92 protein-coding genes, 3 tRNA genes and 25 pseudogenes (2 of these 120 only partly in view) are annotated in these 114,005 nt (G+C 73.4%); 63 read left to right on the forward strand and 57 right to left on the reverse strand.

From position 1 onward, the window contains the following. Together rpsF and ACZ411_RS11830 are read right to left on the reverse strand one after the other, a co-directional pair. Nucleotides 1–60, reverse strand: a pseudogene (gene rpsF, locus ACZ411_RS11825) (30S ribosomal protein S6) (its annotated part extends 285 nt beyond the left edge of the window); the annotation flags it as partial. A 194-nt stretch (nt 61–254) separates the two neighbouring features. After that, nucleotides 255–1,685: a CCA tRNA nucleotidyltransferase gene (locus tag ACZ411_RS11830; protein ID WP_464170843.1), complete on the reverse strand. Its 1,431-nt coding sequence runs from the start codon at nt 1,683–1,685 to the stop codon at nt 255–257. A gap of 93 nt (nt 1,686–1,778) precedes the next feature. On the opposite strand from ACZ411_RS11830, the gene ACZ411_RS11835 reads away from it, so the two are divergent. The 7 genes and pseudogenes from ACZ411_RS11835 (at nt 1,779) to ACZ411_RS11865 (ending at nt 9,899) form a co-directional block, all read left to right on the forward strand. Beyond that, nucleotides 1,779–2,228 carry a DUF6049 family protein gene (locus tag ACZ411_RS11835; protein WP_464170845.1) on the forward strand — a complete coding sequence of 150 codons (450 nt, stop codon included), beginning with the start codon at nt 1,779–1,781 and terminating at the stop codon, nt 2,226–2,228. Between the two features lie 261 nt (nt 2,229–2,489). After that, nucleotides 2,490–4,076: a DUF6049 family protein gene (locus ACZ411_RS11840; RefSeq protein WP_464170847.1), complete on the forward strand. Its 1,587-nt coding sequence runs from the start codon at nt 2,490–2,492 to the stop codon at nt 4,074–4,076. Between the two features lie 133 nt (nt 4,077–4,209). After that, nucleotides 4,210–5,760: a murein biosynthesis integral membrane protein MurJ gene (gene murJ, locus ACZ411_RS11845; RefSeq protein WP_464171136.1), complete on the forward strand. Its 1,551-nt coding sequence runs from the start codon at nt 4,210–4,212 to the stop codon at nt 5,758–5,760. A 156-nt stretch (nt 5,761–5,916) separates the two neighbouring features. After that, nucleotides 5,917–6,955, forward strand: a pseudogene (gene trxB / locus ACZ411_RS11850) (thioredoxin-disulfide reductase). Between the two features lie 83 nt (nt 6,956–7,038). Further along, a pseudogene (trxA, locus tag ACZ411_RS11855) lies at nt 7,039–7,361 on the forward strand (thioredoxin). 202 nt (nt 7,362–7,563) lie between these two features. Next, a pseudogene (locus ACZ411_RS11860) lies at nt 7,564–8,885 on the forward strand (aminotransferase-like domain-containing protein). 48 nt (nt 8,886–8,933) lie between these two features. Continuing rightward, nucleotides 8,934–9,899, forward strand: coding sequence for a D-alanine--D-alanine ligase family protein (locus ACZ411_RS11865; RefSeq protein WP_464170849.1), 966 nt, complete (start codon nt 8,934–8,936; stop codon nt 9,897–9,899). A gap of 504 nt (nt 9,900–10,403) precedes the next feature. Here the strand turns inward: ACZ411_RS11865 and ACZ411_RS11870 are convergent. The 8 genes and pseudogenes from ACZ411_RS11870 to rpmH form a co-directional block, all read right to left on the reverse strand. Further along, nucleotides 10,404–11,409: pseudogene (locus ACZ411_RS11870) on the reverse strand (ParB/RepB/Spo0J family partition protein). Then, nucleotides 11,409–12,290: a ParA family protein gene (locus ACZ411_RS11875; RefSeq protein WP_464170851.1), complete on the reverse strand. Its 882-nt coding sequence runs from the start codon at nt 12,288–12,290 to the stop codon at nt 11,409–11,411. The pseudogene ACZ411_RS11870 and the gene ACZ411_RS11875 overlap by 1 nt, the downstream one beginning before the upstream one ends. Before the next feature lie 144 nt (nt 12,291–12,434). Next, on the reverse strand, nt 12,435–13,070 hold the full coding sequence (gene rsmG, locus ACZ411_RS11880; protein ID WP_104289491.1) for a 16S rRNA (guanine(527)-N(7))-methyltransferase RsmG: 636 nt from the start codon (nt 13,068–13,070) through the stop codon (nt 12,435–12,437). Nucleotides 13,071–14,116: 1,046 nt separating this feature from the next. After that, nucleotides 14,117–14,668 carry a Jag family protein gene (locus ACZ411_RS11885; RefSeq protein ID WP_464170854.1) on the reverse strand — a complete coding sequence of 184 codons (552 nt, stop codon included), beginning with the start codon at nt 14,666–14,668 and terminating at the stop codon, nt 14,117–14,119. Next, on the reverse strand, nt 14,665–15,627 hold the full coding sequence (yidC, locus tag ACZ411_RS11890; RefSeq protein WP_094116836.1) for a membrane protein insertase YidC: 963 nt from the start codon (nt 15,625–15,627) through the stop codon (nt 14,665–14,667). The genes ACZ411_RS11885 and yidC overlap by 4 nt, the downstream gene beginning before the upstream one ends. A 14-nt stretch (nt 15,628–15,641) precedes the next feature. Next, nucleotides 15,642–15,949: pseudogene (gene yidD, locus ACZ411_RS11895) on the reverse strand (membrane protein insertion efficiency factor YidD); the annotation flags it as partial. Next, on the reverse strand, nt 15,946–16,287 hold the full coding sequence (gene rnpA, locus ACZ411_RS11900; protein ID WP_094116838.1) for a ribonuclease P protein component: 342 nt from the start codon (nt 16,285–16,287) through the stop codon (nt 15,946–15,948). The gene rnpA and the pseudogene yidD, both read right to left, overlap by 4 nt. 3 nt (nt 16,288–16,290) lie before the next feature. Next, a complete protein-coding gene (gene rpmH / locus ACZ411_RS11905; protein WP_012039665.1) occupies nt 16,291–16,428 on the reverse strand; it encodes a 50S ribosomal protein L34 in 138 nt (45 codons plus the stop codon). Between the two features lie 478 nt (nt 16,429–16,906). Here rpmH and dnaA point away from each other — a divergent pair. From dnaA to ACZ411_RS11955, 10 genes and pseudogenes are all read left to right on the forward strand, one after another. Beyond that, nucleotides 16,907–18,339: pseudogene (gene dnaA, locus ACZ411_RS11910) on the forward strand (chromosomal replication initiator protein DnaA). A gap of 649 nt (nt 18,340–18,988) precedes the next feature. Further along, nucleotides 18,989–20,140 (forward strand): DNA polymerase III subunit beta, encoded by a 1,152-nt coding sequence (dnaN, locus tag ACZ411_RS11915; protein ID WP_094114637.1) that lies wholly within the window; start codon nt 18,989–18,991, stop codon nt 20,138–20,140. A 20-nt stretch (nt 20,141–20,160) separates the two neighbouring features. Further along, complete coding sequence (gnd, locus tag ACZ411_RS11920) at nt 20,161–21,048, forward strand: phosphogluconate dehydrogenase (NAD(+)-dependent, decarboxylating) (protein ID WP_104289495.1); 888 nt, start codon at nt 20,161–20,163, stop codon at nt 21,046–21,048. Between the two features lie 7 nt (nt 21,049–21,055). Beyond that, the gene (gene recF, locus ACZ411_RS11925; RefSeq protein ID WP_464170862.1) at nt 21,056–22,276 is read left to right on the forward strand and encodes a DNA replication/repair protein RecF; all 1,221 of its coding nucleotides are present in this window, start codon (nt 21,056–21,058) and stop codon (nt 22,274–22,276) included. After that, complete coding sequence (locus ACZ411_RS11930; protein WP_104289497.1) at nt 22,273–22,785, forward strand: DciA family protein; 513 nt, start codon at nt 22,273–22,275, stop codon at nt 22,783–22,785. The genes recF and ACZ411_RS11930 overlap by 4 nt, the downstream gene beginning before the upstream one ends. Before the next feature lie 187 nt (nt 22,786–22,972). Beyond that, nucleotides 22,973–25,018, forward strand: a complete 2,046-nt coding sequence (gene gyrB, locus ACZ411_RS11935; protein ID WP_258070160.1) for a DNA topoisomerase (ATP-hydrolyzing) subunit B — start codon at nt 22,973–22,975, stop codon at nt 25,016–25,018. An 82-nt stretch (nt 25,019–25,100) separates the two neighbouring features. Continuing rightward, complete coding sequence (gene gyrA, locus ACZ411_RS11940) at nt 25,101–27,851, forward strand: DNA gyrase subunit A (protein WP_464170866.1); 2,751 nt, start codon at nt 25,101–25,103, stop codon at nt 27,849–27,851. Continuing rightward, the gene (locus tag ACZ411_RS11945; RefSeq protein ID WP_464170868.1) at nt 27,842–28,189 is read left to right on the forward strand and encodes a DUF3566 domain-containing protein; all 348 of its coding nucleotides are present in this window, start codon (nt 27,842–27,844) and stop codon (nt 28,187–28,189) included. Before gyrA ends, ACZ411_RS11945 begins: the two co-directional genes overlap by 10 nt. 48 nt (nt 28,190–28,237) lie before the next feature. Beyond that, nucleotides 28,238–28,314: transfer RNA gene (locus ACZ411_RS11950), tRNA-Ile, on the forward strand. 80 nt (nt 28,315–28,394) lie between these two features. After that, a tRNA-Ala gene (locus ACZ411_RS11955) sits at nt 28,395–28,467 on the forward strand. A 182-nt stretch (nt 28,468–28,649) separates the two neighbouring features. Here ACZ411_RS11955 and ACZ411_RS11960 read toward each other — a convergent pair. Then, complete coding sequence (locus ACZ411_RS11960; RefSeq protein ID WP_239544805.1) at nt 28,650–29,270, reverse strand: hypothetical protein; 621 nt, start codon at nt 29,268–29,270, stop codon at nt 28,650–28,652. A gap of 121 nt (nt 29,271–29,391) precedes the next feature. Between ACZ411_RS11960 and ACZ411_RS11965 the strand changes: the two are divergent. Next, nucleotides 29,392–29,929 (forward strand): annotated as a pseudogene (locus ACZ411_RS11965) (peptidylprolyl isomerase). Beyond that, nucleotides 29,929–30,792 carry a rhomboid family intramembrane serine protease gene (locus ACZ411_RS11970; RefSeq protein WP_104289500.1) on the forward strand — a complete coding sequence of 288 codons (864 nt, stop codon included), beginning with the start codon at nt 29,929–29,931 and terminating at the stop codon, nt 30,790–30,792. The pseudogene ACZ411_RS11965 and the gene ACZ411_RS11970 overlap by 1 nt, the downstream one beginning before the upstream one ends. A gap of 411 nt (nt 30,793–31,203) precedes the next feature. Here ACZ411_RS11970 and ACZ411_RS11975 read toward each other — a convergent pair whose 3' ends face one another. Continuing rightward, the gene (locus ACZ411_RS11975; RefSeq protein WP_015488825.1) at nt 31,204–31,443 is read right to left on the reverse strand and encodes a cell division protein CrgA; all 240 of its coding nucleotides are present in this window, start codon (nt 31,441–31,443) and stop codon (nt 31,204–31,206) included. Between the two features lie 105 nt (nt 31,444–31,548). On the opposite strand from ACZ411_RS11975, the gene ACZ411_RS11980 reads away from it, so the two are divergent. The 3 genes and pseudogenes from ACZ411_RS11980 (at nt 31,549) to ACZ411_RS11990 (ending at nt 33,146) form a co-directional block, all read left to right on the forward strand. After that, the gene (locus tag ACZ411_RS11980) at nt 31,549–32,349 is read left to right on the forward strand and encodes a class E sortase (RefSeq protein WP_104289501.1); all 801 of its coding nucleotides are present in this window, start codon (nt 31,549–31,551) and stop codon (nt 32,347–32,349) included. 2 nt (nt 32,350–32,351) lie between these two features. After that, nucleotides 32,352–32,510, forward strand: coding sequence for a hypothetical protein (locus ACZ411_RS11985; protein ID WP_172407136.1), 159 nt, complete (start codon nt 32,352–32,354; stop codon nt 32,508–32,510). Continuing rightward, nucleotides 32,507–33,146, forward strand: a pseudogene (locus ACZ411_RS11990) (anthranilate synthase component II). Before ACZ411_RS11985 ends, ACZ411_RS11990 begins: the two are co-directional and overlap by 4 nt. 88 nt (nt 33,147–33,234) lie before the next feature. On the opposite strand, the gene pknB reads toward ACZ411_RS11990, so the two are convergent. The 7 genes and pseudogenes from pknB to ACZ411_RS12025 all read right to left on the reverse strand — a co-directional run bounded on the left by pknB (nt 33,235) and on the right by ACZ411_RS12025 (nt 42,418). After that, complete coding sequence (gene pknB / locus ACZ411_RS11995; RefSeq protein ID WP_464170878.1) at nt 33,235–34,974, reverse strand: Stk1 family PASTA domain-containing Ser/Thr kinase; 1,740 nt, start codon at nt 34,972–34,974, stop codon at nt 33,235–33,237. A 63-nt stretch (nt 34,975–35,037) separates the two neighbouring features. Beyond that, nucleotides 35,038–37,002, reverse strand: a complete 1,965-nt coding sequence (locus ACZ411_RS12000) for a protein kinase domain-containing protein (protein ID WP_464170880.1) — start codon at nt 37,000–37,002, stop codon at nt 35,038–35,040. Then, nucleotides 36,999–38,451, reverse strand: a pseudogene (locus ACZ411_RS12005) (peptidoglycan D,D-transpeptidase FtsI family protein). The gene ACZ411_RS12000 and the pseudogene ACZ411_RS12005 overlap by 4 nt, the downstream one beginning before the upstream one ends. Further along, a pseudogene (locus ACZ411_RS12010) lies at nt 38,448–39,831 on the reverse strand (FtsW/RodA/SpoVE family cell cycle protein). Before ACZ411_RS12010 ends, ACZ411_RS12005 begins: the two co-directional pseudogenes overlap by 4 nt. A gap of 7 nt (nt 39,832–39,838) precedes the next feature. Continuing rightward, nucleotides 39,839–41,101 (reverse strand): PP2C family protein-serine/threonine phosphatase, encoded by a 1,263-nt coding sequence (locus ACZ411_RS12015; protein ID WP_464170882.1) that lies wholly within the window; start codon nt 41,099–41,101, stop codon nt 39,839–39,841. Between the two features lie 4 nt (nt 41,102–41,105). Further along, the gene (locus ACZ411_RS12020; protein ID WP_464170884.1) at nt 41,106–41,693 is read right to left on the reverse strand and encodes an FHA domain-containing protein FhaB/FipA; all 588 of its coding nucleotides are present in this window, start codon (nt 41,691–41,693) and stop codon (nt 41,106–41,108) included. After that, a complete protein-coding gene (locus tag ACZ411_RS12025; RefSeq protein WP_172407137.1) occupies nt 41,690–42,418 on the reverse strand; it encodes an FhaA domain-containing protein in 729 nt (242 codons plus the stop codon). The genes ACZ411_RS12020 and ACZ411_RS12025 overlap by 4 nt, the downstream gene beginning before the upstream one ends. Nucleotides 42,419–42,618: 200 nt before the next feature. Here ACZ411_RS12025 and ACZ411_RS12030 point away from each other — a divergent pair. The 5 genes from ACZ411_RS12030 to ACZ411_RS12050 all read left to right on the forward strand — a co-directional run bounded on the left by ACZ411_RS12030 (nt 42,619) and on the right by ACZ411_RS12050 (nt 47,112). Then, a tRNA-Leu gene (locus tag ACZ411_RS12030) sits at nt 42,619–42,705 on the forward strand. 332 nt (nt 42,706–43,037) lie between these two features. Continuing rightward, nucleotides 43,038–44,327 (forward strand): hypothetical protein, encoded by a 1,290-nt coding sequence (locus ACZ411_RS12035; RefSeq protein ID WP_464170887.1) that lies wholly within the window; start codon nt 43,038–43,040, stop codon nt 44,325–44,327. After that, nucleotides 44,270–45,175, forward strand: coding sequence for a bifunctional lysylphosphatidylglycerol flippase/synthetase MprF (locus ACZ411_RS12040; protein ID WP_464171138.1), 906 nt, complete (start codon nt 44,270–44,272; stop codon nt 45,173–45,175). Before ACZ411_RS12035 ends, ACZ411_RS12040 begins: the two co-directional genes overlap by 58 nt. A 130-nt stretch (nt 45,176–45,305) precedes the next feature. After that, the gene (locus ACZ411_RS12045; protein ID WP_464170889.1) at nt 45,306–45,860 is read left to right on the forward strand and encodes a response regulator; all 555 of its coding nucleotides are present in this window, start codon (nt 45,306–45,308) and stop codon (nt 45,858–45,860) included. Between the two features lie 73 nt (nt 45,861–45,933). Next, entirely contained in the window at nt 45,934–47,112 is a 1,179-nt protein-coding gene (locus tag ACZ411_RS12050; protein ID WP_262403917.1) for a histidine kinase, read from the forward strand. Between the two features lie 88 nt (nt 47,113–47,200). On the opposite strand, the gene ykgO is transcribed toward ACZ411_RS12050, so the two are convergent. After that, nucleotides 47,201–47,323, reverse strand: a complete 123-nt coding sequence (gene ykgO, locus ACZ411_RS12055) for a type B 50S ribosomal protein L36 (protein WP_094114654.1) — start codon at nt 47,321–47,323, stop codon at nt 47,201–47,203. A 41-nt stretch (nt 47,324–47,364) separates the two neighbouring features. Between ykgO and ACZ411_RS12060 the strand changes: the two genes are divergently transcribed. Then, on the forward strand, nt 47,365–48,435 hold the full coding sequence (locus tag ACZ411_RS12060; RefSeq protein WP_104289509.1) for a GTP-binding protein: 1,071 nt from the start codon (nt 47,365–47,367) through the stop codon (nt 48,433–48,435). A gap of 94 nt (nt 48,436–48,529) precedes the next feature. Continuing rightward, nucleotides 48,530–50,345 (forward strand): annotated as a pseudogene (locus ACZ411_RS12065) (RecQ family ATP-dependent DNA helicase). Here the strand turns inward: ACZ411_RS12065 and ACZ411_RS12070 are convergent. Together ACZ411_RS12070 and ACZ411_RS12075 are read right to left on the reverse strand one after the other, a co-directional pair. Further along, a complete protein-coding gene (locus ACZ411_RS12070) occupies nt 50,305–51,471 on the reverse strand; it encodes a Gfo/Idh/MocA family protein (protein WP_464170893.1) in 1,167 nt (388 codons plus the stop codon). The pseudogene ACZ411_RS12065 and the gene ACZ411_RS12070 sit on opposite strands and share 41 nt — an antisense overlap. Next, entirely contained in the window at nt 51,468–52,328 is an 861-nt protein-coding gene (locus ACZ411_RS12075) for a sugar phosphate isomerase/epimerase family protein (protein ID WP_104289512.1), read from the reverse strand. Before ACZ411_RS12075 ends, ACZ411_RS12070 begins: the two co-directional genes overlap by 4 nt. A gap of 187 nt (nt 52,329–52,515) precedes the next feature. On the opposite strand from ACZ411_RS12075, the gene ACZ411_RS12080 reads away from it, so the two are divergent. Continuing rightward, entirely contained in the window at nt 52,516–54,012 is a 1,497-nt protein-coding gene (locus tag ACZ411_RS12080) for a M81 family metallopeptidase (protein ID WP_104343569.1), read from the forward strand. Between the two features lie 18 nt (nt 54,013–54,030). Here the strand turns inward: ACZ411_RS12080 and ACZ411_RS12085 are convergent, their stop codons facing one another. The 6 genes and pseudogenes from ACZ411_RS12085 to ACZ411_RS12110 form a co-directional block, all read right to left on the reverse strand. Continuing rightward, nucleotides 54,031–54,579 carry an ROK family protein gene (locus tag ACZ411_RS12085; protein WP_464170896.1) on the reverse strand — a complete coding sequence of 183 codons (549 nt, stop codon included), beginning with the start codon at nt 54,577–54,579 and terminating at the stop codon, nt 54,031–54,033. Between the two features lie 40 nt (nt 54,580–54,619). Continuing rightward, nucleotides 54,620–55,150, reverse strand: a pseudogene (locus tag ACZ411_RS12090) (ROK family transcriptional regulator); the annotation flags it as partial. Nucleotides 55,151–55,292: 142 nt separating this feature from the next. Continuing rightward, a pseudogene (locus tag ACZ411_RS12095) lies at nt 55,293–55,577 on the reverse strand (ROK family protein); the annotation flags it as partial. 133 nt (nt 55,578–55,710) lie between these two features. Next, nucleotides 55,711–56,271, reverse strand: a pseudogene (locus tag ACZ411_RS12100) (ROK family protein); the annotation flags it as partial. After that, nucleotides 56,268–57,059, reverse strand: a complete 792-nt coding sequence (locus tag ACZ411_RS12105; RefSeq protein ID WP_464170898.1) for a carbohydrate ABC transporter permease — start codon at nt 57,057–57,059, stop codon at nt 56,268–56,270. The gene ACZ411_RS12105 and the pseudogene ACZ411_RS12100, both read right to left, overlap by 4 nt. A gap of 165 nt (nt 57,060–57,224) precedes the next feature. Next, nucleotides 57,225–57,548 carry a carbohydrate ABC transporter permease gene (locus ACZ411_RS12110; protein ID WP_464170900.1) on the reverse strand — a complete coding sequence of 108 codons (324 nt, stop codon included), beginning with the start codon at nt 57,546–57,548 and terminating at the stop codon, nt 57,225–57,227. A 242-nt stretch (nt 57,549–57,790) separates the two neighbouring features. Between ACZ411_RS12110 and ACZ411_RS12115 the strand changes: the two genes are divergently transcribed. After that, on the forward strand, nt 57,791–57,952 hold the full coding sequence (locus ACZ411_RS12115) for a hypothetical protein (RefSeq protein ID WP_464170902.1): 162 nt from the start codon (nt 57,791–57,793) through the stop codon (nt 57,950–57,952). 241 nt (nt 57,953–58,193) lie between these two features. Here ACZ411_RS12115 and ACZ411_RS12120 read toward each other — a convergent pair whose 3' ends face one another. Next, nucleotides 58,194–59,477 (reverse strand): extracellular solute-binding protein, encoded by a 1,284-nt coding sequence (locus tag ACZ411_RS12120; protein WP_464170905.1) that lies wholly within the window; start codon nt 59,475–59,477, stop codon nt 58,194–58,196. 210 nt (nt 59,478–59,687) lie between these two features. On the opposite strand from ACZ411_RS12120, the pseudogene ACZ411_RS12125 reads away from it, so the two are divergent. Both ACZ411_RS12125 and ACZ411_RS12130 read left to right on the forward strand, forming a co-directional pair. Continuing rightward, a pseudogene (locus ACZ411_RS12125) lies at nt 59,688–60,032 on the forward strand (copper homeostasis protein CutC); the annotation flags it as partial. Between the two features lie 357 nt (nt 60,033–60,389). Then, a pseudogene (locus ACZ411_RS12130) lies at nt 60,390–61,321 on the forward strand (bile acid:sodium symporter); the annotation flags it as partial. Between the two features lie 34 nt (nt 61,322–61,355). Here ACZ411_RS12130 and ACZ411_RS12135 read toward each other — a convergent pair. Continuing rightward, a complete protein-coding gene (locus ACZ411_RS12135; RefSeq protein WP_464171158.1) occupies nt 61,356–62,024 on the reverse strand; it encodes a hypothetical protein in 669 nt (222 codons plus the stop codon). A 143-nt stretch (nt 62,025–62,167) separates the two neighbouring features. Here ACZ411_RS12135 and ACZ411_RS12140 point away from each other — a divergent pair, with 143 nt between their 5' ends. The 4 genes from ACZ411_RS12140 (at nt 62,168) to ACZ411_RS12155 (ending at nt 64,963) form a co-directional block, all read left to right on the forward strand. After that, nucleotides 62,168–62,905, forward strand: a complete 738-nt coding sequence (locus tag ACZ411_RS12140) for a glutaminase (RefSeq protein WP_464170907.1) — start codon at nt 62,168–62,170, stop codon at nt 62,903–62,905. Next, nucleotides 62,905–63,144 (forward strand): glutaminase, encoded by a 240-nt coding sequence (locus tag ACZ411_RS12145; RefSeq protein WP_464171140.1) that lies wholly within the window; start codon nt 62,905–62,907, stop codon nt 63,142–63,144. The genes ACZ411_RS12140 and ACZ411_RS12145 overlap by 1 nt, the downstream gene beginning before the upstream one ends. Nucleotides 63,145–63,618: 474 nt before the next feature. Continuing rightward, nucleotides 63,619–64,080, forward strand: a complete 462-nt coding sequence (locus tag ACZ411_RS12150) for an LLM class flavin-dependent oxidoreductase (protein ID WP_464170909.1) — start codon at nt 63,619–63,621, stop codon at nt 64,078–64,080. A gap of 469 nt (nt 64,081–64,549) precedes the next feature. Beyond that, nucleotides 64,550–64,963 carry a MarR family winged helix-turn-helix transcriptional regulator gene (locus tag ACZ411_RS12155; RefSeq protein WP_464171142.1) on the forward strand — a complete coding sequence of 138 codons (414 nt, stop codon included), beginning with the start codon at nt 64,550–64,552 and terminating at the stop codon, nt 64,961–64,963. 547 nt (nt 64,964–65,510) lie between these two features. Here ACZ411_RS12155 and ACZ411_RS12160 read toward each other — a convergent pair. After that, nucleotides 65,511–66,617: a VOC family protein gene (locus tag ACZ411_RS12160; protein WP_464170911.1), complete on the reverse strand. Its 1,107-nt coding sequence runs from the start codon at nt 66,615–66,617 to the stop codon at nt 65,511–65,513. A gap of 851 nt (nt 66,618–67,468) precedes the next feature. Between ACZ411_RS12160 and ACZ411_RS12165 the strand changes: the two genes are divergently transcribed. The 5 genes from ACZ411_RS12165 (at nt 67,469) to ACZ411_RS12185 (ending at nt 71,851) form a co-directional block, all read left to right on the forward strand. Beyond that, the gene (locus tag ACZ411_RS12165; RefSeq protein WP_104343558.1) at nt 67,469–68,275 is read left to right on the forward strand and encodes a sugar phosphate isomerase/epimerase family protein; all 807 of its coding nucleotides are present in this window, start codon (nt 67,469–67,471) and stop codon (nt 68,273–68,275) included. Further along, nucleotides 68,272–69,381 carry a Gfo/Idh/MocA family protein gene (locus ACZ411_RS12170; RefSeq protein ID WP_464170914.1) on the forward strand — a complete coding sequence of 370 codons (1,110 nt, stop codon included), beginning with the start codon at nt 68,272–68,274 and terminating at the stop codon, nt 69,379–69,381. The genes ACZ411_RS12165 and ACZ411_RS12170 overlap by 4 nt, the downstream gene beginning before the upstream one ends. Before the next feature lie 126 nt (nt 69,382–69,507). Beyond that, nucleotides 69,508–70,239 carry an alpha/beta fold hydrolase gene (locus ACZ411_RS12175; RefSeq protein ID WP_094114671.1) on the forward strand — a complete coding sequence of 244 codons (732 nt, stop codon included), beginning with the start codon at nt 69,508–69,510 and terminating at the stop codon, nt 70,237–70,239. After that, a complete protein-coding gene (locus ACZ411_RS12180) occupies nt 70,236–71,174 on the forward strand; it encodes a HEAT repeat domain-containing protein (RefSeq protein WP_464170917.1) in 939 nt (312 codons plus the stop codon). Before ACZ411_RS12175 ends, ACZ411_RS12180 begins: the two co-directional genes overlap by 4 nt. A gap of 86 nt (nt 71,175–71,260) precedes the next feature. Then, on the forward strand, nt 71,261–71,851 hold the full coding sequence (locus ACZ411_RS12185) for a dienelactone hydrolase family protein (protein WP_464170919.1): 591 nt from the start codon (nt 71,261–71,263) through the stop codon (nt 71,849–71,851). Nucleotides 71,852–71,922: 71 nt separating this feature from the next. Here ACZ411_RS12185 and ACZ411_RS12190 read toward each other — a convergent pair whose 3' ends face one another. Further along, nucleotides 71,923–72,723: a hypothetical protein gene (locus ACZ411_RS12190; protein WP_464170921.1), complete on the reverse strand. Its 801-nt coding sequence runs from the start codon at nt 72,721–72,723 to the stop codon at nt 71,923–71,925. Next, nucleotides 72,720–73,226: a sigma-70 family RNA polymerase sigma factor gene (locus ACZ411_RS12195; protein ID WP_464170923.1), complete on the reverse strand. Its 507-nt coding sequence runs from the start codon at nt 73,224–73,226 to the stop codon at nt 72,720–72,722. The genes ACZ411_RS12190 and ACZ411_RS12195 overlap by 4 nt, the downstream gene beginning before the upstream one ends. 350 nt (nt 73,227–73,576) lie before the next feature. On the opposite strand from ACZ411_RS12195, the gene ACZ411_RS12200 reads away from it, so the two are divergent. Together ACZ411_RS12200 and ACZ411_RS12205 are read left to right on the forward strand one after the other, a co-directional pair. Then, nucleotides 73,577–74,293 (forward strand): CHRD domain-containing protein, encoded by a 717-nt coding sequence (locus ACZ411_RS12200; protein ID WP_464170925.1) that lies wholly within the window; start codon nt 73,577–73,579, stop codon nt 74,291–74,293. Nucleotides 74,294–74,517: 224 nt separating this feature from the next. Then, nucleotides 74,518–74,955 (forward strand): class F sortase, encoded by a 438-nt coding sequence (locus ACZ411_RS12205; RefSeq protein ID WP_464170927.1) that lies wholly within the window; start codon nt 74,518–74,520, stop codon nt 74,953–74,955. Between the two features lie 12 nt (nt 74,956–74,967). Here the strand turns inward: ACZ411_RS12205 and ACZ411_RS12210 are convergent, their stop codons facing one another. The 4 genes from ACZ411_RS12210 to ACZ411_RS12225 form a co-directional block, all read right to left on the reverse strand. Beyond that, nucleotides 74,968–75,231, reverse strand: a complete 264-nt coding sequence (locus ACZ411_RS12210) for a hypothetical protein (protein ID WP_464170929.1) — start codon at nt 75,229–75,231, stop codon at nt 74,968–74,970. Nucleotides 75,232–75,245: 14 nt separating this feature from the next. After that, on the reverse strand, nt 75,246–75,527 hold the full coding sequence (locus ACZ411_RS12215) for a hypothetical protein (RefSeq protein WP_464170931.1): 282 nt from the start codon (nt 75,525–75,527) through the stop codon (nt 75,246–75,248). 168 nt (nt 75,528–75,695) lie between these two features. Continuing rightward, nucleotides 75,696–76,985: a hypothetical protein gene (locus ACZ411_RS12220; protein ID WP_464170933.1), complete on the reverse strand. Its 1,290-nt coding sequence runs from the start codon at nt 76,983–76,985 to the stop codon at nt 75,696–75,698. Next, nucleotides 76,982–78,433, reverse strand: coding sequence for a hypothetical protein (locus ACZ411_RS12225; RefSeq protein WP_464170935.1), 1,452 nt, complete (start codon nt 78,431–78,433; stop codon nt 76,982–76,984). Before ACZ411_RS12225 ends, ACZ411_RS12220 begins: the two co-directional genes overlap by 4 nt. 169 nt (nt 78,434–78,602) lie before the next feature. On the opposite strand from ACZ411_RS12225, the gene pcp reads away from it, so the two are divergent. Beyond that, nucleotides 78,603–79,244: a pyroglutamyl-peptidase I gene (pcp, locus tag ACZ411_RS12230; protein WP_104291160.1), complete on the forward strand. Its 642-nt coding sequence runs from the start codon at nt 78,603–78,605 to the stop codon at nt 79,242–79,244. A 49-nt stretch (nt 79,245–79,293) separates the two neighbouring features. Here pcp and sufU read toward each other — a convergent pair whose 3' ends face one another. The 3 genes from sufU to ACZ411_RS12245 form a co-directional block, all read right to left on the reverse strand. After that, on the reverse strand, nt 79,294–79,734 hold the full coding sequence (gene sufU, locus ACZ411_RS12235) for a Fe-S cluster assembly sulfur transfer protein SufU (protein WP_104291159.1): 441 nt from the start codon (nt 79,732–79,734) through the stop codon (nt 79,294–79,296). After that, nucleotides 79,731–81,038 carry a SufS family cysteine desulfurase gene (locus tag ACZ411_RS12240; RefSeq protein ID WP_464170939.1) on the reverse strand — a complete coding sequence of 436 codons (1,308 nt, stop codon included), beginning with the start codon at nt 81,036–81,038 and terminating at the stop codon, nt 79,731–79,733. Before ACZ411_RS12240 ends, sufU begins: the two co-directional genes overlap by 4 nt. A 91-nt stretch (nt 81,039–81,129) precedes the next feature. Continuing rightward, a complete protein-coding gene (locus ACZ411_RS12245; protein ID WP_464170941.1) occupies nt 81,130–82,524 on the reverse strand; it encodes an MFS transporter in 1,395 nt (464 codons plus the stop codon). Nucleotides 82,525–82,582: 58 nt separating this feature from the next. Here ACZ411_RS12245 and ACZ411_RS12250 point away from each other — a divergent pair, with 58 nt between their 5' ends. Next, nucleotides 82,583–83,329 carry a phosphotransferase gene (locus ACZ411_RS12250; RefSeq protein ID WP_464170943.1) on the forward strand — a complete coding sequence of 249 codons (747 nt, stop codon included), beginning with the start codon at nt 82,583–82,585 and terminating at the stop codon, nt 83,327–83,329. A gap of 60 nt (nt 83,330–83,389) precedes the next feature. Here the strand turns inward: ACZ411_RS12250 and ACZ411_RS12255 are convergent, their stop codons facing one another. Together ACZ411_RS12255 and ACZ411_RS12260 are read right to left on the reverse strand one after the other, a co-directional pair. Then, a complete protein-coding gene (locus ACZ411_RS12255) occupies nt 83,390–83,818 on the reverse strand; it encodes an NUDIX hydrolase (protein WP_464170945.1) in 429 nt (142 codons plus the stop codon). Further along, the gene (locus ACZ411_RS12260; protein ID WP_464170947.1) at nt 83,815–84,330 is read right to left on the reverse strand and encodes a MarR family transcriptional regulator; all 516 of its coding nucleotides are present in this window, start codon (nt 84,328–84,330) and stop codon (nt 83,815–83,817) included. The genes ACZ411_RS12255 and ACZ411_RS12260 overlap by 4 nt, the downstream gene beginning before the upstream one ends. Nucleotides 84,331–84,558: 228 nt before the next feature. On the opposite strand from ACZ411_RS12260, the gene ACZ411_RS12265 reads away from it, so the two are divergent. The 3 genes from ACZ411_RS12265 to ACZ411_RS12275 all read left to right on the forward strand — a co-directional run bounded on the left by ACZ411_RS12265 (nt 84,559) and on the right by ACZ411_RS12275 (nt 87,411). Continuing rightward, a complete protein-coding gene (locus tag ACZ411_RS12265) occupies nt 84,559–85,221 on the forward strand; it encodes a hypothetical protein (RefSeq protein WP_104291155.1) in 663 nt (220 codons plus the stop codon). Between the two features lie 88 nt (nt 85,222–85,309). Continuing rightward, nucleotides 85,310–86,467, forward strand: a complete 1,158-nt coding sequence (locus ACZ411_RS12270) for a S26 family signal peptidase (RefSeq protein ID WP_464170950.1) — start codon at nt 85,310–85,312, stop codon at nt 86,465–86,467. A gap of 14 nt (nt 86,468–86,481) precedes the next feature. Further along, on the forward strand, nt 86,482–87,411 hold the full coding sequence (locus ACZ411_RS12275) for a LamG domain-containing protein (RefSeq protein ID WP_464170952.1): 930 nt from the start codon (nt 86,482–86,484) through the stop codon (nt 87,409–87,411). Nucleotides 87,412–87,506: 95 nt separating this feature from the next. On the opposite strand, the gene ACZ411_RS12280 is transcribed toward ACZ411_RS12275, so the two are convergent. The 10 genes and pseudogenes from ACZ411_RS12280 to ACZ411_RS12325 form a co-directional block, all read right to left on the reverse strand. Then, the gene (locus tag ACZ411_RS12280; protein ID WP_464170954.1) at nt 87,507–88,490 is read right to left on the reverse strand and encodes a nuclear transport factor 2 family protein; all 984 of its coding nucleotides are present in this window, start codon (nt 88,488–88,490) and stop codon (nt 87,507–87,509) included. A gap of 413 nt (nt 88,491–88,903) precedes the next feature. After that, nucleotides 88,904–89,596: a hypothetical protein gene (locus ACZ411_RS12285; protein WP_104291470.1), complete on the reverse strand. Its 693-nt coding sequence runs from the start codon at nt 89,594–89,596 to the stop codon at nt 88,904–88,906. A 126-nt stretch (nt 89,597–89,722) separates the two neighbouring features. Continuing rightward, the gene (locus ACZ411_RS12290) at nt 89,723–90,328 is read right to left on the reverse strand and encodes a TasA family protein (protein ID WP_464170956.1); all 606 of its coding nucleotides are present in this window, start codon (nt 90,326–90,328) and stop codon (nt 89,723–89,725) included. After that, a complete protein-coding gene (locus ACZ411_RS12295; protein WP_464170958.1) occupies nt 90,325–91,008 on the reverse strand; it encodes a signal peptidase I in 684 nt (227 codons plus the stop codon). The genes ACZ411_RS12290 and ACZ411_RS12295 overlap by 4 nt, the downstream gene beginning before the upstream one ends. Then, a complete protein-coding gene (locus ACZ411_RS12300; RefSeq protein ID WP_464170960.1) occupies nt 90,971–91,852 on the reverse strand; it encodes a sortase in 882 nt (293 codons plus the stop codon). The genes ACZ411_RS12295 and ACZ411_RS12300 overlap by 38 nt, the downstream gene beginning before the upstream one ends. A 244-nt stretch (nt 91,853–92,096) precedes the next feature. After that, on the reverse strand, nt 92,097–92,513 hold the full coding sequence (locus tag ACZ411_RS12305) for a hypothetical protein (protein WP_464170962.1): 417 nt from the start codon (nt 92,511–92,513) through the stop codon (nt 92,097–92,099). A 9-nt stretch (nt 92,514–92,522) separates the two neighbouring features. Beyond that, a pseudogene (locus ACZ411_RS12310) lies at nt 92,523–92,651 on the reverse strand (TasA family protein); the annotation flags it as partial. 222 nt (nt 92,652–92,873) lie between these two features. Further along, on the reverse strand, nt 92,874–93,950 hold the full coding sequence (locus tag ACZ411_RS12315; protein ID WP_464170964.1) for an Ig-like domain-containing protein: 1,077 nt from the start codon (nt 93,948–93,950) through the stop codon (nt 92,874–92,876). A gap of 46 nt (nt 93,951–93,996) precedes the next feature. Beyond that, a pseudogene (locus ACZ411_RS12320) lies at nt 93,997–94,266 on the reverse strand (DUF7507 domain-containing protein); the annotation flags it as partial. A 59-nt stretch (nt 94,267–94,325) separates the two neighbouring features. Next, nucleotides 94,326–96,308 (reverse strand): annotated as a pseudogene (locus ACZ411_RS12325) (DUF7507 domain-containing protein); the annotation flags it as partial. Nucleotides 96,309–96,697: 389 nt separating this feature from the next. Here ACZ411_RS12325 and dnaK point away from each other — a divergent pair. The 6 genes and pseudogenes from dnaK (at nt 96,698) to ACZ411_RS12355 (ending at nt 102,624) form a co-directional block, all read left to right on the forward strand. Continuing rightward, a pseudogene (dnaK, locus tag ACZ411_RS12330) lies at nt 96,698–98,576 on the forward strand (molecular chaperone DnaK). Nucleotides 98,577–98,846: 270 nt separating this feature from the next. Beyond that, nucleotides 98,847–98,933: pseudogene (locus ACZ411_RS12335) on the forward strand (nucleotide exchange factor GrpE); the annotation flags it as partial. Nucleotides 98,934–99,097: 164 nt separating this feature from the next. Then, a pseudogene (locus tag ACZ411_RS12340) lies at nt 99,098–99,214 on the forward strand (nucleotide exchange factor GrpE); the annotation flags it as partial. A gap of 142 nt (nt 99,215–99,356) precedes the next feature. After that, a pseudogene (locus tag ACZ411_RS12345) lies at nt 99,357–100,366 on the forward strand (DnaJ C-terminal domain-containing protein). A 19-nt stretch (nt 100,367–100,385) separates the two neighbouring features. Next, nucleotides 100,386–100,783 (forward strand): annotated as a pseudogene (locus ACZ411_RS12350) (heat shock protein transcriptional repressor HspR); the annotation flags it as partial. 368 nt (nt 100,784–101,151) lie between these two features. Beyond that, nucleotides 101,152–102,624, forward strand: coding sequence for a methyltransferase (locus ACZ411_RS12355; protein WP_464170966.1), 1,473 nt, complete (start codon nt 101,152–101,154; stop codon nt 102,622–102,624). 70 nt (nt 102,625–102,694) lie between these two features. Here ACZ411_RS12355 and ACZ411_RS12360 read toward each other — a convergent pair whose 3' ends face one another. The 3 genes from ACZ411_RS12360 to ACZ411_RS12370 form a co-directional block, all read right to left on the reverse strand. After that, a complete protein-coding gene (locus tag ACZ411_RS12360; RefSeq protein WP_172407140.1) occupies nt 102,695–102,931 on the reverse strand; it encodes a helix-turn-helix domain-containing protein in 237 nt (78 codons plus the stop codon). After that, a complete protein-coding gene (locus ACZ411_RS12365; RefSeq protein WP_464170969.1) occupies nt 102,931–103,581 on the reverse strand; it encodes a hypothetical protein in 651 nt (216 codons plus the stop codon). Before ACZ411_RS12365 ends, ACZ411_RS12360 begins: the two co-directional genes overlap by 1 nt. 93 nt (nt 103,582–103,674) lie before the next feature. Beyond that, nucleotides 103,675–104,094, reverse strand: coding sequence for a BLUF domain-containing protein (locus ACZ411_RS12370; RefSeq protein WP_464170971.1), 420 nt, complete (start codon nt 104,092–104,094; stop codon nt 103,675–103,677). 710 nt (nt 104,095–104,804) lie between these two features. Here ACZ411_RS12370 and ACZ411_RS12375 point away from each other — a divergent pair. The 7 genes from ACZ411_RS12375 (at nt 104,805) to ACZ411_RS12405 (ending at nt 111,560) form a co-directional block, all read left to right on the forward strand. Then, nucleotides 104,805–105,758, forward strand: coding sequence for an amidohydrolase family protein (locus ACZ411_RS12375; protein WP_464170973.1), 954 nt, complete (start codon nt 104,805–104,807; stop codon nt 105,756–105,758). Between the two features lie 140 nt (nt 105,759–105,898). Then, on the forward strand, nt 105,899–106,822 hold the full coding sequence (locus ACZ411_RS12380; RefSeq protein WP_464170975.1) for an ABC transporter ATP-binding protein: 924 nt from the start codon (nt 105,899–105,901) through the stop codon (nt 106,820–106,822). Next, nucleotides 106,819–107,808: an iron-siderophore ABC transporter substrate-binding protein gene (locus ACZ411_RS12385; RefSeq protein ID WP_464170977.1), complete on the forward strand. Its 990-nt coding sequence runs from the start codon at nt 106,819–106,821 to the stop codon at nt 107,806–107,808. Before ACZ411_RS12380 ends, ACZ411_RS12385 begins: the two co-directional genes overlap by 4 nt. A gap of 22 nt (nt 107,809–107,830) precedes the next feature. Continuing rightward, complete coding sequence (locus tag ACZ411_RS12390; protein WP_464170979.1) at nt 107,831–109,990, forward strand: iron ABC transporter permease; 2,160 nt, start codon at nt 107,831–107,833, stop codon at nt 109,988–109,990. A gap of 67 nt (nt 109,991–110,057) precedes the next feature. Beyond that, on the forward strand, nt 110,058–110,660 hold the full coding sequence (locus ACZ411_RS12395) for a DUF1349 domain-containing protein (protein WP_464170981.1): 603 nt from the start codon (nt 110,058–110,060) through the stop codon (nt 110,658–110,660). 40 nt (nt 110,661–110,700) lie between these two features. Next, a complete protein-coding gene (locus ACZ411_RS12400) occupies nt 110,701–111,345 on the forward strand; it encodes a uracil-DNA glycosylase (protein ID WP_464170983.1) in 645 nt (214 codons plus the stop codon). Nucleotides 111,346–111,380: 35 nt separating this feature from the next. Next, nucleotides 111,381–111,560 carry a hypothetical protein gene (locus ACZ411_RS12405; protein ID WP_104291276.1) on the forward strand — a complete coding sequence of 60 codons (180 nt, stop codon included), beginning with the start codon at nt 111,381–111,383 and terminating at the stop codon, nt 111,558–111,560. A gap of 13 nt (nt 111,561–111,573) precedes the next feature. On the opposite strand, the gene ACZ411_RS12410 is transcribed toward ACZ411_RS12405, so the two are convergent. Both ACZ411_RS12410 and ACZ411_RS12415 read right to left on the reverse strand, forming a co-directional pair. After that, complete coding sequence (locus ACZ411_RS12410; protein WP_464170986.1) at nt 111,574–112,587, reverse strand: hypothetical protein; 1,014 nt, start codon at nt 112,585–112,587, stop codon at nt 111,574–111,576. Between the two features lie 151 nt (nt 112,588–112,738). Further along, nucleotides 112,739–113,824: a phosphotransferase gene (locus ACZ411_RS12415; protein WP_464170988.1), complete on the reverse strand. Its 1,086-nt coding sequence runs from the start codon at nt 113,822–113,824 to the stop codon at nt 112,739–112,741. A gap of 104 nt (nt 113,825–113,928) precedes the next feature. Here ACZ411_RS12415 and ACZ411_RS12420 point away from each other — a divergent pair, with 104 nt between their 5' ends. Then, a protein-coding gene (locus ACZ411_RS12420; protein ID WP_464170990.1) for a hypothetical protein crosses the window boundary here: on the forward strand, nt 113,929–114,005 show its beginning. The gene runs 403 nt beyond the window's last position; only the first 77 of its 480 coding nucleotides appear in the window; the start codon lies at nt 113,929–113,931; the stop codon falls past the right edge of the window.

Here is a 114,005-nt window from a genome sequence, read left to right on the forward strand (position 1 = left end):
GAACTTGTCGAGACTGGGAGCGACGGTGCGCTCATCGATCTCGGGATCCAGGATCACCATGAGTTCGTACTGATGCGTCACTAACCCACCTCCTTCGGACTTGAACGGTCGCAGACGATCTGCGACAGGAGGGTATGTGCATCTGTCCGCGCGGGGCAGGGGAGTCCCGTTGCCGGGCGGACAACCTCAGAAGCCTACCGGATGGGGAGGGGTCGCACCAGACCGCGGCGCACGAGCATGCGGATCCGGGCGGATCAGCCCTGCTCGGCCGCCCACCAGGCGACGAGCCGCCGCGTGGCCTCCTCCGCGGGGAGGGGCCCCTCGTCGAGCCGCAGCTCCAGCAGGAACCGGTAGGCGCGGCCGACGACCGGGCCCGGCGGCACGTCGAGGATGCGCATGATCGCCTCGCCGTCGAGGTCGGGCCGCACCGCGGCCATCTCCTCCTGCTCCGCGAGCTCGGCGATGCGCGCCTCGAGGTCGTCGTACGCGAAGCCGAGCCGGTCGGCCTTCCGACGGTTCTGCGTCGTGACGTCCGCGCGGGTGAGCATGTGCAGCCGCTCGAGCTCGGGGCCCGCATCGCGGACGTACCGACGCACGGCCGAGTCGGTCCAGCCGCCCTCGGTGTACCCGAAGAAGCGCAGGTGCAGCTCGACGAGCCGGGCCACCGACGCGACCGTGTCGTTGTCGAAGCGCAGCGCACGGAGGCGGCGCTTGGCCATCTTCGCGCCGACCACGTCGTGGTGGTGGAAGGTGACGACCCCGCCGGGCTCCAGCCGGCGGGTGGAGGGCTTGCCGATGTCGTGGAGGAGCGCGGCCAGGCGGAGGACGAGATCCGGCGCGGCACCCGGGTGGCGGGAGCGCTCGTGGTCGATGGCCTGGTCGAGGACCTGGAGCGAGTGCTGGTACACGTCCTTGTGCCGGTGGTGCTCGTCGGCCTCGAGCTTCATCGCCGGCAGCTCCGGCAGCACGTGCTCGGCGAGGCCCCCCTCCACCAGCAGGTCGAGCCCCGCACGCGGCTCGGGGGTGCGGAGCAGCTTGGACAGCTCGTCGCTCACCCGCTCCACGGAGATGTCGAGGATGCGCGGCGACATGCCGCGGATCGCGGCGAGCGCGGCGTCGTCGAGGTGGAAGCCCAGCTGGGAGGCGAACCGCACGGCGCGCATCATGCGGAGCGGATCGTCGCCGAAGGAGACCTCCGGGGCGACGGGGGTGCGGAGCACCTGGGAGAGGAGGTCGTCGATGCCCCCGAGGGGTCGACCAGGACGACCTGCGGCAGGCGCACGGCGAGCGCGTTGACGGTGAAGTCGCGGCGCACGAGGTCCTCCTCCAGGGAGGACCCGAACTCGACCTCGGGCTTCCGGGAGACGCCGTCGTACTGGTCGGTGCGGTACGGTCGTGATCTCGACCTGCTCGCCGCGCACGCGGGCGCCGATGGTGCCGAACGCGCGCCCGATGTCCCAGTGCGCGTCGGCGACGGGCTTCACGATCTCGAGGATGCGGTCCGGCCGGGCGTCCGTCGTGAGGTCGAGGTCGGTGGCGTCGCGGCCGAGGAACGCGTCGCGCACGGGGCCGCCGACGAGCGCCAGCTCGTGCCCCGCCTCATGGAAGGCGCGCGCCAGGACGGCCACCGGGGGCGATGCGGCCAGCTCGCGGAGACGCTCGAGGGCCTGTGCGACGCTGTGCATGGTCGGACAGTCTACGGCGGCGCCGGGTCGCGCATCCGGCCTCCACGGCGAGCGCGCACGGGCCGTCCGGGACCCGCGCTTTAGAATCGCCAGATGCACGCCGCGCCTCGACACGACGCCGGCCCCACCCGCACGGACAGAGCCCTCCGGCTGATCCGGCGAACCGCGCGACGCACGATCTCCACCCTCGTGTGCGCCGCGGTCGCCGCCGGGACGCTCGCCGCCGGGACGGTCGCGGCTCCCGCAACCCCGGCGCGGGCGGCCACCGAGGGGGTGACGCTCACCGTCACGCCGTCCGCGGAGGGGATCCTCGCGCCCGGCGAGGACCTCACGGTGACGGTCTCCGTCGTCAACGCGACGGACTCCGCGGTGCCGGCCGGGCGCATCGACCTCGACCTCAACCGCACCGTGCTGGACACCCGCACGGAGCTCGACGGCTGGCTCGACACCGCGGCGACCGACGCGAACTCCCGGACCGGGCCGCGCATCGGGCGGGCCGACAGCCCGGAGGTCCGGCCGGCGGCACCGTCGACGTGCCCCTGACCGTCCCGTCGGGCACCGTGGCCCTGCAGGGCAGCCGCGGCGGCTTCGGTCCGCGCGGCCTCACCGCGGAGCTCGAGGCGGGCGGGGTCGACGTGGCGACCGGCCGGGGCGCACTCGTCTGGAGCCCGGGAGAGGACCCCGCACCCGTGCCCGTCGCCGCGGTCATGCCGCTGACGGTCCCGCCCAGCGCGTCCGACTTCATCGACGCCGAGGCCCTCGCCACCTACACCTCCCCCGGCGGCACGCTCGTGCGTCAGCTCGATGCGGTGTACGGCCGCCCCGTGGCGGTCGGCATCGACCCGCGGATCCTCGCGTCCATCCGGATCCTCGGGGTCGACGCCCCGGCATCCGCCGTGGAATGGCTGCAGCGCCTCCGCGAGATGCCCAACGAGACCTTCGCCCTGGCGTGGGCGGACGCCGACGTGGCCGTGCAGCCGCAGGCCGGCGCCGCGACCCTCCTCGGGCCCACCGACGCCTCCTACGCGGTGGAGGCGACCCGCTTCGCGGAGCCGGGGTCGACACCCGCACCGACGCCCACGCCCACGGAGACGGCTGGGACGGACAGGATCGGCCTCCGCCTCCGCGGGCGGCTCGCGCGGCGCCTCGTCCGCCGCCGCCTCGACCCAACCGGCCGAGGAGCCCACGCAGGAGCCCACCGAGGAGCCCGAGCCGAGCCCCAGCCCCACGGCGCCCGTCCTCTCCCCCGTCCCCAGCCTCGCCGACCTCACGGCCTGGGACCACACGATCTCGGGCGTCGCCTGGCCGGCCGCCGGCACCATGACCTCGGACGACCTCGGCGTCCTCGCCGCCAGCGGCATCACCACCGCGGTCCTCGCGAGCGGCGACGTGCAGCCGGCCGGCACCGCGCCCGTCGGGGCCACCGGGACCGTCGGCGACACGAGGATCCTCGTCACGGACACCCGGGTCTCGGCGCTCGTCGACCAGGCGCTGTCCGCGGCGACGGACGAGTCCTTCGGGATCGCGCTCGCGCAGCTCTCGGCGACCCTCGCGGCCGATGCGCGGGAGGCCGACGGCCACGTCGTCGTCGCCGGGCTGGAGCGCGGCTGGGCGGCCTCCGGAGCTCGCCTGGGCCAGCTGCTCGACGCGATCCAGGCCCTCCCCTTCAGCGACACCGCCACGGCCACCACCGCGCTCGGGAGCGCCTCCGTGCCGCTGCAGGTCGTGGACCAGCCCGAGGACGCCGGCCGCGTCCAGCGCGTCGCCGACGCCATGTCGCTCGAGGCGCAGGTGGCCGCCTTCGCGAGGGCGGTGGAGCGGCCGGAGCTCATCACCGGCCAGCAGCGCATGCTCCTGCTCGCCACGCTGTCGAACCGCTGGCGCGACGACCCGGATGGACTTGTGACCGTCCAGGACGGTTACACGGCGCAGGCGGACGGCCTGCTCGGGTCCGTGGCCATCACGACCCGTCAGAACACCGTGATCAGCGACACGACGAGCCTGCTCATCAACGTCAGCAACGAGCTCGACCAGCCCGTCACCGTGCGGCTGTCGATCATCGCCGGCAGCGGCCGGATCCGCGTCGACGACTCCGCGGTCGTCACCGTGCCCGCGCACGGCAGCGCCTCCGCCCGACCGCCGATCACCTCCATCTCCAACGGCGACGTGGTGGTCACGGCGCGACTCACGACGGAGGACGGCACGGTCCAGATCGGGGACAGCGCGCCCGTCGAGCTCTTCATCCGCGCCGGGTTCGAGGCCGTCGTCACCACGCTCTTCATCGCGGCCGTGGCCCTCCTCTTCGGCTTCGGCCTGTTCCGCAGCATCCGCAAGCGCCGCCGCGCCCGAGCCCGGCAGCTCGCCGGCCTGCCCGAGGAGATCGATGACTGACCGGACCGCATCGCGCACCCCCGCATCGCGCACCCCCGCATCGGCCCGGGCATGACCGCGGCCCCTGCTCCCCCGCGGAGGCGGCATCGGCCGCGCGTCGGCGCTCCTGGCGTCGGGGACGTTCGTCTCGCGCATCCTCGGCTTCGTCAAGGCCATCGTGCTGCTGCAGACCATCGGCGCGACCCTCGGCAGCTCCAACGCGTTCTCGAACGCGAACCAGCTCCCGAACAACATCTACGTGATCATCGCCGGCGGTGTCCTCAACGCCGTGCTGGTCCCGCAGGTCGTGCGTGCCGCGAAGCACGCGGACGGCGGCGCCGGCTACATCAACAAGCTCGTCACCATCGCGATCGTCGTGCTCGGCGGCGTCACGGTCCTCGCGACCGTGGGCGCGCCTGTCGTGTCCCGCCTGTACGCCGCCACGCTGCCGCCGGACGTCTTCGCGCTGGTCGTCGCGTTCGCGTACTGGTGCCTGCCCCAGATCCTCTTCTACGGCCTCTACGCGGTGCTCGGCGAGGTCCTCAACGCGCGGGGCTCGTTCGGGCCGTTCACCTGGGCGCCGGTCCTCAACAACGTCGTCGCGATCGCCGGGCTCCTCCTCTTCCAGGCCATGTTCGGATCCGGCAGCCGTCCCGTCGACGACTGGAGCCTCGACAAGATCGTCGTGCTCGCGGGATCCGCCACCCTCGGCGTGGTCGCGCAGGCGCTCATCCTGTTCGTCTTCTGGCGCCGAGTGGGACTCCGCTTCCGATTCGACTTCGCCTGGCGGGGCGTCGGCCTCGGCACCGCGGGCCGCCTCGCGGGATGGACCTTCGGCATGCTCGTCGTCACGCAGCTCGCCGGAATCGCGCAGTCCAACGTCGCCAACATCGCGGCCACCTCGGACAGCCCGTCGAGCACCATCCTGCTGAACGCGTGGCTGTTCTTCATGCTCCCGCACTCGATCTTCGCCGTCTCCATCGCCACCGCGTACTTCACGCGCATGAGCACCCACGCGGGCGAGGGCGACCACGACAGCATGCGGGTCGACCTCTCCTCCGCGATCCGCACCGTCGCGCTCATGACGGTCCTCTCGACCGCCCTCATCGCCGTCCTCGCGGGTCCCGTCGCCCGGGTGATGGTCTCGGGCGACATCGGCGAGGTGCGCGGCTACGGGGTGGTGCTCATCGCGTTCATCCTCGGCCTGCCCGCGTTCAGCACCCTCTTCGTCCTGCAGCGCGCCTTCTACGCGCTCTCGGACACGCGCACGCCCTTCTTCATCCAGTGCGCGCAGGTCGTGGTGTTCATCGTCGGCGCGCTGGTGATCGCGCAGCAGCCCGTCGAGCTGATCGGCGTGGGGCTGGCCGTCCTGCAGACCGTCACCGTCACCGGGCAGGCCGTGCTCGCGGCGGTCCTGCTCCGATGCCGGATCGGGCGCATCGACGGGCACCGGATCCTCCGCAGCTCCGTCCGGTTCGCCGTCGCGGCCGTCCCGACGACCCTCGTCGGCCTGGGACTCCTGCAGCTGGTCTCGGGGGGAGCCTTCACGGGCGTCGGCGTGGACTCGAAGGGCTCGGCCCTGCTGATCGGGATCCCGCTCGCCGCCGTCATGACGGCTGTCTACCTGGCCTCCCTCGCCGCGATGCGGTCCTCCGAGCTGCAGCAGCTCGCCGGTCCCGTGATGCGCCGCATCCGCCGCCGCTGACCCCTCCGACGACCGGCGCGCGAGGTCCTGGCCGACGCCGTCCGCACGCATGCCGCCGCCCTGGGGAGGCGGAGGAATAGCCGCTAGCGTGGGGCTGTTGCAGAGGTGAGCGGGCGCCGGGACGGTGCCCCGCCGAGCAGTGGAGGAGAAGCCGTCGTGCGTCAGATCATCATCATCGGTTCGGGTCCCGCGGGATACACGGCCGCCATCTACGCCGCCCGCGCCAACCTCACCCCCCTCCTCATCGCGAGCTCGGTCGAGGCCGGCGGCGAGCTGATGAACACCACCGAGGTCGAGAACTACCCGGGCTTCCCCGAGGGCATCCAGGGCCCCGACCTCATGATGGCCATGCAGGCGCAGGCCGAGAGGTTCGGCACCGAGGTCGTCCTCGACGACGTCACGTCCGTCGAGCTGCAGGGCGACGTCAAGCGCGTCACGCTCGGCAACGGCGACGTGCACGAGGGCCTCACGGTCATCGCCGCGACCGGGTCCGCGTACCGCAAGCTGGGCCTCCCCTCGGAGGACCGCCTGAGCGGCCACGGCGTCTCGTGGTGCGCCACCTGCGACGGCTTCTTCTTCCGCCAGAAGACCATCGCGGTCGTCGGCGGCGGCGACAGCGCCATGGAGGAGGCCACCTTCCTCACGCGCTTCGCGGATAAGGTCTACGTCATCCACCGCAAGGACAGCCTGCGCGCGTCGAAGATCATGCAGGACCGGGCGTTCGAGAACCCGAAGATCGAGTTCGTCTGGAACGCGCAGGTGGTCGACATCACGGGTGGCGAGAAGGTCGACGGCGTCGTGCTCGAGGACACGGTCACGGGCGAGCAGCGACCGCTGGCGCTCGAGGGACTCTTCATCGCCATCGGGAACGACCCCCGCACGCACCTCTTCCACCAGCAGCTGGAGCTGACGAGCGAGGGCACCATCGCCGTCGACGGCCGCTCCTCCCGCACCAACCTGCCGGGCGTGTTCGCCGCCGGCGACGTGATCGACCCGACCTACCGCCAGGCCATCACGGCCGCGGCATCGGGCACCATCGCGGCGCTGGACGCCGAGCACTTCCTCGCGTCGCTGCCCGACGCCCTGCTCGACGCGGCGTCGGACGGCCCGGAGGGCCCTGCCGGTCACGGCGCTCGCCGCCGCCGGCAGCGCGGTGGACCCCGACGGCGAGCTCGTCGGCGCCGACCGCCTGTAGTCCTCGCGGCGCCTCGCGACGCCCGACAGCACCGAAGGATCCGGGAACCGCCCGGCTCCCCCGAACCACACGAAGGAGCACCCATGTCCCACTCCCGCGACGTCACCGACGCCAGCTTCCAGGCCGACGTCCTCGACGCCGAGAAGACCGTCATCGTCGACTTCTGGGCGCCCTGGTGCGGCCCGTGCAAGGCCGTCTCCCCGTCCTCGACCAGATCGCCGCCGAGAACCCCGGCATCGAGCTCGTCAAGATCGACGTGGACGACAACCCCGAGGTCGCCATGAAGTACAAGATCACCTCCATCCCGGCGATGAAGGTCTTCCGTGGCGGCGAGGTCGTCAAGACCGTCATCGGCGCCAAGCCGAAGCCGGCGCTCGAGCAGGAGTTCGCGGAGTTCCTCAAGTAGGACCCGCTCGCAGGCTGCCGCAGGAGGCACCGCCCGGAGGGCCCGGCACCGCGAGGTGCCGGGCCCTCCGGCATGCCCCAGCGTCGGGCACGCACCTCGGTCCGGTCCGCCGGCGCGCCGCCCCTCCGCCGCGCTGCCGCACCGAGGACCGCGCGGGGCCGCCCATTAGGCTGGACGGCAATCGGACAGTGAGAGACGTGACGTGACACCTGCAGGCACCCCCCGCGATCCCGCGGGCACCAACCTCGACCCCTGGTTCCCCCACTACGCGGAGAGGACCTCGGGCCTCAGCGCCTCCGAGGTCCGCGCCCTCTTCGCCGTGGCCTCGCGCCCGGAGGTCGTCTCCCTCGCCGGCGGCATGCCGTTCGTCTCCGCCCTCCCGCAGGAGCTCATCGTCACGGCGATGGAGAAGGTGATGCGCGAGCGCGGCCCCGTCGCCCTCCAGTACGGCGGCGGACAGGGGACCCGGAGCTCCGCGAGGACATCCTGGAGATCATGGCGCTCGAGGGCATCCGCGGCAGCGTGGACGACATCGTCACCACCACGGGGTCCCAGCAGGCGCTCGACCTCGTCACGAAGCTCTTCATCGACCCGGGTGACGTGATCCTCGCCGAGGCGCCCAGCTACGTCGGGGCGATCGGCGTGTTCCGCAGCTACCAGGCCGTCGTGGAGCACGTCGTGATGGACGACGACGGCCTCGTCCCGGAGGCCCTGCGCGAGGCCATCGCGCGGATCCGCGGCGAGGGCCGCACCATCAAGTTCCTCTACACGGTCCCCAACTTCCACAACCCGGCCGGCGTCACCATGTCGGCGGCGCGTCGTCCCGAGATCCTGGAGATCTGCCGGTCGAACGACATCCTCGTCCTGGAGGACAACCCCTACGGCCTCCTGTGGTTCGACCGCCCGGCGCCCGACGCCCTGCGGAGCCTCGACGACGAGGGGGTCATCTACCTCGGGTCGTTCTCGAAGACGCTCGCCCCCGGCTTCCGGGTCGGCTGGGCACTGGCACCGCACGCCATCCGGGAGAAGCTGATCCTCGCGCAGGAGTCCGCGGTCCTCTCCCCCAGCTCCTTCAGCCAGCTCATCATCTCCGAGTACCTGCACGCCTCGGACTGGAAGGGCCAGATCGACACCTTCCGCGGTGTGTACCGCGAGCGGCGCGACGCGACGCTCTCCGCTCTCCAGGAGCACCTCCCGAGCCTCAGCTGGACCGTTCCGAACGGCGGCTTCTACGTGTGGCTGAAGCTGCCCGAGCAGCTCGACTCGAAGCAGATGCTGCCCCGCGCGGTAACTGCCCTGGTGGCCTACACGCCGGGTACCGCGTTCTACGCGGACGGCCGAGGGCGCGACGCCATCCGCCTGTCGTTCTGCTACCCGACTCCGGAGCGCATCCGCGAGGGGGTGCGACGCATGTCGACCGTCATCGACGACGAGCTGGACCTCCTCAGCACGTTCTCCGGCACGGGTGCACTCGCCTCGCGCCCCACCACCTCCGTGGCGGCGCCGCCCCCGGATCTGGACTGAGCCCACCCCTCACGCCCTCGGACACCGCCCACGACTGGATCGAGCATCATGACCGCACACGACCCCCTCTCCGTCGTCGTCCTGGCCGGCGGCATCTCCCACGAGCGCGACGTATCGCTGCGCAGCGGCCGGCGGGTCGCCGATGCGCTGCGCAGCGTCGGGGTCGACGCCACCCTGCGCGACCCGGATGCGACCCTGCTCGACTTCCTCCGGGAGACGCCTCCCGCCGTGGTCTGGCCGGTCCTGCACGGCGCGAGCGGCGAGGACGGTGCCCTCCTCGGCCTGCTCGAGCTGGCGGGCGTGCCCTACGTCGGATCCTCCGCGCGATCCGCTCGTCTCGCCTGGGACAAGCCGACCGCGAAGGCGCTGGCGGAAGCGGCGGGTCTTCGCACGCCGCGCTCGATCACCCTGCCGAAGGACACCTTCCGCGAGCTGGGCGCCGCTGCCGTGCTGCGCCTCGTCACCGAGGCCCTCCCGGCTCCGTACGCCGTCAAGCCCGCCCGCGGGGGCTCGGCCCAGGGAGTCACCATCGTCCGCGACGCCGAGGCCCTCCCCCGGGCGATGGTGGACGCCTACACGTACGGAGACGTCGCCCTCATCGAGCAGCTCGTGGAGGGCACCGAGATCGCCATCGGCGTGCTGGACGCGGGGGCTGGGCCGGAGGCCCTGCCGGCCACGGAGATCGTGCCGACGTCCGGCGTGTACGGCTACGAGGCGCGCTACAACGCCGGGCTGACCCGCTTCTACACCCCAGCGCGCATCTCCCCGGAGGCGGCCGCTTCCGTGGCGGACGCCGCGGTCCGGATCCATGTCGCGCTCGGGATCGGGCAGATCTCCCGGGTGGACATCATCGTCGACGCTGACGGGTCCCCGTGGTTCCTCGAGGTGAACGTCATCCCCGGCCTCACGGAGACGTCCCTGCTCCCCCAGGGTCTCGCCGCCGCTGGTGTCGAGGTCGGCGAGCTGTACCGCCGCCTGGCCGAGGCGGCCCTCGGCGCCCCCTCGTCTGACTGATCCCGCGTGTCTGACTCATCCCGCGTGTCTGACTGATCCCGCGTGTCTGACTGATCCCGCGTGTCTGACTGATCCCGCGTGTCTGACTGATCCCGCGTGTCTGACTGATCCCGCGTGTCTGACTGATCCCGCGTGTCTGACTGATCCCGCGTGTCTGACTCATCCCGCGTGTCTGACTCATCCCGCGTGTCTGACTCATCCCGCGTGTCTGACTGATCCCGCGTGTCACGCCCACGCCGGTCAGTCACACTGACCGGTGTACGGGCTGCCGACGGGTTCATGCGTGGCCGACGACTGCCTCGCGGTCGAGACGAGATGTAGTCCCAGCGGGCCAGTGAGGCGCGTGGAGCACGCACGGCTCCCTGCTCGCTCACGCATGGCACGTGGCGTTCGATGCCCGAGTGCGTGGCAGTCGTCGGCCACGACAGCATCGCCAGGCCCCGCTTCGTCGCGTCACCCGAACAGAGACGTCTCGGCAGCCATCCTGACGTGGCGAGTCGCGCCTCAGACCGGTTCGCCGCCGGGAATGCCCATCTCCTGCACGATGCGCATGAGGTCCCCGAGCGTCGCGAAGTCGATGACGATCTGGCCCTTCTGCGCCGACATCGTGACGCGCGCACTGGTGTTGAAGTGGTCGCCGATGCGCTGGGCCGCCTCGTCGAGATGCGCCGTCCCGAGACGACGCGGCGCTCTTCCGTGGCGTGGTCGTGCGCTGACCGCGCTGGGCCGCGGCCTCCGCCGCCCTCACGGAGAGGTCCTCGTTGACGATCTTGTCGGCAAGGTGGCGCATGGCCTCCTCGTCCCCCGACGACAGGATCGCCCGAGCGTGGCCGGCGGAGAGCACTCCGGCAGCGACGCGGTGCTGGACTTCCTGCGGAAGGCGGAGCAGACGGATCGTGTTGGTGATCTGGGGCCGTGAACGTCCCAGACGCTGGGCCAGCTCATCCTGCGTGATGGCGAAGTCCGCGAGCAGCTGCTGGTAGGCGCTGGCCTCCTCCAGGGGATTCAGCTCCGACCGGTGGAGGTTCTCGAGGAGGGCGTCTCGGAGCATCGACTCGTCGGCCGTGTCCTTGATGACCGCGGGGATCGTGGGAAGCCCGAGCTCCTTCGTGGCGCGCAACCGGCGCTCGCCCATGACGAGCTCGTACCTCGCCTTGCCCTTGGCATCCGAACCGAGAGGCCGGACCACGATGGGCTGGAGCACTCCGTACTCCCGGATCGACACGACGAGCTCCTGGAGCTCATCCGGTCGGAAGTCGGTCCGCGGCTGCTGCGCGTTGGGCGTGATGTCCGCGGGATCGAGGTTCGCCAGGCGTGCGCCCGGCACCTCGACGAGCTCCGGATCACCGGATTTCGTGGACGATGCCGTGGATGCGCCACCCTGGACACCGCTCGGCGCACCCGCGCCGACGCTGTCTGGGAAGAAGACGTCGACGGGTCGGCTTCGCTCATCGGAGGTCGGGATGAGGGCTCCGATGCCGCGTCCCAGGCCGGTTCTCTTCGTTGCCATTACTTCTGAGCTCCTCGGTGTGCGATCTCGGCTGCCGCTTCCAGATAGGACAGGGCGCCGGGAGAGTTGGGGTCGTAGCTGATGACGCTCTGGCCGTAGCTCGGTGCCTCGCTGATGCGCACCGATCGTGGGATGAGCGTGGTGAGAGTCTGCTGCGGGAAGTGCTCCCGGACTTCCGCTGCCACCTGTTGAGCGAGGTTCGTCCGGCCGTCGTACATGGTGAGGAGGATCGTGCTCATCTCCAGCTCCGGGTTCAGGTGCTGGGCGATGAGCTCGATGTTGGACAAGAGCTGACTGAGACCCTCCAACGCGTAGTACTCGCATTGGATGGGGATGAGCACCTCCTTCGCAGCGCTGAAGGCGTTGATGGTCAGGAGGCCGAGCGAGGGCGGGCAATCGATCAGGACGTAGTCGATGTCTCGACCGGCATCAGAGGCCAGGAATGCGTCCAATGCCGCTCGGAGACGACGCTCGCGCTGGTCCAGAGTGACCAGTTCGATCTCCGCACCGGCGAGGTGGATGGTCGCGGGAACGCAGAAGAGCGTGTCGAACTCGGGACTGCGTTGTATGGCTTCCGAGATCGGGACGTCGTTCACGAGTACGTCGTAGACGCTGGGGAGTTCCGTCGACCGATCGGCGCCCAGAGCCGTGGACGCATTGCCCTGTGGATCGAGGTCGATCACCAAGGTTCGCGACCCGGATTTGGCCAGCGCCGCAGCCAGGTTGACGGTGGTCGTGGTCTTGCCGACGCCCCCCTTTTGATTGGCGATCGTCAGTACCCGGGTCGCCGGAGGTCGCGGGAGGATCAGACCGGCGAGTGCCTTGCGGCGTCGGCTGGTCTCCGAGATCTCCCGCGCGATCGGGCTGAGTTCGTCATCCACGAGGATCCCCCATTCGTATGGACATGACCACTCCTTGACTCTGACATTTGTGATGTTTCACGTGGAACATGGCTGTTCGTGGCACTGATGTTGCTACAAATGCACAGCTGGTCAGGTTTTTCTCTTTGAGTACACGCCTGCCGATCACGCGACACGAGCCCTGATCACCCTGGTGATCTCGGAGACCTGACCCGCGCCAAGGGTGAGCACTTCCACGTCCTCCAAGTGGAACTTCCGGATGGCCTTGCTCGCCGCCTCCACCTCACGCTCGGCATTGGCGCCCTTCATCAGGACCAGTTCCCCGTCAGTTCGAACCAGCGGCACGGTCAGAGGAATCAACTTGGAGAACGCGCTGACCGCACGTGCTGTCACCTGATCGAGTGTGTAGGCGCGCGCCACGTCCTCGGCCCTGGCACGTCGGACGGCGACATTGGACAGGTCCAGATGCTGCACCTGCTCCTCGAGCCACGCTACGCGGCGCTCCATGGGTTCGATGAGCACGAACTCCACATCAGGACGGGCGATGGCGAGGACCAGACCCGGAAGTCCTGCACCGGATCCGATGTCGCCGACCAGGCCCGGGCGCAGCAGCGGCGCAAGGAGAACCGAGTTGAGGACATGACGGGTCCACAGGCGAGGCGGCTCCAGCGGGCCAATCAGGCCGAGCTCCTCACCCCGCTCCCCTAGTTGACGCGTGAACTCGCGGGCCACGTCGATGCGGGCTCCGAACAACTCAGCGGCGACCGCGGGCTCCGCCTCGATCAGGACCTCATCGGGCATTCTTGATCCATCCTGTGGTCGTGCGTCGTAGATGCCCTAGATTGAGCCGCATCGGGCCTGCGGTCATCTCGATCGCGTCCGGCACAACCAGCATCGTCCGAGTTTAGCGGCGATCCGTCGAGGTATACGCACCCCGCACTGATGCGCGATGCTCACGTGCGCATGCCGACTCACAGCGTCTGGCGCTAGATGTTTCACGTGAAACTCAGAGTTGCTGCTTGCAGGGATACCTCACTCTGAATGGCGGGGCACCCAGCTCGGAAGCGGGCACGTCGTACGCCTGGCGCCGCATCTCACAGCACGGTGTGGCTGAAAGTTGTGTCGTCGTCCTAGTGGGATCAATGCGATCAGCTTTCGCTGTAATGAGTCCTCTGACATGCTGTTGCATCGTGTTTCACGTGAAACATGCCCTGCGGTCTCGTCAGGCGACCTCCATTGCAGCCAACCGGTGACGCGACACCCACCAGAACAACCCAGTGCCACTGAACCCACTTGATCGGATTCGACTCCGCGGCGACTTCCGCAGGTCAGTGACCGCAACAGTCATATCTACCCGCGGACAAGGACGTAGAACGAACCTGACACCCACCATGCCGACAGCCGGACTACCAGCGCCACGCTAGTTGGCCCGCCGGTGTCGCCGCGCGACCGTGTCGCCGCGCGAACGTGTCGCTAGTTTCACGTGAAACACGACACCACTATCGGCGCCCGACACGACGTCCTGCACCTCGTCGGGTCTCTCGCACCTACCAGCGTGCGGTGTCCACTGACTGAGCCCCGATCGACGACCCTCTTTAGTCCGCTGCCAGCCGCCGAGGATCACCGCGCGGAGACGAGCGTCCAGAATGAGCGACGACCCGGGCGAAAATCAGCAGCACCCAGGGGGAGTGGAACGCAGACCGCGTGACACCTCCGCGGCACCGGTCGGCATCGCCCTTCGCAAAGCGCCACAATTTTGGTAACACGTCTGTATTATTCAAGGACACCGCATAGACGAAGGAGGCCCGTTCCGTCAGGAACGAGCCTCCTCGAATGCAGCCGGCGGATCAGGCCTTGCTGATCACCGTATGCCGGTCGCGGCCTTCGCCCTCGGACTCCGACGTGTAGCCCTTCTCCGCGACGATGTCGTGCACCAGCTTGCGCTCGTACGACGACATGGGCGGCAGCGACGCGCTAGTCGAGCCCGCCGAGATGCGCTCCACAGCTCGGTCGACGAGCTGCGCGAGCTCCACCTGGCGGGCATCGCGCGAGCCGCCCACGTCGAGGATCAGACGGCTGAACGCACCCGTCTTGTTCTGCACCGCGAGACGCGTCAGCTCCTGCAACGCCGTCACGGTCTCCGGGTTGGACAGCAGACGGAGATCCTCGGAGTCGGCCGCGTCCACGGAGACGTACGCCCTGCCACCGCGCTGATCGATGTCGATGTCGCCGTCGAGGTCGCAGATGTCCAGGAGTTCCTCGATGTAGTCCGCCGCGATGTCCCCTTCGTCCACAGCAGCGGCGCCCTCAGGAGCTGCCACCAGCCCGTCCGGGGACTGCGTGGGGGATGCGTCGGGGACCGCGATGTCGGGGGTCGAGGTGTCGGTCGTGTCGCTCATCGGCTCTTGGATCCCGCCTGCTTCTTGGCACGGTTCTTGCCCACCGGCTGCTGACGCTGCGCCGGCTTGCGCTCCTCGACGACGATCGTCGCCGACTCCGTGGAGCCCTCCGGAGCCACGAGCTTGCCCTTCTTGGCCAGACGCGCCTCACGAGCACGCGCGGCCTCGCTCCCGGGAGTCGGCATGTTGCGGATGACGAGGAACTGCTGGCCCATGGTCCAGAAGTTCGAGACGAGCCAGTAGAACATGACGCCGAGGGGGAAGGCGATGCCGGAGACGGCGAAGACCAGGGGGAGGATGTACAGCAGGATGCGCTGCTGCTTGAACATCGGGCTGGCCTTGGTCTCCTCGGACATGTTCTTGGCCATGATCTGCAGCTGCGTGATGAACTGGGACGCGCTCATGAGGATGACCATGGTCGTCGCGATCACGATGACGGTGATGTTGCCGTTCGCCGTCGAGATGGCGGACTGCAGCGGCGCTCCGAGGAACACGGACTCGCCGAACGAACGCGAGAGCTGGGCGTTGAGCAAGCCGATGCCCGGGAGCTCCTCGACCGCGGCCCGGTGGAGCACCGAGTAGAGGGAGAAGAAGATCGGCATCTGCAGCAGCAGGGGAAGGCAGCTGCTGAGGGGGTTGGTGCCGGTGTCCTTGTAGAGCGCCATGGTCTCGCGGGACATGGCCTCGCGGGAGAACTGGTCGCGCTTGCCCTTGTACTTGTCCTGGATCTTCTTCAGCTGCGGCGCGACCTCCATCATGCGGCGCTGGTTCTTGATCTGGCGGACGAAGATGGGGATGAGCGCCGCCCGCACCACGAGCACGAGGCCCACGATGGACAGCACCCAGGTGGCACCGTTGTCGGGATCCAACCCGAGGCTGGTCCAGAGCGTGTGGAAGCCGACCAGGATGAGTTCGATGACCCACTTGATCGGCCACAGGATCGTTCCGAGGAAGTCCATGAGGTGGTCGTTAGCCCCTTTCCGTGGCTGGGTGCGACGACGAATCCGAGCCTCGTGCGTCGATACTGCGGGACCCGACGAGCGGGGACGTCGTCGATGCCGCCCTCCGCCCAGGGGTGGCATCGGCACACACGCCATGCGGCGAGGAAGCCTCCGCGGAGGACGCCGTGCTCCTGCACGGCCTTGAGGCCGTAGGCGGAGCAGGAGGGGTAGTACCTGCAGACGTCCCCATAGAGAGGGAGACCGCACGCCGGTAGAGGGTGATCAGCGCGATCACCGCGTTCCGGGGCGCCAGGACGATGGAGGTCAGTACCCTCTTCATATCGTCCTCACGGCCCGCGTCACGGCTGACGCCATCTCCTCCTGCAGGGTAACCCACGGCGTCTGCTCCATGCCTGGCAGTACGCGGATCACGATGGACGTCCCCGGGGGCACGGAGGGCAGCAGCCCGGCGGAGACCGCCTTGAGGCGTCGTCGCACCAGGTTGCGCGTGACGGCGTTGCCGACCTTCTTGGAGACGATGAACCCGAACCGGGCAGGCGATCCCGCGGGTCCGGCCAGTGCCGAGACCACCGCGGTCGCCGTCGTCGAGCGGCGGCCCCGCCTGACGATGGTGCGGTAGTCCGCACCGCTCGTCACGCGGTTCCGCCGAGCGAGCACGTGCTACGCGGAGAGCTCGGTGCGTCCCTTGCCACGGCGGGCGGCGAGGATGGCACGGCCGGCACGGGTGCGCATGCGGAGGCGGAAGCCGTGCTTCTTGGCCTTCTTGCGGTTGTTCGGCTGGAAGGTGCGCTTGCTCACGGTGAGTCTCCACTCAGGTTGGTCCACGGGGCCGACGAGTGCGGCTGGGAAGATGGGGCAGCCTCGACAGGCTGGGTCAACTGCCTAAATCTACGGGGCGAGGGCCTTCCGGTCAAACCCACGGGCGGGATCGCGATTATCCACACGGAGAGCCGATCGGCCGGTATTGACATGCCGTCGTGGATAGGGTCGATTTGTCCTGATCCCCGACAGTGGCTACCGTGTGGCGTGGCCGCGACGCGTCGGGTGTCGCCCGCGCGGTGCTGACGGCCCGTTCGCACACAGGGTGGATAACCCTGTGAGTAACTATGCTGTCCGCGGTCGCGCTGCCGGGACGGTCCGCACCCCCGGAGCCTCCGGGGACGGACGCCGCACGCTCGACCGCGACGCCCTTCCAGCGTCGACAGCAGCCCGCGCACCGCGTGGCGGCCCCGGCATCCGCCGTGGGACCCCGCCCGGTGACGGCAGATGGGGAAACATGTCCGACCGCTCCGACCCGACGCACGCGATCTGGCAGAAGGTGCTCGCCGCCCTCACCGCGGACGACCGGATCACCCCGCAGCTGCACGGGTTCATCAGCCTCGTGGAACCCAAGGGCGTCATGACCGGCACCCTCTACCTCGAGGTCCCCAACGACCTCACCCGCGGCATGCTCGAGCAGCGCATCCGCGTCCCCCTCCTCAACGCCATCGGCTCCCTCGACGAGGCGGCCGGCGTCAGCAACTTCGCCATCGTGGTCAACCCCGAGATCGCGCAGGACGCCTTCGCCCAGCACCCCGAGCCGGCGGCCGAGCAGCCGTACATCGAGACCCCGACCATCACCGCGCCGACGGACAACCCCGGGCTCCCGGCGTCGCCGTCCCGCGGCGACTCCCGCCTCAACCCGAAGTACGGCTTCGACACCTTCGTCATCGGCGGATCCAACCGCTTCGCCCACGCCGCTGCCGTCGCGGTCGCCGAGGCGCCGGCGAAGGCGTACAACCCCCTCTTCATCTACGGGGACTCCGGCCTCGGCAAGACCCACCTCCTGCACGCGATCGGGCACTACGCGATCAGCCTCTACCCCGGCATCCGCGTGCGGTACGTGAGCTCCGAGGAGTTCACCAACGACTTCATCAACTCGATCGCCAACAACCGGTCGTCGCTGTTCCAGTCGCGCTACCGCGACAACGACATCCTCCTGATCGACGACATCCAGTTCCTCCAGGGCAAGGACTCCACCCAGGAGGCCTTCTTCCACACCTTCAACACCCTGCACGACCACAACAAGCAGGTGGTCATCACCAGCGACCTGCCCCGAAGCACCTCACGGGCTTCGAGGACCGGATGCGGTCGCGCTTCGAGTGGGGCCTCATCACCGACGTGCAGGCGCCCGACCTCGAGACCCGCATCGCGATCCTCCGCAAGAAGGCGCAGAGCGAGAAGCTGCAGGTGCCGGACGACATCCTCGAGTACATGGCCACGAAGGTCACGTCGAACATCCGCGAGCTCGAGGGCACCCTCATCCGGGTCACCGCGTTCGCGAGCCTGAACAAGACCCCGGTCGACCTCGCGCTCGTGCAGACGGTCCTGAAGGACCTCATCACGCTGGACGAGGACAACGTCATCGCACCGGTCGACATCATCAACCACACCGCGAGCTACTTCAAGCTCACCGTGGACGACCTCTACGGGTCGTCGCGGTCGCAGGCGGTGGCCACCGCCCGTCAGATCGCCATGTACCTGTGCCGGGAGCTGACGAACCTGTCGCTGCCGAAGATCGGGCAGCTGTTCGGCAACCGCGACCACACGACCGTCATGTACGCGAACAAGAAGATCACCGAGCTCATGAAGGAGCGCCGCTCCATCTACAACCAGGTGACGGAGCTCACGAGCCGGATCAAGCAGAACCACCGCTACGGCAAGATGTGACGCCCGCGTCGCGCATCACCGCCGGGTGAGCGCGGCCGAGCACGCACCAGGGGTCGGACCGTCGGGTCCGGCCCCTTCGTCGTCCCCGGCAGCTGCGGATGCGCGTCAGGACCGCCGCCGAGCGTCCACGTCCCCGGGCTCCATGTCTCCGGGGTCCACCGCATGTGTCCCGAGCGACCGGACCAGGCTTCTGCGGCTGCGTCGGGCTGATCGGCACCGCACCGATGAGCCGCGAGAGCGTGCGCCAGCGTCTGCTCGAGAGCCGGGGAACGCGCCACATGACCGAGGCTGCGGCGTTCCCCACAGTGTGCACAGAGTGTGGATAACTGTGGAGAACCGCCGGAGCCGTTGTGGGTTCGCGGAGGCCGCCTGTGGAACCGGCTCGCCCGCGTCGACGTCGTTCCGCCGAGTCCCCAGCCCGTTCCACACCCGTCCCACAACTTCCAGACGTGTAGTTCCCGCTCGATCGCCGGGGATCCGGGAGTTGTCCACAGATTCCACAGCGGTTAAGGCTGTTGTCCTTGAGGAACCCTTCATTGGATGTCGCCCAAGAACCTCAGGGGTGTGGACGGATCCGCGGTCCCGGCCGCCCCTCACGGCACGGCTAGCATTGAGCGACAAATCTTCCGCTCATCGAGGGGTCCACAACGTGAAGTTCCAAGTCAACAGGGACGTCTTCAGCGAGGCGGTTTCGTTCGCCGTCAAGCTCCTGCCGCAGCGGACGACCCTCCCGATCCTCAGCGGGGTGCTCATCGAGGCGACCGAGGACGGACTGACGCTGTCGTCGTTCGACTACGAGGTCTCGGCGCGCACGCAGATCCAGGCCGACATCGAGGAGGCCGGCCGCGTCCTCGTCTCCGGACGCCTGCTGGCCGACATCGCGAACCGGCTCCCGAACGCCCCGGTGCGGTTCACCACCGAGGACTCGAAGATCACGGTCTCGTGCGGATCCGCGCACTTCACGCTGCTCAGCATGCCCGTGGAGGAGTACCCGACCCTGCCGCAGATCTCCGAGCAGTCGGGCCTGCTGCCGGCGGAGCAGTTCGCCGCCGCTGTCGCGCAGGTCGCCGTCGCCGCGTCCCGCGACGACGTGACCCCCGTCATCACCGGCGTCCAGCTCGAGGTGGGGGAGACCAGCCTCGGCCTCATCGCCACCGACCGCTACCGCGTGGCGGTCCGGGAGATCGACTGGGACGGCGGCGACTCCACGACGGACGGCACCAGCCGCACCGCGCTCGTGCCGGCGCGCACGCTGCAGGAGATCGGCAAGACGTTCGGGCACAGCGGAACCATCTCCGTCGCCATCACCGACACCGACGACCGTCAGCTCATCGCCTTCAGCGCGGACCGGAAGACCGTGACGTCGCTGCTCATCCGCGGCAACTTCCCGCCGGTCAAGCGCCTCTTCCCCGACACGGTCGACAACTACGCGGTCATCAACACGGCCGACCTCATCGAGGCCACCCGCCGGGTCCAGCTCGTCCTCGAGCGCGAGGCCGCACTCCGCTTCACCTTCACCATCGACGGCCTCACCCTGGAGGCCATCGGCTCCGAGCACGCGCAGGCATCGGAGAGCATCGACGCCCTCCTCACCGGCGTGGACACCGTGGTCTCGCTCAAGCCGCAGTTCCTGCTGGACGGCCTCGGCGCCGTCCACTCCGAGTTCGTCCGCCTGTCGTTCACGAAGACGGACAACCCGAACAAGCCCGGTCCGGTGCTGATCACCAGTCAGTCGTCGAAGGACCAGGCTGGAGCAGACAACTACCGGTACCTGCTGCAGCCCAACCTGCTGCTGCGCTAGACCGCGACCAAGGAGAGAACATGCACATCGGACTCGTCGGACTCGGCAAGATGGGCGCCCGCATGCGCGCGCGCCTCGAGGCGAACGGCATCGAGGTGACCGGATACGACACCAACCCCGACGTCTCCGACGTCGCGACGCTCGACGACCTGGCCGCGGCGCTCCCCGCCCCCCGCCTGGTGTGGGTCATGGTGCCGGCCGGCAAGGTCACGCAGAACGTCGTGGGAGACCTGGCCCGGATCCTGCAGCCCGGGGACCTCGTCATCGACGGCGGCAACTCCAAGTTCACCGACGACTTCGCCCACGCCGGCCTCCTGGCCGAGAAGGGCATCGACTTCGTCGACGCCGGCGTCTCCGGCGGAGTCTGGGGCCTCGAGAACGGCTACGGCCTCATGGTCGGCGGCCCGAAGGAGCAGGTCGAGCGCGCCATGCCCGTCTTCGACGCGCTGCGTCCCGAGGGCCCTCGCGAGGAGGGCTTCGTCCACGTGGGCGACTCCGGCGCCGGGCACTACGCGAAGATGGTCCACAACGGCATCGAGTACGCGATGATGCAGTCGTTCGCGGAGGGCTACGAGCTGCTCGCAGCACGGAACGACATCATCAAGGACGTCACCGGCACGTTCGAGGCCTGGCAGCGCGGCACCGTCGTCCGCTCCTGGCTCCTCGAGCTGCTGGTCAAGGCCCTCAAGGAGGACCCGGGCTTCGAGGACATCGAGGGCTTCGTGCAGGACTCCGGTGAGGGACGGTGGACCATCGAGGAGGCGCTCGACAACGCGGTGCCCATGCCGGCCATCAGCGCGTCGATCTTCGCGCGCTTCTCCTCCCGCCAGGAGGACTCCCCGGCCATGAAGGCCGTCGCGGCGCTGCGCAACCAGTTCGGCGGCCACTCGGTGCAGAAGAAGTCCTGACCACCGGATGATCGTCCGTCACCTCTCCCTGGGTGACTTCCGCAACTACACCCGCGCGGACGTCGAGCTCCTGCCCGGTGCCACCCTCTTCGTGGGCAGCAACGGGCAGGGCAAGACGAACCTGGTGGAGGCGCTGGGGTTCCTGAGCACGCTCGGGTCCCACCGCGTCTCCACCGATCAGGCCCTCATCCGGCAGGGAGCCGAGTCCGCCGTGATCCGGGCCCTGCTGCAGCACGCGGGTCGTGAGCTCCGCGTGGAGGTGCAGATCAACCGGGCTGCGGCCAACCGCGCGCAGGTGAACAGCACGCCCACGAAGCCCCGCGAGCTGCCCCGGTACTTCTCGAGCGTCCTGTTCGCGCCCGAGGACCTGGCGCTCGTGCGCGGCGATCCCTCCGGCCGTCGTCGGCTGCTCGACCAGCTCCTCGTCCTGCGGACCCCGCGGCTGGCGGGCGTCCTGTCGGACTACGACCGTGCGCTCAAGCAGCGGAACACCCTGCTCAAGTCGGCCCGCGCGCGCGGCATGAAGGCGGACCAGCTCGGCACCCTCGACATCTGGGACGAGCGGCTGGTCGCCATCGGCTCGCAGATCATCGCGGCCCGCGGTGCGCTCGTCCAGGACCTCCAGCCCGAGCTCGCGCGCGCCTACCTCGCGGTGGCGGGCTCCGACCACGGTCCTTCGGCCCGGCCGGAGCTGAGCATCCTGGCCGACGACCCGGGGGAGGACGATGCCGTGGACGAGTCCGGTTCCCGGGACGGGGGCCGCTTCACCCGCACGGAGGACGTCGTCCCCGTCTTCACGGCTGCCATCGCCCGCATGCGTCCCCGGGAGCTCGAGCGTGGTCTCACCCTCGTCGGCCCGCACCGCGACGACGTGCTGTTCCGGCTCAACGGGTTACCGGCGAAGGGCTATGCCAGCCACGGGGAGTCCTGGTCCTTCGCCCTGGCGGTCAAGCTCGCCTCCGCCGAGCTCCTGCGGCGGGACTCGCAGACGGGGGACCCCGTGCTCATCCTCGACGACGTGTTCGCGGAGCTCGACCAGGCCCGACGCAGCCGCCTGGCCGAGGCCGTCACGGGATTCGAGCAGGTCCTGATCACGGCCGCCGTGCTCGAGGACGTGCCCGAGCACCTCGCGGCGAACGCGGTCCACATCCGGGCGGGCGAGATCGTCGAGGATCCCGCGGATCACGTGGCCGGCGCGACCGACCCCGAGGCCGGGGGAGCGGAGTGATCCCCCGCGCCCCCGACGGCGGACCGATGCCGGACTCCGAGGCCGTCGCCGTCTACCGCCGGTTCCGCCGTGTGTTCGGCGACGCCTCCGTCAGGTCCCCGTCCGCGCGGAAGCGCCGGGAGCAGAAGGCCGGCAGCTCGCCCTTCCAGCCGGGCCGGGACCCCCACGCCCTCGGGAACGTGATGGACTCCCTGACATCGCGCATGGGCTGGACCTCCTCGCTGTCGCAGGCCGAGCTGATGGCGGCGTGGACGACCATCGCGGGCGAGGAGACGGCCGTGCACTCCTCACCGGTCGGCATCGAGGACGGGCTGCTCACGGTCGAGTGCGAGTCCACGGCATGGGCGACCCAGCTCCGGTTGATGCGCGTGGAGATCACGACGCGCATCGCCGAGCGCTTCCCCGACGCGGGCATCCGGTCGATCCGCTTCCAGGGGCCCAACGCCCCGTCCTGGAAACGGGGTCCCAGGTCGATCCCAGGGCGGGGTCCGCGCGATACCTACGGGTAGGGAGGCGAATCAGGTCACCCCTGCCACGAAAACGCGTCAGACGGGCGGATAGGCGGTGCGGAGCGTACACCTGCGATAGAATGAGGGGTCGCCCGCAGTCCAGGACGACGGTCCCCGGATCACCTCGTGATCCGCGCGCGTCCGCCGTCGGGCAGGGGCGCGTCGACGCGGCAGGAGCCACCACTTCATGACATCGGATTCCTCACAGGACCTCCCCGACGACTCCACCCCGGACGAGGTGGAGGTCGAGGAGACGCACAACGACTCCGACCACATCACCCGCCAGCAGGTGAGCAACGACTACGGCGCCAACGAGATCCAGGTGCTCGAGGGCCTCGAGGCCGTCCGCAAGCGGCCCGGCATGTACATCGGCTCGACCGGACCGCGCGGCCTGCACCACCTGGTCAGCGAGATCGTCGACAACTCGGTCGACGAGGCCCTGGCCGGCTTCGCGAGCGACATCCAGGTCACCATGCGGAAGGACGGCGGCATCCGCGTCGTCGACGACGGCCGCGGCATCCCCGTGGACATCCACCCGGTCGAGGGCATCTCCACGGTCGAGCTCGTCCTGACCAAGCTGCACGCGGGGGGCAAGTTCGGCGGCGGCGGGTACGCGGTCTCCGGCGGCCTGCACGGTGTCGGCAGCTCCGTCGTGAACGCGCTGTCGGAGCGCCTCGACGTCGAGGTCCGCCGACAGGGCGCCGTCTGGCGCCAGAGCTTCACCATCGGCGTCCCCGACGCACCGCTCGCGAAGGGGGAGGGGTCCACCGAGACGGGCACCACGATCACCTTCTGGCCGAGCCGGGAGATCTTCGAGACCGTCGAGTTCGACTACGACACGCTGCGCGCCCGGTTCCAGCAGATGGCATTCCTCAACAAGGGCCTCGCGCTCACCCTCCACGACGAGCGCGCGGCGGATCCCGCCGAGCACCGCACGGAGAAGTTCCTCTACGAGCGCGGGCTCGTCGACTACGTCGAGCACCTGGTGAAGGCGAAGAAGACCGAGGTCGTCAATGCCGACGTCATCGCCTTCGAGTCCGAGGACACGGTCAAGAAGATCAGCCTCGAGGTCGCCATGCAGTGGACCACCTCCTACACGGAGAGCGTCCACACCTACGCCAACACCATCAACACGCACGAGGGCGGCACGCACGAGGAGGGGTTCCGCGCGGCGCTCACGACGCTCGTGAACCGCTACGCGCGCGAGAACAAGCTCCTGCGGGAGAAGGACGAGAACCTCACGGGCGACGACGTGCGCGAGGGCCTCACCGCCGTCATCTCCGTCAAGCTCGGGGAGCCGCAGTTCGAGGGCCAGACGAAGACGAAGCTGGGCAACACGGAGGCGAAGGCCTACGTCCAGCGCATCGTCGGCCAGCAGCTCGGAGACTGGTTCGAGAAGAACCCCGCGCAGGCGAAGGACGTCATCCGGAAGGGCATGCAGGCGTCGCAGGCGCGTCTCGCGGCCCGCAAGGCGCGCGAGCAGACCCGGCGCAAGGGCCTGCTCGAGTCCGGTGGCATGCCGGGCAAGCTCAAGGACTGCCAGAGCAAGGACCCCGCGCTCAGCGAGGTGTTCCTCGTCGAGGGCGACTCGGCCGGCGGCTCCGCGGTGCAGGGCCGCAACCCCACGACGCAGGCGATCCTGCCGCTGCGGGGGAAGATCCTCAACGTGGAGAAGGCCCGCCTCGACCGGGCGCTGCAGAACAACGAGGTGCAGTCGATGATCACCGCGTTCGGCGCGGGAATCGGCGAGGACTTCAACGCCGAGAAGGTCAGGTACCACAAGATCGTGCTCATGGCCGACGCCGACGTCGACGGCCAGCACATCACCACGCTGCTGCTCACCCTGCTGTTCCGCTACATGCGGCCGCTCATCGAGCTCGGCTACGTGTACCTGGCGCAGCCGCCGCTCTACCGCCTGAAGTGGTCGAACGCCGAGCACCAGTACGTCTACACCGACGCGGAGCGCGACGCGCTGCTCGCGCACGGGCAGGCGAACGGCAAGCGCATCCCCAAGGACAACGGCATCCAGCGCTACAAGGGCCTGGGCGAGATGGACTACAAGGAGCTGTGGGAGACCACCATGGATCCCGCGACGCGCACGCTCATGCAGGTCACGCTCGACGACGCGGCCGGCGCCGACGAGGTGTTCTCGACGCTGATGGGCGAGGACGTCGAGTCCCGTCGCAGCTTCATCCAGCGCAACGCCAAGGACGTCAGGTTCCTCGACATCTGATCGAACGGGCGGCGGTCCGGCACGATGCCGCCCGCCGCCCGGCACCGACTCCACGATCCATCACGAGCTGAACAGGACCTCCATGGCCGACGACATCACCCCGGACGACGAGCAGGGCACGGGTGCGACCCCGGACGACGAGCAGGTCTCGTCGACCGACGCCGCGCTGCCCCAGGAGGGCGTGACGCCGGCGTCATCGGCCGCCGCCGCGTCCGACTCGCTGCCCGGCGCCATCGTCGACCCGGATGCGACCGTCATCGTCACGCACGACCGCATCGAGCAGGTGGACCTCCAGCTCGAGATGCAGCGCTCCTTCCTCGACTACGCGATGAGCGTCATCGTGCAGCGGGCGCTCCCCGAGGTGCGCGACGGGCTGAAGCCCGTGCACCGTCGGGTGATCTACGCGATGTACGACGGCGGCTACCGTCCCGACCGTTCCTTCTTCAAGTCGGCCCGCGTGGTCGGCGAGGTCATGGGCCAGTTCCACCCGCACGGCGACTCCTCCATCTACGACGCGCTCGTGCGCCTCGTGCAGCCGTGGAGCCTGCGGTACCCGCTGGCGCTCGGCCAGGGCAACTTCGGCTCCGCGGGCAACGACGGCGCCGCCGCCCCGCGGTACACCGAGACCAAGATGGCGCCGCTGGCCATGGAGATGGTCCGCGACATCACCGAGGACACGGTCGACTTCCAGGACAACTACGACGGCCGGACGCTCGAGCCCAAGATCCTGCCGTCGCGCTTCCCGAACCTGCTGGTCAACGGGTCCGTCGGCATCGCGGTCGGCATGGCGACCAACATCCCTCCGCACAACCTGCGCGAGGTCGCCGCGGGTGCCCAGTGGCTGCTCGCCCACCCCGACGCGGACCGGGAGGAGCTCCTCGAGGCCCTGCTCGAGCGGATCAAGGGCCCCGACTTCCCGACCGGCGCGCAGGTGCTCGGGACCAAGGGCATCATCGACGCCTACCGCACCGGGCGCGGCTCCATCACCATGCGCGCGGTCGTCGCGGTGGAGGAGATCCAGGGCCGCGTGTGCCTCGTGGTCACCGAGCTCCCGTACCAGGTCAACCCCGACAACCTCGCCATCAAGATCGCCGAGCTGGTCAAGGACGGCAAGCTCGGCGGCGTCGCCGACATCCGCGACGAGACGTCGGGCCGCACGGGCCAGCGCCTCGTGATCGTGCTGAAGCGCGACGCCGTGGCGAAGGTCGTGCTGAACAACCTCTACAAGCACACCCAGCTGCAGGAGAACTTCGGCGCGAACATGCTCGCGATCGTCGACGGCATCCCGCGCACGCTGGCGCTCGACGGCTTCATCTCGGCGTGGGTGGACCACCAGATCGACGTCATCGTCCGCCGCACGCAGTACCGGCTCGCCGAGGCCGAGGCGCGTGCCCACATCCTGCGCGGGTACCTCAAGGCGCTGGACGCGCTCGACGAGGTCATCGCCCTCATCCGACGGTCCGAGACGGTGGAGGTCGCGCGCAGCGGCCTGATGCACCTGCTCGACATCGACGAGCTGCAGGCCAACGCGATCCTCGAGATGCAGCTCCGCCGGCTCGCCGCGCTCGAGCGCCGCAAGATCCAGGACCAGGCGGCCGAGCTCGAGGAGCGCATCGCCGAGTACCAGCACATCCTGGCCACGCCCAGCGTCCAGCGGGAGATCATCAGCACCGAGCTGCAGGAGATCACCGACAAGTACGGCGACGACCGGCGCACGGAGATCATGCTCGGCTTCGACGGCGACATGAGCATGGAGGACCTCATCCCCGAGGAGGAGATGGTGGTCACGGTCACGCGCGGCGGGTACATCAAGCGCACGCGCATCGACAACTACCGCAGCCAGCACCGCGGCGGCAAGGGCGTGCGCGGGGCGCAGCTCCGGGCCGACGACGTGGTGGAGCACTTCTTCGTCACCACCACGCACCACTGGCTCCTGTTCCTCACGGACAAGGGACGCGTCTACCGCGCGAAGGCATACGAGCTGCAGGAGGCCGGCCGCGACGCGAAGGGCCAGCACGTGGCGAACCTTCTCGCCATGCAGCCGGACGAGGAGATCCAGCAGGTCCTCGACATCCGCGACTACCAGGTGGCGCAGTACCTCGTGCTCGCCACCCGCGACGGCCTCATGAAGAAGACGGCCCTGACCGAGTACGACACGAACCGCACCGGCGGCATCATCGCGATCAACCTCCGCGACGGCGACGCGCTCGTGTCGGCGCTCCTCGTCGACGAGGACGACGACCTGCTGCTCGTGTCGCGCAAGGGCATGTCGCTGCGGTTCTCCGCCGACAACTCGGCGCTCCGTCCGATGGGCCGCTCGACGTCCGGAGTGAAGGGCATGACGTTCCGCGGGGACGACACCCTGCTCAGCGCGTCGGTCGTCGGACACCAGGGATACGTCTTCGTCGTCACCGAGGGCGGCTTCGCCAAGCGCACCGCGGCCGACCAGTACCGCGTGCAGAACCGCGGCGGCATGGGCATCAAGGTGGCCAAGCTGCAGGACGCGCGAGGCGACCTCGCGGGCGCCCTGATCGTAGGCGAGGAGGACGAGATCCTCGTCGTGCTCGCCAGCGGCAAGGTGGTACGGTCTGTCGTGGCCGAGGTCCCGGCGAAGGGCAGAGACACCATGGGTGTCGTGTTCGCCCGGTTCGCGGACGACGACAGGATCATCTCACTGGCCAAGAACTCCGAACGCAACCTGGTGGTCCCCGAAGCTGCGCCCGACGCGTCCGACGGTACCGCTGCTGGAAAGGGAACACCCGATGAGTCAGTGTCGCCGAGAAGCTCGCGAAGAAGTCGTCGCGAGCCACCACCACCAAGCAGGTGCGTCTGAAGCTCGTGTACGTCGACTTCTGGTCGGCGCTGAAGCTCGCGTTCCTCTTCTCCGTGGTGCTCGGCATCATCACCGTGGTGGCGACGTTCCTCATCTACGTCGTCCTGCAGACCACGAACGTGTTCGGCACGGTCGACCAGCTGTTCCAGGAGGTGTCGGGCTCAGCGGACTTCTCGCTGCAGGACGTCTTCGGCCTGGGCCAGGTGCTCGGATTCGCGATCGTGGTGGCCGTCCTCAACATCGTGGTCGGCACCGTGCTCGGCGCCGTGGCCGCGCTGCTCTACAACCTGAGCGTGCGCATCACGGGCGGCGTCCTCGTCGGGTTCACCAACGCGTAGCCGATTGGGAGAAACGGGCAGGCGTACGGTAACGTGTACCTGCCCGATGGGGATATAGCTCAGTTGGTTAGAGCGCTTCACTGATAATGAAGAGGTCCCAGGTTCAAATCCTGGTATCCCCACCAACACCCCCGGATCCGCATGATCCGGGGGCATGGCGGGAATCGAGTCGGGAGATCGCACGGCGATCCGAGACTCGCCGATCGGGGTCATAGCTCAATTGGTAGAGCGCCTGCTTTGCAAGCAGGAGGTCCGGGGTTCGATTCCCCGTGACTCCACATCCAGCCCGTCTCCGGGTCGTCCTCCCTCTCGCCGGTCGTCGCCTGCGCCGACTCCCTGTGATGCATCGACCTCGGTGTCAGCGACGGCGTCCGACGCCACGACGTGCACGCGACGAAGGCCCGGCCACCTCTCGGTGTCCGGGCCTTCGTCGGATCGCGGGGCGATCGGGGAGCGTGGGTCAGCTCGCGGGCTGGTCCTTCGCGTCGACGGCCTCGGGCTCGTCGTCGGCGATCCACAGGTCGTCGTCCGCGCGGAACGTCTGGTACAGGGCGTAGCCGACGCCGCCGACCACGACCACGCCGAGGGCGATGAGGGCGACTCCGCCGAAGCCGAGGCCCTTCTTCGCGGGCGCGACCTGGGGGACGTAGCGACCGACGTACGAGCGGCCGTTGTCGACGTAGTGCTTGCCGAACTCCTGGGCCTTCGAGGAGACCTTGCCGGCCTTCTTGACCGCGTCCTTGACCTGCTTGCTGTTGCGGATGCCCTCGGTGGCCGCCACCGCGGATCCGGCTGCTCCGGCGACCGCGGGGAGCACCGTGTGCGTGAATCCCTTGTAGGCCGAGTCGGCCGCGGTGCGGACGCGCTCGGCGCCGGCCTCGTAGCCCGGACGGATGTGGTCGTCGACGCCGCGCTTGACGGCGGGGACGACGTGCTGGTCGGAGAGCTTGCGGGCCGTGTGCGCGGCCTCGGCCACGACGACGTTGGCCCGGTCGAGGACCTCGCGCTGCTCCTTGAGGACGGCGGCCGCGTGGGTGCGGAGCTTCGCCAACTCCTTCTTGTTCTTGCGTGACAGACCCAAGGGGACCTCCATCGGTGTGATTTCGCCAGGAATCCCAGTCTGGCACGGGTGCCTCCGGGGTCAAACACGGTGGACGCTGTGCGTCCGCCGAGTCCCAGCTCCGCCGTGAGACCATTGCTCCATGTCTGCGCACACTCACGTCGCCACCATGACGACCAACCACGGCACCATCGTCCTCAACCTCTTCGGGTCGCACGCGCCCCAGACCGTCGAGAACTTCGTCGGCCTCGCCACGGGCGAGAAGGAGTGGACCCGCCCAGACGGGCAGGAAGTCGACCGACCCGCTCTACGACGGCGTCGTCTTCCACCGCATCATCAAGGACTTCATGCTCCAGGGCGGCGACCCGCTCGGCCAGGGCACCGGCGGCCCCGGCTACCAGTTCGACGACGAGATCAGCCGCGACCTCGACTTCTCGAAGCCCTACATCCTCGCCATGGCGAACGCCGGCACCCAGGGCGGCCGCGGCACGAACGGCTCGCAGTTCTTCATCACCACGGCGCCCACCACCTGGCTCCAGGGCAAGCACACGATCTTCGGCGAGGTCGCCGACGACGCGTCCAAGAAGGTCGTCGACGCGCTCAACGCCGTCGCCACCGACGGCCGCGACCGTCCCCGCGAGGACGTCGTGATCGAGAGCGTCACCGTCGAGAAGGTCTGATGACCGATTCACCCCGTACGGCGGCCGACCGCTGCTACCGGCACCCCGACCGGCAGAGCTTCGTGCTGTGCCAGCGATGCGGGCGGACCATCTGCCCCGAGTGCCAGACGCCGGCCGCCGTCGGGGTGATCTGCCCGGAGGACATGAAGGAGCAGCGCCGCACCGCTCCGAGGTCCCGGGCCTCGTTCGTCACGCGGATGACGCGGAGCTCGGCGCCCGTCGTGACGTACGGCATCATGGCTGTCTGCGCCGTGGTCTGGATCCTCCAGGTGCTGCCCGTCGTCGGCGGCTACGTCACCACGTCGCTGTGGTTCGCGCCCGTCTACGGCAGCCTCGCCTCCGGGGACTACGAGCCGTGGCGGATGCTCACGAGCGCCTTCACGCACTCCCCGGACAGCATCTTCCACATCCTCCTGAACATGCTGTCGGTCTTCGTCTTCGGCCGCGTCCTCGAGCCCATGCTCGGACGTGCCCGCTTCCTCGCGCTTTTCGTGATCTCGGCGCTCGGCGGCTCCCTCGGCGTCGAGGTCATCGGCGCCGCGATGGGCGACTCGCTCACCGCGGTCGTCGGCGCCTCCGGCGCCATCTTCGGGCTCATGGGCGGCTACTTCGTCCTGGCCCGCAAGCTCGGCGGCAACGTCGGGCCGCTGCTGGGGGTCATCGTGCTGAACCTCCTCCTGGGCTTCGTGGTCCAGGGGGTCAGCTGGCAGGCGCACGTGGGCGGCCTCGTGACGGGTGCCCTCGTGGCGCTCGTCCTCCTGCGCACCCGCGCGGACCGTCAGCGCGGCGTCCAGGCGGCCTCGCTCGCGGGTCTCGCCGTGGCGATCGTGGTGGCGGCCGCCGCCTTCCCCGTCGCCCTCTGACGTCGCGGACGTCCGCAGCCGCTCCCGGTGGGCGGCTCCTCCCGCGCGCCCTCGGGACGGCGCAGGCCGTGGATGACCGTGGATCCGGGGCGGAGTGGGGTTATCCACAGGCCCGTCCACAGTGGGGATAGTTACACGGGTGTCATTACCGCCGCGCGGTGCAGGCTCGGAACCCGGTCCGCGACGACCGAGGGGGAGCCGGATGGGCGGCATGGCGGCCTTCTGCCGGTAACCCGCCGGGCCGGCTCTCGGTGCGGAGCTCCAGATGCGCGGTTCTCCACAGGTGTGGAGCGTTGTGCACAGCGAGTCTGTGGAGAACGCGATCGTGGATGCATCCGCAGCCGTCATCGCCCTGGACGCACGAGAGCCCGTCACCAGGTGCGGTGACGGGCTCTCGGGGACGCGCTCGGGTCAGCGCCACCTGGTGGTCATGAGGAACCCGACCAGGATGAGGCCGAAGCCGATGAGGATGTTGCCGACGCCGAGGTCGGGGATGGGGAACGCGTTGAGGCTCACGTAGTAGACGATGAGCCAGGCGAGGCCCACGAGCATGAAGCCGAACATGATGGGCTTGAACCACACGGGGTTCGGGGCGTCCTCGTCGCGCACGCGTTCCTGGCGGGAGGGTCTCGTCGTCTTGTCGCGGGCCATGCGGTGATTCTAGCCGTACCCTCCTCCCCGGAGCCGGGAGGATGCCCGCGTCCGCGGGCTCGCCCGGGCGCCGTCGCGTGCATGCGCGCCACCTACAATCGGCACATGAGTGCTCAGGATCCCGCGCCCACCCGCCGCTCCACGCGGCGCCGCGGCCGGCGGGGCGATGCGCTGCTCGGCACGGTCGGCGTGGTCGGGGAGCTGCTCCTCACGGCGGGCGTGCTCATCATGCTGTTCCTCGGCTGGCAGCTCTGGTTCAACGACATCGTCGTGAGCAGCGGCCAGCGCGACCAGGCGCTGCAGAACAGCCGGAGCTGGGCATCGGCCACGCCCGACGCCGCGGCCTCCCCGGATCCGGCGGCCTCCCCGACGGGCCCGGGGGATCCGGTCATCACCACGGCTCCCACGTCGGACGCGACCGACTTCGGCAACATCTACATCCCGCGCTTCGGCGCCGACTACGTCGTGCCGGTCGCGACCGGCGTCGGCCTCGGCAACGTGCTGAACCTCGGCAAGGTCGGGCACTACCGCGACACGCAGATGCCCGGTGAGGTCGGCAACTTCGCCGTCGCCGCGCACCGCACCACCTACGGCAAGCCCTTCAACCAGATCACCGACCTGCGGGTGGGCGACGCCATCGTGGTCGAGACGCAGGACGGCTGGTACACCTACCGCTTCCGTACACTCGAGTACGTGAAGCCCACCGGAGTCGACGTGCTCGCGGAGGTGCCCCAGGCACCCGACAGCCAGCCGGGCGACCGCATCCTCACCATGACGAGCTGCAACCCGCTGTTCTCCGCCGCCGAGCGCGTGGTGGCGTACAGCGTCTTCGAGTCGTGGCAGCCGCGGTCCGACGCGTCCCCCGTCCCCGCCCTCTCCGGCACGTCGTTCGCGCAGGCGGGCTGACCGTGTACGCGGCGTTCTGGCGCATCCTGCCCGGGCCGGTGTGGGTCCGCCTCCTGATACTGCTCGTGCTGCTCGCGGCCGTGCTCTTCTCGCTCGTCACCTGGGTCTTCCCCTGGGTCGACTCCATCGTCAACACCCAGGAAGTCACGGTGCATCAGTGACACGCGTCCTCGTCATCGACAACTACGACAGCTTTGTCTACACCCTCAACGGGTACCTGCAGCAGCTCGGCGCCGAGACCGTCGTCATGCGCAACGACGACCACGCCGACGCCGACATGGCGGGCGTGATCTCGGAGTACGACGCGGTGCTCGTGTCGCCCGGGCCGGGCAAGCCGTCCGAGGCCGGCGTCTCGATCCCCACGGTCACGGCGGCGCTCGCGTCCGGCACCCCGCTGCTCGGGGTCTGCCTCGGCCACCAGGCCATCGCGGAGGCCTTCGGGGCGACGGTGACGAACGCCGAGGAGCTGATGCACGGCAAGACATCGCTGGTCACGCACGACGACGGCGACTTCTACCTCGGCGTCCCGCAGCCGTTCACGGCCACGCGCTACCACTCGCTGGCCGTCGTCGACGGCACCGTCCCGTCGGACCTCGTGGTCACCTCGCGGACCGACGGCGGCGTCATCATGGGCCTCCGCCACGAGGCGGCGCCCCATCGTCGGCGTGCAGTTCCACCCGGAGTCCGTCCTCACGGAGGGCGGCTACCGCATGCTCGGCAACTGGCTCGAGGGCGCCGGGCTCGTGGGCGCCCGGGACACGTCCTCCCGGCTGTCGCCGCTCGTCCGCATCGTCTGATCGGACGCGCCTGCCGGCCGGCGGTCCTGGGCGCAGGACCGGGAGCTGACCTGCACGACCAGTCTCCGACCGGAAGCGGTGCTCCGGATCAGCCCCGGGCGGTCGTGGGCGTCGGGGTGGGAGCCGGGGTGCTCCGCGGGGCGCCGGTGCAGTAGGTGAGCGAGACGGTGGACCGCTGCGCGACGTCGCCCGGAGGCACCGACTGCTGGTTCACCGGGGAGCCGTCGGCCCGCCCGCAGGACGGGTCGCGGCGCGTGGTGACCACGAGCTCCGACGACTCGAGCAGCTTCTGCGCGTCGGCCAGCGGCTGCCCGATCACGTCCGGGAGGGCGACCCGGCCGTTCGACAGGACCAGCTTGACCGCCGAGCCCTGGTCGGCCTGCTCGGTGGCGGCCGGCTCCGTCCGGAGCACGACGCCGTCCGGGACCGTCGGCGACGACTCGCGCACGACCTCGCCCACCGTGAGGCCCGCGGCCTCGAGGTTCCCCGTCGCCGTGCCCTCGTCCATGTTCGCGAGGTTGGGCACCTGCACCTCCGGCGGACCGGACGACACGAAGACGTCGATCTCGGTCTTCGAGGCGACGTTCTCGCCCGGGTCCGGGTTCGTGCGCAGCACGAGACCCTCCTCGACCGTGGTGCTCGCCTCGTCGCGCTCGAGGGGGACGAGGTCGGCCTCCTCGAGGGCCGCGGCGGCGCTGGCATAGGTGGATCCCACGACGTCCGGCACGGTGGGGCTGATGTCGGGGGGCCCGATGGTGCTGAGGTTGGTGACCCAGATGACCACGGCGATGAGGATCACGACGACCACGGTCACGCCGGCCCAGATCCACGGCACTGGCGGACGGCTCTGCGTGCGGACCGTGCGGTCGTCGTCGACGCCGAGCTGGCGGAGTGCCTGCTGCGAGGACGACGGACCGGCGGGGGACCCGAAGAGCGTGGCGCCCACGTCGTTGGTCGGCGCCTCGCGCGGTGCGAGCGTGCCCTCGGCGGCGCGGTCGAGGTCGGCGCGGAACTCGCCGGCGGTCTGGAAGCGGGCGTACCGGTCCTTCGCCATGGCCTGCAGGACGACCTGGTCGAGCTGCGGGGACACGTGCTCCTGCACCGCGCTGGGGGCGACGGGCGTCTCGCTGACGTGCTGGTAGGCCACGGCCACCGCCGTGTCCGCGCGGAACGGCGCCTGGCCGGTGAGCATCTCGAAGAGGACGACGCCCGCCGAGTACAGGTCCGTGCGCGCGTCGACCGACTCGCCCTTGGCCTGCTCCGGGGAGAAGTAGCGGGCGGTGCCGAGTATGGCCGTGGTCTGCGCGATGGTCGCGGAGGTGTCGGAGACGGCCCGCGCGATGCCGAAGTCCATGACCTTGGCCTGGCCGGCCGGGGTGATCATGATGTTGCCCGGCTTGATGTCGCGGTGCACCACGCCCGCGCGGTGCGAGTACTCCAGGGCGGTGAGCACCTGGCGCATGATGCGGACGGCCTCGTCGGGTTCGAGCGGACCGTCGGTGATGAGGTCCTTCAGGAGACGGCCCTCGACCCGCTCCATGACGATGAACGGCACGGTGTGGCTGGCGCCGTCCTGTTCGGTCACGACGTCCTCGCCGGCGTCGAAGACGCGGACGATGGTGGGGTGCGACATGCGCGCCGCCGCCTGGGCCTCCTGGCGGAAGCGGCTGCGGAAGGCGGGGTCCTCGGAGAGACCGCGTCGGAGGACCTTGACCGCCACGCGGCGACCGAGGCGGGAGTCGACGCCCTCGAAGACGTCCGCCATGCCCCCGCGGCCCAGCAGCGCCCCGATCTCGTAACGGCCGCCCAGAACACGCGCGTCGGTCACGGACTGCCTCTCGTCGGGATCGGGTTCAGGACGGGGATGAGCTTACCCGGCGTCCGCTGGGGATCACGGCGGTCCCGCGCTCGCCCGGGCTGCCGGCGTGCGGCCGGCAGCCCGGGTGCGTCGCGCGTCAGGGGCGCGGGTGCGAGCTCGAGACGAGCGAGCGCTCGTCGGAGCGGCCGGGGGCCGGACTCGGTGCCGAGCCGGTCGTGCCGCCGTCGCCGCCTCCCGTGCCGCCGCCGGTCCCGCCGCCGGTGCCGCCGCCGGTGCCGCCGGATCCCCCGGGGCGTCCTCGACCGTGACGGTGACCGTGCTGCTGTACGGCGACTCGTTCGTGCCGCAGATGGCGAGGTACTTGACGGTGAACGTGCCCGGGGTCGAGCCCGCCGTGATCTCACCCGAGGTGGTCTGCGCGTTGGTCGGGTTGGTGCTGCCGCCCCACGTGCCCGTGGCGCCGTTCGAGACGGAGTCGGTCTGCACCTGGTACCCGTTGAGGGTCTGGCCCGCGGGGCACGAGTAGGCCGGCCACGAGACGTCGACCGCCTGCCCGGCGCGGACCGTCGTGGGCTCCACGGTGGGGGTCCCGGGTGCGGCCGTGGGCAGGGTGGGTGCGCCGTACGCAGTGATCTGGATGGTGGCGCCCTTCGCCACGCTGCCGGTGGGGGTGATGGCGGTGACGCGGCCCTCCTCCTCGCCGGACGGCGCGGCGCCCCCGGTGACGACCGTCACCTTGAGGCCGAGGTCGGTGAGGTCGGCCGAGACCTCCGCCTGGTCGCGTCCGAGGTAGTCGTCGCGATTCACCTGGACGGTGCTCGCGGTGGGCGACGGGGTTGGGGTCGGCGTCTCGGACGGGGTGGGACTCGGGCTCGCGCTGGTCTCGGCGGGTGCGGGAGCCGCATCGTCGCGGTTCTGGCCGGCGACGTAGGCCGCGATGCCGGCGGCGATGGCACCGAGGACGAGGAGGGCGACGACGACGAAGATCCAGATGGCGCGCTTCCGGGCGCGCGGCTGATCGGCCTCCTCGTCGTCCTCGTCGTCGAAGACGAGGGGGGACGCGGCGCCCGCCGGCGCGGAGGACAGGATCGTGGTCGCGCCGGTGTCCGCGGCGCGACGGCCCGGCGGCATCAGCTGGGTGGCCTGCGTGGGCGTCCCCGGGTCGGCCAGCGCGGCGGCACCGGCGACTGCCGCGACCGCGATGGTGGCGGTGGCCACGTCGCCGCGGCGGAGCGCCTGCGCGGCGCGCGCGAGGTGCGCGGCGCTCTGCGGTCGGTCGGCCGGCTTCTTCGCGATGCAGGACATGACGAGGTTGCGGACGGGCTCGGCCACGGTGACCGGGAGCTCGGGCGGCTGCTCGTTGATCTGCGCCATCGCGATGGCGACCTGGGACTCGCCCGTGAAGGGACGGCGCCCGGCCAGGCACTCGTACGCGACGATGCCCATGGAGTAGACGTCCGTCGAGGGCGAGGCGGGGTGGCCGCTCGCCTGCTCGGGGGAGAGGTACTGCACGGTGCCCATGACCTGGCCCGTGGCGGTGAGCGGGACCTGGTCGGCGATGCGCGCTATGCCGAAGTCGGTGATCTTGACGCGGCCGTCGGGCGTTATGAGCAGGTTGCCCGGCTTGATGTCGCGGTGCACGAGACCGGCCTGGTGGGCCGCGTGGAGCGCCAGCGCGGTCTGGGCGATGATGTCGAGCACCTTGTCGGTGGAGAGCACGCGCTCCCGCTCGAGGATGGTGGACAGGGCCTCTCCGGGCACCAGCTCCATCACGAGGAAGGCGCTGCCGTCCTCCTCGCCGTAGTCGAAGACGTTCGCGATGCCCTCGTGGTTCACGAGCGCGGCGTGCCGGGCCTCGGCGCGGAAGCGCTCGAGGAAGCCGGGGTCGCCGAGGTACTCGTCCTTGAGGATCTTGATGGCGACCTTGCGCCCGATGACGAGGTCGGTGGCCTCCCACACCTCGCCCATGCCGCCGATGGCGATGCGATCGCCCAGCTGGTAACGCCCTCCGAAGGTCAGTCCGCTCGTGGGTCTCATCTGTCCAGCACCGCCTCAATCACTCGCTTCGCCACCGGGGCGGCGAGGTACTCCCCGAGCCCGATCGTCCTCGTCCGCCGCCGTCCTCCACCAGGACCGCGACCGCCACCTGCGGCGACTCCGCCGGCGCGAAGCCGGTGAACCACAGCGTGTAGGGGTCGTCCGCGCCGTTCTGGGCGGTGCCCGTCTTTGCCGGCCACGTCGACGCCCCCGATTCTCGCATTCGTGGCGACGCCGCTCTCGACGTTGTCGATCATCATCCGGGTCATCGTGTCGGCGGTCTCCTTCGAGATCGGATCGGCGAAGCGGCGGGGCGTGAAGCCGGAGAGCTCGCTGAGGTCGGGGTTGAGGACGCTGTCGACGACGCTCGGCTGCATGACGTCGCCGCCGTTCGCGATGCCCGCGGTGACCATGGCGGTCTGGAGGGGCGTCGCGCGGACGTCGAGCTGGCCGAAGGCCGAGCTGCGCGGTCTGCGCGTCGTCGAGGTCGGGGGAGAAGACGCTCTTCGCGCTGGCCATGGGGACCTCGATCGACCGCCCGTAGCCGAACGCGTCGGCCATGTCGGCGATCCGCTCCGATCCGAGCGCGATGCCGAGCTGCGCGAACGGGATGTTGCAGCTGAGGCGCAGCGCGGTCGCGAGGCTCACCTCGGGCTCACTGCCGCACGCGCCCTCGCCCGCGTTGGTGATGACCGTGCTGGTGCCCGGCAGCGTGAACGTGGCCGGGTTGGGGAGCAGGGAGTCGGGCGTGTACTCGCCGGACTCGATGGCGGCCGCCGTGACGACCAGCTTGAACGTGGACCCGGGCGGGTTGAGGCTGTCGACCGCCCGGTCGATGAGGGGATCCGCGGGGTCGGCCAGCAGCGACGCGTAGCTCTGCTTCACGGCGTCCCGGTCGTGCGAGGCGAGCGCGTTCGGGTCGTACCCGGGCGTGGAGACCATCGCGAGGATGCGGCCGGTGGAGGGCTCGATGGCGACGACGGATCCCTGCAGGCCGCCGAGCGCGTCGTAGGCCGCCTGCTGCACCGCGGGGTCGAGGGTCAGCTCGACCGACGCGCCCTTCGGGGACTGGCCCGTGAACGTGCGGGTGAGGCTGTCGAAGAACTGCGTGCCGCTCGTGCCGCTGAGGACGTCGTTCATGGACGCCTCGATGCCCGTGGAGCCCTGGCCGAGCGTGTAGTACCCGGTGACCGCGCTGTACAGGTCGGGCTGCGCGTAGGTGCGGAGGAACTCGTACTGGTCGTCGACGGGCACCGAGGAGGCGATGGGGGTGCCGTCGACGAGGATGGCGCCGCGCTCCGCGGAGTAGCTGGCGAGGATGGTGCGGGAGTTGCGGGGATCGGCCTGCAGGGTGGGCGCCGAGACCACCTGGATGATCGACGCAGCGACGAACAGGGCCACGAACATGGCCAGGACGAACACGGAGACGCGCTTCAGCTCGCGGTTCACGACTCGACCACCAATCGCGGCTGGTTGCGGACGGTGTCGGACAGGCGCAGCAGCAGGGCCGCGATGATCCAGTTGGCCAGCAGGGAGGACCCGCCCGCGGCCATGAACGGCGTGGTGAGGCCCGTGAGCGGGATGACCCGGGTGACGCCGCCGATGACGATGAAGACCTGCAGCGCGATGACGAACGACAGGCCGATGCCGAGCAGCTTGCCGAAGTCGTCCTGGCCGGCGAAGCCGATGCGGAAGCCGCGCGAGACGAGCAGGAGGTAGAGGGCGAGGATCGCGAAGACGCCCGTGAGGCCCAGCTCCTCGCCGAGGCTCGCGAGGATGAAGTCGCTGTTGGCGAGCGGCGTGAGCTGGGGGCTGCCGCTGCCGAGCCCCTGCCCGAACAGGCCGCCGTCGGCCATGCCGAACAGGCCCGTGACCAGCTGGTAGCTGCCGCCCTGCGCGTCGTAGACGGCCGGGTCGGAACGGGTTCAGCCATGCGTCGACGCGGCCCCCGACGTAGCCGAGCGTGCTCGCGCCGTACGCGCCGCCGAGGAAGAGCACGGCGCCGAGCACGACCCAGCCGATGCGTCCGGTGCTGACGTACGTCATGACGATGAAGAGGCCGAAGTAGAGCAGCGACGTGCCGAGGTCGCGCTGGAAGACGAGGACGCTCATCGAGACCGCCCACACCAGGAGGATGGGGCCGAGGTCGCGGACGCGCGGGAACCGCATCCCGAGCACCTTGACGCCCACCATCGAGAGGCTGTCGCGCGCCGTGACGAGGTAGCCGGCGAAGAACACGGCGAGGCAGATCTTCGCGATCTCGCCGGGCTGGAACGAGAACCCGCCGATGTGGATCCACACGCGGGCGCCGTTGATGTTCTGGCCGATGACCGGGAGCATCGGCAGGAGCAGCAGCACGAGGCCCGTGAACATGGCGATGTAGCGGTAGCGCTGCAGGACGCGGTGGTTCTTCAGCAGCACGATGACCGCGAGCGCGCACACGATGGCGAGGCCCGACCAGACGATCTGGCGCACGGCCACGCTGTCCCAGCCGGAGTAGCCGCCCGCGAGGTCGAGGCGGTAGATGGCCGCGAGGCCGAGGCCGTTGAGCACCGTCGCGATGGGGAGGATGAAGGGATCGGCGTCCGGCGCGAGCCAGCGCAGGGCCACGTGCATGCCGAGGACGAGCACCGCGAGGCCGGTGGCGGGCAGGAAGAAGCTCCGGTCGAAGGCGCCGAGCGCCCCGAGCTGCACGAGGTAGAGGGCGCCGCCGTTGATGACCGACGCCAGCACGACCAGCGCCAGCTCGAGGTTGCGGAGGCGGCGCGGCACCCGGATCCGCGGGACCTTGGGCGCGCGCTCGCGGCCGCGCGCGGGGGCGTCCGCCACGCCGGCCCTAGCCACCCGCGGCCTCCTGCAGCCGGTTCACGATCTCCTGCGCGCCCGCGAGCGAGTCGGCGTTGATGGTCTGCTCGACCTGCTGGCGGTAGAACGGCTGGAGGTCGTCGACCCGCACCTCGGTGCGGGCGTAGACGTGGGAGAGCTCGATCGGGCCGATGGTCTGCTGCACGCCGTTGTAGACCGCGACCGTGCCGTCGGCCTCGCCCACGTAGTAGCGCGACTGGGTCCAGCGGTAGCCGAGGACGCAGGCGAGCACGAGGCCCGCGAGGATCAGCGCGACGCCGACGAGCCACGTGACGCGGCGCCGGAGCGCCCGGCGCCGGTCCTCGGCGATGAGGGCCTCGAGGTACTGGTCCGACTCGGGCTCGAACTGCGCGTCTCGGGCGGCCGTGGTGGCGCGCAGCGGGTGCAGGAGGAGCGAGGGGAGGCGCACGGCGCGCTTGGACGGCTCGTCGCCGAAGGCCAGGGGCTGCGACGCGGATCCGACGAGCACGGGCACCGGATCGGGGCGGGACGCGACCGCCTCGTCGTCCTCGTCGAGGACGTCGACCACCACGACGGTGACGTTGTCAGGGGCGCCGTGGTCGAGCGACTCCTTCACCAGCGCGTCGGCGACGGTCTCGGGCGTGCCCGCGGCCGCGAGGATCTCGGTGATCCTCTCCTCGGTGACGTAGCTGCTGAGGCCGTCCGAGCAGAGGAGCCAGCGGTCGCCCGTGTGCGTGTCGAGGACCTGGGTGTCCACCTCCGGTGCGGCGTCGACGTCGCCGAGCACCCGCATGAGCACCGAGCGGCGCGGGTGGACCAGCGCCTCCTCGGGGGTGATGCGCCCGCTGTCGACGAGGCGCTGCACGAAGGTGTGGTCGGCGGAGATCTGGCTGAGCTCGCCGCGGCGGAAGAGGTAGATGCGCGAGTCGCCGATGTGGGCGATCGCGACATGGCGGTCGACGCGGGCGAGCGCGCTGACGGTGGTGCCCATGCCCGTGAGCTCGGAGTGCTCGAACACGGTCTCGGCGAGGAGCTGGTTGGCGGCGACGAGGCCCGCCTGGAGCGCGAACTCGGCGTCGTGCGCGGAGGCGTAGGCCTTGTCGGCCTCGACGATGCGGGTGAGGGCCACCGCGGAGGCGACGTCGCCGCCCGCGTGCCCGCCCATGCCGTCGGCGACGACGAAGAGGTTCCGCCCCGCGTAGCCGGAGTCCTGGTTGTTCGACCGGACCTTGCCCACGTGGGAGACGGCAGCGGCCTGCGTCACTGTCGCCACGCCGCTACCGCCTGAGCTCGAAGCTGGTCGCGCCGATGCGGATCGGCGTGTCGAGCGGCACCTGAGTCGGCACGCTCACGCGCTTGCCGTCGAGGAAGGTGCCGTTGGTCGAGTCCAGGTCCTGGATCATCCACTCGTCGTTCCAGAGCAGCAGGCGCGCGTGGTGGGTGGACGTGTAGTCGTCCCGGATCATGAGCCCCGACTCGCTCGAGCGCCCGATGGTGAGCGGCTCCGTGCCGAGCGGGATCTCCGTGCCCGCCTTCGCGCCCGAGGTGATGACCAGGTGGCGCGCCGTGGACGTGGTGGCCTTCGCGCGCGACGGGAACGCACCCGAGTTGGCGCCGGACGGCATCGTCGAGATGGGCGGCGGCTGCTGTGCGGGTTGCGCCGCGCGGGGCGGCGCGGACGCCGCCGATGCCGCGTACGGGGACTGCGGGAACGGGGATCCGCCCGCCGGGCCCGACTCCTCGCGGAGCTTCTGCACGCGCTGGCCGAACAGGTCGGAGCGGAGGGCGTACACGATGCCGAAGACGAAGAGCCACAGCACCGCGAGGAACGCGAGGCGGAGGACGAGGAGGGTCAGCTCGGTCATGACGCTCCCCAGAAGCCGTCGTCCCGGCGGGGACGGCCGGCGTCGCGCCCGCGGTCCTCGGCGGCCTGCGGCACGACGCGGAAGGTGATGGCGGTGCGGCCGATGCGGATGACGGACTCCGGCGGGAGCGGCGCCTTCGTGACCGGCGCGCCGTTGAGCTCGGAGCCGTTCGTGGAGCCGAGGTCGCGCACCTGGGCGCGGGTCCCGTCCCACGCGATCTCGACGTGGCGGCGCGAGGTGCCCGGGTCGTCGACCGTGATGTCCGCGTCGCTGCCGCGGCCGATCACCGTGCGCCCGACCGCGAGGGGGTGGCGGACGCCGGCGACGTCGACCACGGGCATCCACGTGACGCTGCCCTCGACGGTGCGGGTGTCGATCTCGAGCACGCCCTCCGAGAGCTGGTCGTCCCGGCGGAAGGCGACCTGCACGACGCCCGCGAACTGGTAGCCCTGACTGGAGGCGTGGCGTTCGACGGCCTGGCGCAGCTCGTCGGTGAGCGTCGAGCCGATGGACTCCATGCGCTCGTGGTCGGCGCGGGAGACGCGGAGGGTGAACGAGTTCGGGACGAGGATGAGGTCGCGGTCGACGATGGCGGCGTGCGTGTCGAGCTCGCGCCGCAGCTGCGCGACGATCTCCACGGGCTGCAGGCCGGACTTGAAGGTCTTCACGAAGGCGCCGTTGACGGCGCGCTCGAGGCCCTTCTCGAAGTTGTCCAGGATTCCCACGTGTGATCCGTCCTCGCGCGGTCCTTCCGCGGATGATTTAGACAGATGGTCGCCAACTCGTGCGACCGGGCCCTGGACACCGGCCCGAGGACGGGTGCGGATCGCCCGCTCCGGCCGCGGCCCGCCGGGCCGTGCGACGTCCATCCCGCCCGGCGGGCGGCACGAGGACGGGCGCCGGGCGTGATAATGTCGTCCGGTTGGCGCGAGTGGCGGAATTGGTAGACGCGCACGGTTCAGGTCCGTGTGTCCGTGAGGACGTGGGGGTTCAAGTCCCCCCTCGCGCACCACCAGAGCAGAAGGCCCCCGGTTCCCCCGGGGGCCTTCTCGCATGAGGGACGTCCTCGCGTGCCGACGGCTCCTCGCCACGGGGCGCCCGCCCGGACGTGCGGCGGGAGCACGCAGCCGATCGGCGGTCGCGCCCCGCCGAAGGGCTGCCGGGTTCGGTCCGGCGGCCGATGACCGGGATGGGCGCCGCTCCGCACACTGGATCGGTGCCGCACCCGACGCTCCCCCTGCCCTCCGCCCGACCGCCGCCGACCCCGCGACGCGACCGCCTGCTCCGCCCGCACCCGCGTCGACGCCAGCCGTCGTCGATTCCGCGGCAGCCGCGCCGAGCGCGATGCGCGTCGTCGGGCGGGCCCTCGCCCGCCATCCGCTCACGGTGCTCGCGGTGCCCGCCGGCAGCCTGTGGATGGGCGTCATGACCGGCCTCGGCGAGCTGGCGCACCCCGTGGCGACGGCCGTGGCGGTGGCCGTCACCGTGATGGTCCTCGCCTGGTCGGAGAGCCGCATCGGCATCCTGCGCACCGCGCTCGCGGCGGGCCTCGGATCGCTCGCGCCCGTCGCCGTGGCGTCCCTCCTCCTCGCCGCCGGCGTCGCGCTCGGCGACTGGTACTCCCAGCTGGACGCGGCCGACCGGCTGTGGGCGCCGTCCGTGGTGCTCGTCGCGGTCGTCGCCACCGCCAGCCGCGGTCTCGCACCCGCCCATCGGGAGGGCCTCCGCGCCGCGGTCCTCGCGGCCGTGCTCGCGGGTCTCCTCGCGGGCGGCCACGGCGTCGACCTCACGCGCGGCGTCGCGCTGCTCATCGGCCTCGGGCTCGGCCGGATCCTGGTGCCCCTCTCGGACCGGCCCGCCTGGCACGACCCCGCCGCGTCGAGCGCCCGCGTGGTGGCCGCGACCGTGCTCGGCACGGTCACCCTCAGCTGGTGGATCGCCGCCGTCGCGGGCGACGGGATCGGCGTGCTGTCGTCCATGGGCGCGCTGCTCGACCCCGGCAGCACCGTCGCGGTGCTCACCGTCCTCATCGTCGCCGTCGCGCTGCTCCTCCGCGGCAGGCGCCTGGGGCTGGTGCTCGGGATCGCGGCGCTGCTCCTCATCACGGGCCTCCTCGCCTGGTACTACACGGTCATCCCGATCGCCGAGGGCTGGTTCGACCTCCCGGCGGACTCCTGGTCCGATCTGGAGCTCCCCCTCGTGGTCCTGACGACCTGGCTCGCCCCCGCGGCCGCGCTGCTCGTGCTCGTCGCCCGGCGCCGGTCGTTCCGCGCGCGCGCCGACGTCGCCGACCGGGCCGCCGACCGCGAGCGGGTGCTCGCCCAGCTGGCGGCCTCGGATGCCGGATCCCTCGGGTTCATGGGCACCTGGTCCGGCAGCAGCCACTGGTTCGCGGCGGACGAGCCCGGGTCCGACGCCCGGGGCGCCGTCGCCTACCGCGCGGCCCACGGCGTGGCGATCACGGTGTCCGACCCCTTGGCCACGGCGGCGGATGCGCCCGCCACCATCCGCGCCTTCGCCCGCCACTGCTCCGCGCGCGGGCTCGTCCCGCCTTCTACAGCATCCACTCGGGCCACCTGCCGGTCTTCGCCGAGCTCGGCTGGAGCGTCACTCCGGTGGCCGAGGAGGCGGTGATCGACCTCGCGGGCTTCTCGACGTCCGGCAAGCGGCGGCAGGACCTGCGCACGGCCGCGAACCGGGCAGCTCGGGACGGCGTCGAGGCCGTCTGGGGCACCTACCGGACCCTCCCCGAGGCCCTCCGCCGCGCGGTCGACGCCCTGAGCGGCCACTGGGCGGACGCGAAGGCGCTGCCGGAGATGGGCTTCACGCTCGGCGGGCTCCGCGAGCTCGACGACCCGGAGGTCCGGGTCCTGCTCGCGGTCGACGCGTCCGGGCGCGTGCACGGCGTCACCAGCTGGCTGCCCGAGCACCGGGACGGGGCGCTCGTCGGCCGCACCCTCGACGTGATGCGCCGCGGCGTCGACCCGATGCCGGGCGTGATGGAGTTCCTCATCGCGACCGCCGCGCGCGCCTTCCAGGAGGAGGGGCTCGCGACGCTGAGCCTGTCGGGCACTCCGCTCGCGGGCGTGGGCACGACGTGCGGGCGCGGCGCCGCCGACCGCCTCGTCGCGCGCCTGCTGACGGCGACGGGCCGGGTCCTCGAGCCCTCGTACGGCTTCACCTCGCTGCTGCGGTTCAAGGCCAAGTTCGACCCGCGCTACGAGACGCTCTGGCTCGCCTGCCCCACGGCGGCGGACCTCGCGCCGATCGGCCGCGCGCTCACGGCCGCGTACGTCCCGACCCTGCGGATCCGCCACCTCGTGGGCGCGCTCCGGGTCGCGTCGGCCGAGGTCCGCGCCGGCCGCCGGGCGACGCGCTGGGCGGCCCGCGCGGCCCGGCGCGCTAGCCTCGGCCAGGCGGGGGACCGCGGCGTCGCGACCGGCGTCGCCGCCGGATCAGCCGGCGGGAGGCGGGACGCGTGAGCACGGCACCGGGAGAGGGGCGCGGACCCGCGGCCGCGGCGGCATCCGCCGTGAGCGTCGTCGTGGTCGACGACGAGTCGCTCGTCCGCTCCGGCATCGCGATGGTCCTGGGGGCGTCCCCCGCATCGAGGTGCTCGCGGCCGTCTCGAGCGGCACCGCGGTCGCGACCGTGCGGGAGCACGCGCCCGACGTCGTCCTCCTCGACATCCGGATGCCCGCCCCCGACGGCCTCACGATCCTCGCGGAGCTCATGGCCGAGCCGCGTCCGCCGGCCGTCGCCATGCTCACCACGTTCGACACCGACGACCAGGTGCTGGAGGCGCTGCACCGCGGGGCGTCCGGCTTCCTGCTGAAGGACACGGATCCGGAGCAGCTCGCCCGGCACGTGCTCACGCTCGCGTCCGGCGGCATCGTGCTCGCGCCCGGCCTCCGGCCCGGACGCCTCTTCCGCTCGGTCGAGGACGACTCCGAACGGGAGCGGGTCGCGCGGCTGGGCGAACGCGAGGTGACCGTGCTGCGCGCGCTCGCCCGCGGCCTGTCCAACGCCGAGATCGGCGCCGAGTGCGGGCTGACGCTCGGCACGGTGAAGGAGACCATCAGCTCGATCGTGCAGGCGCTCGGCGTCGGATCGCGCGTCGAGGCGGCCGTGGTCGCCGATCGCGCCGGGCTCGTGCCCAGGCGGTGAGCGCGGCATGCGCGTGAGGGGCGCGGGACGCCCGGGGGCGGGCGGCGCCGCGGGACCGCACGTCGGGGCCGGCGTGGCGAGAAGAGACGCCGCACGCACCGCGGTCGGGGATGACGCGTCCGCCGACGACGCGTCCGCCGACGATGAGGCCGCCGGCGGTCGGGCCGCGCCGTCGGAGCGCGTGCGGGCCTTCCTCGTCGACCTGCTGCTCGCGGGTGTCGCGGCGGGCGCCTCGCTGACCTTCCTCGCCGAGCCGGACACGCCGTGGGACGCCGTCGCCGGCGCGGTCGCCTGCCTCGGCCTGCTCCTGCGCCGCCGATGGCCGTGGCTGAGCGTGCTGCTCGCGGTCCCGGCCGTGTACATCGGCATCGCCTACGTGCCCGTGCTGGTCGGCCTCTTCGGCCTGGGCCTCGCACGGACCCCGCGGTGGTGCGTCATCGCCCTGACCGCGCTCGTCGTGGGCGCGGACCTGCTGCCCTTCGGGACGCCGGCGGACCTGCAGGCGGTGGTCGAGCCGTTGGTCGACGCGACCATCTACACGATCGGGCCGCTGCTCCTCGGCGCGTTCCTGCGGCAGCGGCGTGATGCGGCGGCGCAGCTCGCGGAGCTGCGGGAGGCCCACACGCTCGGCCAGCGGCAGGCCGCCCAGGTCGCGCTCGCCCGGGAGCGGGCGGTGCTGGCGCGCGAGATGCACGACGTCGTGTCGCACCAGGTGAGCCTCATCGCCGTGCAGGCCGGTGCGCTGCAGGTGGGCGCCGCCGATGAGCGCTCCCGCGAGGTCGCGCGCACCATCCGCGCCCTCAGCGCCGTCACGCTGGAGGAGCTGCGCGGCATGGTGGAGCTGCTCCGGGCCGCGGGCGGCGACCGGCGCGGGCTCGCGCCGCAGCCGACGCTCGACGACGTGCCGGCGCTGGTGGCGGCGAGCGGCATGCGGGTGGACCTCGACCTCGACCTGCCGGCCGACCTGCCCGCCGCGGGTCAGCGCGCGGTCTACCGGACCGTGCAGGAGGGCCTGACGAACGCGCGCAAGCACGCGACCGGTGCGGCGGTGCGGGTCACGGGGCGGATGGAGGCCGGGTCCGTCGTGGTGGAGGTGGACGCGGGGCGCGCGACGATGCCGCTGCTCGACCTGCCGAGCGGACGCCACGGCCTCACCGGGCTGCGCGAGCGCGCGCAGCTGCTCGGCGGGGGGCTCACGGCCGAGCTGCGCCCCGACGGATCGCACCTGCTGCGGCTGCGCTTCCCGCTCTGACGCCCGCGGTCGCGGTGTCGGGCGGTGGGAGCGGCAGCGGGCGGCGGACGATGCGCGCCCGCCGCCCGCCGCCCGTCGCCCGCCGCGGTCAGCCCTGCCGGGCCTTGTTCCGCGGGGTGAGCTTGTTGATGACGAAGACGCGGCCGCGGCGGCGCACGACCTGCGCGCCGGGGAGCTTCTTGAGGGCCTTGAGCGAGTTGCGCACCTTCATGGTGGTCCTTTCGTGAGAACAGTTCTCAATAGACTAGCGCCATGCCCGCTCCTCGCCGACCCCTGCCCGTGCACGCCCAGCCGCCGTCGGGCGTCGTGCTCGTCGTGGGGGACGGATCCGGCCTCCGCTCCGTGCTGCGGGACGCGGTCGACGAGGTCTCGGCGTCGCTGCTCGTGCTGCCGCCCGAGGAGGCGGACCCGGTCGAGCCGATCGCGCGCTTCCTCGACGACCTCGCCGGGCGCGGGCCGGGCGCCGAGGCCGTGGTCGGGATCCCGGCGACCGCCGACGCGCGCGCGACCGGCATGGGCCTCGACCTCCTGCTGCGCCGCGAGCACGGGCTGCGACGCGCCCTCGGTGCGCCGGGATCCGGATTCGGGCTCCGGCACGTGGTCTCGGTCGTGCCCGCCGACCGGCTGCACGCGACGGCGTCCGGGCGCGTCGACGACGCCTTCGAGGAGGCGGAGACGCTCGTGGACCTCGTGGAGTACGCCACCGTCGTGGTGCTGACCGGCATGGCGCGGGTGCCCGTCGAGGCCCGCGGGACCCTGCTCGCGCTCGTGCGCCGGCTCGCCCCCCGTGCCACCGTGCTGGATGCGCGTCGGCCCCTCGCGCTCGGTCGGCTGCCGCGGTGGGGCGACGTCGCGGGGCTCGCGGCGTCGGCCGGGTGGATGCGCGAGCTCACGGCCGCGGACCGGGCCCTCCGTCCCGCCGACGTCGATCGGCGGGACGGGCCCGTCGGATCGGTCGTCGTCGGCGACCCGCGGCCGCTGCACCCCGGGCGGCTCGCCCGGGCGGTGGAGGAGGAGCTGCGGCCCGACCGCGCGGGGCTGGTGCTCCGCTCGAAGGGGTTCGTGGCGCTGGCGTCGCGGCCGGGCGAGGTGGGCGGCTGGTCGAGCGTGGGGTCGATGCTGACGCTCCAGCCGACCGGGATCGACCCGTGGCAGGAGCACGCGCCGCGCGGCACCGGGATCGCGTTCTTCGGGGTGGGGCTCCGACCCGACGTGCTGCGGCGGGCGATCGGGCGGGCGGTGCTCACGGGGGAGGAGCTGGCGGCGGGGCCGGCGGAGTGGTCCGGGTACGCGGATCCGTTCCCCCGGGTGGACGCGGACTGAACGCGGCGCGCCCGGACGCCGGGGAGGGTGACGGTCCGCCGAGAGGGGCGTCAAGGCCCTGGGCACTGCTCGGCGCCCGGCGTTCAGTGGGGAGGTGAAGCAGAACCGCACCGCAGAGGGCAGCACCCGCACGACCGCCACGACCACCGCCGAGGCCCCGGACGAGGGCGCCGCGGCCGCCGAGGACGCCGCCATCGTCCCGCCGCCGGAGCCCGGTCCCGACCCCGAGGACGCGCTCCGCGTCGCCCGCGAGGCGTTCGGCTGGGACGAGCTGCACGACGGCCAGGTGCGCACCATCGGGCCGCTCGTGCGCGGCCGCGACGCACTCGTCGTGATGCCCACGGGCTACGGCAACTCCGCCATCTACCAGGTCGCCACCGTGCTCCTGGACGGCCTCACGGTCGTCGTCTCGCCGCTCATCGCACTGCAGGCCGACCAGGTGCAGAACCTCGAGGAGGCGCCCGCCGCCCCGCCCGCGCGCGTGATCAACAGCACCGTCCGCGGGACGGCGCTCGACGAGGCGTGGGCGACCGTGGAGGAGCCCGGCGCGCGGATCGTGTTCCTCACCCCCGAGCAGCTGGCGCGCGACGAGGTCGTCGAGCGGCTGGTGCGGCGCGGCGTGTCCCTCGTGGTCATCGACGAGGCGCACTGCGTGGCGTCCTGGGGCCACGACTTCCGCCCCGACTACCTGGGGCTCGGCGGCGTGATCGACGCGCTCGGGCGCCCGCCGACCATCGCCATGACCGCGACCGGGTCGACGCCCGTGCGCACCGAGATCGAGGAGCGCCTGGGCCTCCGGGACCCGTTCGTGCTGTCGTCGGGCTTCGACCGCCCGAACATCCGGCTCGAGGTGCGGCGGCACACGGAGGAGCCCGAGAAGCGCCGCGCGATCGTCGAGCACGTGCGGGAGCAGACCCAGCCGGGCCTCGTCTACGTCGCCACGCGGAAGGACGCGGAGCAGTACTCGGAGGAGATCCGGGCGAGCGGCCTGCGCACCGACGCGTACCACGCGGGCCTGCCGGCGGCCGAGCGCGAGCGGGTGCAGACCGCCTTCCACGAGGACGACGTCGACGTCGTGGTGGCCACGAGCGCGTTCGGCATGGGCATCGACAAGCCGACCGTCCGGTACGTGGTGCACGCGGCGCCGCCCGAGTCGGTGGACGCCTACTACCAGGAGGTCGGGCGCGCGGGGCGCGACGGGGAGCCGGCAGTGGGGATCCTCCACTACCGCCCCGAGGACCTGGGCCTCCGCCGCTTCTTCGCGGCGCGCACGCCCCGGCCGGCGACCCTCCGCGACGTCTACGCGGCGGTCGCGGTGGCGGGCGCCGACGGCCCGGTGCGACCGGCGGCCGTCGCGGACCGCGCCGGCATGTCACCGCGCACCGTCGGCGGCGTGCTCAACCTGCTCGTGGACGCGGGGGTCCTCGGATCCGACCGCGAGGGCGCCGTCGTGGCGGAGGAGCCTCGACCCCCGCGAGGCCGCCGCGCGCGCGAAGGAGGTCGCCGAGGAGCGCGAGCGCATCGAGGTCTCGCGCCTGGAGATGATGCGCGGCTACGCGGAGACGCAGCAGTGCCGCCGCCAGTACCTGCTCGGCTACTTCGGCGAGGAGTCCCCGGAGCGCTGCGGCAACTGCGACGCGTGCGACCGGCTCGCGGGCGACGACGCGCACGACGCGGCGATGGAGGCGGCCGAGGGTGCCGACCCCGGTGCCGCCGGCGCGGTCCCCGGCGCGGACGGGCCGTCCGACGACCCGTTCCCCGCGCAGTCGGCCGTGACCCACGCCGAGTGGGGCCCCGGCACCGTGATGAGCACCGAGGACGACCGGATCACCGTGTTCTTCGAGAGGGAGGGCTACCGCGTGCTGTCGCTCAGGCTCGTGCGGGACGGGGGTCTTCTGCAGCCGGCGTGACCCGGGAGCGCGCGGCTGCGCCGACGGCCGCGTCCGCCCCCGCGGCGGCCCGCTCGGCCGCGTCGTGGTCGAGCCGCACCTCGCGGCCGGTCGCGGCCGACTCGTAGACGGCCTCGAGGATGCGCGTGAGGTGCAGGCCGTGCGTCGCCGGCGCCATCGACGCGCCCTCCCCGCGCACCATGCGCACGAACGCGTCGATCTCCGCCTGGAAGCCCTCCTCGAGGTCGAACGACAGGGAGTCGATGTTGGGCCGCAGCTCCACCACCGTGTCGTGCAGCTCCGTGGTGATCCGGAGCTCCGGCTCGAGCGTCGCCCCGCCGCGCTCGCCGAACACCTCGAACGACAGGTCGTCGCGGCCGTGCACGGAGTACGAGGTCTCGATCGAGAGCACCGCGCCGTCGGCGAACCGCACGAGCGCGCCCGCGAGGTCCTCGACGGGCTCGGTCGACGGCACCTGGTCGGCGCTGAGGTAGCGCGTCAGTCCGCGGATGTTCGTCCGGCCACCGAGCTTCCGGAACGTGTACCCGGTCACGGCGACGGGCTCGGGGAAGTCCATGAGGTACAGGGCCATGTCGATCAGGTGCACGCCGAGGTCGACGAGCGGTCCGCCCCCGGAGATCGACCGGTCGGAGAACCAGCCGCCCGGGTCGCCCGCCTGCCGGAGGAAGACCGCCTTCGCGTAGTAGATCGGCCCGAGGTCGCCGGCGTCGACGAAGCGCTTGAGGGTGACCGCGTTGGAGGAGTGGCGGCGCACGTAGCCGACCTGCACGGATCCGGCGCTCGCCGCCTCCGCGCGGACGATCGCCTCCGCCTGCGCGACGGTCAGGGCCATCGGCTTCTCCAGCAGCACGCTCTTGCCGGCCTCGAGCGCGGCGACGGCGATCTCCGCGTGCGTGTCGTTGCGCGTGCACACGCTCACGGCGTCGATGTCGGGGGAGGCGAGGAGCTCCCGGTGGTCGGTCGTGACGAGGGTCGCGCCGGTCTCGGCCGCGCGCCGGGCCGCCCGGTCGGCGTCGACGTCGCAGATGCCCGCGACGACGACGTCCGGGTTCTGGGCGTAGGCGGCGAGGTGGAGGCCCGCGATGGTGCCGGCGCCGATGACGCCGATGCGCACGGGACCGCTCATCGGACGGCCTCCGCGGCGAGGCGCTGCGCGGCGGCGAGGCCCGCGGTGAAGCCGGTGAGCGGATCCTCGAGGCCCTCGTACTCGATCGACACCGGACCGTCGAAGCCGGACGCGGCGACGAGCCCGAGGAGGCGGCCGATGGGCAGGTCGCCGGAGCCGACGACCGCGCCGCGGATGCCCCGTCCGCCGAGCGTGGTCATCCACGTGTCGTCCGGAGCCGTGTCGCGCACGTCGAAGTCCTTGAGGTGCACGACGGCGGCGTGGGGGAGGAGGAGCGGGACGGCCGTCTCGGGATCCTCGTCGACGCACAGGGAGTTGCCGACGTCGAGCGTGACGCGGAAGCCCGGCCGGTCGACGGCCTCCACGAGGCGGAGGATCCGGTCGCTCGCGTTCATGCTCATGCCGTGGTTCTCCACGGTGGTGGCGATGCCCAGCGTGGCGGCGTGGTCGGACAGCGCCCGGCAGACGGGCACGATCGTCGCGAACGCGCGCTCGAAGGCGTCGTCGTCGGCCTCCCGCCACGGCCAGGCGAACACGTCGTGGCGCAGCAGCGGGATCCCCAGCTCGTGCGCGACGCGGAGGTGGGCGTGCAGGCGCGCGACCTGGGCGTCGAGGTCGGGGTCGAGCAGGTCGGCGCCGACCGCGTAGTTCGCGAGCTCCACCCCGCGGGCGTCGGCGCGGGCCCGGATGGCGGCGACGAGGCCCGGGTCGTCGACGAGCTCGCTGCCGAGGCCCGCGATGGAGATCTCCAGGTGGCTGGCGTCGGAGTCGGCGACGAGGTCGACCACGTCGGGGACGGTCATGGTGCCGGCCTCCAGGGCCGGGGCGAACGTGTAGGAGCTGACGCCGATGCGCATGTGCGGCCTTCCGGATCCCGCGGCCGAGCGGCCGACGTGACCCACGGTAGGCGGGCGTCGTGCGCGGACGGTTCGGACGCGACCGGTTAACGGAGACGTAACCACCTCCCGGCGGGCCGGGGCGCGCGGATCCATATCGTGAGGAGGACGCGGCCCGCCCGCGCCGCCGACCCCGCTGGAGGGACCCATGCCGCACCGCCCCCGGATCGTCTCGCTCGGGATGTCGCTCGAGGCGAGCGTGTACTCGCCCGCCAGGACGCGCGTCGACCAGTTCGTGCGCACCGAGGGCGACGCCTACCTCGCGCGCTACCCGTTCCTCGCGCCCGGCGCGCCGCTGCGGGAGCGCACGCGCTGGACGGCGCTGCCGCACTTCCGCGCCATCCCCGGCGGCCCGGTGCCCGCCGACGACCACCGCGTCATCGTCGACGACCTCCTCGGCGCGCTCGCCCGCACCCTCGCGGAGGACGGCCCCGTCGACGGCGTGCTCTACGACGTGCACGGCGCCATGAGCGTCATCGGCACGGACGACCCGGAGGGCGTGCTCGCGGCCCGGATCCGCGCGCTGGTGGGCCCCGACGCCGTGATCTCCGCGACGATGGACCTGCACGGCAACGTCACGCCGCTGCTCGCCGGCACGGTCGACCTCATGACCTGCTACCGCCTCGCGCCGCACGAGGACGCGCTCGAGACGGTCGAGCGGGCCGTGCGGAACCTCGTCGACCGGCTCACGGGGCCGCGCCGCGGGGAGCCGGTCGCGACCGCGTGGGTGCCCGTGCCGATCCTGCTGCCCGGTGAGAAGACGAGCACGCGCGACGAGCCGGCGCGGAGCCTCTACGGGCGGATCCCCGGCATCACGGCGCGCGAGGGCGTGATCGACGCGGGCCTCTGGATCGGCTATGCCTGGGCCGACGAGCCCCGCAACCACGCGGCCGTCGTGGTGACCGGCGACGACGCCCGGGTGGTCGCGGCCTCCGCCGAGGAGCTCGCCGCCGAGCTCTGGCGGGTGCGCGACGACTTCCGGTTCGTCGCGCCCGTCGGCACGCTCGAGGAGTGCCTCGACCGGGCCGCGGCGAGCGACGCCCGGCCCTTCCTCGTCAGCGACTCCGGCGACAACCCGACGGCGGGAGGCGCGGGGGATGCGACGGGCACCCTGCGCGCGCTGCTCGACCGGCCGGAGATCCGCTCGGGCGCCGTGCAGGCCGTGTACGCGTCGATCCCGGACCCCGGCGCCGTCGCGGCGTGCGTGGCGGCCGGCGTCGGCGGCGAGGTCGACGTCCGCGCGGGCGCGCTCGTGGACGACACGGTGGCCCCGCCGGCGGAGCTCCGCGGAACGGTCGAGCATCTCGCCGAGGGCGACCCGGCGGCGGACGTGGAGGCGGTGGTGCGCGTGGGCGGGCTCCGGGTGATCCTCACGGCCCGGCGGAAGCCGTACCACCTCGAGTCGGACTTCACGCGGAACGGCATCGACCCGCGGCAGGCGGACGTGGTGGTGGTGAAGATCGGCTACCTGGAGCCGGAGCTGCACGCCATGGCGGCGGACTGGATGATGGCGCTGACGCCCGGCGGGGTCGACCAGGACCTCGCGCGGCTGCCGCACCACCGCATCATCCGGCCGATGGTGCCGTTCGACGAGGTGACGGGGACGCCGGACCTCTCGGCGCGGATGATGACGCGCGCGACCTGACCGGGGCGGTGGCGTCGCTCAGTAGAGCTGCGCGAGCGCCCGCCGCAGGCAGAGCTGGCCGATGCCGAGCACGCCCGCGTCGAGGCCGGCCTCGGTCTGCTGGATGCGGAGCGCGGTCGTCGCGAGCGGGTGGCAGCTCTCGTACAGCTGCGAGCGGATGGCGGCGACGAACGGCTCGACGGTGGACAGCATCCCGCCGATGACCACCACCTCGGGGTTGAAGAAGTTGACGACGGCCGCGAGCGTGTCGCCGACCGTGCGACCCGCCTGACGCAGCTGCGTGGTGGCGCGCGGATCCCCGTCGTGGGCGAGCCGCACGGCGTCCGGGAGGTCCCGCACGGGCGCGCCCGCGGCCCGCAGCCCGGCGACGATGCCGGCGGCGCCGACGACCGTCTCCAGGCAGCCGCTGTTGCCGCAGTTGCACGGGTTCCCGGCGGCCGCCGCGACCCGCACGTGCGCGATGTCGCCCGCCAGCGCGGTCGCCCCGCGGTACACGTGGCCGTTGATCACGATGCCGCAGCCGACGGACGCGCCGGCCTTGAGGAACAGCATGCTGCCCACGCGCACGCGGGAGGCGGCGGCCCCGGCGGTCGAGTGTCGCGTGCTCGCCGAGGCCCATCATGTTGGCGTCGTTGTCGACCACGGCGACCGCGTCGAACTCGTCCGCGAGCCAGCCGACGACGTCGAACCGGTGCCAGCCCGGCATCGACGCGGGCGACTCCACCATGCCGCGGGCGGTGTCGACGGGCCCGGGCAGGCACATGCCGACGCCGCGCACGACGGGGTGCCCCGACCCGGCGACCAGGACGCGCAGCGCCGCGGCCACGAGCGCGAGGACGCCGTGCGGGCCCGCGCCGATGTCGATGGGGATGGTGCGCGCGTCGACGATGGTGCCCGACATGCTGAGGAGGGCGAGGCGCGCGTGGCTCCGGCCGAGGTCGGCGGCGAGCATCACGCCCGCGTCGTCGCGCAGGTGCAGGACGCGCGGGCGGCGTCCGCCCGTCGGGTCGCCCGATCCGCGCTCCTCCACCAGGCCCGCGCGGAGCAGCTGCGCGATCTTCCCCGTGATGGTCGACGGCGGCAGGCCGAGCGTGCGGGCGAGGTCGGCGCGGTTCGTGGCCGAGCCCGTCGCGATCATGTACAGCAGCGCCGACGCGGTCTCGCCCGCGATCTCGCTGTCGGGGACCTGGCGCCGGATCCGCGGGGCGGCGGCACCAGGCGGGGGACGCCGAGGAGGCGGTCGGGCGCGCGCCCGCCGGGGCCGGGCGGCGGGAGCAGGCTCACGCGCTCACGACCTCGACGGCGGCCTCCACCGGCAGCCGTCCCGCGATGAGCGCCGACGCGATGACGCCGGCCTGCCCGCCGAAGCGGGCGGCGACCACGTGCGGGCGCCGCTGGAAGGTGAGGAGGGAGTCGAGCCGCTCGCGCAGCGGGCCGAGCAGCTGCTCGCCCGCGCGGGACAGCCCCCCGGCGACCACGACGACCTCGGGGGAGAGGATCGCCGTGAGCTGGGCGAGGGCGAGCGCCAGCGCGTCGATGCACGCGTCGACAACCCGCTGGGCGACCGCATCGCCCGCGGCGGCGGCCCGGAAGACGCGGGCCGACCCGCCGGCGGTCGTCGCGCTGCCGGTCGCGCGGGCGTACGCCTGCCGCGACGCCCTGGGCGGAGGCGACGGTCTCGAGGCAGCCGGATCCGCCGCACGCGCAGCGGACGCCCGCCTCGGATCCCACCGGCGTCGTGCGCAGGTGCCCGAGCTCGGCGCCGCGCCCGCCGGCGGTGTACAGCCGGCCGTCCACGAAGACGGCCGCGCCGATGCCCGTGCCGATCGTGATCACGACCGCGTCGCGTGCGCCGCGGGCCGCGCCCATCTCGAACTCGGCCACCCCGGCGCCGCGCGCGTCGTTGCCGAACGCGACCGGCAGCCCGGTGGCGGCCGCGAGCAGGTCGCGCATGGGCACGTCGCGGAGTCCCACGTGCTCCGCCAGCACGACCACGCCCCGGTCGTCGTCGACGACGCCGGCGACGTGCACGCCGATCGCCTGCGGGGCCGCCTCCGGGTGGTCGCGGGCCGCATCCGCCACGACGGTGGCGAGCGCGGCGACCAGGGCCTCGGCATCGTGCGTGGGGGTCGGGATGGAACGGGCCTCGAGGACCCGGCCGCCGGCTTCCACCAGGGCGATCTTGATGTCGGTGCCGCCGATGTCGAACGCGGCGACCGGCCGGGGGACCCGCAGCTCGAGCCGCGGGAGGTCCGTCACTTGACCGCGCCCGCGGTGAGGCCCGTCGCCATGCGCTTCTGCACGATGAGGAAGAGGACCACCACGGGGAGCGCCATGAGAGTGGATCCTGCCATGATCCCGCCCCAGTCGGTCTCCTGCATCTGGCCGCGGAAGCCCTGCAGCCAGAGCGGCAGCGTGCGGCTGTCGTCGGCGGAGAGCGTCACCAGCGCGAGCGTGTACTCGTTCCACGCGGCCAGGAAGCTGAAGATGCTGGAGGCGACGAGCCCGGATCCGAGCAGCGGCAGCGTCACCCGGCGGAACGCGCCGACCCGGCTGCAGCCGTCGAGCATGGCGGCCTCCTCGAGCTCGACGGGGATCCCGTCGACGAAGCCCTTGAGGACCCAGATGGTGAACGGCACGTTTGCGGCCAGGTAGAGCACGCTCAGGCCGAGGACGGAGTTGAGGAGGCCCCAGCCGTCGAGCATGCGGTACTGGGAGATGAACAGCGCCTCCGCGGGGATCATCTGGATCACGAGCACCGCCACGATCATCGACGTGCGCCCGCGGAAGCGGAACCGGCTGAGCGCGAACGCCGCCACCACGCCGAAGGCGAGCGATCCCGCCACCACGACGAGCGCGATGAGCGTGCTCATCCGCAGCGCCGACCAGAAGCGGGCGTCGCCCAGGACGCGGGCGAAGTGCTCGACCGTCCCGCCGATCGGGATCCAGGTGGGGGTGCGCGACGACAGCTGCGCGGGCGTGAGGAACGCCGCGTCCGCCATCCAGTAGACGGGGAAGAGCCAGAGGAGGCCGAACGCGACCGCCACGACGTCGAGCGCGATGCGGCCGGGCGAGCGGCGGCGCCGGGCGCGGGGCGCCCCGGGGTGGGCGGGGCACGGGCGGCGGCGCCGCGTCGGGAGAGCCCCCGGTCGACGGGCTCGCGGCCGACGAGCCCCCGGTCGTGGTCGCGCTGCGGTCGATGGTGGCGGTCATCAGCTGTCCCCCTCGGTCAGGAGCGCCCGGATGTAGCGCCACGTGAGCACCAGGCTGACCGCGAGCATGACCATGGCGGCCGCCGAGGCGACGCCGTAGTTCCCGCCGGAGAGCCCGATCTGGTAGACGAACGTGCCGAGCACGTTGGTCTGGTCGGTGATGCCGCTGCTCTGCTGCAGGATGTGCACCTGCGTGAAGACCCGCAGGTCCCAGATCACCTGCAGGAGGCTGACCAGCAGGAGCACGGGCGCCACCGACGGCGCCACGATGTGCACGAAGCGCTGCCGGGCGTCGGCCCCGTCGAGCTGGGCGGCCTCCATCATCGACTCGTCGAGCTGCGTCAGCCGACGCGTAGACCATGAACACGACGAGCGGCACGCTCATCCACGTGATGAGGAGGCCCGCCACCACGAAGAACGTGAGCGGATCCGACAGCCAGTTGTAGCCGACCATCCCCGGAGCCCCCAGCCGGCCGAGGACCCAGCCGACGACGCCGCTGCGCGGGTCGAACAGCAGCTGGAACACCTGAAGCGAGCTGAGCACGGGCATCGCCCAGGCGACCAGCATGACGATCTGCACGCCCACCGCGATCGACCGGCGCACCTGCGTCAGCAGCATCGCGCCCGCGGTGCCGATGAGCCACGGTGGCGGCGGCGCACGCGAGGCAGAAGCCCACCGACCGGCCGACGCGGCCCAGAACGCGGGATCCCCGAGGACCTGCGCGTAGTTGTCGAGCCCCACGAGCTCCGGCGCCTGCCCGAACTGCTGGGCGAGGCCGAAGCGCTGGAACGACATGATCACCTGCCGCGCGAGCGGGTAGCCGAGGCCGACCGCGACGATCGCGACCGCGGGCAGGACGAGCACCAGCGCGAGGCGGCGCTCGGCGCGCGGGCTCCCGGGGCGCCTCGAGCGCCGGCGCGGGCGCCGGCGTCGAGGTGGACGTGCTGAGGACGGCGCTCACGGGCGGGTCACGACGGGCCGAGGAGGCTCGTGAGCTTGGCGTCGGCGGCGGAGGCGAGCGCGACCGGGTCGCCGCCGGCGGCGACCGCGACGTAGAAGTCGTCGATGACCCGCGCGCCCTCGACGAGGGCCCAGTTCTCGGCGGCCGGCGTGCCCACGGAGTTCCGCACCGCCTCGGTGGTGAGGGTGGCGAGCTCGTCGCTGCCGAGGGCGGCGGCGTAGTCGAGGTTGCCGGGCACCCAGCCGCCCACGGTCGCGAAGTACTCCTGGAAGGGCTGCGAGAAGATGAGCCTCATCGCCTCCTTGGCGAGGTCCTGGTTCTTCGAGCGCCCCGATGGCGACGTTGGAGCCGCCCGCGAACGGGTGCCCGGCATCGCCTCCCGCGGCCGCGGGGAAGCCGAAGTACCCCACGTCCCCGGCATCGACGAGAGCCTGGTCGATGTTCGCCAGGTGCCAGTTGAAGCCGAAGAACATCGCGGTCTCGCCCGCGTTGAACGGCACCCACGGCTTCTCGGCGACCTCGCTGTCGGTGACGCCGCCGGCGGTGGATCCGGTGCTCCAGATCTCCTGCAGCGCCGCCAGCGCCTCCTGGCTCTCCGGGCTCGAGAGCGACCCCTTCCAGGTGTCGCCGTCCTGCTCGGCGAGCCGGCCGCCGTGGTGAACTGCCACGCCAGCGCCGACTGCCAGGAGATGCCCGGCAGGTAGATGCCGGAGAACGACGGGTCGTCCGCGTGCGCGGCCTGGAGGGTCGCGGCCGCGGCGGTCAGCTCGTCCATGCTCGTGGGGATGGCGACCCCCGCCTCGGCGAACATGCTCTTCCGGTAGAAGAACAGGCGGCTGCCCGCGTAGAACGGGGCCGCGTACATCTCCCCGTCGAAGGAGCCGAGCTCCACGAGCGACTGCGTGAGGCTGTCGCCGCCGAGCTCCTCCTTCATGTCCTCGAGGCTCATCAGCGCGCCGACCGCGCAGAAGGTAGGCGCCTGCGTGTTGCCCAGCTCGATGATGTCCGGGGTCGAGTCGGCGCTCGCGAGCGAGGTCTGGAGCTTGGAGACGATGCCGTCCCACACCTGCAGCTCGATGGTGAGGGTGGATCCCGGGTGCTGCTCCTCGAACGTCCTCTTCAGCCAGTCGCGCGCCTCCTGGGAGACCGAGTCGGTCATCATCCAGACGCGGAGGTCGGCGGTGGCGGGGCCGCCCGAGCCGCTGGATCCGGAGGCGCAGGCGGCGAGGAGCGCGGTGAGGCCGAAGGCCCCTCCCAGCCCGATGGCGGTGCGGCGGGTGATGTCGGCCATGGCGGTTCTCCTGGTCTGCACGTGTGCGGTGGCGGGTGGCACCCATGCTCCGAGCGCGGAGGGCCGCGCAGGCGTGCGGCGTGTAAATCGCGCCTGCATAAACATGTTCTTCATCTCCCGTCCGGCCGGACCCGGGTGCCCGTGCTTCCATGGGCGCATGCCGCGACCCGCCGACCCGTCCCCCGTCGACGCGTGGCCGTGGAGGTCGCCGTGCAGGACGCGGCGTCCGCGCGCATCGCGGCGGCCGCCGGCGCCGACCGGGTCGAGCTGTGCTCGGCGCTCGCGACGACGGGCGGCGTGACCCCGAGCATCGGGCTCGTGGAGGCGGCGGTGGGCGCCGGGCTGCCCGTCCACGTCCTCGTGCGACCCCGCCCGGGCGGGTTCGTGCACGACGCCGACGAGCGCGCGGTCATGCTGCGCGACGTGCGGGCGGCGCTCGCCGCGGGCGCGGCCGGCATCGTCTCCGGCGGCCTGACGGACGACGGGCGCGTCGACGCGGACCTGGTCGCGCGGCTGGTCGACGCCGCGGGCGGCGCCGTCGTCACCTTCCACCGCGCGATCGACGCCGTCGACGACCGGCTCTCGGCGCTGGACGCGCTCCTCGCGGCCGGGGTCGGTGCGCGTGCTCACGTCCGGCGGGGCCGCGCGGGCGGGCGACGGGCTGCCGGCGCTCGCGGAGCTGGTCGGCGCGGGCGGACGGGCGGATCGAGATCCAGGCCCGGCGGAGGGGTCACGGTCGACGCCATCCCCGAGCTCGTGGCCGCGGGCGTCGACGCCGTGCACCCTCTCCGCCCGGCGGCGCGTGGCCGCGACCCGCGTCGGGCCCGGTGGCGGGGAGGCGGCGCACGACCTGACCGACGGGGACCTGGTGGCAGCGGCTGTGCGAGCGGCGCGCGCGCTGCGACCGGCGCCGTGACCGGCGTCGTGCCGTGGCTCGAGCGCCACCAGGTCGCCCTCCCCCTCGCCGCGATCGCCGCAGGCGCCGGCATCGGTCTCCTGATCCCCGGGGCCCGTCATCTCGAGGCCGCCATCGAGCCGGTGCTCGCTCTGCTGCTGTTCGCGACGTTCCTCGGCGTCCCCCTTCGCCGCCATGGGACGCGCGCTCCGGGACGTCCGCTTCCTCGCCGCGGTCGCGGTGGCGGACTTCGTCGTCGTGCCCCTCATCGCGTACGGGCTGTCCCGCTTCGTCGCCGACGACCCGGCGCTGCTGTTCGGGGTGCTGCTGGTGCTGCTGACCCCGTGCGTGGACTACGTCATCGTCTTCGCGGGCCTTGCCGGCGGAGCCGCCGACCGGCTCCTCGCCGCGGCGCCGCTGCTGATGCTCGCGCAGATCCTGCTGCTGCCGGTGTACCTGCTCCTGATGATCGGCCCCGAGGGCGTCGCGGTCGTCGACGTCGGGCCGTTCGTCCGGGGGCTTCCTGGTCCTCATCGTGCTGCCGCTGACGGCGGCGGGGGTGGTCCAGGCCATCGCCCGCCGCCACCCGGCCGGGCGCGCCGTCGAGCGCTCGATGCAGGCCACCATGGTGCCGCTGCTGATGGCGACGCTCCTCACGGTCGTCGCCTCGCAGGCGGCCGCCGTCGGGGCGGCGGCCGGGCGCCTGGTGGTGCTGGTCCCGGTCTACGCGGCGTTCGTCGTGCTCGCGACCGTCGTCGGCATCGGCCTGGGGACGCTGTTCCGGCTCGACGTGCCGGCGGTACCCGGGCGCTCGCCTTCAGCGCGGCGACGCGCAACTCCCTCGTCGTGCTGCCGCTCGCAATAGCGCTGCCCGCGTCCCTCGGCGCTGGCGCCCCTGGTCGTGGTCACGCAGACCCTCGTGGAGCTCGTCGGCATGGTGGTCCTCGTTCCGGGTGATGGCCGCGTCTCGTCGCCGTCGGCGGTCAGCCGGGGCTGCCGCGCGGCGCCGCCGGCTGCAGCCGGGGGCCGGGAGTCCAGGGCCGGGAGCCGGGCCGCGGGTCTCCCGCACGCGGCCGTGCAGTCGCAGCCGGGCGGACGACGATGCGGCCGGCACCGTGGAGGTGCCGGCCGCGGTCGCGTGCCGCGACGTCCCTGTCGGAGGGGGAGACCGCGCGGTCCTCGCGGACGAGGTCAGTAGGCGATGCGCGGCGGTCGCCCGCTGTACACGGACCAGCGGATGGAGGCCCAGGGGTGGGAGTGCTGCCCTTCGAGCCGATGAGGTAGTACCCGTCCGTGCAGTGGTCGTCGGAATAGCTGAAGGCGTCGTACGCCTGGTCCCCGTAGACCAGGAGCCTCTTGGACGCGTCGTCGTCCAGGAGCTCCTCCGCACCGTCGCCGACGACCATGGACATGCACGTACTCCTGCTGCCGCCGTCCGTGATCAGGACGGAGCGGACATCGTTGGCCGCCCCGGTCTGGCGGGTCTGGATGTCGAGGTACCGCGCGGCGATCGCGGCGTGGGCGGGGGCGGTACCGGTGGCGAGGAGGGCCCCGCTGATCAGGAGCGCGGCGACGACGACTCCGCTGCTCTTCCGTCGTAGAAGGGATCTCTCGGCATGGCTTCTCCTGTCGGGGTGGGGCGGGGGATGCACGACCGATCGCGGGGTGGTGCGAGCGCAGGAGTCTGCGCCGACGGGGCGTCGCGCGCGGTCGAGATGTCCTCAGCGGGCAGTGCCGGAGCGCCGGGGCCCGGCGTGGGCCGCGCCCAGGGGGCGCACCCTGCGAGGGTGGGGGCATGCCCGCACCCGGATCCGCCCCGCACGACCCCGCCCACGACCGCGCCCACGCGCTCGACCTCGAGCGGATGCTCGCGGGCGTCGCGGGCGAGGACGGCGGCGCGGTCGACGACAGCATCCCGCAGCTGGCCGATGCGGATCCCGGGCTGTCGGCCGTCGCGCTCGTCACGCCCGACGGCCGCACCCGCCGCGCCGGGGACAGCGCGCACCCGTTCTCCATCCAGTCGGCGGTGAAGCCGTTCCTGCTCGCCCTGGCGCTCGCCGACACCGGCGGGGACGCCCTCGACGCCGTCGGCATCGAGCCGACGGGCGAGGCGTTCGACGCGATGGAGCTCGAGAGCGGCACCGGGCGTCCGCCGAACCCGATGGTCAACGCGGGGGCGATCCTCACGGCGAGCCTCGTCCGCGGGTCGTCCCCGGCGGAGCGCTCGGAGCGGATCCTCGCGGGCCTCGGCGCGTTCGCGGGGCGCCGCCTCGAGGTCGACGAGGAGGTCGCGGAGTCCGAGCGGCTGCTCGGCGACCGCAACCACGCGCTCGCGCACCTGATGCGCTCGGAGGGCACGCTGCACGTGACGGCCGACGAGGGCGTCGCCGCGTACGCCCGCGCATGCGCCGTGCTCGTGTCGGCCGAGGCGCTGGCGGCGATGGGCGCGACGCTCGCATGCGGCGGCCGGAACCCGCTGACGGGATCGCGCGTGGTGTCGAGGAGCGCGTCGCGCGCGACGTGGTCTCGGTGATGGCGACGTGCGGCGTCTACGACGGCTCGGGACGGTGGATGCGCCGGGTGGGCGTGCCCGCCAAGTCGAGCGTGTCCGGCGCCCTCGTGCTCGCGGCGCCCGGCCGGCTGGGAGCCGCGGTCTTCAGCCCGCCCCTCGACGACCGGGGCACCAGCGACTGCGCCGGCGCACGGCTCGCGCACGACCTCGCGGACGCCCTGGGCCTGCACGCGTTCGGCGCGGTGCCGCCCGAGGGTTGACACGTCAACCACTCTGCGCGATGGTGGACACGTCAACCACCGCGTCGGGCTCCCGGCGCGCGACCGTCCGGGAGGATCCGCCATGAACGCCACCGAGGCCACCACCGGGGCCGCTCCCGGGCGACCCGCGATCGTCGACCCGACGCGCTTCGAGATCGGCCTGGACTCGTTCGGCGAGCTCGCGACCGACGGCGACCGGATCCTCGGCGACGCCGAGACCGTGCGCCTGCTCGTGGAGGAGGCGCAGCTCGCGGAGGCCGTGGGGCTCGACGTCTTCAGCGTCGGCGAGCACTACCGGCAGGGCAACGTCCGACTGCTTCCAGGCCACCCCGGTCCTCCTCGCCGCGGCCGCGCAGGCCACCTCGACAATCCGGCTCGGCACGTCCGTCACGGTGCTGTCGACGCAGGACCCCGTGCGGCTCTACCAGGAGTTCGCGACGGTCGAGCTCGATCTCCGGCGGACGCACCCAGCTCGTGCTCGGCCGCGCATCCGCCACCGAGTCCCTCCCGCTGTTCGGCTACGACATCGCGCAGGATGCCGAGGAGCTGTTCGAGGAGAAGCTGGAGCTCTTCGTGCGGCTCATGCGCGAGGAGCGCGTCACCTGGTCCGGCCGGCACCGCCCGCCGCTGGACGACGTGCGCCTGCAGCCGCGCATGCCCGCCGGCGGGCATCCCCGCCTGGATCGGCATCGGCGGCAGCCCCGACTCCGTGGTGCGCGCGGCCCGGTACGGCCTGCCGCTCATGATGGCGATCATCGGCGGGCGTGCCGAGCGCTTCGCCGGCCACGCGGCGCTGTACCTCCGGGCCCTCGCGCAGGCCGGCCACGCCGAGCTGCCCATCGGCCAGCACTCGCTCGGCCTCGTCGCCGAGGCACCCCGACGAGGAGGCCCGCGAGCTGTACTGGCGCTACTGGGAGCCCGTCGTCACGCGGATGAGCGAGGAGCGCGGCTTCTACGCGCCCACCGCCGAGCGGTACACGGAGGAGACGGTCACCGGATCCCTCTTCGTCGGCTCGCCCGACACCGTCGCCCGCCGCATCGCGTGGATCGCACGCGAGAACCACCTCTCCCGGTTCGACCTCAAGTACGACCTCCTGCACATGCCGCGCCAGGCGCGCGAGCGCAGCATCCGCCTGCTCGGCGAGGAGGTCGACGCCGCGCGTGCGCGAGCTGCTCGCCGCCGACCCCGGGGGCGCTCGGCTCGCGGGGCGCCGGCCGGCGCGCATCACCGCGGACGGCGGACCCGTGCACGCCTGAGCCCGGCCGCGGGCGACGACGCCCCGGTACCCTGGATCCACCGAGGAGGACGACGCGGTCCGCGACGCCCGCAGCCCCGCGCCGCCGGCGCTCGCCGACCCCGGCGGAGCTGCACGTGTGGCGCGAGTACCTCGAGACGGCCGAGGCCGTGCGCCGCACCCTGGCGTCGGACTTCCAGTCGACCTCCGGCATCTCCACGGGCGACTACGGCGTGATGCTGGCGCTCAGCGAGGCGCCGGAGCACCGGCTCCGCTCGTCCGACCTCGCCGACGTCGTCGGCTGGGAGCGCAGCAGGCTGTCGCACCACCTGCGCCGCATGGAGGAGCGGGGCCTCATCCGCCGCGACCGGGACGCCTCCGACAGCCGCGGGGCGTGGATTTCCTCCCTGACCGCCGACGGGGCCACCGTGTTCCGCAGCTCCTCCTCCTCGCACCTGCGCCTCGTGCGCGAGGTGTTCATCGACGCCCTCGACGCCGAGGAGCTCGAGGCGGCGCGCGTCGTCGCGGCGGCCCTCCGCCGCCACGCCGCCGCGCGGGCCGCGTCCGACCCGCCGGCCCGCTGACGCCGACAGCCGCTGACGCCGGTCGCTCCTGACCTCCGACGGCCCCTGACCTCCGGCGACCCCCGCGCGTGCCGGCTCCGCCTACCCGTCGCGCTCGCGGCGCTCGCGGGCGCGCTCGGCCGCATCGGCCATGGCCTCGGCATGCGCCGGTCTTCGCCGCCCCGAGGGCCTCGTCGTCGTCCCGGAGGATGGCGACGCCCTCCGCCACCTGCGCCGTGAACGCCCGCAGCGAGTCGGCGGGCGTGGGCGCGAAGTCCTCGTGCTCGTCGCCGTCGCCGGCCAGACCCTCGGGGAGGCGCCGCAGCTCGGCCGATCCCGCGTCCTCGGCCCGCCGTGCGGCGTGCTCGACGCAGAGGCGGGCGACCTCGTCGGCGTGCGCGTGCATCACCGAGTGCGCCGCCCCGGGGATCTCCCACAGCCGGGCCCGCGGCGGCGGCCGCCCCCATCTCCTCCACCCAGGCGCGCGGGGCGACGGCGTCGTGCTCGCCGCGGATGACGAGCGTGCTGGCCCGGATGCGGGGGAGGCGGTCCTCGATCCGGTACCGCATCATCTTCGGCAGCACCCGGAGGAACCAGCGGACCCCGCAGACCAGGTAGGCGCGGATCGCGAGCACCTTGATGCGCGACGGCTCGTGCAGCGTCGACTGCAGGAACCGCACCGCGGCCCGCGGGATGGTGCGCTCCGCGCAGGGTACACGACCGGGCCGATGAGCACCAGCGTGCTGAGCCCGGGCGGCCGGGAGGCGAGGTCCGCCACCACCTGCGTGCCCATCGAGTGGCCGACGAGCACCGGGTGGTCGAGGCCGAGAGCTCGTCGATCGCCGGCGCCCACCAGGTCGGCGTACTCGCGGATCTCGAGGGCGCGCCCGGGTGCGCGACGCCCGCGAAGCCCGGCAGGTCGAGGGCGTGCACCGGGCCGTGGTCGTTGAGCACGGGGGCGAGGCGCTCGAAGTAGTCCGACGAGACGCCGATGCCGGGGACGAGCACGAAGGGGCGGTCGCCGTCGGTGCCGATGGTGCTGATCCGCACCGCGAGGCCGTCGCGGACGACGCGCGTGACGGTGACGCGCGTGTCGGAGCGGTCGCGCGGGCGGGGAGCGGACCGGCTGCCCGCCGGTCGGGCGGCGTGCGGGCGGTGGGCCATGCGGGCTCCTCGGGGTGGACGGCGCGTGGATCCGCGAGGCGTCCACGCTAGGGCACCGCGCCTCGGGAGTCGCCGGGCGGGGGCCGGGCGGACAGGCGAGCCGGCCACGTGCGCGTCCGCTCAGGCGGCGGCGTCCCCACCCGAGACGCAGAGGCAGAACGGGTGGCCCGCGGGATCCGCGTACACGTCGAAGCGGTCGGCGGCCGTCGGGTCCTCGGCGGGCTGCAGGAGGCACCCCACCCAGGGCGAGCACGCGCTCGCGGCCCGCGTCGAGGTCGTCCACGTAGAGGTCGAGGTGCATCTGCATCTGCTGGCGCGGGCCCTCGCCCGGCCACACCGGCGGCGTGAAGTCGGGCGCGAGCTGGAACCCGAGGCGCCACTCGCCGTCGACGCGGACGCTGTGCCAGTCGTCCTCCGCGTCGACCTCCCCGCCGAGGAGGCCGGCCCAGAAGGCGCTCTCCGCGGCCAGGTCGGGGGCGTCGAACACGGTGATCGTGCGGTGGATCCTCACGGCTGCTCCTCCTCGTCGTCGAGCGGTGCTGCCAGCCTGGCACCCGGTCGGCGGTCGGGGAAGGGCGGTCCGGGACGGGCGTTCCGGGATGGGCGGTCGCGCGGCGCGCCCACCGGGAGCAGCCGGCTAGCGGTGCAGCGTGACCGCGGGATCGACGCCGTACGCGTCCCGGTAGTGCCGGGCGAAGCGGCCGACCTGGGGAAGCCCCACCGCAGCGCGATGTCCGCGACGCCCGGCCCCCGCGTGGGGTCCGCGTCGACGAGGTCCATGTGCGCCGCGGCCAGCCGCGTCCGGCGGAGGTACCGGCCGGGACGCGGCTCTCCGCCACGCACTGGAACGTGCCGTCGGACACCACGGAGCCGAGCGCGAACCGGGGCTCGGCCACCATGTCCTCCGCGTAGCCGAAGTCGTCCCCCGCCAGCTCGACGTGGCCGTACAGCTCGCGGAGGGTCCGCTCGGCCTCGTCCGCCCGGCGGGTCCGGACGCGGTGGCGCACCAGATCGGTCACGGGACCTCCGTTCGACGTCGGGGGCCGCCCCCGACGACGGCCGCGCACCTGGCCGCCCGCTGACGTGCTCCGTGCTGTGAGGGGGAGGATACCGCGGCACCCCCGAGGGTCCGCCACGCCGGGGCGGGACGGGGGCGGCGTCCGCCGCGTCGGGGGCGTCCGCGCGGATCCCGCACCGGATGCATCGCCGCGGCACTGGGATCCGACGCCCGACCGGCGGTAGGTTTGACGACGGCGCCTCACGCGCCGACCACCCTGCGGGCATCGTCGCTCAGGTCGTCCACGGACGGCGGGAGCGGACGACGGCCGTCGGGCCACCAGTCCCCTCCTGAAAGGAGCGACCATGACCGCCCCCTCCGTCCAGCTCTACACGGTCCGCGACGCAGTCTCCGCGGACCTCCAGGGCGCCGTCGCCCGCGTGGCCGAGATCGGCTACACGCAGGTCGAGCCGTACGCGTTCGTCGAGCGCGCCGACGAGTTCGCCGCGGCCTTCGCCGCGTCCGGCGTCACCGCGCCCTCCGGCCACGCGCCCGTCATCGACGGCGACGACGACCAGGCCGCCCGCACCTTCGACGCCGCTGCGAAGCTCGGGATCCGCACCGTCATCGACCCGTTCATCCCCTCGGAGCGCTGGCAGACCGCCGACGACGCGCACCGCATCGCCGACCGGGTCAACGACCTGCAGGCGCAGGCCGCCGCGCGCGGGCTCGCCTTCGGATACCACAACCACCAGTGGGAGTTCGCGAACAAGGTCGACGGACGCCCCGTCTACGAGCTGTTCGTCGAGCGCCTGAACGCCGAGGTCGTCCTCGAGCTCGACACGTTCTGGTCGACCGTCGGCGGCATGGACACGCCGGCGCTCCTCCGCTCCCTCGGCGACCGCGTGCAGTTCCTGCACGTGAAGGACGGCAAGATCTCCGAGGCGATCGCGAAGGTGCTCCCGAGCGCCGAGTCCGCGCTCGAGGTGCCGGCGGAGCTCGCGCAGGCCTTCAAGCTGCAGCTCCCCGCCGGCCAGGGCGACGTCGACGTCGCCGCCGTGCTGGCGGCCGCGCCGCACGCGCTGCGCGTCGTGGAGTTCGACGACTACGAGCACGACGTGTTCGACGGCATCGCGGCGTCGTACGCCTGGCTGCAGGAGAACGACAAGTGAGCCGCGGCACCGGACGCGTCGGCGTCGGCGTCATCGGCGCGGGCGTCATCTCGGGCACCTACCTGGAGAACATGACGGCGTTCCCGGACCTCGAGGTCCTGTTCGTCGCCGACATCGACCTCGACCGGGCGCGCTCGCGCGCCGAGGAGCACGGCGTGCCGGGCCACGGCACCGTCGAGGAGCTGCTCGCGATCGAGGAGATCGAGATCGTCGTGAACCTCACGCTGCCCGCCACCCACGCCGAGGTCGGCCGGCGCATCGTCGCCGCCGGCAAGAACGTGTGGAGCGAGAAGCCGCTGGCCCTCGACCACGCCTCGGGCGCGGATCTGCTGGAGGCGGCCCGCGCGGCCGGCGTGCAGGTCGCGTGCGCCCCGGACACCGTGCTCGGCGCGGGGATCCAGAGCGCCATGCGGTCCATCGCCCGCGGCGACATCGGCGAGCCGCTCACGGCGACGACGATCTTCCACGTGCCCGGCCCCGACGCCTGGCACCCGAACCCCGAGTTCCTGTTCGCGCACGGCGCCGGGCCCCTCTTCGACATGGGCCCGTACTACGTGACGACGCTGGTGCACGCGTTCGGCGCGGCCGAGAAGGTCAGCGCGGTGTCCTCGACGTCGCGCACCACCCGCACCATCGGCAGCGGCCCGCGCGCGGGCACCGACTTCCCGGTGGAGGTGCCCACGCACCACGCGGCGCTCATCTCGTTCGCGGGGGGCCAGTCGGCGCAGTCCACGTTCAGCTTCCAGAACGCGCTGCCGCGGGCCGGCTTCGTCGAGATCTCGGGCAGCGAGGGCACCATCGTGCTCCCCGACCCGAACATGTTCGACGGCGAGAGCCAGCTGTGGCGCTTCGGCCAGGAGGAGCCCGAGACGCTGGCCGCGACGGGATCCACGTACGGCCGGGGCTCCGGCGTGCTGGACCTGGCGCGCAGCATCCGCGGCGGCGACCCCGTGCGCGCGTCCGGCGAGGTCGCCGCGCACGTGCTCGACGTGCTGCTCGCGATCCGCGACGCGGCCGACAGCCGCGAGGTCGTGCAGGTCGCGTCCACGGTGGAGAAGCCGACGCCGCTCGCCGAGGACTGGGACCCGGCGGCCGCGACGCTGTAGCGCCGGACCCGCACCACCCGCTCGACCCGCACCACCCGCTCGACCCGACGGCCCCGCATCCTCCCGTGGATGCGGGGCCGTCGTCATCCGGCCGCGCGGGCCCCGCACCGGGAGGACACTGGACCCATGCAGCTGCACCGCGTCACCACCGGGTCCGGTCCCCGCCACGTCGGCCTGGTGCACGGCCTCGGCGCGGACGGCGCCACCTGGGCGCCCGTCGTCGACCGGCTCGTGGCGACCGGCCGGTTCACCGTCACCGCGATCGACCTCCGCGGGCACGGCCGGAGCGACCGCGCCGGCTCCTACGGCGTCGAGGAGATGGCCGACGACCTCGCGGAGTCCCTGCCCCGGGGGCTCGACGCGGTCGTCGGGCACTCGCTGGGCGGATCCGTGCTGGTGCGCGCCGTCGCCCGCCTCGAGCCCGCGCACGCCGTGTACCTCGATCCCGGGTTCCGCCTCGCGCTGCCGACCGCCGGCATCCGCGGCCGGCTGTTCTGGGCCGCGCCGCTGGTGGGCCTCGCCGCCGCGCAGATCCCGCGCGCCCGGGCGGCCGCCCGCGTGCGCGCCGCGTACCCGGCCGCGGTCCGCGCCTCCCTCGACGCCGCGCAGGGGCGCTTCGACCGGCGGATGGCCGTGGGCGTGTTCCGCGACGTCGCCTTCCACCCGGTCGCCGTCAGCGCGCCGGCCGTGCCGTCGACGATCGTGCTCTCCGACGACGCCCCCGCCGTGCTGCCCGACGCGTACGCGGCCGAGCTGGCCGCCGCGGGGTGGGACGTGCGCCGGCTCCCCGGGATCCACCACGACATGCAGCTCGAGGACCCGGAACGGGTGCTCGCCGCGATCGAGGACGTGCTGTGACCGACGGACCCGACCCGGCCGAGCGGCCCGATCTCGTCGAGCGGCCCGAGCGGCCCGAACCTGCCGCGCAGCCCGAGCGGCCCGAGCCCGCCGAGTCGACCGCGGGATCTCCGCGGCCCGCCCGGCCGGCCGACGCCGAGATCGCCGCCCGGCTCGCCGCCGCGCTGCGCGCGCCCGACCCGTCCGCGCGCCTGCAGGCGGCGCTCACCGCGGGCACCCGGCCGGATCCGGCGCTCGTCGAGGGCCTCGTGCACCGCTGCCGCGTGGAGCCCGACCTCAACGTGCGCGAGATGCTCACGTGGGCGCTGATCCGGCACGACCGGGAGGCCACGATCCCGCAGCTGGTCGCCGAGCTCGCCTCGCCCATCCCGCAGGCGCGCAGCCAGGCGCTGCACACCCTCTCCAAGATCGGGGACCGGCGGGCGCTGCCGGCGATCACCCCCGCGCTGCTGCGCGACGCGGACGAGCACGTGGCGCGCACGGCCTGGCGCACGGCGTCCGGGCTGCTCGACGCCGACCGCGACCCGGCGGGTGCGCGCCTGCTGCTCCGCGAGCTGGCGTCGCAGCTCGGCCGCGGATCCACCGAGATGCAGCACAGCCTGACGCGCGCGTTCGTCGCGGTCGGCCGGGCGTCGCAGCCCGTCGTCGAGCGGTCGCGGCAGGCGGCGGACGCGCGGGTGCGGATCCACGCGCTCGCGACCCTCGCAATGCTCCGCGACCCGGAGCTGCGCTTCGACGACGCGGTCGACGACGCGAGGCGCTCGTCGTTCGGCGCGCACCTGGTACGCCGCCCGGCGGGCGGGCAGCCGGTGGGCGATGCGTCGGCGGGCTCGGGTACTGCGGGCACGGGTCCTGCGGGGACAGGTCCTGCGGGCCCGGACGCCGCGGGCGGCGCCGCCGCCGATGCATCCGCCGACGGCCCTTCCGCCGGCTGACCGCGCTCCCTATCGTGGGCAGCGACGGCCCCGCGCGGCGCAGGGCCGCGAGGACCCGCGTCCGCGCGGCGGACGGAGGCGCACCCGTGGCCGAGATCGTGCTGTTCCACCACGTGCAGGGCGCGACGCCCGGCGTCCACGCGTTCGCGGACGCGCTCCGGGACGGCGGGCACACCGTGCACGTGCCCGACCTCTTCGCCGGCGCGCTGCCGGAGAGCATCGAGGCGGGCCTCGCGCTCATGGCGGGACTGCCCGACGACGTCATGGCCGAGCGCACCGCGCGCGCCCTCGACGGGCTGCCCGCGGAGCTCGTCTACGCGGGCGTGTCCTGGGGCGGATCCATCGCCCAGCGCCTCGCGCAGACCCGGCCCGGCGCCCGCGGCGCGCTCCTCTACGAGTCGTTCGTGTCGCTCACCGCCGAGTGGGCGTTCGGGCCGTGGCCCGCGGGGGTGCCGGTGCAGGTGCACGGCATGGCGCGGGATCCGTTCTTCGCCGGCGAGGGCGACCTCGACGGCGCCCGCGAGCTGGTCGACCTCGTCGGCCCCGAGCTCGCGGAGGTCTTCGTCTACGACGGGGACGCCCACCTGTTCACGGACGCATCCCTGCCGTCGTCGGATCCCGTGGCCACCGCGCTCGTGCTCGAGCGGTCCCTGGAGCTGCTGGTGCGCATCGGCTGAGGGCGCACCGGGCGGCTGCCGACCGGGTCCCCGCGGCGGCGGGATCCGATGCCGACCGTGTCGGGCAGGGGTCAGGCGTCCACGGGCGGGAGCTCGGCGACCGCGACCCGGTCGCCGGCGGCGTCGCGGATCTCGACCGAGGCCGCGTCCGCGCGGAGCACGTCGGCGTTCAGTCGGCAGTCGATGCGCACGGCGGATCCGAGCATCGACCCGGACGCGTGCTCGCCCCCGCGGGCGTCGACGACCACGACCGTGAAGGCGTCGCCCGCGGGGAGCCCGTCGATGGACAGGACGCTCTCGGTGCCCCACGTGTGCGCGACGACGTCGCCCTCGACGTCCACCCCCGCAGGCGCGCCCGCGAACGTCACGTCCTCGACGGCGCCCAGCGTCCCCGCCGGTCCCGTGGCGACGTCGGCGCGCGGCGTCGCGAGGGACGCGCCGCCCACGGCGCCGACCACGAGGCACGCGGCGGCACCGGCGACGAGGAGCAGCGGGCGGCGTCGGGAGCGGGCGGTGCGGTGCGCGGCGAGGTCGTCGCCGGCGGGGCCGTCACCGGGTGCCGCGACCGGGGTCTCCTGCTCGCCGTCGCCCGCGGCGATGCGCTCCACCCGCCGGGCGAGCTCAGCGCTCGGTCGGGCGTCCCGCCATGAGCCGAGCCCGCGGATCGCCGACGGCAGGCCGCCCAGCAGCGCGATCTCCGCGTCGATCGTCGGGTCGGCCGCGCGCCGCGCGTCGAGCTCGGCGGTCTCGGCGGGCGAGAGGTCGTCGGCGAGGGCCGCGGCGATGAGCTCGGCGCGGCGGTCGTCGTTCGCATCGGCGTCCGGGTCGGGGAAGCGGTCGGCGCCCGGGTCGGTGAAGCGGTCGTCGGTCATGGGCGGGGGTCCACTTCGTCGAGATGCGTGCGGAGGGCGCGGAGCGCGTGGAAGACGCGGGTCCGCAGGGTGGCGACTGGCACGCCCGTGGCCGTGGAGAGCTCCTGGTAGCTGAGGCCGGTGAGGTGCACGGCGACGACGGCCTCCCGGTGCGCCTCGCTGAGCCGGGCGAGGCCCTCGACGATGCCGAGCCGGTCGAGCGGATCCGCCTCCTGCGTCGCCGCCTCGGGCGCCTCCTCCTCGGCCACGATCCTGGGGGTGCGGGCCCGGGCGCGGTGCACGTCGAGGATGACCCGCCGCTCGATCGCGAAGAGCCAGGTGCGGGCGCTGCCGCGCGAGCCGTCGAAGGAGTCGCGGGCCCGCCACGCGCGGAGGAACGTCTCCTGCACGCAGTCCTCGGCGAGGCCGCGGTCCTGCAGCGCGTTCACCGCGAAGCCGAGCAGCGCGCCGCCATGCTCCGCGAACGCCTGGCGCACGTCGAGCCCGGGCATGGCTGCGCTCATCGTGCTCCGCTCGGGGGAAGGTGCCGGACGCGTCAGGAGGAGCGCCATCGTGTACCCCCTCAGCCTAGGCGCGCGGGATGCGCGCCCTCGAGAGGGGATACGCGCGGGGAGGGCCGGGCGTTCACCGGCGGGAGAGGAACGACGGCGTCGTCGCGGCCCGGAGCGGGAGCTGGCCGCAGGGGGCCGGGCTGCATGGGCATCGGCTTCGGCATCGGCGCCCGCATCCGCGGCCGCAGTCGCATCCGCAGGAAAGTCCCGCGCCGCCGATGAACGCCGGCCGCCGATCGTGCGTATGCCCTGTCAGGAGCGGCGTCCGTCCGGGGTGCCGCGGTCCACGAAGGGCGCACGCGATGACGCACACGAACCTGATCCGCACCATGACCATCGGAGGCGCCGCCGCGGCCGCCCTCACCCTGCTCGTCGCCACGCCGGCGTCCGCCGAGACGACCGTGCCGACGCCGGACCGCTTCACGAGCGCGTTCACCGTGATGGCGACGCCCGACCAGGTGCTCAACGCCGACGGCGTCGCGACGCCCGGCGAGTCCGGCGCGACGGGCCGCTTCGACCTCCGCCTCGACTCCGCGTCGAACACCATCTGCTACGACATCACGCTCACGGGCGTGACGGGCGAGTACCAGAGCCCCGCGAAGACGGCGACGCACATCCACCAGGCCGCGGTCGGCAAGGCGGGCCCGCCCCGCATCGCCTTCCCGAACCCGACCGACGCCGGGAACGGCACGCGCACGAGCTCCGGCTGCATGCAGGGGCCGTTCACCACCGGGATCATGAGCCCCCAGGGCGCGGACACCGGCGAGGGCTTCACGGTCGCGCAGATCGAGGCCGACCCGTCCGCGTTCGCGGCCGACACGCACACCGCGTCGTTCACGGCCGGCGCCGTGCGCGGCCAGCTCACCCAGGTGCCGGTCGGCGGCGTCGACACGGGCGCGGGCGGATCCGCGACCTCCTCGACCGACGCCCTGCCGCTCGTCGGCGCGGGTGCCGGCGCCGTGGCGCTCGCCGCCGTGGGCGTCGTGCTGATGCGCCGCCGCCGGGCCCAGGAGTCCTGATCGCCGGAGACCGCACCCCGACGGGCGCGCCGCACGCGCGGCGCGCCCGTCTCCCGCGCGTGCTCGCGGGCGCGCTGATCCCGCTGCTCCTCGCGGGATGCGCGGCCGCGGACCCGGGGGACGGAGCCGCCGCCCCGCCGGCTCGCGCGTCCGCGTCGCCGGCGCCCTCGCCGGATCCGGTGCCGCCCACGACGGCGCCGCAGGTCGTGCAGGGCACAGGCGTCGTGCCATCCCGCGTCGCGATCCCCGACATCGACCTCGACCAGCCGCTCATCGACCTGGGGATCGCCGCCGACGGCCGCATGGAGGTGCCCGTCGACTTCGACGACGTCGGCTGGTTCACGGGAGGCGGGCGCCCGGGCGGCCGCGGACCCACGGTGATCGCCGCGCACGTCGACTCGCGCGTCGGCCCGGCCGCCTTCGCCCGGCTGGCGGAGCTCGAGGTGGGCGACGAGGTGCAGGTGGCGGACGTCGACGGCGGCACCACGCGCTACGCCGTCACGGAGGTCGCCGACTTCGCCAAGGCCGACTTCCCGACCGCTCGGGTCTTCGGCGCGCAGCCCACGGACCAGCTGCGGCTCATCACCTGCGGCGGGATCTTCGACCGCAGCGTGGGCCACTACGAGGACAACCGCGTCGTGTTCGCGGAGCCCGTGGGCTGATCCGCGGCCGGCTCAGGCCACGGGCTCCGCGGGGCCGCTCGCCGGGTCCGCGAGGCCCGCGCGCAACCGGGCGGTGCGCTCGCGCACGAGCTCGACCCGCGCCTCGTCGAGCGCGGCCGTGGCGGCCAGCGCCCGGGTGCCGGCGAGGGCGACCCGCACCAGCGCCACGAGCGCGACCGCGGCGAGGGCCACGAGCGCGACGCCGAGGAGCAGGGGGATCGACCAGACGAGGTCGTCGGCGCTCGGCATGAGGATGCTGTCGGTCGTGCCGTCCATCTCGGGGCGCCCGCTCAGACCGCGGGCCCGATGGGAGCGCCCGGCCCGGCGGGATGGCCGCCGGGCGAGCAGGGCCCGGCCGGACCGTCGCCGTCGTCGGCCTGCAGCCGCGCCGTCTGCTCGCGGACGAGCTCCCGCCGCGCCTCCTGCAGCTCCGTCGTGACGACGAGCGCCCGCCGCGCGGTGATCGCGAGGCGGATGAGCACCACGAGCGCGAAGGCGCCGAGGGCCACGAGGGCCAGGATCACGAGGACGTACAGGGCGATGCCGATGCTGGCGCCGGGGGAGGAGATCATGCCGACGACGGTATGCGTCCTGGGGGCGACGTGGGCGGCCGGGTCCTCCGTCGTGGTGCGGCGACGGACCCGGCCTCGGGGGAGGGACCGGGCCCGTCTCGGCCGACCGCGTCTCGGCCGCCGCGGGTGGCAGGGGCCTCGCAGGCGGCGGCCCCCGGAGGCCGCGGCTCAGCCGACCGCGCGCCCGGCGCTCGTGCGCGTCTGCGCCGCGGGATACGACGGCAGGGCGCCCGTCACGCGGACCGACAGGACGTGCCCGCGGTCGGCGCCGGTGATGGCGTACGCGCTCGTGGTCGCACCGGGGATGGGGCGTCCGTCGCGCAGCCAGGCGTAGGACAGCTGCACCGACGCGGGCCGCCACGATCCGGGACGCGCGGTCACCGTCCGGCCGACGGCCGCGATGCCCGAGACGACGGGAGTGCCGGCCACCACCACCGGCTGCGGCACCCGCGGGGTCGGCGCGGAGATCCGCTCCACGGAGGCGTACCCGTCGCGCGCGCCGCGCACGGCGACCGTGATGCGGGCCCCGATCCGGTTCGCGTCGACCAGGAACGTAGGCCCGGTGGCGCCGAGCAGCGCCTTCCCGTCCGCGTACCACTGGTAGGAGAGGCGCACGGGGGCGGGCTGCCACAGGCCTGTGCGCACCGACAGGGTCGCGCCGTAGACGGCCTGGCCGAGGATCGCCGGCGGCGGGGTGGAGGTGAGGGGCCGCGATCCGGGGGCGCTGCCGGTGGTGCCGACGGCCTCGGCGGTCGCCCACAGGTCCGGCACGATGCCGTAGGTGAGCGCGAAGCCGACGGAGGAGTCGTAGCCGCGGTCCACGGTCACGGATCCCACGGCGTCGGTGAAGACGAACTCCCCGCCGCCGTCGAGCTCGTAGAAGATCTGGCTGTCCTCCGGCAGGTTCCCGTTGAGGGCCTCGCGCACGTCCCACCGGAAGGTGACCGTGGTGCCCGCGACGACGACCTCCGGCGTGTACGGGCGCGAGGACCCGGACGAGCGCACGGGCTCGGGAGCGCTGGCGGCGCCCACGACGGGCGCCCCGCCCACCGTCCCGACGATCCGCACGCTGAGGAGGTGCGGCCCGGCCGACGCGGGCGCGACCAGCGGACCGCCGAACCGGGTGACGGGGACGGTGCCCTCGGTGCGCCAGGGCCCCGTCTCGTCGAGCCGGTACTCGTAGCGGAGGCCGGAGGCGTCCTGGATGCCCGTGAGGTCGGGGAGGAGGAAGCCGTCGATGGTGGGCTCCACCTCGGTGCCGTAGCCCGAGGGCTCGAAGTCGGGCGCCGGGATCGCGACGGCCGCCGCAGCTGCCTCGGATCCCGTGGTCGGCGTCGAGGTCGGCGTGCCGAGCGTGCGCGCCGCTGCGGGGGACGCTCCCGAGAACGCGAGCCCCGCCGCGAGGACCAGGCTCACCGCGGCCGTCGGACGGCCTGCTCTCCGTGCCGTGCGGATCATCGTCGGACCGTCCGTTCCCGGGCTCCGTCGCCCGATGAGGCGAATCCTCGTCCCTGCTCCGGTGGCCCGCATCCCCCCGTTCGGGGTGCCGGTCGGCGGGCCGGGCGCCGCGACGCAGACGGGCCCGGATCCCATGGGGGAGCCGGGCCCGTCGCGGGTCGGACGCGGGTCAGCGCACCTTCACGCCCGCGCTCGCGCGCGCCTGGTTGTCGTACGTGTAGATGACGGCGCTCACGATGGCGGTGACCGTGTGGCCGCGGTCCGCCTCCGTCAGCGTGTACGTCCGCGCGGTCGCCCCGGGGATCGCCTTCCCGTCGCGCTTCCACTGGTAGCCGAGCTCCAGCGACGCGGGCTTCCAGATGCCGGGCTGCGCGGTAAGCGTGCGGCCGACGACCGGGTTGCCGGTGATGCGCGGCGTGCCCGCGGTGATGACGGGCTGCGCCACGACCTTCGTCGGACCCGAGGTGCGCACGGCGGCGACGTACCCGTCGCGGGATCCGCGCACGGAGACGGTGAGGCGGTGCCCGATGTCGTAGCCGTCGACCTTCCGGGTCGCCTGCGTCGCCCCGGGGATCCTCTCCGCCGTCGCGGAACCACTGGTACTCGTACGCCGTGGCGGCCGGCCGCCAGGTGCCCGTGCGCACGGAGAGGGTGGACCCGTACTCGACCGTGCCGACGATCGACGGGAGCGGGGTCGACGTGAACGGCCGCGCGCCCGGGGCGTCGGCGGTGATGCCGTCGACGTGGACGTAGCGCCACGCGGTCGGGGTGGGGCCGAAGACCAGGTCGAAGCCGACGCGCTTCCCGTAGCCGGGCGTGACGGTGAGCGATCCGGTGACGTCCACGGGGACGAGCGGCCCGTCGTCGACCTGCGTGAAGACGTCGCTCTCCTCCGCGGTGAAGCCGTTCAGGGCCTCGAGCACGTCCCAGCGGAACGTGACGGACGGTCCGTCCACGACGACCTCCGGCGTGTACTCGAGGGTCCCGCCGACCGCCCGCACCTCGATCGGCGCCGAGGCCGCGCCGACGACGGGCACGCCGTCGACCGTGCCCACGACGCGCATGCTGAGCAGGTGCGTGCCCGCGGAGGCCGGCACGTAGATCTCGTCGTCGCCGCTCACGTAGCCCGAGAAGGACAGCGGGGTCCAGGTGCCCGTGCGGTCCAGCTGGTACTCGTACGTGAGGCCCGAGGGGTCGTCGATGCCGGTCAGGTCGACCGTGGCGAGGCCGTGGAACTTGGATCCCGCGCTGTAGTCGAAGCCGTAGGGCTGCACGACCGGCGCGGGGACGCGGATCGCCGCCGCGGTCGTCGAGCCGGTGGTCCCCGCGACGGGTGCGGGCGCGGTGGCGGCCTGCGCGGGCACGGCGCCCGCGAGCGCGGTGCCGGCCGCGATCACGACGGCCAGGGCGGTGAGCGGGAGACGTCGTCCCCCTGCGGTGCGGATCATGCGGTCCTTCCATCCCGGGGCATCGTCGGCCCCCGGTAGATCGTCCTCCGTGCCCGGTCAGCAGTGCATCCCCCCGTAGGGGTCCTCCCCGAGAGGGGCGTAGCGTGGATCCCGCGCCGGCCGACCCCGCGCCCGCCCGTCACCCCCCCCGCACGACAGGAGCCCCCGCATGACCACCGTCCTCCTCACCGGCTTCGAGCCCTTCGACGGCGACACCAGCAACCCGTCGTGGACGGCCGTGCAGGAGGTGCGGGACCGATGGGACGGCGACGCGGACATCCACGTGCGGCAGCTGCCCGTGGACTTCGCGCGGGTCGACGACGCGCTGCGCACGGCGCTCGCCGAGGTGGACCCCGACGTCGTGGTCGCCGTGGGCCTCGCGGGCGGCATCGAGACGCTCGAGGTGGAGCGCATCGCGATCAACGTCGACGACGCCCGCATCCCCGACAACACCGGATCCCAGCCCATCGACGAGCCCGTGGTCGCGGGCGGCCCCGCCGCCTACTTCAGCACGCTCCCGATCAAGGCGGCCGTCGCCGCGGTGCGCACGAAGGGCATCCCCGCGGTCGTCTCGCAGACCGCCGGCACGTACACCTGCAACCACGTCTTCTACCTGCTCATGCACGAGCTGCGCGAGCGGCCGGCGGTGCGCGGCGGCTTCGTGCACATCCCGTACTCGACGGAGGAGGCGATCGGCACCGACCGTCCCTACCTGCGCATGGAGGAGATCGCGGCAGGCCTCACCGCCGTGGTGCAGGCGACGCTCCGCAACGCGACGGACGTGAAGGCGGGCGGCGGCTCGCTCGACTGAGCCGCGGCCCGGGGAACGGGCCGCACAGCGCTCCGCGGGTCGGCGCGCGTCAGCGTCCGGCCAGCGCCTCCTCGAGGGCGGTCCAGGGGAGGACGGCGCACTTCACCCGTCCCACGTACCTGGCGACCCCGTCGAGCGCCACGGCGTCGCCGAAGGCCTCCGGGTCGAGCTGCAGGGTGCCCCGTCCCCGCATCACGGCGCGGAACTCGGCGATGCGCTCGACGACCTCGGGCACGGGCGCGCCGTCGACGACGCCCACGAGCATGGAGGCCGACGCCTGCGAGATGGCGCAGCCCCGCCCCTCCCAGCGCACCTCGGCGATCCGGTCGTCCTCGACGCGGATCCCGAGGGTCACCTCGTCGCCGCACGTCGGGTTCACCTGGTGCGCCCGCAGCGCCCAGCCGTCGGTGGCGCCGCGGCCCTCCGGCGTGCGCGAGTGGTCGAGGATCAGCTCCTGGTAGAGCCCGCCGGAACCCGCGGCCGCGGTCATCGTGCGGCCCCGAAGAAGGCGGCCGCGTCCTCGACGCCCTGCAGGAACAGGTCGATCTCGGCGTCGGTCGTGTACAGCGATCCGCTCGCCCGGGTGGACGCGGTGAGCCCGAGCCGGCGGTGGAGCGGCTGCGCGCAGTGGTGCCCGACGCGGACGGCGATGCCGCGGTCGTCGAGGATCTGCCCCACGTCGTGCGCGTGGACCCCGTCGAGGTCGAACGCGGCGAGGCCCACCCGGTCCCGGCCGACGCCCGGGCCGATGACCCGCACGCCGCGGATGCCGGAGAGGCCCTGCACGAGGCGCTCGCCGAGGCGGCGGCCGTGCTCCGCGACCCGGTCCATGCCGACCGCCCGGAGGTAGTCGACGGCGGCGCCGAGCGCCACCACCTGGGAGATGCGCTGCGTGCCCGCCTCGAAGCGCTGCGGCGGCGGCAGGAACTCCGCGGACTCCATGGTGACGGTCGTGATCATCGACCCGCCCGTGAGGAACGGCGGCAGCGCCTCGAGCACCGCGCGGCGCCCGTAGAGCACGCCGATGCCCGTCGGCGCGAGCATCTTGTGGCCGCTGAAGACCGCGAGGTCGACGTCGAGCGCCCGCAGGTCGACCGGCAGGTGCGGCACCGACTGGCAGGCGTCGAGCACGACGAGGGCCCCGACGGCGTGCGCCCGCGCCACGACGGCGGCGAGCGGCGCGACGGCCCCGAGCACGTTGGACACGTGGGCGAGGGCCACGACGCGCGTCCGGTCGGTGATCACGTCGTCGAGCGCGTCGAGGCGGAGGGCGCCGTCGTCGTCGACCGGGATGAACCGGAGCCGGGCGCCCGTGCGGCGCGCGAGCTGCTGCCAGGGGATGAGGTTGGAGTGGTGCTCCGACTCGGTGACCACGATCTCGTCCCCGGCCCGCACCCGGATCCCGTCGGGCGCGCTCGCCTCGCCCAGCCCGTGCGCGACGAGGTTGATGCCCTCCGTCGCGTTGGAGGTCCACACGATCTCGCCCGCGTCGACGCCGACGAACCGCGCCACCTTCTCGCGCGCCTCCTCGAACTCCTCCGTCGCGAGCGCCGCGAGGGTGTGCGCGCCGCGGTGGACGGCGGCGTTGCGGTGCTCCAGGTACGCGCGCTCCGCGTCCAGCACGGCGCGCGGCTTCTGCGAGGTCGCGGCGGAGTCGAGGTACACGAGCGGGTGGCCGTTCACCTCGGTTCCGAGCAGGGGGAAGTCGCGGCGGAGGGCGGCGATCTCGTCGTCGGTGAGCCCGGCGGGTCGCGCCGATCCGGCCGTGGGGACGTCGTGCGGTGCGGTGTGCATCCGACCACTCCACCCGCCGCGGGCCTCCGGCGCAACACCGTGACGGCCGCGGCGCGTCGCGGGGCGGCTCGGGCCGGGAGCGCGCCCCGCGTCAGGCCGCGCGCGCGTCCGCCCCGCGCACCCGCGTCATGAGCACGAGGCCCGCGAGGAGCACGATCACGATGCCGACGATCCCGAAGCGCGTGTCGCCGGTGATGGCGACCGCGATGCCGAAGAGGCCGGGCGCGAGGAACGAGACCGCGCGTCCGGTGGTCGTGTAGAGGCCGAACATCTCGCCCTCCCGGCCCGCGGGGGAGATGCGCGCGAGGAACGTGCGGCTCGACGACTGCACCGGTCCCACGAACAGGCAGAGGAACAGGCCCGTGGCCCAGAAGCCGGCCTTCGCGTCGCCGACGGCGAGCACCGCGGATCCGCCGACCACCAGGCACGCGAGCGAGACCAGGATCACCGGCTTCGCTCCGAAGCGGTCGTCGAACCATCCGGCCGCGAACGTGCCGATGCCGGCGACGACGTTGGCGGCCACGCCGAACAGCAGCACCTCGGTGGTGGTGAAGCCGAAGACCTGGGCGGCGATGATGGCCCCGAACGTGAACACGGCGGCCAGGCCGTCGCGGAACACGGCGCTCGCGAGGAGGAAGACGAGCACGCGCGGCGACTCCCGGTACAGCTGGGCGATGCGCCGGAACAGCACGCAGTACGACTCGACGACCCCCTGCCGCGCCCGCCCGGGCGCCGACGGGATCTCGGGCACGCCCACCAGCACCGGGATCGAGAACACGGCGCACCAGATCGCGGCCACCAGGATCGCGATGCGCACGTCGAGCGCCCCGCCCTCGGCTCCCGACGGCAGGCCGAGGAGGCCGGACGCGCCGGGCGTCCCGAAGTCGAAGAGGAACAGGCCGAGCAGCAGCGCCAGCAGCACGATGCCGCCCACGTAGCCCATGCCCCAGCCGAGGCCGGATACCCGGCCGACCGTGCGCGGGGTGCTCACCTGCACGAGCATCGCGTTGTAGTTCACGCTCGCGAACTCGAAGAAGACGTTGCCGGTGGCGAGCAGCGCGGCGCCGAGCCACAGGTACGAGGGCACGGGCTCCACGAGCACCATGCCGAGCATGGCGAGCACGACGATGCCCGTGTTCACGCCGAGCCAGAGGCGGCGCCGACCGGATCCGTCGGACCGCTGCCCGAGCACGGGCGCGAGCAGCGCGATGAGGAGGCCCGCGATGGTGAGCGCGAGCGAGATGACGCCGGAGGTGTCGGCCTTCGCGGCGACGAGCGCGGGGTTCCGGTCGTCGTCGCCCGCGGCCGCGACGATCGCGGGATCCACGAACAGGCTGCTGGCGAGGTAGGTGCTGAAGACGAAGGTGGTGACGACCGCGTTGAAGGCGGCGGATCCCCAGTCCCACAGCGCCCAGGCGGCGACCCGTCGGCGGGGTGGGACGGTCTCGTCGGGCGCGTGCTCGCCCGCGGGCGCGGTGGTGCTCATGCTCGCAACCTAGTCGGTGGACGTGTCGCGCCCGGGGCGGGCGGCCTAGCCTGGCCGGATGGACGGACCCCTCGCCGGCGGCAACATGAACCGCGTGGAGCGCGAGGGCGGTACCGTCCTCCGCGACGCCGGCCCCTGGACCGCCACGGTGCACCGCTACCTGCGGCACCTGGCGCTCGCGGGCGTCGTCGGGATCCCCGAGCCCCTCGGTGTGGAGGACGGCCGCGAGCGGCTGACCTTCCTCGAGGGCGACGTGCCCGTGTACCCGCTGCCCGCCTGGGTCTGGACCGACGACGTGCTCGAGCAGGCCGGCCGCCGCCTCCGCGAGCTGCACGACGCGAGCGTCGGGTTCGCGCTCGACGGCGCAGTCTGGCAGTCGCCGACGAAGGTGCCCGCGGAGGTCATCTGCCACAACGACTTCGCGCCGCACAACCTGGTGTTCGCCGACGGCCGCCTGACGGGCGTGATCGACGTCGACATGTGCTCGCCCGGGCCGCGCCTCTGGGACCTCGCGTACCTGGCCACGCGGGCCGTGCCGCTGTCGGGGTCGGCGCAGGACGGCGCCCCGGGCATGGACGACGCGCGCCGCCGCGTGGCCCTGCTGCTCGGCGCGTACGGGTCCGACGCGTCCTTCGCCGACGTCCTTCGCATCGCGATCCTGCGCCTCCACGACCTCGCCGCGATCTCGATCGCCAAGGCCGACGAGCTCGGGAAGCCGCACCTGCGCGACGATGCCGCGTACTACTCGGCGGACGCCGCGTACCTCCGCGGGATCCTCGACGCCGAGCCCGAGCGGGCGCGCTAGCCCGCCCCCCGCCGGGCCGCGCCGCCCGCCGCGCTGCCGCCGTCAGCCGCGCTGCCGCCCTCAGCCGCGCGGCAGCCGCCCCGCGACCTCCCGCAGCACGTCGCGGTCCTCGTAGGCCAGCTCCATGCGGACGGCCTCGTCCACCGGGAACCACGCGACCCGCTGCCCCTCGGTGAGCCGGATGTCCTCCGCCGCCACGTCGAGCCGCGCGGTGAACGTGTGCTCCACGCCGTAGGAGCGCGTCCGGCTCATCAGGTGCACGACGTCCGCGGCCGGGATGCGCGCCCCGAGCTCCTCCTCGACCTCCCGCACGATGCACGTGAGCGGCGTCTCGGGCGCCTCGAGCATCCCGCCGGGCAGCGCCCACATGCCGGGGAAGGGGATGGCGGGGATGTCGTCCCGCAGCTGCAGCAGGATGCGCCCGGCCGCGTCGACGAGCACCACCTGGCACCCTTCGGGCAGGGCGGCCGCGGGGTCCGTCGTGCTCACGCGCGCGCGGATCCGGCCGCGTCCGGCCCATCCAGCGTGTGCGCGGTCATGGCGATCGCGGCGCGCGCGATGTCCTCCGCCGTCTCCTCCGTGCCGAGCGCCGGCGAGGCGTGCAGCGCGGCGGCGGCCGCGGCGCGGTAGTCGTCGGTCATCCGCTCCAGCGTCGCGCGGCCGGCGTCGGTCAGCTCGAGGAAGACGCTGCGGCGGTCCCGCGGGTTCGGCACGCGGTCGAGGTGCCCGGCGCCGACCAGCCGGTCGATCACGGCGGTCACGGCGCCCGTGCCCATGGAGATCTCGGAGGCCAGGAGCTTCGGGGTCATGCGGCCGAGGTCGCCGACGACGCTGATCACGGTCAGGTCGGTCACGTTCACGCCGATGTCCTGGGCGATGCGGGTGCGCAGGTGGCGCTGCGCGGTCTCGACCATGTGCAGCGCGTTCGCCAGGGACTCCACGGCCGTCGAGTCCACGGCCGTGGACTCGTCGGGGCGGGAGGCGGTTCTCTCCGGGGTCATCGTCGGGCGTCCCTGTGTCGGGGGATCCGGCGGGATCCCGAGGCGGTCCAGCGACTGTAACGCGGGCTCGGGGCCCCCTGACCCCCCTCGTCGCGCGATGGCCCCCGCAGTGGGGGGATTGCACTATTCCCGAGTAGCTGTACATTCGAGTTACTTGCAAAGCGAGTCACCGATCTTCTCCTCGGGGGCTCTCACAGCCCCCTTCCATCCCGATCCAGGAGCCAGAACATGTCGCACCACATCGCCCCCGCCGCCAAGACCCGCCGCGTCCGCTTCGCCCCCCTCGCCATCGCGACGGGCGTCGCCGCAGCAGTCCTCCTCTCCGTGTCGATGTCCGGCACGCTCTCGGGCTTCGTCGCCTCGATCACCAACAGCAACAACACCGCCGCCTCCGGCACGCTCGTCATGCAGGAGTCGCAGACCGGCGCCAACGGCACCCCCACCGTGACCTGCCTCAGCACGAGCGCCACGGGCGGCGTCGACTCCAACGCCGCGACCTGCTCCACCATCAACAAGTTCGGCGGCTCGACCACGATGATCCCCGGCCAGACGGTCACCAGCGTCGTGAACATCAAGAACGTCGGCACCTCGAACGCCGCGACCTTCACGCTCACCCCGGCCGCCGCGTGCCTGCAGACGAAGAACGGCGCCGTCAACGGCTCCGCCACCGACTTCTGCTCCAAGCTGAACGTCGTCATCACCTCGGGCGGCACCAACGTCTTCTCCGGCACCGCGGCGACCCTCGCCGGCTCGCCCGCCAAGACCCTGACCGCCCTCGCCGCCGGCGCCAGCAGCGACTTCACCTTCGCCGTCACGCTCGACGCCTCCGCCGGCAACACGTACCAGGGCCTCGGCGCCTCGCTGCCCCTCACCTGGACCTTCGCCAGCTAGTCACCGCACGACCCCGCACGACCCCGCGGGGCCGCCACCGGCGGCCCCGCTCCATCCATCCGTCAGCCCCTGACACGGGAGGTGCACCATGACCGACATCCAGGACCGCGCGAGCACCACAGCGCTCCGCGACCTCGAGCTCGACCTCGGGCTGGACATCGTCACGGAGGACGCGCACCTCGACCCGACCGCCTCCGTCCTCCCCGCGCGCGGCGCGACCCGACGCGCCGCGCGCGCCTCCCGCTCCTTCCGCCGCCGCACGATCGCGATGTGGGCGGCCACCGTCCTCCTCACCGCCCTCGTCGCCGCGACGCTCCTGTTCCAGGCGTCCGGCGGCCGCTGGTTCGTCGTCCAGACCCCGTCGATGGGCACCACGGCCCCCGTCGGCACGCTGCTGCTCACCACCCCCGTCCTCCTCGAGGACGTCCAGGTCGGCGACGTCGTGTCCTTCCACCCCTCCACCACCCCGGACGAGACCTACACGCACCGCGTCATCGCCGTCGACGCCGACGGCCTCACCACCCAGGGCGACATCAACGGCGCCGTCGACCCGTGGAAGACCGACCAGACCCACCTCATCGGCGAGGCCACCACGATCCTCCCCGGCCTCGGCTGGCTCGCGAAGGGCCTGCCCCTGTTCCTCGCCGGCCTCGTGATCGTCATGATCCTCACCCGCCTCATCTCCTCCCCCACGCACCGCGCCTCCATGCGCATGCTCGGCACGTCCCTCGTCGCGACGCTCGTCGTGTTCGTCCTGCGCCCCTTCGTCGCCCTCGTCGTCCTCGACGCCGTCACCCGCGGCGACGACGTGCAGGCCAGCATCGTCAACACCGGCCTCCTCCCCATCCGCGTCGCCGTCGAGGGGGGCACGAGCACCACCCTCGTCTCCGGCCAGGTCGGCGAGGTCACCGCCCCCGTCGGCGAGACCGGCCAGTTCCACGACATCGCCACCACCCTCGACCTGCCGCTCTGGGGCTGGATCCTCTTCTACGGCCTCTGCGCCGTCCCCCTCCTCTACACGCTCATCGTCGGCCTCCCCGCCGAGCGCGAGGAGCGGGTGCTCGCCGTCGCGGTCGTCGACCCCGAGGCCGTCGCGGAGGACGCCGCCGCTGCGGACGCCGCGGACGACGCCGCCGCCCTCGAGGCGCTGGCCCTCGCCGCCGGGACCGGGCAGACTGTCCCCACGGACGTCTCGGGGGAGCACGACCGCCTCGAGACCGCGTCCTCCGTGGCCACCGGGCGATGAGCGAGGGGGATCGCATGGGACTCGCCGACCGCGTCCGCCGCCGCATCGCCGCGGTCCGCCCCGCCGGCCGCCGCCGCCCGCGCGCCGCCGTGGTCGCCGCATCCGCCGCCGCCGCAGTCCTCGGGGCCGTGCTGCTGCTCGCCCCCGGCACGAACGGCGCGTACACCGCGTCGATCCGCAACGACAACAACAGCGCCGCGTCGTCCGCCGCGTACTTCACCTGCTCGAGCGCCTTCGCGGCCGACAGGGCCAACGCCCTGTTCGCCTACCCGCTCAACGAGGCGAGCGGATCCCGTCAGGCCTCCGACACCGCATCCGGCGCCTACCCGGGCACGTACCGGCCCCTGCCCCTGCTGACCACCCAGCCGACCACCATGGTCAGCGACACCTCCACCGCCGCCGGACGGGCCTGCCCGCGCGACGCCGGCGGCGCCTACGTCCTCGACGGGAACGACTTCGTCACGAACTCGCTGCAGGCCACCGCCCCCGCGACGTTCAGCACCGAGGTGTGGTTCAAGACCACGGTCCGCGGCGGGAAGCTCATCGGCTTCGGCAACTCGGCGACCGGGTCGTCCTCGGCCTACGACCGCCACACCTACGTGTCGACCACGGGCCAGCTCGTCTTCGGCACCTACAACAACGGCAACTACCAGACGCTGACGAGCCCGGCCGTGGTCGCCGACGGCGCCTGGCACCACATGGTCTCCACCATGTCGCCGACCGGGGGCATGACGCTCTACGTCGACGGCGTCCGGGTGGCCGGCAACACGGCCTTCACCGCGCCGGAGGCCAACGCCGGCTACTGGCGGATCGGCTACGACAACACGTCGGGCTGGCCGAACGCCGGCAGCAACTACTTCGTCGGCAGCATGCGCTTCGCCGCCGTCTACAAGACCGCCCTCACCCCCGCGCAGGTCCAGGCCCACTACGTCGCCGGTCGCTGACCGGGCGGCGGGGCGGTGCCCCGGCATCGCGGCGTCGCAGCCCCCGTCACGGCTCCCGTCGCGGCTCGGCGGCGAGCCGCGGTGGTGCGCGCCGATCAGCTCGCGGGCACCACGTCCCAGTGCTCGCGGATGAGGCCGTCGTCCACGCGGAAGACGTCGGCGGCCGGGAACGGGTCCCCCGCCTGCGCGCCGACGGCCTGCGAGAAGGTCCAGACCAGGTCGCCGTCCGCGAGCGAGATGACGGACTCCTGCGCCGGGAAGCGCGCGCCGCCGCTGAACAGCTGCTCGAGCGCCGCGGTGCCGTTCGGCGCGACCGGGTTGTGCTGCAGGTACGCGGGATCGAAGGAGCGGTCGAGGACGCTCACGTCCCGATCCCGGAAGAGCGCGTCGTAGGCGCCGACGGCGAGGAGGCGGTGCGCCTCCTCCTGCTCCTCGGTCGGGCGGGGAGCGTCCGGCGCGCCCGCGTAGAGGTCGCTGAACATCGTGTTCACGTTGCCGCTCGCGGGCGTCCCCTGCGGGATCGCCTGGTCGAACGACCAGCGCTCGACGACCTTCCCGTCCGCGAGGCGGAAGAGGTCGATCGCGGCCTCGCCCGTCCGCTCGTCGGCGGGATCGGAGGCGACCTGCCAGTGGACGGCCACGAGGTCGCCGTCGGCGGCGGTGCGCTTGACGACGGCCTGGGCGCCGGGGACGCGACGGTGCGCGGCGGCGAACTCGGCGAGGAGCCCCTCCGGCCCCGCCTCGGCGCCCGCCCCGTGCGCGACGGCGTCGGGGGAGACGGCGGCGCGGGCCGCCGCCTGCGCCTCCGCGGAGCCCGGATCCGGGAACGCGGTCGCGAGCAGCGTGGCGATCACGTCCGCGTCGCGCGCCTCCGCGGCGGAGTCGCCGCGGTCGGCCGTGGTGCCGCCGTCCCCCGCCGTCCCGGGCGTGGTGGTGGCGACGGCGGAGGTCGCGTCGGGGGTGGAGCCGGGGGCGGCGGAGGTCGATCCCGCGGCGGAGCAGCCGGCGAGCACGACGACCCCGGCCAGGGCGGCGGCACCGCGAGCGATCAGGGGGGCGGGGTTTCGTTGAACTCTCATGCACCCACCGTGGGGCGTGCGGCTGGGAAGGTCCGATGTGGATGGATCGCACGCTCATCAGCGGTTCCTGGTATGGCCGCCTCCTCGGGCCGATCTGTCGCCGATGGGATCCGCCGCGCCGCCCGCCCATCGCGGCCTCCGTTCCGAAGGCCATGCACCGGGTCCGAGTCACCCGGCAGGGGCCCCCTCGCCGCGCATGCGAGGGGGCTTCCCTGTGCCCGCGGCGGCCCGCGTCGGCCGACGTCGGTCCGGAGGCCGCGCCGCGCTGCCCCGGCTCGCAGCGCACGGCTCGCAGCGCGCAGCGCGCAGCGCGCAGCTCGCCGCTCGCCGGACGCCGGGCGCACGACGAACCGCCCGGCGTCGAGGGCCGGGCGGTTCGCGGGGTGCTGTCCCGGTGTGTGCCGGGTGGGGTGCTACTTGGTGTTGACGGTGATCTTCGCGATGCCGACGACGAGCTCGTCGGTGACGGCGTCGGTGCCGAAGGTGCTGTTCAGCAGGGCGGCGGCGTCGGGGCTGACCTTGACGGTGGTGCCCTCGAGGACGGCGTTGTCGCCCTCCATCTGGAGCGGGTTCAGGGTCGTGCCGTCGAGGTTGAAGATGTAGACGTCGTTCATGACCTCGCCGTCGCCGACCTGGACCGAGCCGGTGAGGCGGCTGGTGCCGGGGTCGATGACGAAGTCGGTGAGCTTCACGACGGTGTCGCCGGCGGTGAGGCTGATGCCGGAGCCGTCGTGGTCGATCTCGCCCTGGACGTAGGGGCGGTAGTCCATCTCGGGGTCGTAGTAGTCCACGTTGCCGCCGGTGATGGGGAACGCGAGGACGCCGGTGGCGCCGTCGAGGGTGGCGGTGCCGATGACGCCGGGGGTCAGGCCCAGGGTCGTGAGGGCGCCGGTGAAGCCGGAGTCGAGGGTGACCTGGGTGTCGACGCCGGTCAGGGTCGGGATCGACGCGAGCGGCGTGGGGTCGGCCTCGGTCGTCGCGGACGCGGACGGCGCGGCGGAGCTGGAGGACGAGGGGGTCTCGGCGGGGGTCGAGCAGGCCGCGAGGCCGACGACGAGGAAGCCCGCGGTGGCGAGGCCGAAGACCGACTTGGTGAGGTTGCGCATGATGGATCCTTTGCTGTCTGGGCGACCGACGTGGTCGCCGGGTGGAGTCGCAAGGTCCTTCGGCGCCCCTCCCCGGAAGGTTGGGTCCCGTGATGTTTCCGTGACCTGAGGGGATCTCCCCGCCCGTCAGCGCTGCTCGCCCGGGCGCTGGTTCCCGAGGACCTGGAGGGTCACGGACCCCGACAGCCCCTGCGCGGTCGGGGGTGCGGACTCGGGCAGGCGCAGCGTGAGGCGGAGGTGGTCGCGGACGCCCGGGGTCCGGGCGGGCGACCCGGTCAGGAGCACGCGCCCCTGCGCGGGACGGTCGGCCACCACGGCCGTGACCGTGCCCGAGCAGATGGCCGTACCCGGAGCGCCGGTCCACGGGACGGAGCACCGGTCGAGCGCGAGCTGCAGGCCGTCGGAGGTGCTGCCGAGCGCGGATCCGCCGATCTCCAGGCCCAGCTCCGAGGCGGCCACGGACCCGGTGTTCGTGAGGTCCACGATCCGCACGGCCTGGCCTCCCGGGCGGAGGCCCGTGATCGGCACCGTCGTCTGGTCGGTGCCGGCGGCGCCCCAGTCGAGCGTGACGGCGCCTGCGGAGATCCGGGTCACGGCCTCGTCGCGGTCGACCAGGACGGCGTAGGCGGCGCCGCCGCCGAGGAGCGCGGCGAGCAGGGCGGCCCCCGCCGCGAGGCCCAGTCGACGGCGTGCGGGACCGCGAGAGCCGGCGACGGCATGGCGGCCGCTCACGACCGGCCCTCCGCGGTGCGCGGCGGACGGCGCCAGACGGCCACGAGCGCCCACGCGGTGACGAGGGCACCGGCGGCGCCGAAGGCGAGGCTGCGCGCGTCCGGATGGCTGAGCCACACCCCGGGCCAGCCGAGGTACGGGACGACCGCGGTGCGGCGCTGGACCTCGTCGTCGCTGACCGTGACGATCCACGGGTCCGGCGACGGGTTGTTGTCTCCCTGCGTCTCCATCACCAGCAGGTCGGGGGTCCAGCCGTCGATGCGGTCGGCGGACTCGGGCCCGTACACGGTGATCACACGGTGGATGACGCGGATGGCGGGACCGACGGGCGCCGTGAACACGACGACGTCGCCCACGGCGACGTCCTCGCGCGCCACGGGCTGGGTGACCGCGAGCGATCCCACGGGCACGCCCGGGGCCATCGAGTTCGAGAGCACGGGCACGAAGCGCGCGGTGCCGGTGAGCGTCAGCAGCAGGACCGCGACGACGACGAGGGCGAGGACGACGCTGACGACACCCCCGAGCGCGGTGAGCGCGGGGCGAGGGGACCGCGACGCCGACGCGCGCGGGGTGCCGTGGCGCCCATCTCCGGGGCCGGGACGTCGGCCGGGGCATGGGCGTCCACGACGTGCGGGTGCCGGCTCACGAGGCGGCCTCGGACGGGATCGCGGACGCGGCATCCGCGTCCCGTCGACGACGCCGGGACGCGATCAGGAGGATCGCGCCGGCGGCGAGCGTGAGGAGGCCGCCGGAGAGTGCGGAGGCGATGTCGCGTCCGGTGACGGGCAGCGGGCCGCGGCGGGGGTCGTCGTCCGCTGCGGCCGGCAGGGCGCCGTCGTCGGGCGCGTCGGTCGCGCCTCCCGGGACCTCGCCGCCGCCTGGCTGCGTGCCGGGGTCGTCGGGGTCCGGATCGACGGGACCGGGATCGACGGGACCGGGATCGACGGGGTCAGGTCCCGGCCCTGCCGAGGCGAGCAGGGAGAACGTGACGCGGAGCGATGCGGCCGTGCCCTCGGCGCCGTTCCCAGCCGATGCGGGGAACGACACGGTCACGCCGACGCTCGTGCTGTCGCCCGCGGCCAGCGGGATGCTCGTGCCCAGGCGGCCGAGGGTCGCCGCGGGACCGGTGCCGAGCCTCACGGCGGGACCGCGGCAGCTGAGCGGCTGGTCGGCGACGGACTCGTATCCGGCGTCGCACCGCACCACGTCGAGCTGGAGGCCGTCGCGCGGATCGCCCACGAGGGCGCCGTCCCCGCCGGCGTCGAGGTCGACGAGCACCGGCGAGCCGGAGGCGGAGGCGTTGGTGACCTCGGCGGCCCACACCACGGAGTCGCCGGGCGCGAGGTCGCGGAGGCGCGACGCGGGGCCGGGGACCTCGCGGACCACGAGGGCGCGCTCGTCGGTGGAGGCCCCGTCCACGAGCGGTGCGGAGAAGGGAGCGGAGGATGCGGCGGTCGCGGGGGCGGCGGCGAGCAGCGTCAGGCAGAGCGCGGCAAGGGCGGCCGTGCCGGTGCGTGCGTGCATGAGGGGGCTTCCGGGTCGTCTGCGCGGGGGAGAGGGGGAGCTCCGCGCGCGGGTCGTGCGGTCGAGCGGGGCGCCGACGCCATCGGCGCCCCGCTCGGGGGACGGTCGGGTGCCGGCGCGTGCCGGACCCGACCGTCGGATCAGCGCTGCAGGCCGTCGCGCTGGATGGCCGACGCCGTGTACGTGATCGTCGCGGACGCGTTCTCGTAGTCGTTGTCCGCTGCGGTGGGGAGCACGAGGCGCATCAGCGTGCTGAGGGCGACGTCCTCCGAGTCGGACGGAAGGTCCCGTCCGCCGTGGGGACCACGCCGAAGGCCGCGGGAGCCAGCGTCACGGCACCGGCGGCGCCGGTGAGGGCGGAGAGCTTCCCGGTGCTCGTGACGACCTCGGCGCCGTCGCACGTGTACGGCCCGCGGTCCGCGGCGGCCGCGGTGGTCCACGTCCCGCCCGAGCAGGTGACGAGCTCGTAGGTGAGGCCCTCGGCGCCGGCGACGAGCGACTCGCCGCCGCCCGGCAGCGTCGTGTCGTCGGTGCCGGGCACGTCGTCCGTCACCGCCACGCCGAACGTCACCGCGGAGACGAGGTCGCCGTCGTTGGTGGTGTCCGGGAGCTCGAGGACGATGGGGCGCTCGACGGTGTCGCCGGGAGCGATGTCCGACACCGTGTAGTCGCCGGTGGCGACGATGTCGAGCTGGCCCGCGTCGACGGCGAGCGACGCGGTGTCCGAGTCCGTGAAGACGGCGAACGCGCCGGCCGTGGCGAGGGCGCCGACGGTCAGGATCGCGCCCGTGGCGATGATCTTGCGCCAGGGTGCGGGGCGCTTCTCCGGGTGCGGTGGTGCTCATGGTGCTGTTCCCTTCGATGGTGGTGCTGATGAGGTGGTGCAGGTGCGTGGTGGTGCGGGGTCGTGCGGCGTCGTCGCCCGGAGGGGCGGGACGCGCATCCGGGTGACCGGATGCGGGGGTCTGCGGGGGCCGGCGCGGCGGCGGGTCGGCCGCGCGCGGGCGGGGGGTCGCGGTCATCAGCAGCCCCTCGCGTCGACGGCTGCGGGCTGGGTGACGGCGGCTGTGGCGGCGCTGGCGACGCCCGTCCACCGGTGCAGGTCGGGTCGGACCCGCCACTGGTAGGAGCGGGACTCGCCCACGCGGTCGTCGACGAAGCCGATGGCCTCGGCGCCGAGGCGGGCGACCTCCATCCACGCGCCAGGCGTGGCGCCGGCGACGCGGCGCTCCACCAGGAACGCGGTCGCTCCCGGCGTCGCGGCCCATGCGAGCGCGGTGCTCGGCCGGCCGGCGACGCAGCTCGGCGTGGCGGTGCCGATCGTCGTGGTGCTGGTCCAGCTGCCGGTGCCCGCCGCCTGCGTCGCCGTGTCGCGGTGGTGGAACCCGCGCGGGGCGAGGGGGGCAGGGTCGACGAAGACGGTGATCGTGGAGGAGACGACGATGCCGGTGCCCGGGGCCGACGGCCGGTCGGTCGCCGAGTAGGGGATCACGATGGTGCCCGTCCATCCGTCCGCGGCCGGCGTGTAGGTGCATGCCGTCGCCGCGCACGAGAAGGTGCCGCGCAGGCCCGACGGCGGGGTCGCCCCCGTCACGGCCAGCGCGTCGCCGTCGGGGTCGGTGTCGTTGAGGGTCGGATCCACGGACACGGCGGGCCCGCCGGTCGTCGCCACGATGCGGTCCGGGCGTGCCACGGCGGCCCGGTTCAGCGGCGTCACCGTGACGGTCACGCGCACGTTCCAGGTGCCGACGGAGCTCGACAGCGAGTAGTCGAAGACGTCGGTGCCGGTGAAGAAGTCGGCCGAGCGGTACGTGCAGCGCCCGCGCTCGGTGCCGGTCGCGACGCAGGTGACGCTGCCCGAGACGGGACTGGCCGGGACGGGTCCAGAGGCGCCGCCGACGAGGGTCGGCGTCGCGGACTGCTGGGCGCGGCTGAGGGTCGCGCCGGTCGCCGCGCGTCCGTCGTTGGCCAGCACGTCGATCACGACGGGCACGCCCTGGGCGGTGGTGGCGGCGTCGGGCAGCGGGTCCGGCACGGCGGTGACGGTCGCGGTCGCGGTCTGCGTGATCGTGGCGCCCGCCGATGTCGTGGCCCGCACGGTCGCGAGTGTGGACGATGGAGCCGGCCTGCACGTCCGCCGCGGTCGCCGCGTAGGTGGAGGTGGCCGTCACGACCTGGCCGGGTGCGAGCGTGCCGGCGGTCCCGGGCCAGGTGTAGACGGGCGCCGAGACGCCCGGGCGGGGATCCGAGACGCTGACGCCCGTGAGGGTCGTCGTGCCCGTGTTGGTGGCGCGGAACGTGTACGTGATCGGGCTGCCCGCGGCGGGCACGTTCGCGACGGACGCGGTCTTGGTGAGGGCGATCGTGGCGGTGCGCGCCAGGGAGACGTTCCGCGTGGCCTGTCCGGACGCCACGATGCCCGCGGGGCTCGTGCCGCGCGCGGTCGCCGTGTTCGCGACGGATCCGCGTCGAGGTCGGTCTGCTTGACCGTGTAGCGGGCGGTCGCCGTGACCGATCCCCCGATGGGCAGGGAGCCCGCGGTGCCCGGCCAGGTGCCGTACGTGATCGCGGAGAGTCCCGCGAGCGGGTCGGTGAGGGCCACGCCCGTGAGCGGCACGTTGCCGCTGTTCGTGATCCGGAAGGAGTAGTCGATGGTGGCGCCCACCGCGGCGCCGCCCGTGAGGACCGCGTCCTTCGTCACCGTCAGAGCGGGCCCGTGGTTCACGGCGACGGTGGCGGTGGAGGTCGCCGTCGGCGCGGCCGCGCCGGCGAGCGTGCGCCCGGTCGCGGTCGCCGTGTTCACGAGCGTCGTGCCGGCCTGCAGGTCGGCCTGCGTGACCGTGTACGCGGCGGCGGTGAAGACGGCGGACGCTCCGGGCGCGAGCGTGGCATTCGCCGGGGTGATGCCCGTCACGCGCGGATCCGTCACCGCGACCGACTGCAGCGAGACATTGCCGGTGTTGCGGGCCGTGAACGAGTAGGCGATGGTCTCGCCCACGTCGGCCTTGCCGTTGCCGTCCGCGTCGGCCAGGGTGCCGGTCTTCGCGAGGGAGAGCCCGGGCGCCGGGGTAGCGATCGCGACCCGGACGGAGTCGGCGTTGCTCGAGATCCGACCCCCGAGGAGCGGCTGCCCGGAAGCCACGGCTGTATTCACCAGAGAGCCCTGCATCGCCTCGGCCGGTGAGACGACATGGGTGCCGGTGCAGGTGATCGATCCCGCGAGCAGGAACGCGCTCGCCGTGCACGACGGCGAGGGCACGAGCGGATCCGTGAGCCGCACGTCGTTGATCACGCTGAGGAGCTGCGGCGCCGCGATGACGAATTGGTAGCGGACCGTGTCGCCCTCGGCGTACGCGGCCGGCTGCGGGAAGCCCGGGTTCACGGTCTTAGTGAGCTGAATGATGGTGGACGTCGGCGCGACCGAGGCCACGCGCACGTTGCGGATCAGGTGCGTGTCCGTCGAGGTCCCCGTGGATGCGGTGAACCCCACCTTCACCGACGACGGGGGCGCGGTCGTCAACGTGTACTGGAGCACCTGGGTCAGGGCGGAGTCCGCCAGCCCGGCGCTCGCACCGTGGTAGACGGTCACGACCGGCAGTGCCGCGGCCGAGACCGTGATGCGGACGGTGCGCCCCGCGGTCGCGGGCGGGGCGCCGGTGGAGGCCGTCGCGACGGTGGAGTGCAGGGTCCGGCCCCCCGCGAGTGTGCTGCCGGTCAGGTAGCAGTACCCCGAGGTCCCCTGCCCAGTGCCGCGCAGGACCACGGAGTTCGGCCGCACTCCTGGGGCGGCCTGCGCGCAGCCGGCGCCGCGCCCGTCGGTCGCGCTGGAGAAGCCTCCTGCTGCGTCGAGCCCCACAGCGAGGTAGGCGCCGGCGATGCCGTTCGTACCTGTCGTCTGCGCGTAGCCCAGCGATCCGGCACCGGCACCCGGCGCAGCGATCCGCTGCGCCCCGTCCGCGAGGAAGACAGCCATGCCCTCCCCGCCCGAGCCGGCGGACGAGTACTGGTATTGGTCGAACCGGATCTCGAGGCCGCCGTTCACCGGCAGGGCGGTGTTGTAGACCGCACCGCCGGTGCTGTTCGCCCGGTCGTCGGTGAGCTGAAGCGAACCGGGCGTGGTGGTCGCCGTCGGCGCACCGGCGCGCCCGGCGCACACCCCGAGCGGCGAGTTCCCGGCGGCAGGCGCGGCCGTGGCGCGTGTGAGGCAGGCGGCGCCGAGCGGCGTCCACGCGGGGTCCGGGACGCTCGCGTCCGCGAACGCCTCGGCGACGGCGAGGGGGGCAGCCGTCGCGGGGGACCCCGGTGCGACGGCGAGGAGCGCGGCTGCGAAGGAGGCGACTACGAGGGCCGAGAGACGGCGAAGCCCGGTACGGCGAAGTTCCTGCGTGTGAGGACCCGAGTGTCGGGAGGACGGGGACGCTGACCCCCGAGCGCCGCCGATGCGCACTCGTCCCATGGCGACCACCCCCGTGCTCCGGTGCGCCCCGGGCGGGGCGCCTCAGGCCCCCGGCCTGCCATCTGACGCTAATGTGCTGATCAGAGCTGGTACAGGGTCCCAGTAGCGATCTAGGTGAACCAGTAGCCCCCGTTCCGACGTCCCCGGGCCCCCACCCGGGGCACACGCCGCGGCATCGGCACCCGGATCCTGTGAGTTGAGCCGACATCGCTCAAGTCCTCGCCTCACGACTTGACGCTCGGGGGAGCGCGAGTAGAGTTGAGTCATCGCGGCTCAAGTAGCACGCCGCTGACGAAGCAGCACCGCGAGACAGACTCCGCGGCACACCCGCGTCACCCATGAAGCGACCCCGTGACCCGGGCGTCGCGGCAATAGAAGGAGAACACCCCATGGCTCGTGCAGTAGGAATCGACCTGGGTACCACCAACTCGGTGGTCTCGGTCCTGGAGGGCGGGGAGCCCACCGTCATCGCCAACGCCGAGGGCGCGCGCACCACGCCGTCCGTCGTCGCGTTCACCAAGGACGGCGAGGTGCTGGTCGGCGAGACCGCCAAGCGCCAGAACGTCACCAACGTCGACCGCACCATCTCGTCCGTCAAGCGCCACATGGGCACCGACTGGACCGTCGGCATCGACGACAAGAAGTACACGTCGCAGGAGCTGTCGGCCCGCATCCTCGGCAAGCTCAAGCGCGACGCCGAGCAGTACCTGGGCGACTCGGTGACCGACGCGGTCATCACCGTCCCCGCGTACTTCAACGACGCCGAGCGCCAGGCCACGAAGGAGGCCGGCGAGATCGCGGGCCTCAACGTCCTGCGCATCATCAACGAGCCCACCGCGGCCGCGCTCGCCTACGGCCTCGACCGGGGCAAGGAGGACGAGCTCATCCTCGTCTTCGACCTCGGCGGCGGCACGTTCGACGTCTCCCTCCTCGAGGTGGGCAAGGACGACGACTTCAGCACCATCCAGGTCCGCTCCACCGCGGGCGACAACCGCCTCGGCGGCGACGACTGGGACCAGCGCATCGTCGACCACCTCGTCAAGCGCTTCAAGGAGTCCACGGGCGTCGACGTCTCCAACGACAAGATCGCCAAGCAGCGCCTCAAGGAGGCCGCGGAGCAGGCGAAGAAGGAGCTCAGCTCCTCCACGAGCACGAGCATCCAGCTGCCCTACCTCTCCCTCACGGAGAACGGCCCTGCCAACCTCGACGAGACGCTGACCCGCGCCAAGTTCGAGGAGCTCACGAACGACCTGCTCGAGCGCACCCGCAAGCCCTTCGAGGACGTCATCCGCGAGGCCGGCGTCTCGGTCGGCGACGTGGCCCACGTGGTCCTCGTCGGCGGATCCACCCGCATGCCCGCCGTCGTCGAGCTCGTCAAGAAGCTCACGGGCGGCAAGGAGCCCAACAAGGGCGTCAACCCGGACGAGGTCGTCGCCGTCGGCGCCGCGCTCCAGGCCGGCGTGCTGAAGGGCGAGCGCAAGGACGTCCTGCTCATCGACGGCGTCACCCCCCTGAGCCTCGGCATCGAGACCAAGGGCGGCATCATGACCAAGCTCATCGAGCGCAACACGGCCGTCCCGACCAAGCGCAGCGAGACCTTCGCCGCGGCCGACGACAACCAGCCGTCCGTCGCGATCCAGGTCTTCCAGGGCGAGCGCGAGTTGACCCGCGACAACAAGAAGCCTCGGCACCTTCGAGCTCACGGGCATCGCCCCGGCGCCCCGCGGCATCCCGCAGGTGGAGGTCACCTTCGACATCGACGCCAACGGCATCGTGCACGTGTCCGCGAAGGACAAGGGCACCGGCAAGGAGCAGTCGATGACCATCACGGGCGGATCCTCGCTCGCGAAGGAGGACATCGAGCGCATGGTGCGCGAGGCCGAGGAGCACGCGGCGGAGGACAAGACGCGCCGCGAGCAGGCCGAGGTGCGCAACAACGCCGAGCAGCTCGCCTACTCGATCGACAAGCTGGTCAAGGAGAACGACGACAAGCTCCCCGAGGACGTCAAGTCCGAGGTCCAGGGCGGACGTCGACGGCCTGAAGAGCGCCCTCGCGGGCGACGACGAGGCCGCGGTGAAGACCGCGTTCGACAAGCTCTCCGCGAGCCAGACCAAGCTCGGCGAGGCCATCTACGCGCAGGGCCAGCAGGAGCAGGCCGCCGGTGAGGCGTTGCCGAGGGCGCGCCCGAGGCGAAGAAGGACGACGAGGACATCGTCGACGCCGAGGTCGTGGACGAGGACGACGAGGACAAGAAGACCGACCGATGACCGAGGACACCGCGAACGGCGAGGGGCGCACGCCCGAGGACGACGGGGCCGAGCACTCGGCCCCGGCCTCCCCGGCCGGGCCCGACCAGGCGGCGGACGCGGCGGCGGACGCGGCGGCCGACGCGGCCTCCGTCCCCGGCGAGGACGGCGCGTTCGTCGAGGCCGAGGGCCCCGACGTCGAGACGACCGACGCCATGGACGAGGAGCTCCAGGACCTCATCGAGCAGACCCGGAACGAGCCCGTCGAGGGCGACCAAGCGCCTCGCGGACCTGAAGCGCGTCACCGCGGAGTACGCCAACTACCGCAAGCGCACCGAGGCCAACCGCGAGATCGAGCGCCAGCGCGCGGTCGGCGACGTGGTCAAGGGCATCCTGCCGGTGCTCAACGACCTCGACCGGGCCGAGAAGCACGGCGACCTCGCGGAGGGCGGACCGCTCACCGCGATCGTCGCCAAGCTGCGGACGAACGTCGAGCGCATCGGGCTGGTCAAGGTCGGCGCCGTCGGCGACGCCTCGACCCCCAGGTGCACGAGGCGATCTTCCAGAAGCCGAACCCCGAGGTCCAGGTGGACACCGTGGCGGACGTCGTCGAGAGTGGCTACTACATCGGCGAGACGCTGCTGCGGGCCGCGAAGGTCGTCGTCGACAAGCCGGAGGATGACACCATCATCCGCAGCATCCACGAGGCTGCACCCACCCCGGTCCGGGCCCCCGCACGCGGGCGCCCGAGCCCGGGTCGTGCGGCCCCCGCCACGAGACGAACAAGAAGGGAGGCGTCTGATGGCCAGCCAGGACTGGTTCGACAAGGACTTCTACAAGGTCCTCGGAGTGTCCAAGGACGTCTCGGAGGCCGACCTGAAGAAGGCCTACCGCAAGCTCGCCCGGCGGTCCACCCGGACAGCAACCCGGATCCGTCGGCCGAGGCGCGCTTCAAGGAGATCAGCGAGGCGAACGCCGTGCTGTCCGACAAGGAGCAGCGCAAGGAGTACGACCAGGTCCGCGCGATGGGCTCGGGCGCGCGCTTCACGGCACCCGGTGCCGGCGGCGGGCAGGCCGGCGGCTTCGAGGACGTGTTCGGCGGCATGTTCGGCCAGCCGCCGTGGCCGCGGGCGGCGCGCCGGGTTCGGATCCGGCCAGCCGCAGTACGGGCAGGGCGGGTTCGAGGACATCCTCGGCGGCATGTTCGGCAACGGCGGCTTCGGCCAGTCGACCGGCGGCTACCGGGGCTACGGCGCGCCCACGAAGGGCCGCGACGTCACCGCGTCGACCACGATCGACTTCCTCACCGCGGTGCAGGGCGACGTCGTGCGCCTGCAGGACTCCGACGGCCGCCCCATCACGGTGCGCGTGCCGGCCGGGGTCACCGACGGGCAGAAGATCCACCTGGCCGGCAAGGGCGAGCCCTCCGGCGACGGCGGCGCGACCGGCGACATCATCCTCACCGTGCACGTGCGGCCCCACCCCGTGTTCGAGCGGGACGGGCTGAACCTCCGGGTGAACGTGCCCGTCACGTTCCCCGAGGCCGCGCTCGGCGCGACCATCGAGGTGCCCACGCTCGGCGGCGACCCGGTGCGGCTGAAGGTCGCGCCCCGGCACGTCCAGCGGCAAGGTGCTGCGCGTCAAGGGACGCGGCGTCACCACCCCGAAGGGCACGGGCGACCTGCTCGCGCGCATCGAGGTCGCGGTGCCGTCGCGCCTCACCGACGCCCAGCGGATCGCGCTCGACGCGTTCGCGGGCTCGGGACCCGCCGAGACCGCGCTCCGAGCTCATCGAGCGGGCCCGAGGCTGACGTGGACCCCCGCGACGCCATGGACGAGGACGCGCCCGTCTTCGTGATCTCCGTGGCGGCCGAGCTGTCGGGCATGCACCCGCAGACGCTCCGGCAGTACGACCGGCTCGGGCTCGTGTCGCCCGCCGCACGGCCGGGCGCTCCCGCCGCTACTCGATGCGCGACATCGTGCAGCTGCGGGAGGTCGCCCGGCTGGGCGCGGAGGGCGTGGCCTCGAGGGGATCGCGCGGATCCTGGAGCTCGAGAACCAGGTGACCGAGCTCCGCGGTCGCGTGCGGCAGCTCGAGTCGGGCGCTCGCCGACGAGCTGCTCTCCCGACCCGGCCGCCGGGTGTTCGCGGCCCGCGGGGACGGCGACGTCGTGTCGCTCCGCGCGGGCGTGCGCCCGTCCCGGCAGACCGAGGTCGTGCTCTACCGCGCGGCGCTCACCATGCCGGACGCGGAGCGCGCATCCGCGGAGCGCGGGACCCGCCGAGCGCAGTCCCGGCGGGCGCGACGCGCGGTGAGCGACGCCGCCGCAGATCCTGCTCCGGTCCCTCCTCCCTGCTCGCCGCCGCGTCCGCCGACGACCTCCTCGACCTCGGCGCGCTCCGCCGCCGCCGACGTGGAGGCGCGACAACCTCTTCGCGGTCGACGCCGCCGACCGCCTGCTCCTCGACGAGCTGCTGGCGCTCCTCGCGACGGCGGCGGACGCCGGGCATCCCGTCCGGCCGGACGAGCTCGTCGTCATCGGCGACCAGTACGGCGCGCTCGCGCTCGGCGCGGCCGCGGCGCTGCGGCGATCCGGTGCGACGGATCCGCTGCGCCTCCGCGTCCATCAGGACGCCCTCGAGCTGCAACCGCGCTCGACCTCAACGCGGAGCTCGTCGGCGAGACGGCCGCGATCGTCCACCACGGCCTCGACGTCGCCCTCGCCGCGGGCGCCCGCGTGGTCCTCGCGCGCCTGCCCGGAGCCTCGACGCCCTCGACGAGTGGGCGGGCCTCGTCGCGCGGGCCGCCGCCGACGACGTCACGGTGCTCGCCGGAGGGCGGGTCAGCACCCTTCACGCCCCCGCCATGACCGACGTGCTGCGCGGCCGGTTCGCCGACGTGCACGCGACGCTCGCGCGGCAGAAGTCGAGCGGGTCCTCGTCGCGCGCGGCCCCGTGCGCGACGACGACGGCGCCCCCTACCCGCGCGGCGCGTCGCATCCCGACCTCGGCCTCGAGTGCCCGCGCGCGCGGCGCCGCGTTCGCGGGCACCGGCATCGACATCGGCACGCGCTTCCTCCTGACCTTCCTCCCCGAGCTGCCCGAGGACGCCCGGTCCGCCGTCGACCTCGGCTGCGGCACGGGCGTCATCGCCTCGGCCGTGGCGCTCGCCCGGCCGGGGCTCCGCGTCGTCGCGACCGACCAGTCGTGGGCCGCCGTCGACTCCGCGCGCGCCACCGTCGCCGCCAACGGGCTCGCGGGGCGGGTCACCGTGGTGCGCGATGACGCGGGTGCGACCGTGCCGGACGGATCCGCGGACCTCGTGCTCCTCAGACCCGCCGTTCCCCACACGGGCGCCACCGTGCACGCGGGCCTCGCGCCGCGCCTGCTTCGCCGCCGGCGCGCTGCCGCCGGTGCTTCCCGTGCCCGGCGGCCAGCTGTCGGACCGTCTACAACAGCCCGCTCGGCTATCGGCCGCAGCTCGGGCGGATCGTCGGACCCACACCCGCGAGGCCGGGCGGAACGCGAAGTTCACGGTCGCCGTCTCGACGAAGCCGGATCCCCGGGCCTAGCCTCGGGATCGACCGCCGGCGACCCGCGCCCGGCGGCGGCGCAACGAGGAGCCGTCATGCCCACCTTCCGCACCCGCGTCCTGCAGGCCCGCGTCAACGCCACCGGGTTGCCCGTGCCCCCGGAGGCGCTGGAGGAGCTGGGCGCCGGGAAGCGTCCCGCCGTCGTGGTCACGGTCGCGGGGTACTCGTACCGCACGACGGTCGGCGCCATGGGCGGCCAGCAGCTCCTGCCGCTCAGCGCCGCGCACCGCGCCGCCTCGGGGATCGCCGCCGACGACGAGGTAGAGGTGACGATCGAGCTCGACGCGGCGCCGCGCGAGGCCGTCCTCCCCGAGGAGGTGACGGCCGCGTTCGCCGCGGAGCCCGCCCTCGCGGAGGCCTTCGGCGCCCTCTCCTCCAGCCGTCAGCGGGCCCTCGTGGACCCGATCGGCGAGGCGAGGACGAATGAGACCCGCGCGCGCCGCGTCGAGAAGGCGCTCGCGGCGCTGCGGGGCTGATCCGCCGGAGCCGACCCCGGCGCGGCGCGTCCGCCGTCGCCCGACCCCGGATGCCCGAGCACGACGCCGATCAGGCGAGCGGCGGATCGAGCACCAGCAGGTCGCCGATCTCGCACTCGAGCGCTCGGCACACCGCCACGAGGGTGGAGTAGCGGACCGCCCGCGCCCGGTCGTTCTTGAGGACCGAGAGGTTCACCTGGCTGACGCCCACGATCGCGCTGAGGCGGGTCAGCGTCATGCCGCGGGCCGCCAGCAGCTCGTCGAGGCGGCAGTGGACGCCGGTGGGCCCGTCGTCGTCCGCGGCCATCAGACGAGGCCGCGGGTGTCGCGCTGCAGGCGCTCGCCGTGCTCGACGACGAGGCCGACGATCATCAGGGCGAACCCGAGCGCGATGGTCGACAGGTCGACCTCGGCGACCACGGGCCAGAAGCCCTCGAGCCCCGCGGCGGGGTCGTTCAGCTCGCCGCCGACCAGCCAGGCCACGCCGGTGCGCATCCCGAGCGAGCACAGGGCGGCGATCATGACGGTGCCGCCCGCGAGCGTGACGACGAGGCTGAGACGGCGCGCGAGCGGATCCGGCCGCAGCAGCCGGCGGGCGAGGATCGCGACCGTGGCCGCCAGCGCGATGCCGACGGATGCGTCGAGGGCGATGCGCACGACGTGCATGACGACGATCCCGTCCGACAGGCCGCTGACGGCGACGTCGGCCGTCCGGTAGGCGCCCGAGCGGAGGTCGGCGGGGCCGGCGTCGGCCTCCGCCGGGAGCGACCCGCGCATCTCCAGCGACGTGTGCACGACGCCGGTCCGCACGGTCTGCACCGCGCTCGCGACGGCGGAGGCCGCCACGGCGAGGAGCACGAGGACGGCGATGACGAGGGCCGCCCGGAGGATGCCGCGGGTGGTGCGCACGGCGGCGCCCGTACCGGCGCCCGGGCTGGTGGGGGAGGAGGTGCTCATGGTCGCGTCCTATCGATCATCGTTGCAACGAATGTCGATATGGTCGCACGCGCTCCGGGTGCCTGTCGAGGGCGGGTCGGCTCCGGGGGCGGATCAGGCCGGGTGGCTGCGGAACCACTCCAGGAGCCAGCGGGCCCGGGAGGGCGCGTCCGGGCGGGCGGCGGCGGAGGCGGGGCGGTCGAGGAAGTCGTCGTACCCGTCGAGCCGTCGGACCGTCGAGTCGTCGACCGTGCGGAACCCCATCGACCAGGCGGGGAACCGCCGTGCCGCGATCCGCTCGTCGAGCAGCTGCCGCACGTCGGTGTGGCGCGGATCGGCCGCGATGGTCGCGAACACCGCCTCGACGGCGTCGTCCGGGCCCTCGAGCACCTGCATGAACCGGCCGTCGCGGTGCAGCAGGAGGCCGGTGAGGCCCGCGCGCTCGTTGTTCCGCACGCACTGGCCGAGCAGCTCGGCGAGGTCGTCGTCGGTCAGATGCCGCGTGGCGGTGCTCGTGTAGACGGTCGTGCGCATGGATCCCCCTCGTGCCGTGGACCCATCCTCCCCCGCGTCGCGGCGGCCGGCGGGGGACGGTCGGCGGGCGCACGCGTCATGGGGGCCGAGGCCTCGGGCTCCGGGGTCGCCGCCGGGCGGCCCCGTGCGGACAGAGCCCGGCTCGCTCGCGGGTACGTGGCGTGCCGGGCTCCTGCTGCTCCCACGTCCGTTCGGGTCGGATCGCGGAGGGATCTGAGAGCGGCCCCGCGGTGCGGGGGATGCGGCGGGGCGCTGCTCGGGTATCCATTCGCGCGACGGCATCGGGGGAACCCGTCGCGCTAGGAAGACTCTATGGGCCCGGTCCTCCATATGGGGGACATGTCGTGCACGAAGCGCGGGTGATCCGGGGGTGAGGGGAGGGTGATCGGCCCGGACTGGTGCGGATCCGGACCCCTCCGAGGGGTGCGAGCGCGCGGCGACGGGTGGGGGACGGATGCGACGCGGCGACGGTCAGCGGATAGTCGTCGGCGGAGCGAGGCCGCGGGCGGTGGTCGACGGTGCGGGCGCCGCGCCTCCTACGCTCGGACGCATGCCCGCCTCCCGCGCGTCCCGCCCGGCCCCGCCGCCTGGCGCGGATCGCGCGCCCCGCCCGGATCGCGTGCCCCGCCCCGATCCCGTGCCCCGTCCTGCGGGCGGCGACAGCCCGCGCGGCGACGTCTGGCGCGTGCGGGGAGGTCCGCCTCGACCGCGTGCACCGGGACGTCGCGGTGCGGATCGACGGCGGCGGCGTCGCGCTCGCCGACCCCGCGGATCAGGTCCAGGGGCGGCTGGACCTCAGCGTCTCCGACGGCGTCGTCGACCGGCACGTGCACCTGGGGCTCGTGCCGTACGCGGCGCTGGCCGGGTCGCCCGTGACGGCCGTGGTCGACCTCGGCGGGGATCCGGCCGAGACGGCCCGCATCGCCGCCCGTCCTCCCGACGGCGTGAGCGTCCGCTACGCGGGTCCGTTCCACACCGCCCTGGGCGGTTACCCCTCCGACCGCGCATGGGCGCCCCCCGGCAGCGTGCGGGAGGTGGCGCGGGCGGGTGACGCGGCGGCCGCGGTCGCGGAGGCGCGCGCGGGCGGCTCCGACGTGATCAAGGTCGTCCTGCACGACGGGGGCCCGCTCCTCGCCGACGACGTGCTCGCGGCCCTCGTGGACGCCGCGCACGCCGCCGGGCTGACCGCGGCCGTGCACGCGGAGGGCGCGGGGCAGGCGGGCCGGGCGATCCGCGCGGGCGCCGACGCGCTCGTGCACGTGCCGTGGACAGAGCGCCTGGACGACGCGACCCTGGCCGAGTCCGTCGCACGCGACGTGCTCTGGATCTCCACCCTCGCCATCCACGAGGGGCCGGACCTCGCGACGGCCCTCGACAACGCGCGCCGCTACGCGAGGGCCGGCGGGCGGATCGCGTACGGCACCGACCTCGGCAACGGCGACCTGCCGGTGGGGCTCTCCGCGCGCGAGGTGACGCTGCTCGGCGAGGTCGGCCTCCGCGGGGAGGCGCTGCTCTGCGCGGTGCTGGGGAGCGCGCCCGGCGGCATCCGCCATGCGCTGGCGAGCGCGGATCCGCTGCCGTCCGGAGCGGAGGCGACCGCGGAGGAGCTGGTCGCCTGGCTCCGCGGCGCGCACCGGCTGGGGCCGGCCGACCTCGTCGGCTGACCTCGCCGGCTGATCGGCGGGGCTCGCGGATCCTTCCCGGCGCCCGACTTGGCCGATCCGGTGAGGTTAGGCTAACCTCACCTATCGTGACCTTCCCCGCTCCGACCTCACCGATCCCGCGCGCCGGCGATCGGGACACGATGCTGGCGGCACCCGCGGCGGAGGACCCGCGCCCGGCGGATGCGGCGCACCCGCAGGCCGACGCCTCCGCCCTCGACGCCCGCGGCATCACGGTCGCGTACGGGGACACCGAGGTGGTGCACGGCGCCGACCTCGAGCTCCTGCCGGGCCGCGTCACCGTGCTCGTCGGTCCGAACGGCAGCGGGAAGTCGACGCTGCTGCGGACGATGGCGCGCCTGCAGTCCGCGCGATCCGGCTCCCTCACCCTGCGCGGCGGCGACGCGGACGGCAGCGGAGCCGCCCACGGCACGGCACCCGTGGACGGCGCCGATGCGCTCGACCTCTCCCTCCGCCGCTTCGCGCGCCGCGTCGCGCTCCTCACCCAGGGCCGTCCGACGCCCGGCGGTCTCAGCGTCCGCGACGTCGTCGAGTTCGGCCGGTACCCGCACCGGGGGCGCTTCGGCGGGGCGGATCCGCACGGCCGCGCCGCCGTCGACCGCGCCCTCGACCTCACGGGCCTCGTCGCCCTCGCCGCACGCGGCGTCGACCAGCTCTCCGGCGGCCAGCTCCAGCGGGTCTGGCTCGCGAGCTGCCTCGCCCAGGAGACCGGCGTGCTCCTGCTCGACGAGCCCACCACCTACCTCGACCTGCGCTACCAGGTCGAGCTCCTGGACCTCGTGCGCGACCTCGCCGACGACGGACGCATCGCCGTCGGCGTGGTGCTGCACGACCTCGATCAGGCCGCGGCGCTCGCGGACACCGTCGCGCTGCTGCACGACGGCCGGATCGTGAGGACCGGCACCCCCGCCGAGGCGCTCACCCCCGACCTCCTCACGGAGGTCTACGGCATCCCCGTCGAGGTCCACGCGGACCCGACGACGGGCAGCCTGCGCACCCGCGCGGTCGCCCGCCACCACCACAGGAACGAGAGGCTCCACCCGTGACCACGAGACGACGCACCCTGGCGATGACCGCCCTCGCCGCCGCGACAGCGCTCATGCTGACCGCGTGCGGCACCACCGAGGAGGCCTCGACGGGCGCCGGATCCACCCCGGGCGGCGAGTCCATCACCCTCACCGACGGCACCGGCGCGGAGGTCACGCTCGACGGGCCCGCCACGAAGGTCGTCGGCACCGAGTGGAACGTCGTCGAGAACCTCGTCTCGCTGGGCGTCGACCCGGTGGGGGTCGCGGACGTCGAGGGCTACAGCGCCTGGTCCTCCGCCGTACCGCTCGTGAACGAGCCGGCCGACATCGGCACGCGCGGCGAGCCGAGCGTCGAGACCATCGCGTCGCTCGCGCCCGACCTCATCGTGGCGACGACCGACCTCCCGGCGGACGCCATCGAGCAGCTGAAGGCCATCGCGCCCGTGCTGCAGGTCGTCTCCGCTGACGGCACGCAGCAGATCCAGCAGAGCGAGGACAACCTCGAGCTCATCGCGCAGGCGACGGGCACGGAGGAGGAGGCGACGAAGGTGATCGACGCGTACGACGCCGCCGTCTCGGACGCGAAGGCGCAGCTCGACGCGGCCGGCCTCGCCGGGTCGCGGTTCCTGTTCGCGGACGCCTACGTCGACGCCGGCGCGGTCTCCATCCGCCCGTTCGGCACCGGCTCGCTCATCGGCGACGTGACCACCGAGCTCGGCCTCGAGAACGCCTGGACGGGCGAGGTCGACCCCGCCTACGGCCTCGGCACCACCGACGTCGAGGGCCTCACCACGGTCGGCGACGTGCAGTTCCTCTACAACTCCAACGCCACGCAGGGCGACGACCCCTTCGCGCAGACGCTCGCGGGCAACGCCGTCTGGCAGTCCCTCGCGTTCGTGCAGGCCGGCGACGTGCACCGCATGCCTGACGGCATCTGGGCCTTCGGCGGCCCCGCGTCCATGACGGCGTACGCCGAGGCCGTCACCGACCTGCTGGTCGGCTGATCCGCGCCGCCCGGCCCCTCCCATGACCGCTCCCGCCCGCACCGCGCCCCCGGCGGCCGACGCGCCTCCCGCGTCGGCCGCCGGACCGGCGACGATCACCGGGCCCGTCCCGTCGCCCGCCGCCGCTGCGCGCGCCGACGGGGCCGGCCGGTTCCCGGTGCGGGCGGTCGCGGTCGTCGCCCTCCTCGCCCTCGTCGTGGCGGTGCTCGCGGTGATCGACATCACCCAGGGCACCGCCGCGGTCGGCCCGCGCGAGGTGTGGGACGCCGTGCTCGGGCGCGCGACGCCGGGCGACGCCTCGGTCGTGGTCGCCTCGCGGCTGCCGCGCATGGCGGCCGGGATCCTCGTGGGCCTCGCCCTCGGAGCGGCCGGCGCCGCGCTCCAGACGGTGAGCCGCAACGTGCTCGCGTCGCCCGACACCCTCGCCGTGAACGCGGGCGCCTACGCGGCCCTCGCGGTGGCGGCCGTCACCGGGCTGACGCTCCCGGTCCTCGCGGGCGCGGGCGTCGCGTTCCTCGGCGGGCTCCTCGCGGCCGCGGTCGTGCTCGCCGTCTCGGGCCTCGGCTCCGGCACCGTCCGCCTCGTCCTCGCGGGCAGCGCGCTCGCGCTCGGCCTCGGATCCGTCACCTCGGCGCTGCTCCTCCTCTTCCCGCAGGAGACTTCCGGCCTGTACCGCTGGGGCCAGGGCGGCATCGGCCAGAACGGGTTCGACGCGGTCGCGCAGATGGCGCCCGTGGTGCTGGTCGCGCTCGGGATCCTGCTCCTCCTCAGCCGCCGCCTCGACGCGCTCGGGCTCGGCGACGACGCCGCCCGCAGCCTCGGCGTCGACGTGCGCACCACCCGCGTCATCGCCGTGCTCGCCTCGGTCCTCCTCGCCGCCGCGGCCGTGACGGTCGCCGGCCCCATCGGCTTCGTCGGCCTGTGCGCGCCCGCGTTCGTGCGTCCGCTCCGTCGGCTGGTGCCCGGGGTCCGCCGCGCGTGGGTCTTCGTGCCCCTCGCGGGCCTCATGGGCGCGGCCGTCGTGCTCCTCGCGGACGTGCTCGTGCGCGCGGTGCTCGGCGCCGAGGCGTCCGTCGCGGTGCCGACGGGACTCGTCACCTCGCTCCTCGGCGCGGGCGTGCTCGTGGTGCTCGCCGTGCGCGCCCGCGACAGCGCGACGCCCGCGCCCACCGAGCGCCACGGCGTGATCACCCGCCGGCGCGCCGCCCTCGTCGTCGCCGCGCTCGCGGTGACGCTCGTCGGCCTCCTGGTCACGTCGGTGCTCCTCGGCGACGCGAAGCTCCTCCTGGGCGACCTCGTGAACGGGATCCGCGGCACCACCGGCCCGGTCGTCGGCTACGTGCTCGAGACCCGCGTGCCGCGCGTGGTCGCGGCCGTGCTGGCGGGCGCCGCGCTCGCCCTGGCCGGCGTGCTCGTGCAGGCCGTGACCCGGAACCCTCTGGCGGATCCCGCGATCCTCGGCGTCTCCGGCGGCGCGGGCCTCGGCGCGGTGCTGTTCGTCACGACCGCGCCGCTCGCGTCCGGCTGGGGCATCGCGGGCGCGGCGGGCCTCGGCGCGCTCGCGGCGGCGGTCGTCGTGTTCGGGCTGGCGGCGCGCGGCGGGTTCCCGCAGAACCGCCTCGTGCTCATCGGCGTCGGCGTCTCGGCGGGCACGGCCGCGGCGATCAGCATGATCATCGTGCTCACCGACCCCTTCAACGGCGCGAAGGCGCTCACCTGGCTCAGCGGGTCCACCTACGGCCGCGGCCTCGACGACGCCCTGCCGGTGCTCGTCGCGCTGGTGCTCGCGGCGCTCGTCGCGGCCCCGCGGCACCGGATGCTCGACCTGGTCGCCCTCGACGACGACACCCCGCGCCTCCTCGGCGTCGGGCTCGGCCGCTCGCGCCTCCTGGCCCTCTCGGTCGCGGTCGTGCTGACGGCCACGGCCGTGGCGGCGGTGGGCGTGATCGGCTTCGTCGGCCTGGTCGCGCCGCACGCGGCCCGCGCGCTCGTCGGCTCGCGTCACGCGCGCGTGCTGCCCGTCGCGATCCTGCTGGGCGCCGCCCTCGTGACGCTCGCCGACATGCTCGGCCGCACCCTCATCGCCCCCGGCCAGCTGGGCGCGGGCCTCGTGACCGCCCTCGTCGGCACGCCGTACTTCGTGTGGCTGCTGTGGCGCGGGCGGGCGGCGCGGACCCGCTAGGCGCATCGGTCCGGGCCGGGCCGGGCCGGTCCGCGACCGGCGGTGGGGAGCCCGGTACGGTCGGGGCATGACCCACGCGCTCCCCGGGATCCCGCCCCTGCACTGGACCGGATCCGAGGGCGTCGCCCACGTCGACGGCGGCACCCTGACGCTCGAGGCCGCGGCCGGCGTCGACTGGACGAACGACGCGGCCGGCGGACCGCAGCAGCACGCCGCCACCGCGCTCGCGTTCGCCGCGCCCGACGGCGACTTCGTGCTCTCGGCCCGCGTGCGCGTCGGGGGCGAGCGGACCACGTTCGACGCCGGCGCCCTCGCGCTCTGGGGCGACGAGGAGCACTGGGCGAAGCTCTGCGACGAGCAGTCGCCGCAGGGCGACGCCATGGTGGTGAGCGTCGTGACGGACGGATGGTCCGACGACGCGAACGGCCCCCTCCTCCGGGCGTCGGCGATCCACCTCCGCATCGCCCGCGTCGGCCCGGCGATCGCCTTCCACTCGTCGCCCGACGGCACCCGCTGGGACTTCGTGCGGACCTTCCGCCTGCCCGTCTCACCCGCGCCCCTGTCGATCGGGTTCCTGGCGCAGGCCCCGATGGGCGACGGCTGCGTCGCCGTGTTCGACGGGATCGCCTACGAGGAGCGCACGCTCGCCGACCTCCGCGACGGCAGCTGAGCGCGGCTGCCGGCGGCTGACGGCCGGATACCGTGAGGGCATGACCCGCCGCATGTCCGACTTCGCCTTCCGCCGATCCCAGGAGGACGCGGCGGAGACCGCTCCGCACATGGCGCCCGTGAACGCCTTCGTCGCCGCGATCCGGGAGCCGGACCATGCCGGCTTCGTGCCGCGCGTCGCCCCGCACCACGGCGGCACGGACGCGCGGGTACTCAGCGTGCTCCGCGACCCGGGCCCCAAGACGCAGGAGGACGTCGGATCCGGCTTCCTCAGCATCGAGAACGACGACCCGACCGCCGAGCGCCAGGCCGCGCTGTTCGCCGAGCACGGGATCCGCGACCGCGACGTGCTGCCGTGGAACGCGTACCCCTGGTTCATCGACAGGGCGCCCGGTGCCGTCGAGGGGCGGCTGGGCGCGCGCGTGCTCGTGGAGCTGGTGGCGCTCCTGCCCGACCTCGAGGTCGTGCTCCTGCAGGGTCGGGACGCCGAGCGCATCTGGCGTTACGCGGTCGAGCTCGACCCCGACCTCGCCGACGGGGTCCGGTACGCGGTGCTCTCGACCATCCACCCGAGCCGGTCCTCGCTCTTCCACCCGGATCCCGCGGTGCGGGAGGCCCGGACGGCGGACCAGGTCGCGACCTACCGGCGGGTGGGCGCGCTGCTCGCGGGACGGGGCACGTCGTGACGGGCTCGCGGACCCGCTCTCGGACGATCCTGCGCGTGCTCGCCGGGGCGTCCGCGGTGCTCGCGATCGTCCAGGCAGTGGTGGGGGTCCTCGCATTGGAGGTGGCCGAGGGCGGTGCCGAGCTCGCCGGGATGGGCGTCGCCCTCTTGGTGTCGGCGGGGATCTCCGCGGCCGTCGCGGTGCTCTGCGTCGTCGGCCTGCGCCGGTCGCGCTAGGGCGGAGCGGGGATCAGCGCTCGAAGAAGTCGCTGAGGCCCGGGATCTGGAAGCCCTCGCCGAAGTTGGACTCCTGGTCGCCGAGGCCGGTGAGGTAGTCGCCGCCGCTCTGCGCGATGCCGTCGACGCCCTCGGTCAGGCCGCCGAGGTCGCCGACGCCCTCGAGTCCCTCGAGGCCGAAGCCCTCGGTGAGCCCCGCGAAGTCGACGCCGTCGGCCATCGCGCCGGACAGGAGCGGGCCGGCCACGGAGCTGATCACGGCACCGGAGGCGACGGCCAGCGCGACGCCGCCGAGCGCGGCGACGCCGGCACCCGCGGCGGCACCTGCGGCGAACGTGCCGGCCCGGCCGCCGCGACCCGACGACCCGTGACCGCCGAGCACCTTCTGCATGAGGCCGGGGCGGCTGGTCTGGCCGCGGGTGGCCGCGAGGGCGAGGTCGTCGACGCTGCCGCTGCGCGGCCGCTCGTGCGCGGGCAGCTCCTCGGTGAGGCGCGCCTGGACGAGCTCGCGCTGCGCCGGAGTGAGGCGCGCGAACGCCTCACGGTGCACCTGCTCGAGCTGCTCCGGGGAGGCGGTGCGCAGGAGGTAGTCGTACTTGCCGAGGGCGACGCGGTCGGCCTCGGAGGCGGGCTGCGCCGCGCCCTGTCCGCGGCGGCCGGCGGCGGATGCGTCGTTCCACGGCTGCCCGTGGCCGGACCGCCCGTGGTCGGACTGCCCGTAGTCGGGCTGGCCGTACTCGATCCGGCCGTCCCCGGGCTGCGACGTCGGACGTGCGCCGTACGACGGGTCCCGGCCGTGCGCGGTCCCGGTGCCCTGGTCGCGGCGGTCCGGCTCGTCGCCCGTGAGCTTCCCGGCGGCCGAGCGGACGACGCTGCGCCAGTCGGTGCCGGAGCCGGATCCCGCGCCATTCCCGGAGCCGGAGCCGGAGCCGGATCCCTGGCCCCGGTCCGGGCCGGAGGAGGACGAGGAGGAGGAGTCGCGGAGCGCTCGTGCGGCGGCGCCGAGCAGGCGGCTGATGTTCGACATGAGAACCATCCTCGCGGGCCGTCCTGTGGAGGACCCCGGAGCGGTCGGGGAGAGCCTGGGGAAGCGCGGCCCCGCGGGAGGGCTCGACCGCCGCCGTGAGGGTCGACCGCCGCCGGGGACGCCGATCCGACGGCCGCCGACCCACCGGCCTTCAGCGGAGCACGCGCTCGGCAGCGCCGAGCACCAGGTCGAGAAGGGCGACGAGGTCGGCGACGGCGTCCTCCGGCGGCTCGTCGGGGAGGCTGCCGCGTCGCGGCGCGGATCCGGCGTCGAGGGACGCGACGAGGTCGGCCGCGAGCTTCCAGCGGAGGGCGAGGGCGGCGTCGAGCCCGCGCCGCACGACCTCCGTCGGCACGTGCCCGCCGGCCGAGCGGATCCCCGCCGCGTGCCGCTCGACGGTCTCGTCGAGCACCGTCGCGACATCGGCCGCGGTCGCGTCGCCCCGCCGGACCGACGAGCACAGCAGCGACGCGAGGTCCGCGCCCACCGGCCCCGGGCCGACGGACTCCCAGTCGATGAGCACGATCCCGCCCGCGTCGCGGAACACGTTCGCGCCCGTCGCGTCGTGGTGGCAGAGGGTCGACGGCAGGCTCTCCAGGGTGGCGCGCACGAGGTCCTGCGCCGCGAGGAGCTGCGCCGCCGCGGGGATGCGCGCGCCGAGGAGCGCGGCCGCCCGCGGCCCGGCGCCGGCGAGGGTCCGCGCGCCCGCGTCCGCCGCCTCGGGCTGCGCGTGCCGGTCGATCCAGTCCGCGAGGAGCCACGGTTCCTCCGGTGGCCGTCCGACCCACGTCCCGGCGAGGGCGCCCAGGGACTCCGCGGCGGCGAGCAGGTCGGCGGGGTCGAGGGGCCGCCGCCCCGCGTGCCGCACCTCCTCGATCCAGAGGGTCGTGCCGCCGCCCGTGTCGTGCAGGGTGCCGTGCGCGCGCGGCGCCCGGATCCCGGCGGGCAGCCCGTCGAGCAGGCCCGATCGGTAGGCGGCGAGCTCCCGCGCGGCGTTCCGCAGGAGGTACGGCACGGCGAGGGCGGGGCCCTCCGTGCGCTTCTCTACGAGCGCCCACGGAACGGGAGCGGTGCCGTCCGCGGGGTGCGCCACCCCGTGGATCCGCGTCACCGCACGGTGCGCGAGGAACGCGTCGTACTCGAGCGGGTCCCGGCCCACGTCGTGGAGCGCGGCGACGGGACGACCCGGGAGGTCGCCGACCGCCGCCCGGAGCCCGGCGTCCCGCTCGTCGTCCATCCTCCGACGCTAGCGACGCGGAACCTCGTGCGGCGCCGGTGGGGGCGCCAGGATGGTGCGGACTGCAGCGGACAGGAGGGAGCGGGCGCATGCGGCATCGGAGAATGTCGGCCACGGCCACGACCCCGGCCACGACCCCGGCCTCGGCGCGGGCGCGGCGGGTGGCGCGGGCCGGGGGCAC

This window comes from Clavibacter sp. AC415, from assembly GCF_979252985.1.

Bases quoted from the DNA above. Each gene is read 5' to 3' on its own strand.
- ACZ411_RS11830 (WP_464170843.1), bottom strand. From the start codon at position 1,685: ATGCACAGCGTCGCACAGGCCCTCGAGCGTCTCCGCGAGCTGGCCGCA.
- ACZ411_RS11835 (WP_464170845.1), top strand. From the start codon at position 1,779: ATGCACGCCGCGCCTCGACACGACGCCGGCCCCACCCGCACGGACAGA.
- ACZ411_RS11840 (WP_464170847.1), top strand. From the start codon at position 2,490: ATGCGGTGTACGGCCGCCCCGTGGCGGTCGGCATCGACCCGCGGATCC.
- ACZ411_RS11865 (WP_464170849.1), top strand. From the start codon at position 8,934: ATGACCGCACACGACCCCCTCTCCGTCGTCGTCCTGGCCGGCGGCATC.
- rsmG (WP_104289491.1), bottom strand. From the start codon at position 13,070: ATGCCCGATGAGGTCCTGATCGAGGCGGAGCCCGCGGTCGCCGCTGAG.
- ACZ411_RS11885 (WP_464170854.1), bottom strand. From the start codon at position 14,668: ATGAGCGACACGACCGACACCTCGACCCCCGACATCGCGGTCCCCGAC.
- yidC (WP_094116836.1), bottom strand. From the start codon at position 15,627: ATGGACTTCCTCGGAACGATCCTGTGGCCGATCAAGTGGGTCATCGAA.
- gnd (WP_104289495.1), top strand. From the start codon at position 20,161: ATGCACATCGGACTCGTCGGACTCGGCAAGATGGGCGCCCGCATGCGC.
- recF (WP_464170862.1), top strand. From the start codon at position 21,056: ATGATCGTCCGTCACCTCTCCCTGGGTGACTTCCGCAACTACACCCGC.
- gyrB (WP_258070160.1), top strand. From the start codon at position 22,973: ATGACATCGGATTCCTCACAGGACCTCCCCGACGACTCCACCCCGGAC.
- gyrA (WP_464170866.1), top strand. From the start codon at position 25,101: ATGGCCGACGACATCACCCCGGACGACGAGCAGGGCACGGGTGCGACC.
- ACZ411_RS11970 (WP_104289500.1), top strand. From the start codon at position 29,929: ATGACCGATTCACCCCGTACGGCGGCCGACCGCTGCTACCGGCACCCC.
- ACZ411_RS11975 (WP_015488825.1), bottom strand. From the start codon at position 31,443: ATGGCCCGCGACAAGACGACGAGACCCTCCCGCCAGGAACGCGTGCGC.
- ACZ411_RS11980 (WP_104289501.1), top strand. From the start codon at position 31,549: ATGAGTGCTCAGGATCCCGCGCCCACCCGCCGCTCCACGCGGCGCCGC.
- ACZ411_RS12000 (WP_464170880.1), bottom strand. From the start codon at position 37,002: ATGAGACCCACGAGCGGACTGACCTTCGGAGGGCGTTACCAGCTGGGC.
- ACZ411_RS12020 (WP_464170884.1), bottom strand. From the start codon at position 41,693: ATGACCGAGCTGACCCTCCTCGTCCTCCGCCTCGCGTTCCTCGCGGTG.
- ACZ411_RS12035 (WP_464170887.1), top strand. From the start codon at position 43,038: ATGCGCGTCGTCGGGCGGGCCCTCGCCCGCCATCCGCTCACGGTGCTC.
- ykgO (WP_094114654.1), bottom strand. From the start codon at position 47,323: ATGAAGGTGCGCAACTCGCTCAAGGCCCTCAAGAAGCTCCCCGGCGCG.
- ACZ411_RS12060 (WP_104289509.1), top strand. From the start codon at position 47,365: ATGCCCGCTCCTCGCCGACCCCTGCCCGTGCACGCCCAGCCGCCGTCG.
- ACZ411_RS12070 (WP_464170893.1), bottom strand. From the start codon at position 51,471: ATGAGCGGTCCCGTGCGCATCGGCGTCATCGGCGCCGGCACCATCGCG.
- ACZ411_RS12075 (WP_104289512.1), bottom strand. From the start codon at position 52,328: ATGCGCATCGGCGTCAGCTCCTACACGTTCGCCCCGGCCCTGGAGGCC.
- ACZ411_RS12080 (WP_104343569.1), top strand. From the start codon at position 52,516: ATGCCGCACCGCCCCCGGATCGTCTCGCTCGGGATGTCGCTCGAGGCG.
- ACZ411_RS12110 (WP_464170900.1), bottom strand. From the start codon at position 57,548: ATGATGGAGGCCGCCCAGCTCGACGGGGCCGACGCCCGGCAGCGCTTC.
- ACZ411_RS12115 (WP_464170902.1), top strand. From the start codon at position 57,791: ATGACGATCTGCACGCCCACCGCGATCGACCGGCGCACCTGCGTCAGC.
- ACZ411_RS12120 (WP_464170905.1), bottom strand. From the start codon at position 59,477: ATGGCCGACATCACCCGCCGCACCGCCATCGGGCTGGGAGGGGCCTTC.
- ACZ411_RS12140 (WP_464170907.1), top strand. From the start codon at position 62,168: ATGCCCGCACCCGGATCCGCCCCGCACGACCCCGCCCACGACCGCGCC.
- ACZ411_RS12145 (WP_464171140.1), top strand. From the start codon at position 62,905: ATGGCGACGTGCGGCGTCTACGACGGCTCGGGACGGTGGATGCGCCGG.
- ACZ411_RS12165 (WP_104343558.1), top strand. From the start codon at position 67,469: ATGACCGCCCCCTCCGTCCAGCTCTACACGGTCCGCGACGCAGTCTCC.
- ACZ411_RS12175 (WP_094114671.1), top strand. From the start codon at position 69,508: ATGCAGCTGCACCGCGTCACCACCGGGTCCGGTCCCCGCCACGTCGGC.
- ACZ411_RS12190 (WP_464170921.1), bottom strand. From the start codon at position 72,723: ATGACCGACGACCGCTTCACCGACCCGGGCGCCGACCGCTTCCCCGAC.
- ACZ411_RS12195 (WP_464170923.1), bottom strand. From the start codon at position 73,226: ATGAGCGCAGCCATGCCCGGGCTCGACGTGCGCCAGGCGTTCGCGGAG.
- ACZ411_RS12200 (WP_464170925.1), top strand. From the start codon at position 73,577: ATGACGCACACGAACCTGATCCGCACCATGACCATCGGAGGCGCCGCC.
- ACZ411_RS12210 (WP_464170929.1), bottom strand. From the start codon at position 75,231: ATGGACGGCACGACCGACAGCATCCTCATGCCGAGCGCCGACGACCTC.
- ACZ411_RS12215 (WP_464170931.1), bottom strand. From the start codon at position 75,527: ATGATCTCCTCCCCCGGCGCCAGCATCGGCATCGCCCTGTACGTCCTC.
- ACZ411_RS12220 (WP_464170933.1), bottom strand. From the start codon at position 76,985: ATGATCCGCACGGCACGGAGAGCAGGCCGTCCGACGGCCGCGGTGAGC.
- ACZ411_RS12225 (WP_464170935.1), bottom strand. From the start codon at position 78,433: ATGATCCGCACCGCAGGGGGACGACGTCTCCCGCTCACCGCCCTGGCC.
- pcp (WP_104291160.1), top strand. From the start codon at position 78,603: ATGACCACCGTCCTCCTCACCGGCTTCGAGCCCTTCGACGGCGACACC.
- sufU (WP_104291159.1), bottom strand. From the start codon at position 79,734: ATGACCGCGGCCGCGGGTTCCGGCGGGCTCTACCAGGAGCTGATCCTC.
- ACZ411_RS12240 (WP_464170939.1), bottom strand. From the start codon at position 81,038: ATGCACACCGCACCGCACGACGTCCCCACGGCCGGATCGGCGCGACCC.
- ACZ411_RS12245 (WP_464170941.1), bottom strand. From the start codon at position 82,524: ATGAGCACCACCGCGCCCGCGGGCGAGCACGCGCCCGACGAGACCGTC.
- ACZ411_RS12250 (WP_464170943.1), top strand. From the start codon at position 82,583: ATGGACGGACCCCTCGCCGGCGGCAACATGAACCGCGTGGAGCGCGAG.
- ACZ411_RS12260 (WP_464170947.1), bottom strand. From the start codon at position 84,330: ATGACCCCGGAGAGAACCGCCTCCCGCCCCGACGAGTCCACGGCCGTG.
- ACZ411_RS12265 (WP_104291155.1), top strand. From the start codon at position 84,559: ATGTCGCACCACATCGCCCCCGCCGCCAAGACCCGCCGCGTCCGCTTC.
- ACZ411_RS12270 (WP_464170950.1), top strand. From the start codon at position 85,310: ATGACCGACATCCAGGACCGCGCGAGCACCACAGCGCTCCGCGACCTC.
- ACZ411_RS12275 (WP_464170952.1), top strand. From the start codon at position 86,482: ATGGGACTCGCCGACCGCGTCCGCCGCCGCATCGCCGCGGTCCGCCCC.
- ACZ411_RS12280 (WP_464170954.1), bottom strand. From the start codon at position 88,490: ATGAGAGTTCAACGAAACCCCGCCCCCCTGATCGCTCGCGGTGCCGCC.
- ACZ411_RS12285 (WP_104291470.1), bottom strand. From the start codon at position 89,596: ATGCGCAACCTCACCAAGTCGGTCTTCGGCCTCGCCACCGCGGGCTTC.
- ACZ411_RS12295 (WP_464170958.1), bottom strand. From the start codon at position 91,008: ATGCCGCGTCCGCGATCCCGTCCGAGGCCGCCTCGTGAGCCGGCACCC.
- ACZ411_RS12300 (WP_464170960.1), bottom strand. From the start codon at position 91,852: ATGCACGCACGCACCGGCACGGCCGCCCTTGCCGCGCTCTGCCTGACG.
- ACZ411_RS12360 (WP_172407140.1), bottom strand. From the start codon at position 102,931: ATGGCCGCGGACGACGACGGGCCCACCGGCGTCCACTGCCGCCTCGAC.
- ACZ411_RS12365 (WP_464170969.1), bottom strand. From the start codon at position 103,581: ATGAGCACCTCCTCCCCCACCAGCCCGGGCGCCGGTACGGGCGCCGCC.
- ACZ411_RS12370 (WP_464170971.1), bottom strand. From the start codon at position 104,094: ATGCGCACGACCGTCTACACGAGCACCGCCACGCGGCATCTGACCGAC.
- ACZ411_RS12380 (WP_464170975.1), top strand. From the start codon at position 105,899: ATGCTGGCGGCACCCGCGGCGGAGGACCCGCGCCCGGCGGATGCGGCG.
- ACZ411_RS12390 (WP_464170979.1), top strand. From the start codon at position 107,831: ATGACCGCTCCCGCCCGCACCGCGCCCCCGGCGGCCGACGCGCCTCCC.
- ACZ411_RS12395 (WP_464170981.1), top strand. From the start codon at position 110,058: ATGACCCACGCGCTCCCCGGGATCCCGCCCCTGCACTGGACCGGATCC.
- ACZ411_RS12400 (WP_464170983.1), top strand. From the start codon at position 110,701: ATGACCCGCCGCATGTCCGACTTCGCCTTCCGCCGATCCCAGGAGGAC.
- ACZ411_RS12410 (WP_464170986.1), bottom strand. From the start codon at position 112,587: ATGTCGAACATCAGCCGCCTGCTCGGCGCCGCCGCACGAGCGCTCCGC.
- ACZ411_RS12415 (WP_464170988.1), bottom strand. From the start codon at position 113,824: ATGGACGACGAGCGGGACGCCGGGCTCCGGGCGGCGGTCGGCGACCTC.